Origin of the sequence: Arthrobacter sp. zg-Y877 (genome assembly GCF_030373105.1) — a bacterium.
Lineage (GTDB): Bacteria > Actinomycetota > Actinomycetes > Actinomycetales > Micrococcaceae > Arthrobacter_B.
Genome location: NZ_JAUCPU010000002.1, coordinates 461374 through 573244, shown reverse-complemented (window position 1 = coordinate 573244; position 111871 = coordinate 461374). Strand labels below are relative to the sequence as shown.

The 111871-nt window shown below is 66.2% G+C and carries 110 protein-coding genes, 3 tRNA genes and 1 pseudogene (2 of these 114 running past the window's edge); 71 read left to right on the top strand and 43 right to left on the bottom strand.

Annotated elements, in window-relative coordinates:
• Positions 1 to 926, bottom strand: the 5' portion of a protein-coding gene (locus QNO03_RS06805) for an LLM class flavin-dependent oxidoreductase (protein ID WP_289602677.1). It extends 94 nt beyond the left edge of the window; 926 of the gene's 1020 nt are visible here — the first part of the coding sequence; its start codon is at positions 924 to 926; its stop codon lies beyond the left edge, outside the window.
• Positions 927 to 997: 71 nt separating this feature from the next.
• On the opposite strand from QNO03_RS06805, the gene QNO03_RS06800 reads away from it, so the two are divergent.
• From QNO03_RS06800 to QNO03_RS06790, 3 genes are all read left to right on the top strand, one after another.
• Positions 998 to 1549 (top strand): RBBP9/YdeN family alpha/beta hydrolase, encoded by a 552-nt coding sequence (locus tag QNO03_RS06800; protein ID WP_229947015.1) that lies wholly within the window; start codon positions 998 to 1000, stop codon positions 1547 to 1549.
• A 10-nt stretch (positions 1550 to 1559) separates the two neighbouring features.
• On the top strand, positions 1560 to 2633 hold the full coding sequence (locus QNO03_RS06795) for an ATP-dependent DNA ligase (RefSeq protein WP_289602675.1): 1074 nt from the start codon (positions 1560 to 1562) through the stop codon (positions 2631 to 2633).
• A gap of 161 nt (positions 2634 to 2794) precedes the next feature.
• Positions 2795 to 4177 (top strand): FAD-binding oxidoreductase, encoded by a 1383-nt coding sequence (locus QNO03_RS06790; RefSeq protein WP_289602674.1) that lies wholly within the window; start codon positions 2795 to 2797, stop codon positions 4175 to 4177.
• A gap of 34 nt (positions 4178 to 4211) precedes the next feature.
• On the opposite strand, the gene QNO03_RS06785 is transcribed toward QNO03_RS06790, so the two are convergent.
• The gene (locus QNO03_RS06785; RefSeq protein WP_289602672.1) at positions 4212 to 5204 is read right to left on the bottom strand and encodes an SGNH/GDSL hydrolase family protein; all 993 of its coding nucleotides are present in this window, start codon (positions 5202 to 5204) and stop codon (positions 4212 to 4214) included.
• Between the two features lie 246 nt (positions 5205 to 5450).
• Between QNO03_RS06785 and paaZ the strand changes: the two genes are divergently transcribed.
• On the top strand, positions 5451 to 7526 hold the full coding sequence (gene paaZ / locus QNO03_RS06780) for a phenylacetic acid degradation bifunctional protein PaaZ (protein WP_289602670.1): 2076 nt from the start codon (positions 5451 to 5453) through the stop codon (positions 7524 to 7526).
• Positions 7527 to 7546: 20 nt separating this feature from the next.
• On the opposite strand, the gene QNO03_RS06775 is transcribed toward paaZ, so the two are convergent.
• Positions 7547 to 8233, bottom strand: coding sequence for a CGNR zinc finger domain-containing protein (locus tag QNO03_RS06775; RefSeq protein ID WP_289602669.1), 687 nt, complete (start codon positions 8231 to 8233; stop codon positions 7547 to 7549).
• A gap of 197 nt (positions 8234 to 8430) precedes the next feature.
• On the opposite strand from QNO03_RS06775, the gene QNO03_RS06770 reads away from it, so the two are divergent.
• Complete coding sequence (locus QNO03_RS06770; RefSeq protein ID WP_289602667.1) at positions 8431 to 9690, top strand: MFS transporter; 1260 nt, start codon at positions 8431 to 8433, stop codon at positions 9688 to 9690.
• A 61-nt stretch (positions 9691 to 9751) separates the two neighbouring features.
• Here QNO03_RS06770 and QNO03_RS06765 read toward each other — a convergent pair whose 3' ends face one another.
• From QNO03_RS06765 to QNO03_RS06755, 3 genes are all read right to left on the bottom strand, one after another.
• Positions 9752 to 10366, bottom strand: coding sequence for a TetR/AcrR family transcriptional regulator (locus tag QNO03_RS06765; RefSeq protein WP_289602819.1), 615 nt, complete (start codon positions 10364 to 10366; stop codon positions 9752 to 9754).
• A 173-nt stretch (positions 10367 to 10539) separates the two neighbouring features.
• Positions 10540 to 11892: a phenylacetate--CoA ligase PaaK gene (paaK, locus tag QNO03_RS06760; RefSeq protein WP_289602666.1), complete on the bottom strand. Its 1353-nt coding sequence runs from the start codon at positions 11890 to 11892 to the stop codon at positions 10540 to 10542.
• Positions 11889 to 12380: a hotdog fold thioesterase gene (locus QNO03_RS06755; protein WP_229947028.1), complete on the bottom strand. Its 492-nt coding sequence runs from the start codon at positions 12378 to 12380 to the stop codon at positions 11889 to 11891. Before QNO03_RS06755 ends, paaK begins: the two co-directional genes overlap by 4 nt.
• A 198-nt stretch (positions 12381 to 12578) precedes the next feature.
• Between QNO03_RS06755 and QNO03_RS06750 the strand changes: the two genes are divergently transcribed.
• A complete protein-coding gene (locus tag QNO03_RS06750; protein WP_502874554.1) occupies positions 12579 to 13430 on the top strand; it encodes a DedA family protein in 852 nt (283 codons plus the stop codon).
• 138 nt (positions 13431 to 13568) lie between these two features.
• Here QNO03_RS06750 and QNO03_RS06745 read toward each other — a convergent pair whose 3' ends face one another.
• A complete protein-coding gene (locus tag QNO03_RS06745; RefSeq protein ID WP_289602660.1) occupies positions 13569 to 15746 on the bottom strand; it encodes a S9 family peptidase in 2178 nt (725 codons plus the stop codon).
• A 145-nt stretch (positions 15747 to 15891) separates the two neighbouring features.
• Here QNO03_RS06745 and QNO03_RS06740 point away from each other — a divergent pair, with 145 nt between their 5' ends.
• Both QNO03_RS06740 and QNO03_RS06735 read left to right on the top strand, forming a co-directional pair.
• Positions 15892 to 16317, top strand: a complete 426-nt coding sequence (locus tag QNO03_RS06740) for a hypothetical protein (RefSeq protein ID WP_289602659.1) — start codon at positions 15892 to 15894, stop codon at positions 16315 to 16317.
• 2 nt (positions 16318 to 16319) lie between these two features.
• Positions 16320 to 16520, top strand: a complete 201-nt coding sequence (locus QNO03_RS06735) for a helix-turn-helix transcriptional regulator (protein WP_289602657.1) — start codon at positions 16320 to 16322, stop codon at positions 16518 to 16520.
• Here the strand turns inward: QNO03_RS06735 and QNO03_RS06730 are convergent.
• On the bottom strand, positions 16517 to 17176 hold the full coding sequence (locus tag QNO03_RS06730; RefSeq protein WP_289602655.1) for a hypothetical protein: 660 nt from the start codon (positions 17174 to 17176) through the stop codon (positions 16517 to 16519). The genes QNO03_RS06735 and QNO03_RS06730 overlap by 4 nt on opposite strands.
• 98 nt (positions 17177 to 17274) lie before the next feature.
• Between QNO03_RS06730 and paaA the strand changes: the two genes are divergently transcribed.
• From paaA to QNO03_RS06695, 7 genes are all read left to right on the top strand, one after another.
• Positions 17275 to 18255, top strand: a complete 981-nt coding sequence (gene paaA, locus QNO03_RS06725) for a 1,2-phenylacetyl-CoA epoxidase subunit PaaA (RefSeq protein ID WP_289602653.1) — start codon at positions 17275 to 17277, stop codon at positions 18253 to 18255.
• A 137-nt stretch (positions 18256 to 18392) separates the two neighbouring features.
• A complete protein-coding gene (paaB, locus tag QNO03_RS06720) occupies positions 18393 to 18758 on the top strand; it encodes a 1,2-phenylacetyl-CoA epoxidase subunit PaaB (protein ID WP_502874560.1) in 366 nt (121 codons plus the stop codon).
• Entirely contained in the window at positions 18755 to 19573 is an 819-nt protein-coding gene (gene paaC, locus QNO03_RS06715) for a 1,2-phenylacetyl-CoA epoxidase subunit PaaC (RefSeq protein ID WP_289602652.1), read from the top strand. The genes paaB and paaC overlap by 4 nt, the downstream gene beginning before the upstream one ends.
• A gap of 59 nt (positions 19574 to 19632) precedes the next feature.
• On the top strand, positions 19633 to 20145 hold the full coding sequence (gene paaD, locus QNO03_RS06710; RefSeq protein ID WP_289602650.1) for a 1,2-phenylacetyl-CoA epoxidase subunit PaaD: 513 nt from the start codon (positions 19633 to 19635) through the stop codon (positions 20143 to 20145).
• A 3-nt stretch (positions 20146 to 20148) separates the two neighbouring features.
• Positions 20149 to 21282, top strand: coding sequence for a 1,2-phenylacetyl-CoA epoxidase subunit PaaE (gene paaE / locus QNO03_RS06705; protein WP_289602649.1), 1134 nt, complete (start codon positions 20149 to 20151; stop codon positions 21280 to 21282).
• A gap of 10 nt (positions 21283 to 21292) precedes the next feature.
• Positions 21293 to 22060, top strand: a complete 768-nt coding sequence (locus QNO03_RS06700; RefSeq protein ID WP_289602647.1) for an enoyl-CoA hydratase/isomerase family protein — start codon at positions 21293 to 21295, stop codon at positions 22058 to 22060.
• Positions 22061 to 22225: 165 nt separating this feature from the next.
• Positions 22226 to 22474, top strand: a complete 249-nt coding sequence (locus QNO03_RS06695; protein ID WP_229947060.1) for a DUF6480 family protein — start codon at positions 22226 to 22228, stop codon at positions 22472 to 22474.
• 264 nt (positions 22475 to 22738) lie between these two features.
• Here QNO03_RS06695 and QNO03_RS06690 read toward each other — a convergent pair whose 3' ends face one another.
• A complete protein-coding gene (locus tag QNO03_RS06690; RefSeq protein WP_289602644.1) occupies positions 22739 to 23191 on the bottom strand; it encodes an Lrp/AsnC family transcriptional regulator in 453 nt (150 codons plus the stop codon).
• A 186-nt stretch (positions 23192 to 23377) separates the two neighbouring features.
• Between QNO03_RS06690 and pdhA the strand changes: the two genes are divergently transcribed.
• The 5 genes from pdhA (at position 23378) to QNO03_RS06665 (ending at position 29565) form a co-directional block, all read left to right on the top strand.
• Positions 23378 to 24652: a pyruvate dehydrogenase (acetyl-transferring) E1 component subunit alpha gene (gene pdhA / locus QNO03_RS06685; protein ID WP_289602642.1), complete on the top strand. Its 1275-nt coding sequence runs from the start codon at positions 23378 to 23380 to the stop codon at positions 24650 to 24652.
• A 19-nt stretch (positions 24653 to 24671) separates the two neighbouring features.
• Positions 24672 to 25835, top strand: a complete 1164-nt coding sequence (locus tag QNO03_RS06680) for an alpha-ketoacid dehydrogenase subunit beta (protein ID WP_289602641.1) — start codon at positions 24672 to 24674, stop codon at positions 25833 to 25835.
• Complete coding sequence (locus tag QNO03_RS06675; RefSeq protein WP_289602639.1) at positions 25832 to 27328, top strand: dihydrolipoamide acetyltransferase family protein; 1497 nt, start codon at positions 25832 to 25834, stop codon at positions 27326 to 27328. Before QNO03_RS06680 ends, QNO03_RS06675 begins: the two co-directional genes overlap by 4 nt.
• A gap of 61 nt (positions 27329 to 27389) precedes the next feature.
• Positions 27390 to 28247: an MBL fold metallo-hydrolase gene (locus QNO03_RS06670; RefSeq protein WP_289602637.1), complete on the top strand. Its 858-nt coding sequence runs from the start codon at positions 27390 to 27392 to the stop codon at positions 28245 to 28247.
• An 85-nt stretch (positions 28248 to 28332) separates the two neighbouring features.
• A complete protein-coding gene (locus tag QNO03_RS06665) occupies positions 28333 to 29565 on the top strand; it encodes an MFS transporter (protein ID WP_289602635.1) in 1233 nt (410 codons plus the stop codon).
• Here QNO03_RS06665 and QNO03_RS06660 read toward each other — a convergent pair.
• Positions 29562 to 30470 carry a phosphatase PAP2 family protein gene (locus QNO03_RS06660; protein WP_289602633.1) on the bottom strand — a complete coding sequence of 303 codons (909 nt, stop codon included), beginning with the start codon at positions 30468 to 30470 and terminating at the stop codon, positions 29562 to 29564. The genes QNO03_RS06665 and QNO03_RS06660 overlap by 4 nt on opposite strands.
• 89 nt (positions 30471 to 30559) lie before the next feature.
• Between QNO03_RS06660 and QNO03_RS06655 the strand changes: the two genes are divergently transcribed.
• The 3 genes from QNO03_RS06655 to QNO03_RS06645 all read left to right on the top strand — a co-directional run bounded on the left by QNO03_RS06655 (position 30560) and on the right by QNO03_RS06645 (position 33783).
• Positions 30560 to 31546 carry an o-succinylbenzoate synthase gene (locus QNO03_RS06655; protein WP_289602631.1) on the top strand — a complete coding sequence of 329 codons (987 nt, stop codon included), beginning with the start codon at positions 30560 to 30562 and terminating at the stop codon, positions 31544 to 31546.
• Between the two features lie 94 nt (positions 31547 to 31640).
• Entirely contained in the window at positions 31641 to 33341 is a 1701-nt protein-coding gene (gene menD, locus QNO03_RS06650) for a 2-succinyl-5-enolpyruvyl-6-hydroxy-3-cyclohexene-1-carboxylic-acid synthase (protein WP_289602629.1), read from the top strand.
• Between the two features lie 247 nt (positions 33342 to 33588).
• Positions 33589 to 33783: a helix-hairpin-helix domain-containing protein gene (locus QNO03_RS06645; RefSeq protein ID WP_229947078.1), complete on the top strand. Its 195-nt coding sequence runs from the start codon at positions 33589 to 33591 to the stop codon at positions 33781 to 33783.
• A gap of 226 nt (positions 33784 to 34009) precedes the next feature.
• Here QNO03_RS06645 and QNO03_RS06640 read toward each other — a convergent pair whose 3' ends face one another.
• From QNO03_RS06640 to QNO03_RS06620, 5 genes are all read right to left on the bottom strand, one after another.
• Positions 34010 to 34759, bottom strand: coding sequence for an amino acid ABC transporter ATP-binding protein (locus QNO03_RS06640; protein WP_289602627.1), 750 nt, complete (start codon positions 34757 to 34759; stop codon positions 34010 to 34012).
• Between the two features lie 5 nt (positions 34760 to 34764).
• Positions 34765 to 35550: an amino acid ABC transporter permease gene (locus tag QNO03_RS06635; protein ID WP_229947082.1), complete on the bottom strand. Its 786-nt coding sequence runs from the start codon at positions 35548 to 35550 to the stop codon at positions 34765 to 34767.
• A gap of 72 nt (positions 35551 to 35622) precedes the next feature.
• Positions 35623 to 36411 carry a basic amino acid ABC transporter substrate-binding protein gene (locus QNO03_RS06630; protein ID WP_289602626.1) on the bottom strand — a complete coding sequence of 263 codons (789 nt, stop codon included), beginning with the start codon at positions 36409 to 36411 and terminating at the stop codon, positions 35623 to 35625.
• 166 nt (positions 36412 to 36577) lie between these two features.
• Positions 36578 to 37357, bottom strand: a complete 780-nt coding sequence (locus QNO03_RS06625; protein ID WP_289602624.1) for a basic amino acid ABC transporter substrate-binding protein — start codon at positions 37355 to 37357, stop codon at positions 36578 to 36580.
• Positions 37358 to 37542: 185 nt separating this feature from the next.
• Positions 37543 to 38892 carry an isochorismate synthase gene (locus QNO03_RS06620; protein WP_289602623.1) on the bottom strand — a complete coding sequence of 450 codons (1350 nt, stop codon included), beginning with the start codon at positions 38890 to 38892 and terminating at the stop codon, positions 37543 to 37545.
• A 119-nt stretch (positions 38893 to 39011) separates the two neighbouring features.
• Between QNO03_RS06620 and QNO03_RS06615 the strand changes: the two genes are divergently transcribed.
• From QNO03_RS06615 to QNO03_RS06605, 3 genes are read left to right on the top strand one after another with little or no spacing between them, the layout of a single operon-like run.
• On the top strand, positions 39012 to 39722 hold the full coding sequence (locus QNO03_RS06615) for a demethylmenaquinone methyltransferase (protein ID WP_229947110.1): 711 nt from the start codon (positions 39012 to 39014) through the stop codon (positions 39720 to 39722).
• Positions 39719 to 41047 (top strand): geranylgeranyl reductase family protein, encoded by a 1329-nt coding sequence (locus QNO03_RS06610; protein ID WP_229947112.1) that lies wholly within the window; start codon positions 39719 to 39721, stop codon positions 41045 to 41047. Before QNO03_RS06615 ends, QNO03_RS06610 begins: the two co-directional genes overlap by 4 nt.
• A gap of 50 nt (positions 41048 to 41097) precedes the next feature.
• The gene (locus QNO03_RS06605; RefSeq protein WP_289602621.1) at positions 41098 to 42153 is read left to right on the top strand and encodes a polyprenyl synthetase family protein; all 1056 of its coding nucleotides are present in this window, start codon (positions 41098 to 41100) and stop codon (positions 42151 to 42153) included.
• Between the two features lie 99 nt (positions 42154 to 42252).
• On the opposite strand, the gene QNO03_RS06600 is transcribed toward QNO03_RS06605, so the two are convergent.
• The 3 genes from QNO03_RS06600 to QNO03_RS06590 form a co-directional block, all read right to left on the bottom strand.
• Positions 42253 to 42741 carry an HIT family protein gene (locus tag QNO03_RS06600; protein WP_289602619.1) on the bottom strand — a complete coding sequence of 163 codons (489 nt, stop codon included), beginning with the start codon at positions 42739 to 42741 and terminating at the stop codon, positions 42253 to 42255.
• 7 nt (positions 42742 to 42748) lie between these two features.
• Positions 42749 to 43177: a hypothetical protein gene (locus tag QNO03_RS06595; RefSeq protein WP_229947118.1), complete on the bottom strand. Its 429-nt coding sequence runs from the start codon at positions 43175 to 43177 to the stop codon at positions 42749 to 42751.
• 153 nt (positions 43178 to 43330) lie between these two features.
• Positions 43331 to 43960: a putative glycolipid-binding domain-containing protein gene (locus QNO03_RS06590; protein WP_289602617.1), complete on the bottom strand. Its 630-nt coding sequence runs from the start codon at positions 43958 to 43960 to the stop codon at positions 43331 to 43333.
• A 166-nt stretch (positions 43961 to 44126) separates the two neighbouring features.
• Between QNO03_RS06590 and QNO03_RS06585 the strand changes: the two genes are divergently transcribed.
• Both QNO03_RS06585 and gabT read left to right on the top strand, forming a co-directional pair.
• Positions 44127 to 45557, top strand: a complete 1431-nt coding sequence (locus QNO03_RS06585; RefSeq protein ID WP_289602616.1) for a gamma-aminobutyraldehyde dehydrogenase — start codon at positions 44127 to 44129, stop codon at positions 45555 to 45557.
• 57 nt (positions 45558 to 45614) lie between these two features.
• Complete coding sequence (gene gabT / locus QNO03_RS06580) at positions 45615 to 46970, top strand: 4-aminobutyrate--2-oxoglutarate transaminase (protein WP_289602615.1); 1356 nt, start codon at positions 45615 to 45617, stop codon at positions 46968 to 46970.
• 43 nt (positions 46971 to 47013) lie between these two features.
• Here gabT and QNO03_RS06575 read toward each other — a convergent pair whose 3' ends face one another.
• Both QNO03_RS06575 and rarD read right to left on the bottom strand, forming a co-directional pair.
• Positions 47014 to 49059: an HNH endonuclease signature motif containing protein gene (locus tag QNO03_RS06575; protein WP_289602613.1), complete on the bottom strand. Its 2046-nt coding sequence runs from the start codon at positions 49057 to 49059 to the stop codon at positions 47014 to 47016.
• A gap of 305 nt (positions 49060 to 49364) precedes the next feature.
• Entirely contained in the window at positions 49365 to 50393 is a 1029-nt protein-coding gene (rarD, locus tag QNO03_RS06570; protein WP_502874553.1) for an EamA family transporter RarD, read from the bottom strand.
• A gap of 154 nt (positions 50394 to 50547) precedes the next feature.
• On the opposite strand from rarD, the gene QNO03_RS06565 reads away from it, so the two are divergent.
• The 8 genes from QNO03_RS06565 (at position 50548) to QNO03_RS06530 (ending at position 59374) form a co-directional block, all read left to right on the top strand.
• A complete protein-coding gene (locus tag QNO03_RS06565) occupies positions 50548 to 51969 on the top strand; it encodes an FAD-dependent oxidoreductase (protein WP_289602611.1) in 1422 nt (473 codons plus the stop codon).
• Positions 51970 to 52136: 167 nt separating this feature from the next.
• Positions 52137 to 53510, top strand: a complete 1374-nt coding sequence (locus QNO03_RS06560; RefSeq protein WP_289602609.1) for a GAF domain-containing protein — start codon at positions 52137 to 52139, stop codon at positions 53508 to 53510.
• 98 nt (positions 53511 to 53608) lie between these two features.
• Positions 53609 to 55132 carry an acetaldehyde dehydrogenase ExaC gene (gene exaC, locus QNO03_RS06555; RefSeq protein ID WP_289602608.1) on the top strand — a complete coding sequence of 508 codons (1524 nt, stop codon included), beginning with the start codon at positions 53609 to 53611 and terminating at the stop codon, positions 55130 to 55132.
• A gap of 81 nt (positions 55133 to 55213) precedes the next feature.
• Positions 55214 to 56233 (top strand): alcohol dehydrogenase AdhP, encoded by a 1020-nt coding sequence (gene adhP / locus QNO03_RS06550; RefSeq protein WP_229947128.1) that lies wholly within the window; start codon positions 55214 to 55216, stop codon positions 56231 to 56233.
• On the top strand, positions 56233 to 56640 hold the full coding sequence (locus QNO03_RS06545) for a DUF779 domain-containing protein (RefSeq protein ID WP_289602605.1): 408 nt from the start codon (positions 56233 to 56235) through the stop codon (positions 56638 to 56640). The genes adhP and QNO03_RS06545 overlap by 1 nt, the downstream gene beginning before the upstream one ends.
• 92 nt (positions 56641 to 56732) lie before the next feature.
• Complete coding sequence (locus QNO03_RS06540; RefSeq protein ID WP_289602604.1) at positions 56733 to 57095, top strand: hypothetical protein; 363 nt, start codon at positions 56733 to 56735, stop codon at positions 57093 to 57095.
• Between the two features lie 502 nt (positions 57096 to 57597).
• Complete coding sequence (locus QNO03_RS06535) at positions 57598 to 57897, top strand: DUF4193 domain-containing protein (protein ID WP_146360892.1); 300 nt, start codon at positions 57598 to 57600, stop codon at positions 57895 to 57897.
• Between the two features lie 286 nt (positions 57898 to 58183).
• On the top strand, positions 58184 to 59374 hold the full coding sequence (locus tag QNO03_RS06530) for a TerC family protein (RefSeq protein ID WP_289602602.1): 1191 nt from the start codon (positions 58184 to 58186) through the stop codon (positions 59372 to 59374).
• A 130-nt stretch (positions 59375 to 59504) separates the two neighbouring features.
• Here the strand turns inward: QNO03_RS06530 and QNO03_RS06525 are convergent, their stop codons facing one another.
• Complete coding sequence (locus tag QNO03_RS06525; RefSeq protein ID WP_289602600.1) at positions 59505 to 60128, bottom strand: DUF2238 domain-containing protein; 624 nt, start codon at positions 60126 to 60128, stop codon at positions 59505 to 59507.
• 110 nt (positions 60129 to 60238) lie between these two features.
• Between QNO03_RS06525 and QNO03_RS06520 the strand changes: the two genes are divergently transcribed.
• Entirely contained in the window at positions 60239 to 61033 is a 795-nt protein-coding gene (locus tag QNO03_RS06520) for a glycosyltransferase family 2 protein (protein WP_289602598.1), read from the top strand.
• Between the two features lie 25 nt (positions 61034 to 61058).
• Here the strand turns inward: QNO03_RS06520 and idi are convergent, their stop codons facing one another.
• Complete coding sequence (gene idi / locus QNO03_RS06515) at positions 61059 to 61580, bottom strand: isopentenyl-diphosphate Delta-isomerase (protein ID WP_229947138.1); 522 nt, start codon at positions 61578 to 61580, stop codon at positions 61059 to 61061.
• A 35-nt stretch (positions 61581 to 61615) separates the two neighbouring features.
• Between idi and QNO03_RS06510 the strand changes: the two genes are divergently transcribed.
• The 6 genes from QNO03_RS06510 to QNO03_RS06485 are packed head-to-tail and all read left to right on the top strand — an operon-like array spanning position 61616 to position 67158.
• Positions 61616 to 62683 (top strand): polyprenyl synthetase family protein, encoded by a 1068-nt coding sequence (locus QNO03_RS06510; RefSeq protein ID WP_289602596.1) that lies wholly within the window; start codon positions 61616 to 61618, stop codon positions 62681 to 62683.
• A gap of 3 nt (positions 62684 to 62686) precedes the next feature.
• Positions 62687 to 63634, top strand: coding sequence for a phytoene/squalene synthase family protein (locus tag QNO03_RS06505; RefSeq protein WP_289602594.1), 948 nt, complete (start codon positions 62687 to 62689; stop codon positions 63632 to 63634).
• A 2-nt stretch (positions 63635 to 63636) separates the two neighbouring features.
• A complete protein-coding gene (crtI, locus tag QNO03_RS06500) occupies positions 63637 to 65382 on the top strand; it encodes a phytoene desaturase family protein (RefSeq protein WP_289602816.1) in 1746 nt (581 codons plus the stop codon).
• Positions 65382 to 65876, top strand: a complete 495-nt coding sequence (locus QNO03_RS14640; RefSeq protein ID WP_354003882.1) for a lycopene cyclase domain-containing protein — start codon at positions 65382 to 65384, stop codon at positions 65874 to 65876. Before crtI ends, QNO03_RS14640 begins: the two co-directional genes overlap by 1 nt.
• Entirely contained in the window at positions 65873 to 66274 is a 402-nt protein-coding gene (locus QNO03_RS06490; protein ID WP_289602592.1) for a lycopene cyclase domain-containing protein, read from the top strand. The genes QNO03_RS14640 and QNO03_RS06490 overlap by 4 nt, the downstream gene beginning before the upstream one ends.
• Before the next feature lie 35 nt (positions 66275 to 66309).
• Entirely contained in the window at positions 66310 to 67158 is an 849-nt protein-coding gene (locus tag QNO03_RS06485) for a prenyltransferase (RefSeq protein WP_289602815.1), read from the top strand.
• Positions 67159 to 67395: 237 nt separating this feature from the next.
• Here the strand turns inward: QNO03_RS06485 and QNO03_RS06480 are convergent, their stop codons facing one another.
• Positions 67396 to 68886, bottom strand: a complete 1491-nt coding sequence (locus tag QNO03_RS06480) for a catalase (RefSeq protein WP_229947141.1) — start codon at positions 68884 to 68886, stop codon at positions 67396 to 67398.
• A gap of 52 nt (positions 68887 to 68938) precedes the next feature.
• Complete coding sequence (locus QNO03_RS06475) at positions 68939 to 69391, bottom strand: Fur family transcriptional regulator (protein ID WP_289602589.1); 453 nt, start codon at positions 69389 to 69391, stop codon at positions 68939 to 68941.
• A gap of 169 nt (positions 69392 to 69560) precedes the next feature.
• On the opposite strand from QNO03_RS06475, the gene QNO03_RS06470 reads away from it, so the two are divergent.
• A complete protein-coding gene (locus QNO03_RS06470) occupies positions 69561 to 70292 on the top strand; it encodes an alpha/beta fold hydrolase (protein WP_289602588.1) in 732 nt (243 codons plus the stop codon).
• The gene (locus QNO03_RS06465) at positions 70289 to 71041 is read left to right on the top strand and encodes an esterase/lipase family protein (RefSeq protein WP_289602586.1); all 753 of its coding nucleotides are present in this window, start codon (positions 70289 to 70291) and stop codon (positions 71039 to 71041) included. Before QNO03_RS06470 ends, QNO03_RS06465 begins: the two co-directional genes overlap by 4 nt.
• 79 nt (positions 71042 to 71120) lie before the next feature.
• Here the strand turns inward: QNO03_RS06465 and QNO03_RS06460 are convergent, their stop codons facing one another.
• Positions 71121 to 71864: an MBL fold metallo-hydrolase gene (locus QNO03_RS06460; RefSeq protein ID WP_289602585.1), complete on the bottom strand. Its 744-nt coding sequence runs from the start codon at positions 71862 to 71864 to the stop codon at positions 71121 to 71123.
• A gap of 122 nt (positions 71865 to 71986) precedes the next feature.
• Between QNO03_RS06460 and QNO03_RS06455 the strand changes: the two genes are divergently transcribed.
• The 3 genes from QNO03_RS06455 to QNO03_RS06445 all read left to right on the top strand — a co-directional run bounded on the left by QNO03_RS06455 (position 71987) and on the right by QNO03_RS06445 (position 74970).
• Positions 71987 to 73258: an MFS transporter gene (locus QNO03_RS06455; protein ID WP_289602583.1), complete on the top strand. Its 1272-nt coding sequence runs from the start codon at positions 71987 to 71989 to the stop codon at positions 73256 to 73258.
• A 128-nt stretch (positions 73259 to 73386) separates the two neighbouring features.
• Positions 73387 to 74259: a zinc metalloprotease HtpX gene (htpX, locus tag QNO03_RS06450; RefSeq protein ID WP_289602582.1), complete on the top strand. Its 873-nt coding sequence runs from the start codon at positions 73387 to 73389 to the stop codon at positions 74257 to 74259.
• Between the two features lie 36 nt (positions 74260 to 74295).
• On the top strand, positions 74296 to 74970 hold the full coding sequence (locus QNO03_RS06445; RefSeq protein ID WP_289602580.1) for a histidine phosphatase family protein: 675 nt from the start codon (positions 74296 to 74298) through the stop codon (positions 74968 to 74970).
• A 101-nt stretch (positions 74971 to 75071) separates the two neighbouring features.
• Here QNO03_RS06445 and QNO03_RS06440 read toward each other — a convergent pair whose 3' ends face one another.
• Positions 75072 to 75563, bottom strand: coding sequence for a YajQ family cyclic di-GMP-binding protein (locus QNO03_RS06440; protein ID WP_146360925.1), 492 nt, complete (start codon positions 75561 to 75563; stop codon positions 75072 to 75074).
• A gap of 134 nt (positions 75564 to 75697) precedes the next feature.
• Here QNO03_RS06440 and QNO03_RS06435 point away from each other — a divergent pair, with 134 nt between their 5' ends.
• From QNO03_RS06435 to amt, 6 genes are all read left to right on the top strand, one after another.
• Positions 75698 to 76051 carry a hypothetical protein gene (locus tag QNO03_RS06435; protein WP_289602578.1) on the top strand — a complete coding sequence of 118 codons (354 nt, stop codon included), beginning with the start codon at positions 75698 to 75700 and terminating at the stop codon, positions 76049 to 76051.
• Positions 76052 to 76212: 161 nt separating this feature from the next.
• Positions 76213 to 76294, top strand: a tRNA-Tyr gene (locus QNO03_RS06430).
• 91 nt (positions 76295 to 76385) lie between these two features.
• Positions 76386 to 76823 carry a MarR family winged helix-turn-helix transcriptional regulator gene (locus QNO03_RS06425; protein ID WP_289602577.1) on the top strand — a complete coding sequence of 146 codons (438 nt, stop codon included), beginning with the start codon at positions 76386 to 76388 and terminating at the stop codon, positions 76821 to 76823.
• A gap of 61 nt (positions 76824 to 76884) precedes the next feature.
• Complete coding sequence (locus QNO03_RS06420; RefSeq protein WP_229947163.1) at positions 76885 to 77277, top strand: thioredoxin family protein; 393 nt, start codon at positions 76885 to 76887, stop codon at positions 77275 to 77277.
• A 225-nt stretch (positions 77278 to 77502) separates the two neighbouring features.
• A complete protein-coding gene (gene fdhA / locus QNO03_RS06415) occupies positions 77503 to 78723 on the top strand; it encodes a formaldehyde dehydrogenase, glutathione-independent (RefSeq protein ID WP_229947165.1) in 1221 nt (406 codons plus the stop codon).
• Positions 78724 to 79051: 328 nt separating this feature from the next.
• Positions 79052 to 80644 (top strand): ammonium transporter, encoded by a 1593-nt coding sequence (amt, locus tag QNO03_RS06410; protein ID WP_289602574.1) that lies wholly within the window; start codon positions 79052 to 79054, stop codon positions 80642 to 80644.
• A 22-nt stretch (positions 80645 to 80666) separates the two neighbouring features.
• On the opposite strand, the gene QNO03_RS06405 is transcribed toward amt, so the two are convergent.
• Entirely contained in the window at positions 80667 to 81647 is a 981-nt protein-coding gene (locus QNO03_RS06405) for a DNA-3-methyladenine glycosylase family protein (RefSeq protein WP_289602572.1), read from the bottom strand.
• Between the two features lie 125 nt (positions 81648 to 81772).
• Between QNO03_RS06405 and QNO03_RS06400 the strand changes: the two genes are divergently transcribed.
• Positions 81773 to 83152: a cystathionine beta-synthase gene (locus QNO03_RS06400; RefSeq protein WP_289602570.1), complete on the top strand. Its 1380-nt coding sequence runs from the start codon at positions 81773 to 81775 to the stop codon at positions 83150 to 83152.
• Between the two features lie 73 nt (positions 83153 to 83225).
• Positions 83226 to 84371 carry a cystathionine gamma-synthase gene (locus QNO03_RS06395; RefSeq protein ID WP_229947175.1) on the top strand — a complete coding sequence of 382 codons (1146 nt, stop codon included), beginning with the start codon at positions 83226 to 83228 and terminating at the stop codon, positions 84369 to 84371.
• On the opposite strand, the gene QNO03_RS06390 is transcribed toward QNO03_RS06395, so the two are convergent.
• Positions 84368 to 84808, bottom strand: coding sequence for a hypothetical protein (locus tag QNO03_RS06390; protein WP_289602568.1), 441 nt, complete (start codon positions 84806 to 84808; stop codon positions 84368 to 84370). The genes QNO03_RS06395 and QNO03_RS06390 overlap by 4 nt on opposite strands.
• Entirely contained in the window at positions 84808 to 85986 is a 1179-nt protein-coding gene (locus QNO03_RS06385) for an amidohydrolase (protein WP_289602567.1), read from the bottom strand. Before QNO03_RS06385 ends, QNO03_RS06390 begins: the two co-directional genes overlap by 1 nt.
• A 158-nt stretch (positions 85987 to 86144) precedes the next feature.
• Here QNO03_RS06385 and QNO03_RS06380 point away from each other — a divergent pair, with 158 nt between their 5' ends.
• From QNO03_RS06380 to QNO03_RS06370, 3 genes and pseudogenes are all read left to right on the top strand, one after another.
• Positions 86145 to 87434, top strand: coding sequence for a glycosyltransferase 87 family protein (locus QNO03_RS06380; protein ID WP_229947185.1), 1290 nt, complete (start codon positions 86145 to 86147; stop codon positions 87432 to 87434).
• 9 nt (positions 87435 to 87443) lie between these two features.
• Positions 87444 to 87728: pseudogene (locus QNO03_RS06375) on the top strand (MOSC domain-containing protein); the annotation flags it as partial.
• A gap of 413 nt (positions 87729 to 88141) precedes the next feature.
• Positions 88142 to 90073 (top strand): DEAD/DEAH box helicase, encoded by a 1932-nt coding sequence (locus QNO03_RS06370; protein WP_502874552.1) that lies wholly within the window; start codon positions 88142 to 88144, stop codon positions 90071 to 90073.
• A 137-nt stretch (positions 90074 to 90210) separates the two neighbouring features.
• Here QNO03_RS06370 and QNO03_RS06365 read toward each other — a convergent pair whose 3' ends face one another.
• Complete coding sequence (locus QNO03_RS06365) at positions 90211 to 91611, bottom strand: protein kinase domain-containing protein (protein WP_289602564.1); 1401 nt, start codon at positions 91609 to 91611, stop codon at positions 90211 to 90213.
• 174 nt (positions 91612 to 91785) lie between these two features.
• On the opposite strand from QNO03_RS06365, the gene QNO03_RS06360 reads away from it, so the two are divergent.
• The 8 genes from QNO03_RS06360 to QNO03_RS06325 all read left to right on the top strand — a co-directional run bounded on the left by QNO03_RS06360 (position 91786) and on the right by QNO03_RS06325 (position 96146).
• Positions 91786 to 91857: transfer RNA gene (locus QNO03_RS06360), tRNA-Thr, on the top strand.
• 75 nt (positions 91858 to 91932) lie between these two features.
• Positions 91933 to 92006, top strand: a tRNA-Met gene (locus tag QNO03_RS06355).
• 289 nt (positions 92007 to 92295) lie between these two features.
• Positions 92296 to 92862: a type 1 glutamine amidotransferase domain-containing protein gene (locus tag QNO03_RS06350; RefSeq protein WP_255764923.1), complete on the top strand. Its 567-nt coding sequence runs from the start codon at positions 92296 to 92298 to the stop codon at positions 92860 to 92862.
• A 104-nt stretch (positions 92863 to 92966) separates the two neighbouring features.
• The gene (locus QNO03_RS06345) at positions 92967 to 93893 is read left to right on the top strand and encodes a DUF2797 domain-containing protein (RefSeq protein ID WP_289602562.1); all 927 of its coding nucleotides are present in this window, start codon (positions 92967 to 92969) and stop codon (positions 93891 to 93893) included.
• A 60-nt stretch (positions 93894 to 93953) separates the two neighbouring features.
• Entirely contained in the window at positions 93954 to 94193 is a 240-nt protein-coding gene (locus QNO03_RS06340) for a hypothetical protein (protein ID WP_289602560.1), read from the top strand.
• Complete coding sequence (locus tag QNO03_RS06335; RefSeq protein ID WP_229947201.1) at positions 94190 to 94639, top strand: FAS1-like dehydratase domain-containing protein; 450 nt, start codon at positions 94190 to 94192, stop codon at positions 94637 to 94639. The genes QNO03_RS06340 and QNO03_RS06335 overlap by 4 nt, the downstream gene beginning before the upstream one ends.
• A 5-nt stretch (positions 94640 to 94644) precedes the next feature.
• Positions 94645 to 95076 carry a MaoC family dehydratase gene (locus tag QNO03_RS06330; RefSeq protein ID WP_289602559.1) on the top strand — a complete coding sequence of 144 codons (432 nt, stop codon included), beginning with the start codon at positions 94645 to 94647 and terminating at the stop codon, positions 95074 to 95076.
• Positions 95077 to 95081: 5 nt separating this feature from the next.
• Positions 95082 to 96146 (top strand): UDP-N-acetylmuramate dehydrogenase, encoded by a 1065-nt coding sequence (locus QNO03_RS06325; RefSeq protein ID WP_289602814.1) that lies wholly within the window; start codon positions 95082 to 95084, stop codon positions 96144 to 96146.
• Positions 96147 to 96174: 28 nt separating this feature from the next.
• On the opposite strand, the gene QNO03_RS06320 is transcribed toward QNO03_RS06325, so the two are convergent.
• From QNO03_RS06320 to QNO03_RS06285, 8 genes are all read right to left on the bottom strand, one after another.
• Entirely contained in the window at positions 96175 to 96663 is a 489-nt protein-coding gene (locus QNO03_RS06320) for a hypothetical protein (protein ID WP_289602556.1), read from the bottom strand.
• A 112-nt stretch (positions 96664 to 96775) separates the two neighbouring features.
• Positions 96776 to 97924: an aspartate-semialdehyde dehydrogenase gene (asd, locus tag QNO03_RS06315; RefSeq protein ID WP_502874551.1), complete on the bottom strand. Its 1149-nt coding sequence runs from the start codon at positions 97922 to 97924 to the stop codon at positions 96776 to 96778.
• Between the two features lie 10 nt (positions 97925 to 97934).
• Positions 97935 to 98645, bottom strand: coding sequence for a dihydrofolate reductase (locus QNO03_RS06310; RefSeq protein WP_289602554.1), 711 nt, complete (start codon positions 98643 to 98645; stop codon positions 97935 to 97937).
• Positions 98646 to 98655: 10 nt separating this feature from the next.
• Positions 98656 to 99459, bottom strand: coding sequence for a thymidylate synthase (locus QNO03_RS06305; protein ID WP_283995863.1), 804 nt, complete (start codon positions 99457 to 99459; stop codon positions 98656 to 98658).
• Between the two features lie 108 nt (positions 99460 to 99567).
• On the bottom strand, positions 99568 to 100533 hold the full coding sequence (locus QNO03_RS06300) for an NUDIX hydrolase (RefSeq protein ID WP_289602552.1): 966 nt from the start codon (positions 100531 to 100533) through the stop codon (positions 99568 to 99570).
• On the bottom strand, positions 100533 to 102758 hold the full coding sequence (locus QNO03_RS06295) for an RNA degradosome polyphosphate kinase (RefSeq protein WP_229947213.1): 2226 nt from the start codon (positions 102756 to 102758) through the stop codon (positions 100533 to 100535). The genes QNO03_RS06300 and QNO03_RS06295 overlap by 1 nt, the downstream gene beginning before the upstream one ends.
• A gap of 88 nt (positions 102759 to 102846) precedes the next feature.
• Positions 102847 to 103824 carry a mycothiol synthase gene (gene mshD, locus QNO03_RS06290; protein WP_289602550.1) on the bottom strand — a complete coding sequence of 326 codons (978 nt, stop codon included), beginning with the start codon at positions 103822 to 103824 and terminating at the stop codon, positions 102847 to 102849.
• A 62-nt stretch (positions 103825 to 103886) separates the two neighbouring features.
• Positions 103887 to 104591 carry a winged helix-turn-helix transcriptional regulator gene (locus QNO03_RS06285; protein ID WP_229947217.1) on the bottom strand — a complete coding sequence of 235 codons (705 nt, stop codon included), beginning with the start codon at positions 104589 to 104591 and terminating at the stop codon, positions 103887 to 103889.
• A 192-nt stretch (positions 104592 to 104783) separates the two neighbouring features.
• Between QNO03_RS06285 and QNO03_RS06280 the strand changes: the two genes are divergently transcribed.
• The 4 genes from QNO03_RS06280 (at position 104784) to QNO03_RS06265 (ending at position 108037) form a co-directional block, all read left to right on the top strand.
• Complete coding sequence (locus QNO03_RS06280) at positions 104784 to 105476, top strand: hypothetical protein (protein WP_289602548.1); 693 nt, start codon at positions 104784 to 104786, stop codon at positions 105474 to 105476.
• A gap of 370 nt (positions 105477 to 105846) precedes the next feature.
• Positions 105847 to 106446, top strand: a complete 600-nt coding sequence (locus tag QNO03_RS06275; RefSeq protein WP_229947221.1) for a nitrobindin family protein — start codon at positions 105847 to 105849, stop codon at positions 106444 to 106446.
• A gap of 39 nt (positions 106447 to 106485) precedes the next feature.
• Positions 106486 to 107577, top strand: coding sequence for a CAF17-like 4Fe-4S cluster assembly/insertion protein YgfZ (gene ygfZ / locus QNO03_RS06270; protein WP_229947222.1), 1092 nt, complete (start codon positions 106486 to 106488; stop codon positions 107575 to 107577).
• Between the two features lie 58 nt (positions 107578 to 107635).
• Positions 107636 to 108037 (top strand): ankyrin repeat domain-containing protein, encoded by a 402-nt coding sequence (locus tag QNO03_RS06265; protein WP_229947225.1) that lies wholly within the window; start codon positions 107636 to 107638, stop codon positions 108035 to 108037.
• 27 nt (positions 108038 to 108064) lie between these two features.
• Here QNO03_RS06265 and QNO03_RS06260 read toward each other — a convergent pair whose 3' ends face one another.
• The 5 genes from QNO03_RS06260 to QNO03_RS06240 form a co-directional block, all read right to left on the bottom strand.
• Positions 108065 to 108781 carry a GNAT family N-acetyltransferase gene (locus QNO03_RS06260; RefSeq protein WP_289602546.1) on the bottom strand — a complete coding sequence of 239 codons (717 nt, stop codon included), beginning with the start codon at positions 108779 to 108781 and terminating at the stop codon, positions 108065 to 108067.
• 253 nt (positions 108782 to 109034) lie between these two features.
• Complete coding sequence (locus QNO03_RS06255) at positions 109035 to 110066, bottom strand: 6-phosphofructokinase (protein ID WP_229947230.1); 1032 nt, start codon at positions 110064 to 110066, stop codon at positions 109035 to 109037.
• A 69-nt stretch (positions 110067 to 110135) separates the two neighbouring features.
• Positions 110136 to 110378 (bottom strand): PspC domain-containing protein, encoded by a 243-nt coding sequence (locus tag QNO03_RS06250; protein WP_289602545.1) that lies wholly within the window; start codon positions 110376 to 110378, stop codon positions 110136 to 110138.
• Positions 110379 to 110551: 173 nt separating this feature from the next.
• On the bottom strand, positions 110552 to 110986 hold the full coding sequence (locus QNO03_RS06245; protein WP_289602544.1) for a hypothetical protein: 435 nt from the start codon (positions 110984 to 110986) through the stop codon (positions 110552 to 110554).
• Between the two features lie 2 nt (positions 110987 to 110988).
• Positions 110989 to 111871, bottom strand: the 3' portion of a protein-coding gene (locus QNO03_RS06240) for a PspC domain-containing protein (protein WP_289602543.1). It continues 698 nt past the right edge of the window; only the last 883 of its 1581 coding nucleotides appear in the window; its start codon lies off the right edge, out of view; it ends in the stop codon at positions 110989 to 110991.

Below are 111871 nucleotides of genomic sequence, written 5' to 3'. Positions count from 1 at the left end.
AGGACCGTGTCCGCTTCCTGAACGGCGGCATCTGCAGCCAGCTCCGCGGCGATGACGTCCGGTTCACCGATGTAGCTCTTGCCGAACCGGGCCAGGCCGCCGTCGAGGTGGCCCACCTGGTCGCGGCCTTCGGCCTGGGCGCGGAGTCCGAAGTACCGCCGGTCCGCCTCGGTCACCAGGGGAATGATGCTGCGGCTGACGGACACACGCGGTGTGCCCTGATGCCCGGCGTCGGCCCACGCCTGCCGGTACACGGCGATCTGCTCGGCCTGCAGCTGATCGAACGGCACACCGGTGTCTTCGGTGAGGAGGGTGGAGCTCATGAGGTTCATGCCCTGCTCTCCGGTCCATTTGGCGGTGGCCCGGGTGCCGGACCCCCACCAGATGCGGTCGGGGAGACCGGGGGAGAGGGGGTCGACGGCCATGGCGCCGGTGCTGCCGGTCATGGCCGGATCGGCCTGCGCCACACCTGCTCCGGCTATGGCGGCCCGGAAGACTTCCGTGTGCTGCCGGGCCATCTCGGCGTCGGAGGAATCCGGGCCGGGAACGTAGCCGAAGGACTCATAGCCGCGCAGGGCCGGCTCGGGGGATCCCCGGCTGATGCCCAGCTGCAGCCGTCCGGCGCTGATCAGATCGGTGGCTGCAGCATCTTCGGCCATTCCGATCGGATTCATGTAACGCATGTCGATCACGCCGGTGCCCAGCTCGATCCGGCTGGTCCGGGCGGCCATAGCCGCGAGCAGTGGGAACGGTGCGGAGAACTGCGGTGCGAAGTGGTGGACCCGCAGATAGGCACCATCCACCCCGACCTCCTCCGCAGCGACGGTCAACTCAACCTGCTGACGCAGTGCGTCCCCCGCTGAAGGGGTCAGCGACCCAATCGCATTCCGGTAATGTCCGAAGGACAGGAACCCTATTTTCTTCATATCAGCTCCAGCGCCGGAGCGGTCGGCAGTATTCCCGCTCACATGCAGGACAGCGAAAGGAAGCAGCTCCAATGCACATCACCATAATCCCGGGCTACCAGGGCTCACCGCCGGAGCAGTGGCAAAGCCGCTGGGAGGCAGAGCTGCCCGATGCCACCCGCATCTCGCCGTCGTCGTGGGACGAACCCGATCTGGAGGACTGGATGGCCGCCCTGGACCGGTCCGCCGGAGCGCGGAACGGGCAGACGGTCCTCGTTGCGCACAGCCTCGGCTGCCTGGCCGCAGTGGAATGGCTGCATCGGAACCCCGACGGCGCCCGCGGCGCGTTCCTGGTCAGCCCGCCGGATCCCGTTGCTGCCTCCTTCCCGCAAGTTGTTGAAACATTCCGGAATCCGCGGATGGAGGAACTGCCCGTTCCCGGCCTGCTGATTGCCAGCCAGAGCGACCCCTATTGCGCCCTGCCCGCGGCACGGAGCATGGCCGCAGCCTGGAACGTGCCCGTCATCGATGCCGGCGAGGTGGCCCACATCAACGAAAAGAGCGGTGTGGGGTCCTGGCAGCAGGGCCGCGACCTGTTCACCGCCTTCACCGCAGGGCTGGGGGAACGGCCCGCAATCGGATAAGAATGGGCACATGGATCTTCCGGTGATGCCTCCGATTGCCCCGATGCTGGCCAAATCCGTCAGCGCCCTGCCCCGCGGGGACTACCTCTACGAACCAAAGTGGGACGGGTTCCGGTCCATCATTTTCCGGGACGGCGACGACGTCGAAATCGGCTCCCGGAACGAAAAGCCGATGACACGGTACTTCCCGGAACTCGTCGACGCCCTCCGCACGAATCTTCCCGAGCGGTGCGTGGTGGACGGCGAAATCGTGATGGTGGCCCCGGACGGAAAGCGGCTCGATTTCGAACTGCTCCAGCAGCGCATCCATCCCGCCGCCAGCCGGGTAAAACTGCTCGCTGAGGAAACCCCGGTCCGGTTCGTGGCCTTCGACCTGCTGGCACTGGGCGACACCGACTACCGCGACCGCCCGTTTTCCGAGCGCCGGGAAGCCCTGGTGCAGGCCCTGAAAACGGCGGAGGCACCGGTCTCCGTCACCGCCGCCACCGACGACGCGGACCGCGCGCAGGACTGGTTCGCCCGCTTCGAAGGCGCCGGGCTGGACGGGATCGTGGCCAAACCCCTGGACGCTCCGTACTCACCCAACAAGCGCACCATGGCCAAACTCAAGCATGAGCGCACCGCCGACTGCGTGCTCGCGGGCTACCGGGTGCACAAAAGCGGCCCGGACCTCATCGGTTCGCTGCTGCTGGGCCTCTACAACGACGACGGCGTGCTGGTGAACGTGGGCGCGGCAAGTTCCTTCTCCATGGATCGGCGCCGGGAGCTGTTCGAGGAACTCCAGCCTCTGGTCGCCGTCGAGGACGGGCATCCCTGGGCCGAGGGGGAGCAGGAGAAGGGCAACCGCACCCCGCGTAACTCCGAGGGCAGCCGCTGGAGCGGGAAGAAGGACTTCTCCTTCGTCCCGCTGCGCCCGGAACGGGTGATCGAGGTGCGTTATGACCATATGGAGGGGGAACGGTTCCGCCATGTGGCTCAGTTTTCCCGCTGGCGGCCGGACCGCACCCCGGAATCCTGCACCTACGGGCAGCTGGAGGAGCCGGTGAAGTTCGATCTCGAGGAAGTCCTCGCCGGCGACTCCTGACAATCCCGGCCGCGCGGCCTGCGGTATTTGCCGCAGGAAGATATGGAAATCCGCTGCAGGGGTAGACCGGAACGGGCGGGCTGTGCTTAACGTCTAAGCCCAAGCTCCACGCAGGCCGCGACGCCTCCTGTCAGGCCTGCCCTGTCGATCGGGAGAATCCCATGCTCCAGGATGCAGACCTTGAAGCCCTCCGCCGTGTGGTGCACGGCCCGTTGGACAGCCGCGGCGGCCCCGGATACGCCGACGGCACCGCCGGATTCAACCCCTCGGTGGTCCAGCGGCCCGACGCCGTGCTGGGTGCCGTCGACTCCGAGGACGTGCGCAATGCGGTCCGCTGGGCAGCGCAGCGTGGCGTTCCCGTGGGCATGCAGGCGACCGGGCACGGTGCCGCGGCAGCGATGGAGGAGGGCCTGCTGATCAATACCTCCCGGCTGCAGGACCTGGCGGTGGACGCCGATGCCGGCACGGTCACCGTAAGTGCCGGGGTGCGCTGGCGGTCGGTGCTGGAACGGACCGTGCTGCTCGGGCTCACTGGCCCGCATGGCTCTTCCGGAACGGTCGGTGTGGTCGGCTACGCGTCCGGCGGAGGGCTGCCGCTGATGGGCAGGGCATTGGGATTCGCCAGCGACCACGTGCAGTCCCTGGACGTGGTCACGCCCGACGGCACGCTGCGGCATCTCGAAGCCGGAAACAGCGAGGACGCCGAGTTGTTCGCGGCGCTGCGCGGCGGCAAGGGTAATTTCGGCGTCATCACGTCCATGACGCTTGGGCTGACCCCGTTCCGGGAGTTCTACGGCGGCGGCATCATGTATCCGGAAGACGCAGGCCCGGAGGTCCTCGATGCCTTCCGCGTCTGGACCGCCCAGCTGCCGAGCGACGCCTCGGCGTCCCTGGCCTTCCTGCACCTGCCGGACGTTCCGTTCCTGCCCGAGGAGCTGCGCGGAACCGCGCCGGTGCATTTGCGGTTCGCACTGTTCGGCAGCCCGGAAAGCGGCAATATGCTGCTGGAACCCATGCGGCATGTATCCGAGCCGATCATGGATACGGCCGGGCCGATGGACTACGGGGCAGTGGACAGCATCCACATGGACCCGGACGCCCCGGTACCAAGCCTGGACAGCGGCTCGCTGCTGGGTTCCTTGCCTGAGGACCTGGCAGACGCCCTGCTGGAGCAGGTGGGGCCGGGGTCGGATACTCCCTTGATGATGACGGAGATCCGGCTGATGGGTGGCGCCCTGGCGCTGGACCCTCCGGTCGGGGACGCGGTATCCGGCCGCGGGGCAGGATTTAGCCTCTACTCGCTGGGGCTGAACGTTCCGCCGGTTGCGGACGCCACTGCAGCGGCTTTAGACAGGCTCGACGCCGCCGTCGAACCGTACACCGCAGGGGCACTGATCAATCTGCGCGGACACGTTCGCACGGAGGCAGGAGCCCAACCCGCCTGGGACCCGGAGGTTCTTCGGCGGTTGCAGGCGGCCAAGGCCACCTACGATCCGCAGAACCTGTTCCGGTTCGGCCACGCGGTGCCGGTGCCGGTGTTCTGAGGGCTGCGGCCGGCGGCCCTCAGTGGTGTGGCCGCTACCGGCGGTTCCCGCCGCGGCAGTCCGCCCCAAATATGCGGCCCGCGTCCTCGAGGATGGCTGCGGTGTAGCCCTCCCGGTAACCGGTTTCCGTCGGATGCAGATCGAACTGGCCGCCCTCGAAGAGGATCCAGGAATCAGTGGAACCGACCCCGTGCCCGCCAAACTCGTCCACTACATCCACGAACACCCCGCCACGCGGAACCTGTTCCTCAATGACCGCGTTCAGGGCGTCGGTTCCCTCGTTGAACAGAGCCTGCGCCTGGGTACTGAGCGGTCCGGGGGTTCCGGCCTCGAACAGGTACGGGTAACCCGTCACCACCAGGGTCGCCTTCGGAGCCAGCTCCGTGATCCGGGCAAACTGTTCCGCCAGCTCGGGTGCCAGGACGTTCCGTGCGTAGGCTGCCGTCTGTTCGATGGCGGGAGCGCAGGTGGCCGGCAGCTGCGCGCCGGCACAGGCGGCCACCACGGAACCGAACCTCACGTCGTTGCCGCCAATCGTGACGGTGACGGCGTCGGTCTGTTTCGTCAGGAGGCCGCGGGCCTCGGCGTCGTCGATCTGCTCGGGCAGGTCCACCGGTCCGGCGGGTGCTGCGGGCGGCGTCGTCAGAGCGGTCGCGCCCGCGCAGCTGACATCGCCGTCGAGCTCCACCCGGTTTTGGGCATCCAGGAGAGCGGGGTAGCCCTGGGCGGTCCGGCCGCACGCGTCCAGCACTGGGCCGCCGCCGTAGCCGGAGGCATACGAATCACCGAACGCAACATAATCGATGCCGCTGTTTCCCCGCCCGCCGCCGTTCCCGTGGCCGTTCCCGTGGCCGTTCCCGCCGCCGTTCCCGTGGCCGTTCCCGCCGCGGTGTTCCGCTGAGTGTCCGCCACGGGAATCGGCTCCCTGGCCGACGGCGGAGGCCGGGGCGGCACCACCCGCCAAGAGGGCGGTGCTGGCCAGAGCCAGAACGGCCAAACGGCGGGACAGCGCGGGAATGGGGCTCATCTTTGTGCTCCTTTGCAGCGGGTACAGCGGTTAGGCACGAGTCTGTCGCAGTGCGGAGCGGGCGGCAACCACGACACACGCCCACTCAGGGCCCACGAAGGCGGCCATGATCCAGGGCGGGACAGGTGTGGCAGGGGGAGCTTTCCGCTACGCTGGCGAGATACCGACCGCATGGTCAGTAATCCGTGCAGGCGAGGGTGCCTCCGGAGGCTGGCTGCGGCTTTCCCTGCAGCGAAAGGCCCGAAAATGACGGCAACGGCCATAGACGTCGAGACGGTTCCCAGCTATGTCCGGGACGCCTGGTGGACCCCCAATCCTTCCGGACCGCGCGGTACGGAAGTGTATGACGCCAGCACCGGTGAACTGCTGGTCCTGGTGAGCAGCGAGGGCCTGGATACCGCCGCCGCCGTCGACTACGCCCGCACCGTGGGCCAGACGGAACTGGGCAAATCCACCTTTCACCAGCGTGCCCTGATGCTTAAGGAACTGGCAGTGCGCCTCAACGCGCAGCGCGACGAGCTGTACGCAGTCTCGGCCCGCAGCGGCGCCACCCGGACGGACTCGCTGGTGGACATTGACGGCGGCATCGGTGTCTTGTTTGCCTACGGGTCCAAAGGCCGGCGGGAACTGCCGAACTCGACCGTGATCATCGACGGTGCCGCGGAACAGCTCGCCAAGGACGGCTCCTTTCTCGGCGAGCACCTGTACACCCGCATCCCGGGCGTCGCCGTGCAGATCAACGCTTTTAACTTCCCGGTCTGGGGCATGCTGGAAAAACTGGCGCCGGCGTTCCTTGCCGGGGTGCCCAGCATCGTCAAGCCAGCCAGCCCCACGGGATACATCACGGCAGCAGCCGTCCGGATGATTGTGGACACAGGCATCCTCCCCGCCGGATCCCTGCAGCTGGTTTCGGGTTCCGCGCGGGACCTGCCGGACCACCTCGACTACCGGGACATGGTCTCTTTCACCGGTTCGGCTGACACGGCGGAGCGGCTGCGGTCGCACCCCCGGATCGCCACGGGCGGGGTGCGGTTCACGGCGGAAACGGATTCGCTGAATGCAGCCGTCCTCGGCCCCGATGCGGTCCCCGGAACCCCCGAGTTCGACGCGTTCATCCGGTCGCTGGTCACTGAGATCACGGCCAAGGCCGGGCAGAAGTGCACCGCGATCCGCCGGGCCATTGTTCCGTCCGGCCTCGTGGATGACGTGGTTGCCGCTGCCGGAGAACGCATCCGCGGCCGCGTGGTCCTGGGTCATCCGCGCGCGGAGAACGTCACGATGGGCGCCCTGGCCTCCCGGGAGCAGCTGGACGGCGTCCGGAACGCCGTGCAGCGGATGCTGGCTGCCGGCGCGGAACTGGCGCTGGGATCCCTGGACGCGCCCGACGTCGTCCTGGCGGACGGGCGCACGGGACCCGCGCCGGAGGGCGCCTTTATGGAACCGCTGCTGCTGACGTGGCCGGACAGTGACGCCGATGCGCTGCACAGCATCGAAGCGTTCGGCCCGGTGGCCTCGGTGGTGGGCTACACCGACGTCGCCGACGCCGTCCGTCTCGCCGCGCGCGGTGGCGGATCCCTGGTCGCCACGGTCTGCACCAATGATCCGGACGTGGCCCGGGAACTGCTCACCGGCATTGCCGGACACCACGGGCGGGTGCTGTTCCTGAACCGCGAGGACGCGCGGACCTCCACCGGGCACGGCTCGCCCGTGCCGCATCTGGTCCACGGCGGCCCGGGCCGGGCGGGCGGCGGCGAGGAACTGGGCGGCATCCGCGCCGTCCGGCACTACATGCAGCGCACCGCGGTGCAGGGCTCACCCAACATGCTCACGGCTCTCACCGGCATCTGGCATTCCGGCGCTGACCGCCGGTTCGACGCCGGACATCCGTTCCGCAAACCGCTCAGCGAGCTGCGGGTGGGCGACGCCGTGCGGTCGGACCTGCGGGAAGTGGCACTCGAGGATATTGCTGCCTTTGCGGAGACCACGGGGGATACGTTCTACGCCCATACCGACGCGGCAGCGGCCGAGGCGAATCCGTTCTTCCCCGGCATCGTGGCGCACGGGTACCTGCTGCTGTCCTGGGGCGCGGGCCTGTTCGTGGATCCTGCCCCCGGTCCGGTGCTGGCCAACTACGGCCTGGAAAACCTGCGGTTCCTGACGCCGGTGGCCGCGGGGGACTCCATCCGCGTCACACTGACCGCCAAGAAAATCACGCCCCGCGAAACCGACGACTACGGCGAGGTGGCCTGGGACGCCGTACTGACCAACCAGAATGACGAACTGGTGGCCACCTACGACGTGCTGACCCTCGTCGAGAAGTAACGCCCGGAAGTATCGGCGAGTCAGGCGTTGCGCTTCCGGTACGTCTGCATCTTCGTCCGCGCGCCGCAGATCTCCATGGCGCACCAGGTTCCACCCCGGTTGCGTGAGTTGTCGAAAAAGACCCACCGGCACACGTCGCGCCGGCAGGCCTTCAGGCGTCGAAGCTGGGCCGGGTCTGAGCTGGCCAGAACCGCACCTATCCGGGCCAGGGCGGCACGGACCGGAGGCTGGGGTGTCGGTACAACGCCGGGTGTTCCCTCCACCACTGACACCCGGAGAGGAAGCTGCTCCAGCGCGCGGTCCAGACGCCGCAGGCCCTCGGCGTCGTCATCCGGCGCCGGGGTCCTGTGTCCGTCCCCGTTATGCCCGGCTCCGCCGTGCCCGCTGTGCTCGTCGTCGTTATGCCCGGCTCCGCGGAGTCCGCCGTCGTGGTGCGTGAGGAAGAGGGACCGCATCCCTTCCCGCAGGTCGATTGCCAGGGCGAGATCCCCGTCCGTGGCAGCTTCACCATCCCGAACCAGTCCGTAGCTTGCCAGCCAGGCGACAAGGTCCTGGGGGTTCCCCAAAGCATCTTTCCCGGCTTCGCAATCCGCAGTGTTGACGAACACCTGGGCAAGCCGCAGCGGTGCAGGTGCCGGTGCGCGTCCGCCGGGCTCGGGGTATCCGCTGTCCGGTGGAATCCGGTTCGTCGAGGTGTTACCGTTCATCGAAAGTTACCGGTAACCAACGCGGGAGCTGCTACGGACAATAGGTGGGGGACCATGCGCGGACCAGTTCGGAGGCCTGCACCCCACCTTTCCGATGGGCAGGGCAGAGCCGGACTCCGCCTTGCTGCGTGTATCTCGCACATGCCTTCATTATTGCCCTTCACGTCCGCAGGAGCTGTGCAGCGGGAGGCCGCGGCATGAGGGATCCCAGCTGGGTGCTGCTGCGCACCCACCGCAGCTTCCGCCGCTACTGGCTGGGGCAGGCCGCCGCCGGTGCCGGGGCCCAGGTTACGGCCATTGCTCTTCCGCTCGTGACTGCCATCGCGCTCGACGCCGGTCCCGCAGCGGTAAGCCTCGTTGCCGCGGCCGGCACCCTGCCCTATCTGTTGTTCTCGCTGCTGGCCGGGCACTTCCTGCAGGGCCGGGACCAGCGGCGCTGGATGGTCGCGGCCGATCTTGCCCAGTGCGTGCTCCTGGCCCAGATACCGCTGGCCTGGGCCGGTGGTTGGCTCAGTGTTCCGCTGCTTGCGGCACTTACCTTCGCCAGCGGCTGCTGTGCCCTGGCCTTCGGGTTATCCGCCTTCGCCTATGTGCCCTCCCTCGTTCAGGACACGAATCTCGCGCCTGCCAACCGGGCCGTTCAGGCCACTCGGACGGTCACGGAAATCGGCGGTCCCGGGCTGGCCGGAATGCTGGTCTCGGCCGCGGGGGCTCCCGGCGCACTGGTTGCCACCATGCTGGGCCACCTGGCGTCCGCTGTTGGCGTGGCCTCGAGTCGACCGTGGCAGGGCCGGAACGAGGTGGAGGTTCCGGAGAAACGCCCCACGCTCCTCAGCGGACTGCGGATCCTGTTCGGGGACCGGTACCTCCGGGCACTCACGGTCCACGCGGCCACCTACAACGCCGCCGAACAGATCCTGGTCCTCAACCTGATCCTCTGGGCTGTGCAGCAGCAGGACGTCGGTGTTGGCGCGTATGGGACTGCACTGGCGGCAGCCGGCGTCGGCGGTCTGCTCGGTACCCTGACCGCGCTCCGCCTGGCCGACATGGCGGGTCTTGGCCGGGCCTTCGCCATTTCGCTGGTGCTTTCCTGTGCGGTTCCGCTGCTGCTTCCGGTCTGGCCGGTCACCGGATGGGCGCTCGCCGCCGTGATTGGTGCGGTGATGCTGCTGCGCGGCATCGGCGAGGGCAACGCCAATATCTACTCGCTGACCATGCGCCAACAGCTCATTCCGTCCGCGGAACTCACCCGCTCCGCCGGAGCCTATACGCAGGTCATGTACGGCTCCATTCCGCTGGGCGCACTGCTTGCCGGCGTCATCGGCGAAACGCTGGGGGTCCGCGCCGGAGTTCTCCTCGGCGCACTCGGGCTGGTGGTCTCCGCGGTTCCAATGCTCACCCCGGCCTGGCTGCGGCTGCGGGACATCCCCGTTACTGCGCCCGAACCCGCGCGGTAACCTCCGGGTTGCCGGTGCCCGGCGGCGCTGGCGCACCGGGGAGGGATCCGGGCGAGCGTTACTACCGTCGGGTATGCAGCCCGTCGAAGACCATGGTGATGATGTTGTCCGCGAGCTTCTGGGCAGGCAGCGGTCCGCCGGGTTTGTACCACTCCACGATCGAGTTGATCGTGCCGAACAGCAGCCGGGTGGTGGTGCGGGGATCAATGTCGCTGCGCACGGACCCCTCGCTCCGCGCCGCCTCCACCAGCCCGGCCACCCGGTGGTCGAATTCCCGGCGGCGGGCCAGCGCACTGCGCTCAATCTCGGTGTTGCCGCGCAGCCGCAGCAGCAGGGTGACGAACGGCAACCGCTCTGTCAGCACCTGGATGGTGCCGCGCAGGACAAACTCCAGCCGCACATCCGCGGGACCCGATGCCGCCTGCGGATCATCCAGCACGGCCTCAAGACCGTCCAGTGCGTGGTCCAGTGCCAGACGGAGCAGATCGCCCTTGGACGGCACGTGGTGATAGATCGCCGACTTCGTGATGCCCAGGTTTTCGGCGAGGATCCCCATCGACGTGGCTTCGTAGCCGTGCCGGTTGAAGACATCCACGGCCATGTTCAGCACCGTCTGCTGATCATGGCCCGGCCGGCCCCGGCGCGGACCGGACGCGGGATCGACGGTGGCGTCCACGCCGGGAACGGCGTCCACGCCGGGAACGGGGTCGACGGCGGATGTGGCCACAGCTGCCCCGGCTGCGGACTCCACGGATTCAGTGCGGGCGTCCACAGCGGCGGCGGAGTTGGCGGAAGAGGAGGGACTGGAGGCGGCAGGCATGGCGCCATTTTCCCACGTCAACGGTCGGTTCACCGCGGCGTACCGGCGTCGGGACCGCGGCGCAGGTCGTAGATCCGGCGCAGTTTGCCGCTGGATCGTGCCAGCGTCCCGGGATCGACCACCTGAACAGCGCAGGAGGATCCGATGTGCATTTTCACCTGTGCCTCCAGCTCAGCTGCGGCGGCGGCGGATTCCGGCGTCGTGGCACCTGTCCGCCGCTCGATCCGCACCGTCAGCTCGTCGAGACGTCCCGGACGGGTGATTTCGAGCTGGAAATGCGGGCTTAGGGCCGGGATACGCAGGGCGATTTCCTCGATCTGGGTGGGGAAGAGGTTGACGCCGCGCAGGATGATCATGTCGTCGCTGCGGCCGGTGATGCGTCCCATCCTGCGCATGGACGGCCGGGCGGTGCCCGGCAGCAGGCGGGTGAGGTCGTGGGTACGGTAACGGATGATCGGCAGCGCTTCCTTGGTCAGCGAGGTGAAGACCAGCTCGCCCGGTTCGCCGTCGCCCAGGACCCGGGTGTCATCAAACGGGTCGATGATCTCCGGCCGGAAGTGGTCCTCCCAGATATGGGATCCGTCCTTGCTTTCCACGCACTCGCCGGCCACGCCCGGACCCATGACCTCCGAGAGTCCGTAGATGTCGCAGGCGTCCAGGTCCATCAGCATTTCCAGTTCGTGCCGCATTTCCTCGGTCCAGGGCTCAGCTCCGAGGACGGCGTTCTTCAAAGATGTTGAGCGCGGATCGATTCCGGCGGCTGCCATCGCGTCGGCAATGGCCAGCAGGTAGGTGGGCGTGCAGAGGATGGTGTCCGGTTCGAAGTCCAGGATGAGCTGGACCTGCCGCTCCGTCTGCCCACCGGAGACGGGGATGACCGTGCAGCCGAGTTTCTCCGCGCCGAAGTGTGCTCCCAACCCGCCGGTAAAGAGCCCGTAGCCGTAGGCGTTGTGGACCTTGTACCCCCGCTGGACGCCGGAGGCACGCAGCGACCGGGCCACCAGTGACGCCCACCGGTCCAGGTCGCCTGCCGTATACCCGACGACGGTTGGCCGACCGGTGGTTCCGGAGGAGGCATGGATGCGGGCAACCTGCTGCTGGGGGACGGCGAACATGCCAAACGGATAGGTCGAGCGCAGGTCCTCCTTGGTGGTGTACGGGAACCGCGCAAGGTCGCTCAGATCCTGCAGATCCGACGGGTGCACGCCGGCGTCGTCGAACTTGCGCCGGTACAGCGGCACCTGTTCATACGCGTACGCGAGGGTCTGCTGGAGCCGCTTGAGCTGGAGGGTTTCCAGCTCATCCCGGCTCATGCGTTCCTCCGGGTCCAGGCTCGAGGGATCGGCGGCAGTGGACTTGAGAAGAGCGGGCGTCGATTTCATGCGCGGCTTCCTGCCGGGACCGCAGCGGGCCGGGCGGGGTTGCGCATGGTGCGCGACCGTCCCCGGAACAGGGCGACGACGTCGGAGGTGCCGTCCGGGCGTTCGGAACGTACCTCGATGTCATACACACCGCTGCGCCCGTTGCCTGCACGGTGTTCAGCGGCCGCAGTCAACAGCTCGCCCACCTGCACCGGTGCCAGGAAAGTGATATCGGCGCCTGCGGCAACGGTGATGTTCTCCCGCTGTACTGCCGGGCCGCCGGCTTCGGGGTTGCAGGCCAGGGCAAAGGCGGTGTCGGCAAACGCGAAGACCATCCCACCGTGGCCGATGCCGAAGCCGTTCACCATCTCGGGACGAAGCAGCATCGAGATGCGTGCCCTGCCGCCTCCGGTCTCCAGAACCTGGATACCCAGCCATGCCGACGCTGCATCGTTGACCAGGAGGGGGTGGGCAGGGTGTGAATCCCGGGTGACATCGGTGTCAGCCATTGGACCTCATTTCTTTACCGAATGTTCATTAGGTAATATCGGCGGCTGCCGCCTGTCAAGGAGGGGTCAAAGAGCGGCATCGGAGCGGTCTAGGCGGGAAAGATGACCGGAATGCCGCGGTTATGGCCCGGCCTGGGCTCCTGTCCCGTCTTTTGGGCGGTCCGTCGTTCCCACGGGGGCATGACGTACCCTAGTGAGGTGACTCTCTCCGCGGCCACAGCCGTTGCCGGCCCTGTGCGGCCTCCCACTTCGTCCCTTTTGCCTCATTGGCTGGACCCACAGGTGTTCCTTGCCGATCCAGCCCTCGGACCGTGGGTGGTCCTGCTGGTCTGCGGCATTGTCTTTGCTGAAACCGGACTGCTTGTGGGCTTCTTCCTGCCCGGCGACTCCCTGCTTTTCACTGCCGGTCTCCTCGTCGCCACCGGCACCATCGACATTAATGTCTGGCTGCTGGGAGTCCTTGTCTTCATTTGTGCCTTCGTGGGTGACCAGACGGGCTACTTCATCGGCAAGAAGGCGGGACCAGCTGTTTTCAACCGGCCCGACAGCAGGCTCTTCAAACGGGAAAACGTGAAACGCGCCCAGGTCTTCTTCGACCGGCACGGTGGCAAGGCAGTGGTCCTGGCCCGGTTCGTGCCGGTGGTCCGGACGTTCACGCCCGTGGTGGCCGGCGTCGCGCAGATGGAATACAAGGCCTTCGTCGGCTTCAATGCACTGGGCGCATTTGTCTGGGGTGTGGGCGTGACCCTGCTGGGCTATGTGCTGGGAGACCGGGTGCCTTTTGTCCGGGAGAACCTGGACCTGATCTTCGTGGCCGTGGTGGTGCTCTCCGTGATTCCGATCGTCGTTGAGGTGATCCGGCAGTCCCACAAGGCCATCACTGACGATGAGCCGGAGGATGATGCGGCGGAAGAGACCCAGCCGCGCCGCAGCGCCGGGAACACTGCCGCCGGGAACGCTGTCTCCGGGAACCCTGCCCCCGGTAACACTGTCTCGGGGCACACCGCCTCCGGTAAGACCCAAGCCGAAGGTGCGGGCGCAGCGGAGTAACATCCGCTTTCCCCCGGTGGTCGCCCGGGCATTCGAAGCCTGTGGGACCAACCTTTCGCAAAAAAGCAGGGCCGCTCCCGGTGGGGGAGCGGCCCTGCTTTTCGTCTATGGGAAACGGGAAGCCCCGAGGTCTCCTGCCTAGGCCGCGTCCTCCGTGCGGGCGGCCGGGAGCAGCTCCCGTGCGCCGAGGGCGGAGAGGATGAAGGCGTAGTCCCACGCCCGGTCCTTCCAGGCCTCGTACCGGCCGGAGGCGCCGCCGTGGCCCCCGTCCATCTCGATCTTCAGCACGATCGGTTCGCTGCCGGTGCTGGTTTCGCGCAGCTGCGCCACCCACTTGGCCGGTTCCACGTACAGCACGCGGGTGTCATTGAAACTGGTGACTGCGGCAATCTGCGGGTAGTCGACGGCCCGGATGTTCTCGTACGGGCTGTATTCCTTCATGTACCGGTAGACCTCGGGATCGGTGATGGGATTGCCCCATTCCTCCCATTCCAGGGCCGAGAGGGGCAGGTCCGGATCCAGGATGGTGGTCAGCGCATCCACGAAGGGCACCTGGGCCACGATCGCCCGGTACTTTTCGGGGGCCAGATTGGCGATGGCACCCATCAGCAGCCCGCCGGCCGAACCGCCCATGGCAGCGATCCGGTCCGGATCCGCCCACCCGGAGGCGGCGACCCAGTCGGTGGCATCCACGAAGTCGGTGAAGGTGTTTTTCTTGTTCAGCTTCTTGCCGTCGTCGTACCAGGCCCGGCCCATCTCTCCGCCGCCACGGATGTGCGCCACGACGTAGACCACACCGCGGTCCAGCAGGGACAGCCGGGCGATGTTGAACCCCGGATCCATGCTCATCTCGTAGCTGCCGTACGCGTAGACAAGGGCAGGGTTGCTGCCGTCCTTCTGCAGGTCCGCCCGGCGGATGACGGAGAGCGGGATGCGGGTGCCGTCCGCCGCCGTCGCCCATTCCCGCTCCGCTACGTAATCCTCGGAGCGGTAGCCGCCCTTGACGGGGGTTTCCTTCCGCAGTTCCAGTTCGCCGGTCGCCAGGACGTAGTCATACACCCGCGGCGGCGTGAGGAAGGAGGTGTAGCTCAGGCGGACAATCGGCGAATCGAACTCGGCGTTGGCCAGGTTCGCCGTGTACAGCTCCTCGTCGAACGCCGGTTCCACCGGGACGCCCTGTGCCGGGGTGCCGAGGCCTTCCACGGGCAGGATTTGGACCCGCTCGGTGGTGTCTTTGCGGACGGAGACCAGGACGTGGCTGCGGGTTACCGCGGCACCGTTGACGCGCACGGTGTCGTCATGGGCGATGACGGTCTGCCAGTGCTGGTCCGCCAGCGGCTTCGAAAACTCGTCCTCGGCAACGAGGGAGAGCATGGAATTCAGCGCGTTCCGGTTGTGCGTCAGCAGGTAATGCCGTGTTCCGTCCAGCGTCAACGGCTCAGCTTCGTACAGGATGCGTTCGCTCCGCGGAATCAGGGTACGCACGGTGTCGGTGGGGTCGTCGAAGTCCAGGACCCGGTATTCGCTGTATTCGGAGCTGCTGATACCGATCAGCAGCTGCCGGCGGTCCGGCGAGAGGTCGAAGCCGGTCCACATGGCAATGTCATCCTCCTGGTAGATGACGACGTCGTCCTCCACCGGGGTGCCGAGCGTGTGGGCCTTGACCTGGTACGGACGCCAGGAGTCATCGACCACCGTGTAGAACACCCGGTTTCCATCGGGGGAGAAGGCCAGCGAGTAAAAGACATTGGAAATGACGTCCGGCAGCAGTTCCCCGGTGCGAAGGTCCTTGATCCGCAGCGTGAAGCGCTCGTCTCCGGCGTTGTCTTCGGAGTAGGCCAGCAGGTTTCCGTCTTCGGTCACGGCCAGGCCGCCGAGCGAGAAGAACGGTTTGCCTTCGGCTTCGGCGTTGCCGTCCACCAGGATCTGTTCGCCCGGAACTGCCACTCCGGGCACGACGGCGGGAGGCGTCCAGTCGGCGTCGAGGTCCCCGGTGTCCTGCGCGGCGGTGCGGCAGTGGATGGCGTACTGCTTGCCTTCCTCGGTGCGGGTGTAATACCACCAGCCCTTTTTGCGCGCGGGAACGGAGAGGTCCGTTTCCTCGGTGCGGTTCTTGATTTCGTTGAAGATTTCCCCGCGCAGCTGTTCCTGATCGGCGGTCATGGCTGCGGCGTAGGCGTTCTCGGCCTTGAGGTGTTCTACCACCTCCGGATTTTCCTTTTCCCTCAGCCATTCGTAGTTGTCGATGAACGTGTCACCGTGGCGGGTGCGTTCGGTGGGGACTTTCTTGGCAACCGGTGGCTGGGGAGTAGTCATGCTTCGAATATATCGACCCCGGCGGCGGCGTCGAAGGACCCCGCGGGCTTTATGCTGGCGGCTGATCCCGCGGCGGCGGGAACCACCCGCCGATCGGATGTAAAGCTTCCTTGACTTAATTCCGTTCAGGGAGCAGGATGCCCGCATGAAGAATAATGCGGGCATCCGCACGGTGGACAAGCGCGTTCGGGTTGCCGGGGCCGTCGTCGGCGGAACCGCAGCCGGTGCGCTGCTGGGATGGGCGGCGTCGGCCACCAGCGGAGCCAGCCCGCTGGTCTCCGCCGCCGTCTTTGCCGCCGCGACAGGGCCTGTGTTGGCGGCCGCACTGTGGTTGCTGGTGTTCAATGTCGCAGAAACCGACCGCGTGGAGGTGGAGTCAGCGGCGGACGTGGAACGCTCCTGGTCCGATGCGGCGTCGTCCCGGGCCTTCGTCGATCTCATGGTCCTGCTCGCCGTGGGCGTCCTTGCCGAGACCCTCCTGAACCTGGATGTTCCCCTGCCCGTCTATTGCGCTGCCGGGCTGGCCGCCTGGTCGCTGCGTTATGCGCTCCTGAAGCGCTGCCACTCCTAGGCATGCAGAACACTGTGGCCGTAGAGCGTCAGCGGCTGGGTTTATCGCAGGTGCAATTGGCGGCAGTCCTCGGCGTATCGCGGCAGACCGTGATCTCCATCGAAAAGGGGCGGTTCGATCCTTCGCTACCCCTGGCTTTCCGTCTTGCCGCAGTTTTCGGCAGGAGCATCGAGGAGATTTTTACGCCTGAAGCAGGGAACTAATCTCCGAGCAGGAGCCAGGCGCACAGTGCTCCGGCCGCAAGGAAGAGCGCCCAGTTCACCGCCACCACCAGCAGGGTCGAAGTGAAGGGCCGGGGCGGCGATTCACGCAGGGGGAGCAGCACCGGCTCGGCTGCCGGACCCTTGCGGAACTGTCCCCAGAGGCTCGTGGCCAGCAGTACCGCACCCCCGCCCAGCGCGAGCGGCAGTGCGGGCAACGAGAACAGGACCAGCTGCGGAGCGAACAGGAACAATGCCGCCTCCACCAGCAGGCATAAAGCCAGCAGCGCGGCCGGGCGGCGCAGGGACAGCCAGGTGGGATTCCGGGCGCACAGGGGGCTGACCCCTGCCACCACCAGGGCGGTAAGGGCCAGCAGCATCCCGGGAACGGTGACACTGACGGTGGCGGCATCAGCGGTCACAGCGGCCGCAACGGCAAAGAAGCCCAGCAGTCCCAGAAGGGTGGGCACAATGACGACGGCGACCGACGGCCGCTCTGCCTGCGCTGACTCTACCTGCTTCGCCTCTGCATGACCGGCGTCTGCCTGCCCTGCAGGTGATCCGCTGCTGGAAGGCACGCCGGCTGGAACGGTCCGGCGGCCGGCACCGGGCTCGGGCATAGCCATCACAATCCTCTCCAGACCCTCACTTCTTTCCATCAGTTTTCCATAGCCCGGACCCTTGACGGGCACAACACCCCTCCATATCCTGAACGAACGGTCAGTAATTATTAAATGAGCAGGATGGCGGAGTAACCATGAGTGCAGAGCCTTCAGCCGGCCAGGCGCACTTCGAGGCGCTGATTGCGGCGGATGCCAGGGTGGAGCCGCGCGACTGGATGCCCGAGGGCTACCGCAAGACCCTCGTGCGGCAGATCTCGCAGCATGCGCATTCGGAAATCATCGGTATGCAGCCCGAAGCCAACTGGATCACCCGTGCACCCTCCCTGAAGCGCAAGGCGATCCTCATGGCCAAGGTCCAGGATGAGGCAGGCCACGGGCTCTACCTGTACTCCGCCGCCGAAACGCTGGGCACCCCGCGGGACCGGATGACCGCCGACCTCATCGCCGGCAAGGCGCGCTACTCAAGCATCTTCAACTACCCCACACTGACCTGGGCGGATATGGGAGCCATCGGCTGGCTCGTGGACGGAGCTGCGATCTGTAACCAGGTGCCCCTCTGCCGGGCCTCCTACGGCCCCTACGGACGGGCCATGGTGCGGATCTGCAAGGAGGAATCCTTCCACCAGCGGCAGGGCTTCGAGATCCTGCTGGAACTGGCCAACGGCACGCCCGCGCAGCGGGAGATGGCCCAGGACGCAATCAACCGCTGGTACGCGCCGTCGCTGATGATGTTCGGACCACCGGACGAGGATTCACCGAACTCACGCCAGTCCATGGCCTGGAACATCAAGCGCTTCACCAATGACGAACTGCGGTCCCGGTTTGTCGGAATGATCGTGGAACAGGTGAAAGTCCTCGGGCTGACCCTTCCTGATGAGGACATCCGCTACAACGGGGAGACCGGCCGCTGGGAACACGGACCCCTGGACTGGAACGAGTTTTCCGAGGTCCTCGCCGGGCGCGGGCCGTGCAACTCACAGCGGCTGGCCCGGCGGCGGGAAGCCCATGAAGACGGCGCCTGGGTGCGGGAAGCCGCGGCGGCCTATGCCGCGCGGCAAGCGGCACCTGCCGGTGCTGGTGCCACTGCAGGCATGGCCGAAGCGGGGGTGGCATAGCAATGACCGGTGGATCAACAACGGGCGACGACGGCTCCAAGCCAGTCGGGACAGCCACGGCAGCGCACGACCCGGCAACGGGCACGGCAACCGGCAGGGCCCTGACGGAAGCGGCAGCGAAGGCGGGTGAGGCCGGTATGGCACCGCAGGACCCGGTAACCGGCACGGCCCTGACCGAAGCGGCAGCGAAGCACGCAGACCCCGGCACGGCTGGGGCTTCCCGGACCGCGTGGCCGCTGTGGGAAGTCTTTGTCCGGTCCTCCCGGGGTTTGTCCCATGTCCATGCCGGTTCCCTGCATGCTCCCGACGCCGACATGGCGGTCCGCAACGCACGTGACCTCTACACCCGGCGCAACGAGGGTGTCTCGCTCTGGGTGGTGCCGGCGTCGGCCATCATCACCAGCGACCCCGATGCCAAGGGGCAGTTCTTCGAGTCCCCGCAGGGCAAGGATTACCGGCACGCCACCTACTACACCAAGTCCGAGGGGGTGAAGCACCTGTGAGTTCGGACAGCGCTACCCGCATCACTCCCGGCAACGCACTGCGGCCGGAGGACATTGCCGCTGCACAAACCCGTGCCGATCCGGACGCCGCCGCCTACGCCCTGCGCCTTGGCGACGACGCCCTGGTGCTGGCCCAGCGCCTGGGCTGGTGGATTTCCCGGGCGCCGGAACTGGAGGAAGACGTTGCGCTGGGCAACATTGCGCTGGACCTGATCGGCCATGCCCGGTCCTTCCTCAGCTATGCCGGCAGCGCCGACGGCCGCACCGAGGACGACCTCGCGTACTGGCGGGACGAGACCGAATTCCGTTCGGTGCATCTGGTGGAACAGCCCAATGGCGATTTCGCCCGGACCATCGCCCGGCAGCTGGCGGTTTCCTGCTATCAGTTCGGGCTTTACTCGGCCCTGCAGCATTCCACCGACCCCACCCTGTCCGCGATCGCCGCCAAGGCGGTCAAGGAAGTGGACTATCACCGGGACCACAGCATCCAGTGGGTGCTCCGGCTGGCGCTGGGCACGGACGAATCCCGGCGCCGGATGATCCGGGCGCTCGAACTCACCTGGCCATACGTGGGCGAGCTGTTCGACGATGACGAACTCGTGGTCTCGCTCGGCGGCCGTGCCGTCCTGCCTTCGTCGCTGAAGGCTGCCTTTGACCGCGACATCGCCGCTGTGCTGCGCGAAGCCGAAGTGGAGCTGCCCGCGGTTCCACCTGCCCCCGGCGGTGGCCGGCAGGGACGGCACAGTGAGCACCTGGGCTACCTGCTGGCCGAGATGCAGGTGCTGGCCCGCCAGCATCCCGGTGCCGCGTGGTGAGCCTGATGGAATCCCGCCTGCGCCCGGAACCACCGGCCGCGCGTCCGGAACCCCCGGATATGCGGCCGGAACCTCCCGTCCTGCGCCCGGCAGACCCGGCGGCCGCAGCCGCCTGGGATGTGGCCGCGACGGTCTGTGATCCCGAGATTCCGGTACTGACCATCGAGGACCTCGGTGTGCTGCGGCGGGTGGAGATTTCCGGCGACCGCGTCCAGGTGGCCATCACACCCACCTATTCCGGCTGCCCCGCCATGGACGCCATCCGCTCCGACGTCACCGCGGCCCTCCGCGCTGCCGGCTATCCCGCCGTCTCGGTTTCGCTGGAGCTAGCTCCGGCATGGACCACCGACTGGATGAGCAGTGCCGGAAAGGCGAAGCTGGACGCCTACGGCATCGCGCCGCCGTCGGGCCGTGCCGCTGCGGGACCCGTGCGGGTGGGCCTGAGCGTGAAATGCCCCCAATGTTCCTCGCTGAACACCCATGAATTGACGCGCTTCGGGTCCACATCCTGCAAGGCGCTCTGGGTCTGCGGCGAGTGCCGGGAGCCGTTCGACTACTTCAAGGTGCTCTGACCCATGACTGCCCTTCCCGAAGCGCCGCTCCGCCGCGGCGCCTTCCACCCCCTGACGGTTGCCGCCGTACGCAGATTGACGGACGACGCCGTGGAGGTCACCTTCGCGGTTCCGCCGGAACTCGTGGAGTCCTACTCCTACCTGCCGGGCCAGTACGTCGCCCTGCGCACGGTGCTGGCCGGCACGGAGCTGCGGCGCAGCTATTCCATCTGCGCCGAACCGATACCGGGAGAACTGCGGGTGGCGGTCAAGCGGGATCTCGGGGGACTATTTTCCTCCTGGGTCAACGAGCATCTGAAGGCCGGTGACGTGCTGGACGTGATGAGCCCGGCCGGCAGTTTCATCTCCCGCCATGCTCCCGGCACCGCCGACCTGGGATCGGCGCATGGGCAGGTGTTTGCCGCGGTCGCTGCGGGGTCGGGCATCACGCCCGTCATTGCCATCGCGCGGACCGTGCTGGCCTCGTCGCCAACCACCCGCTTTGATCTCGTCTACGCGAACAAGGCCGCGATGGACGTGATGTTCCTCGAAGAGCTGGCGGACCTCAAGGACCGGTATCCGTCCCGCTTCGCCCTGCACCACGTCCTTTCCCGTGAGCAGCGCATTTCGCCGCTGCTCAGCGGACGGCTCGACGCCGGGAAGATCACCACCCTGATCGACTCGGTACTGCCGGCTGGGGAAGTGGACGAATGGTTCCTCTGCGGCCCGTTCGACCTGGTCCAGCTGTGCCGCGATGCCCTCTCAGAGCGCGGGGTTGACCCGGCCAAGGTGCGTTTCGAATTGTTCACCACGGCACGTCCAGACCGTCCGGAAGGTTCCACCGGCCGGCCCGTTCTCCGCGACACTTCGGGGGACAACTTCGACATCACTTTCCGGCTGGACGGACTGCAGGGCAAGGTGGCCAGCCCGGTGCATGCCCGTGAATCGGTGCTCAATGCTGCCCTCCGGGTGCGCCCTGATGTACCGTTCGCCTGCGCCGGCGGTGTCTGCGGCACCTGCCGCGCCAAGCTGGTCTCCGGCAGCGTGGACATGGAGGAGAACTATGCACTGGAACCGGAGGAACTGGAGCGTGGCTACATCCTGACGTGCCAGAGCCGCCCCACCAGCAGCGAAGTCAGCGTGGACTACGACGCCTAGGAGGGCACCGATGATTGAACTGAGCATCAACGACGGCGTCGCGGAAGTAGTCCTGAATGCCCCGCAGAAACTCAACGCCCTGGACAGGTCTGCCCTGGCCGAGCTCGGGGACGCTTACGACGACGCGGCAGCCGCCGGCGTGCGCGCCTTGTTACTGCGCGGAGAGGGCAGGAGCTTCTGTGCCGGACGGGACCTGGGCTCCGTTTCGCCTGAAAACGACGATGCACGCGGCTACCTCGTGGACAGCCTGCGGCCGCTCCTGCAGAAGATGTCGGCCTTTCCCGCACCGACCTTCGCGGCGGCCCAGGGTGCATGCCTGGGGGTGGGCCTGGGGCTGTTGGTGGCCACCGACGTCGTATATGCAGCCACCGATGCGAAGATCGGCTCTCCGTTCGCCAATCTGGGTGCGGCGCTGGACTCGGGCGGACACTGGCTCTTCACCGAACGGCTGGGGCCGCACCGCACCCTGGACCTGATCTACACCGCGGACCTGATGACCGGAGCCGAGGCGGTCGCCGCCGGCCTGTTTAGCCGCGCTCTGGACCCCGCCGACCTGTTGGACCACACCCGGGCCACGGCACTCCGCGTTGCGTCCGGTCCGACCCAGGCCTATACGGCTTCCCGGCAGCTGGTGGCTGAGATCCGGGACCGGCGCCTGGGGTTCTGGGATGCGCTTGATGCGGAGAACACGGTCCAGGAGAAGCTCAGCGCAACGCCAGATTACGCGGAAGGATTCAGCGCTTTCCTGGCCAAGCGCAGGCCCGTTTTCCAAGGTTGATGGGGCAGTGTTCGCACCCGGGACCGGCTTGACCCGGGACGTGGGCCGGCCTGGCCCGGGTTGTGGTGCGGCGGACGCAGGGCTAGGTTGGGAGTAACTCGTAAGCATGCTTACAACAGGTGCTTACCGGCGCTAGAGAACTCTGAGAAACCGAGGAGGCGGAACATGGCCGACAGCTACAACCCGAACAACGACCCGGCGAACCCGGACAAGCCCAAGGACGCGCAGAAGGGCTCCGGAACGCAGGAGGGCACCGGCAACCACGCCCACAGTGAGACGAAGGCAGGAAGCACCAATCCTGATCCGCTGGATGGCAACATCACCGGCCTGGAGCCCGGCGGCGGCGTTCCCCCGGGAGAGACCCCTCCGGCAGAGGACCAGATGAGCTCCGACCAGGGGCACGACGAAAACTGATCCTTCGGTCGGCCGGCGTTCACTGGCTGAACGGGGTGGCCTCTGACCAGAGCGGCGGTGCAGATCAGGGTCGCCGGGCTGACGAGAGTGGCTGGACTGGCCAAAGTAACCGGACTGGCCAGAGTGGCGGGGCGGACTAAGTAACCCGACTGACCACGGTGACCGGGCCGGCTGATACCGGCGAACTGATACCGCCGAATGAAAGAGGCAGGGCCTGCAGCTGCAGGCCCTGCCTCTTCTGTCTTTGCTGGTAGGTTCCGGAACCTATCGGGTGTCGCGTTCTTCGAAGACCAGGAACGTCTGGGTGTCCAGGACACCCGGTATGGACTGCAGCTGGTCAAAGATGACCCTGCGCAGGTGGATGTTGTCCTCGGCGCGGACCAGCACTATAACGTCAAAGGAACCACCCACCAGGGCAATGTGGTGGATCTCCGGCACCTCGCTGAGGCGGTCCTTCAATTCCCGCCAGGCGTGCTGGCGGACCTTCAGGGTGACGTACGCGGAGGAGCCTAGCCCTGCCTTCTCCGGATCCACCAGTGCGGTAAAGCGGCTGAGTACCCCGGATTCGGTGAGCCGGGCAATCCGGGAGTAGGCATGCGCCCGGGATATGTGCACGGCCTGCGCGACGGCCGTAAACGAGGCCCTTCCGTCGGAGCGCAGGACGGCCAGGATCTTCCGGTCAACGTCGTCCAGCGGCTGCACCTGCGTTGTAGTCATAATGTCCACGCTCTCCCCAAGTAATCTGCGTCACATTTGCAAGGTGTCCATCAGAATACGCCTGGAGTGCGCTGCCGTCCAAGATTTACGGGAATGCTGGTCCCGAAAGTACCGCCGAAAGCATACTGGCAAGACAGTACATCCCGCGTGCAACGGCGCCGCGGTGCTGGCAGACGGAGGCTCGTAATGACCATCTCCACCGGCAGGACCCGGCAGGCCGATGTGCCTGCCGAAAGCGGTTCCGGACCCGTGCACGCGCTGCTTCCCTCGGATGTTCCCGTCCAGCTGATTGATCTGGACGGCAAGGAACACCACGATCCCCGTTACCCGTTGCCGGGCAGCGGCATGCTGCTGGATGCGTACGCCCGCCTGGTGGCCGGACGCCGGATCAACGACCAGGCGAACGCGCTGGTGCGGCAGGGCCGGCTGGCTGTCTATCCCTCTTCCCACGGGCAGGAGGCCTGCCAGGTGGCCGCCGCCGCGGTGCTGCAGGCACAGGACTGGCTGTTCCCGACGTACCGGGACAGTGTTGCCGTGATGTCACGTGGCGTGGATCCGCTGCAGGTGCTGACGCTGCTGCGCGGGGACTGGCACAGCGGATATGACCCGTATGAGTACCGGGTGGCACCCCAGGCGACCCCGCTGGCCACGCAGCTGCTGCACGCCGTCGGCGTCGCCCATGCGGCCAAACTCAAGGGCGAGGACACTGTGGTGCTGGCCCTGTGCGGTGACGGCGCGACCAGCGAGGGTGACTTCCATGAGGCGCTGAACTTCGCTGCGGTGTTCCATGTGCCCGTGGTTTTCTTCATCCAGAACAACGAATATGCCATCTCGGTGCCGCTGAAAAACCAATCGGTGGCTCCGTCCCTGGCGCATAAAGCCGTCGGCTACGGCATGCCGGGGGAACGGGTGGACGGCAACGACGTCGCCGCGCTCCTTTCCGTCCTGGGTGCGGCCGTGGAGCGGGCGCGCGAGGGTGGCGGCCCCTCGCTCGTGGAGGCGCACACCTACCGCATGCAGGCCCACACCAACGCCGACGACGCCACCCGGTACCGCTCGGCAGAGGAAGTGCAGGGCTGGGTTTCCCGGGACCCGGTGGTGCGGGCACGGACTTACCTGCGCGCCGCCGGACTGTTGGATGATGCCCGCGAGGAAGCACTGGCGGCAGAGGCCGAAGCCCTCGCGGCGGCCATGCGGGAAGGCCTGAACACCGACGTCGACCCGGATCCGATGGCCCTGTTTAAGCATGTCTACACCCGGGCCACACCGCAGCTGGATGAGCAGGCCGAGCTTCTGCGCGGTGAAATCGGCCGCAGCGAACCCAGCGGAGATGCACCGGAAAACGGTGAACCGGAACGCAGCGACAGCGAACCTGCCCTCGAACCGGACGCGGAACCGGGCGGCAGCCCCGCTGCCAACTCCCACCCGGAAACCCCCGGCACCTCCAGCGCCCAGCGCTGACCATCGGAAAGGCAGCACCATGGCAGCAAACGCTACGGACACCCGCCCCGAGGCGCGGGAACTGGTAGGCACCGATGCACCTTCCGGGCCTGAACCCCTGACCTTCGCCAAGGCACTCAATGCGGCGCTCGCCGACGAAATGGCTGCCGAGGCGACGGTGGTGGTCTTCGGCGAGGATGTAGGGCCGCTCGGAGGGGTCTTCCGGATCACCGACGGGCTGACGGCACGGTTCGGAACAGGCCGCTGCTTCGACACTCCGCTGGCCGAGTCCGGGATCATGGGAATGGCTGTCGGCATGGCGATGAACGGACTGCGGCCGGTGGTGGAAATGCAGTTTGACGCCTTCGCCTATCCCGCCTTCGAGCAGGTGGTCAGCCACGTCGCGAAGATGTCCAACCGGACGCGCGGGAAGGTGAAGCTGCCCATGGTGATCCGCATTCCGTACGCCGGTGGAATTGGCGGAGTGGAACACCACTGCGATTCGTCGGAGGCCTACTACGCACACACCCCGGGCCTGACCGTCGTCGCACCGGCAACCGTGGCCGATGCCTACTCCCTGCTGCGCGCCGCCATCCGGCTGAATGATCCGGTGGTGTTCCTGGAGCCGAAGAAGCTTTATTGGAGCAAGGAAACGGTGGACCTTGCCGCCCTGCGGCAGGCAGCCGATGAGGCAGTACGCACAGGCCGGGAGGTTCCGGGAGGCATCGGTACAGCTGCGGTGGCACGCACCGGAACGGATGCGACGCTGGTCGCCTACGGTCCGTCGGTGTCGACGGCACTGGCTGCCGCGGCAGCCGCCGAGGCCGAGGGACGGTCCCTGGAAGTCATCGACCTGCGGTCGATTGTCCCGTACGACGACGCCACCGTGGACGCGTCGGTCCGGCGCACCGGGCGGGCAGTGGTTATTGCCGAAGCCCCCGGTTTCGCTTCCGTGGCCGCTGAAATCGTTGCCCGTATCCAGGAACGCTGCTTCCATTCCCTTGCTGCCCCGGTGCTGAGGGTGACCGGGTTCGATGTTCCGTATCCGGCACCGAAGCTGGAGCACTGGTACCTGCCCGGGGTGGACCGGATCCTGGACGCCGTGGATGAGCTGCAGTGGGACGAGCCCGCAGCTGAAAACGAAGGAACGGGCAGCATGGAAGCCGGCAGCTTGGAAACCCGCAGTTCGGAGGCCCGCCGATGAGCGTGCGTACCTTCCTGTTGCCGGACCTGGGCGAAGGACTGACGGAAGCCGAGCTGGTGAATTGGCTCGTGGCTGAAGGAGACACGGTGGTCGTCGACCAGCCTGTGGCGGAGGTGGAAACCGCCAAATCCCTGGTCGAGGTTCCGTCGCCGTTTGCCGGCACGATCGCCCGGCTGCACGGTGAGGCCGGCGACAGCATCGACGTCGGGCGTCCACTGATCTCGGTGGAGACCTCGGCGGCAGCACCCGAAACGTCTGTGGCGGCGGCGCCTGAAGCGGGTGTTGGGGCATCGCCGGAGGGAGAGGCGTACCGGCAGGAAGAGAGGGCCGGGTCCGGGAATGTGCTCATCGGTTACGGGACCCCGGAATCCGGCTTGGCACCCCGGCGCACCCGGGCACCCCGCCGGCGGATGGCGGCGCCTGCTGCCCCGGTTGCGGCGGTCCCGGTCCGGACCGAAGCTCCGCGGTGCGTGTCCCCGCTGGTCCGCAGGATGGCCCGCGATGCCGGAGTGAAGCTGACGGATCTTTCCGGGACTGGTCCTGAGGGGTTGATCCTCCGGCGCGACGTCGAGGCCGAGGTGGCCAGCCGGGCAGCGGCTACCGCACGGGTGGCCGAGGGCGTCCGGAGCGGGGTGGCCCAGGATGAGGTGGCCCAGCGTGAGGTGGTCGAGGGCGAGGTGGTTGAGGCAGCCGGCCGGGCTGCCCGGGACGCCGCGGAGACACGAGACGTCCGGGCTGCCCGAGACGTCCGGACGGGGCTCGGCGTCATCTCGCGCACGCCCGTCCGGGGAGTCCGGCGCACGATTGCTGCGAACCTGAGCCGGAGCCGGAGTCTTATACCGGAAGCAACCGTCTGGGTGGATGTGGATGCGACGCCCCTCATGGAGCTGCGTGACGTCCTGTCGGAGCAGCGGCAGGACGTACCCTCGTTGCTGGCCTTCCTGGCGCGGTTCACGCTCGCCGGTCTCGCCCTGTTCCCGGCGCTCAACACCCGCTTCGTGGCCGCGGGGGACAGCTCCGGGAGCCCGGCGGAGGGGGAGGAACACGAAGCTGCGATTGAGGCTTTCGACGGCATTAACCTTGGCATCGCTGTCCAGACCGGGCGCGGGCTGATGGTTCCCTCCGTCCGGCGGGCAGACGCCCTGTCCACACGGGACCTGGATGCAGAGATCCGCCGCCTCACCACTGCTGCGCAGGACGGCAGGGCTACCCCGGGGGAGCTTTCCTCGGGCACCTTTACCCTGAATAACTACGGTGTCTACGGCGTGGACGGAAGCGCCGCGATCATCAATTATCCCGAGTCGGCCATCCTCGGCGTGGGACGCATCATTGACAAGCCGTGGGTCGTCTCCGGCCAGCTTGCCGTCCGGAAAGTCACCCAGCTGACCCTGGTGTTCGACCACCGCGTGTGCGACGGCGCGACCGCCGGCGGTTTCCTGCGCTACGTTGCCGACGCCGTCGAAAACCCAGGCCGTGTCCTTGCGGACCTCTAATACGGGCCGGGAGCAACCACCCGGGATAGGTTGGAGACCGGCCAGCGGAAAGGAAAGCGACATGACTGAAACACCGCAGCACGTCACGGGCCAGCTCGGCTGGCAGGAGGTGGCGCCCCGGGTATGGGTGCGCTCCAACGCTGCCTTCGCCGTGAATACCGGGCTCGTGATCGGGGACGAACGTGCCCTGCTTATTGACACCGGTGCCGGGCCCGGCATGGCGCAGGAGATTTACGACGCTGTGCGGGCACTCACCGATCTGCCGCTGACAGCAGTTAACACGCATGCGCATTTCGACCATTACTTCGGCAACGCCCTGCTGCTTGCCAAGGGTGTGGAGGACATCTGGGCAACCGCCGGCTGCGCCGCCAGCATCCGTGAAAACGGAAACAGCCACCGGCCCCAGGCCGCCGATGCGGAACCGGAAATGGCTGCAGCCATGGGGGCCCACACGGAAATTGCCGAGCCCACGAAACTGGTGGAGGACGTCCCCGTTGACCTGGATCTGGGCGGTATCTCCGTGACGCTCTTCCAGCTCGGCCGCGGCCACACCGACCATGATCTGCTGGTTGGAGCCGGCGATGTGCTCTTCACCGGTGACCTGGTGGAACAAGGCGCAGATCCGGCCTTTGAAGATTCCTTCCCTAAGGACTGGATCCGCACCCTGGGTAAAGTCGCCGCCCTGGAAGATTTGTACACGGTCTTCGTTCCGGGCCACGGGCGACCCGTCACGGTCGACTTCGTGACCACCCAGATGAACAAGATGCGCACCGCCGTCGCCGTCACCCGCAGCGCCATGGACCAGGCGTCCGTGGACATGACGAAAGCCATCCCCATCCTGCCGTACGGTCCGGACCAGTCCCGGGCGCTGCTCACCCGGCTGCGGACCCTGGCCCGGTGGAAATGGCTCCGGAAATAGGCCGGAATCAGCCCGAAAATAGCCCGGAGGTAGACCCGAAGTAGCCCGGACCGGAAGCAGGCGCCGTCAGCGATAGTCTGGGGCCGTGCCAGCGGACGATTTCAGCCTTCGGAAAATAGCCATCCCGGCCTACGGTCCCACCCTCCTCTACGGGCTGGCGACCGGAGCCATCCTGCCGGTGATCGCGCTCAGCGCCCGTGGCCTCGGTGCCACTGTGGCCCTTGCAGCCCTCGTTATCACGCTTACCGGCGTGGGTTCTCTGCTGACTAATGTCCCCGCGACCATCGTGACCACGCGTTTCGGGGAAAAATGGGCCCTTGTCGCTGCTTCTGCCTGGTCCGCGCTGGCGATGGTCCTCGCGGCCTCGGTCCCGGTGCTGTGGGTTTTTGCGGTGGCGGTGTTTATGGTCGGGATGGCCGGATCGGTGTTCGGACTGGCCCGGCAAAGCTACCTGACGGAAGCTGTGCCGGTGCACTTCCGGGCCCGGGCGTTGTCCACGCTCGGCGGGGTGAACCGGATCGGTGTGTTCATCGGGCCCTTCGCGGCTGCGGGAGCAATCCATTTCTTCGGTACCACGGGCGCCTACTGGGTGGGGGCCCTGGCTGCCGTCGGGGCAGGGATCCTCAGCTTCCAAGTGCCGGACCTGGCCGTCCGTTCCGGGCGAGGGGCGGGACAGGGAGTGAAACCCCTGGACTCCGCCCCGGCGCCCACCGTGCGGTCCATCCTGCGCAGCCATGCACGGGTGTTCCGGACCATTGGGATAGGGGTACTGCTGATAGCAGCCGTCCGGGCCACCCGGCAGGCGGTGATTCCGCTCTGGGGCCAGCACATTGGTCTCGATCCCACCTCCACGGCACTGATCTACGGGCTTTCCGGTGCCATCGACATGTTGATCTTCTACCCCGCAGGCAAGGCCATGGACCTCTGGGGGAGACGCTCGGTGGCGGTACCCTGCATGCTGATCATGGGATTGGGCCTCGCGCTGCTGCCGCTGGCCTCCGGGGCCACCGGTCTGCTCCTTGCTGCACTGCTGATTGGGTTCGGCAACGGTATCGGATCCGGAATCGTTATGACTCTCGGCGCGGACTTCTCACCCTCTCCGGGACGTCCGCAGTTCCTCGGGATCTGGCGGCTGCTGGCGGATATCGGGACCATGGGTGGGCCCGGCATCCTCTCGGCCGTCACCGCTCTCGTGTCCCTCTCGGCGGGCATTTGGGCGACAGCCGGACTGGGACTGCTGGGTGCCGTTGTGCTCTGGCTCTGGGTTCCCGGACGGAAAGCCACCGGCAATCCGTCCGGCGTACGCGAAGTGCGTTAGCGCCGGGCAGGATCTCCGGCCTGCTGGCTGAAGAGCCAGCAGGCGAGGGCGCTGACCAGGTAACCGACGCCGACAATCAGGGCCAGTCCCGCCCAGAAGTACAGCGGCGCGGAGGTGGTCACTGCCGTATGATCCCAGCGGGCATAGAAGTACAGGCCCAGGCTTGCAGCCGTGGCGAGCACTCCCGGGACGGCGCAGAGCAGGGCAACAGCCTTTGCGGAGCCCTGCGCCGCGCCCTTGGCCGGCCACCGGTTCCATTCAGGATTCGTCCGCATCATGACCAGGCCGCCCACGAGTGTCCATGCCGCGACCACGAGCAGCGAGGCGACGACGTCGGCGGGGCGGTGCCAGAGGTTCAGGAAGGTGGCTGCACCTGCGAGCACCGCATAGCTGCCGCCAAAGAGCGCGGTCAGCGGCCGCCAACGCGGTGAGGCAAGCAGGAACACAGCGGCAGCGGCAGAGGCCGCGAGCGTGGTGTGGCCGGACGGAAGCGAGTTGAAATCCAGGGTCACCACCCCGCGGTCGGGCCTGTCCAGCACGGTCCGTTTCAACAGCTGGCTGCTGACATTGGCGGCTGCGAACGTGCCCAGGGCAATCACTGCCGGCGAAATCCGGTGCCGCAGGATGGACACGAACACCACCACAATCACCGCGATGAACACCGAGATCAGCGGGAGGTTGTCCAGGAAGGCGAGCACCGGCCGGCCGGTTCCCGGGGCAATGAGCTCGGCTTCCTTGAAGGCCGACTCATCGGCGAGCTGGCCAATCGTGGTGCGGACAAAAAACCAATAGGTTGCGGCAACGCCGGCAGCACAGAGAAGCGCGGCAAAAAGGAAGAGCGCCGGATTATGCGCAGCCGGTCGTTGGGCACGGGAGCGCTGTGCCAGCAAGTTGCGAGTATCCATTGGTTCCAGATTGCCACATGATCATGATCGTTTCCTGTTTGCCCAGACGGCCCAGCCGGGATGCGGGTGGCAACGCGTAGGCTGGCAGGGTGCCCCAGACCCCCGAACTGACTGACCTCCTGGCCGGAGCCCGCGTGGTTTCCCTCCCGATGCGGGTAAAGTTCCGCGGCATTCTGCACCGGGAAGCCCTGCTGATTGAGGGTCCGGCCGGCTGGGGCGAGTTTTCGCCCTTCCCTGAATACTCCGATGCCGAAGCCGCGCCCTGGCTTGCCTCCGCACTGGAAGCGGCCTGGCAGGGCTACCCCGAACCTCTCCGCCGCTCGATTCCCGTGAACGGAACGGTGCCCGCCGTAGCGGTCGACCAGGTCGAGGGCGTGCTGGCCCGTTTCGGGGCCGTATCCGCAGTGAAGGTGAAGGTTGCCGAAGCCGGCCAGACTCCTCAGGAAGACCTGGCCCGGGTGGCCGAAGTCCGCCGGCTGCTGCCCGCTGCCGGTATCCGCGTGGACGCCAACGCGGGCTGGGACCTCCGCACCGCCGTCGAAACACTGACCCTGCTGGCCGAAGCCGGACTGGAATACGCCGAACAGCCGGTCGCCGGCATCGATGGGCTGCGTGCCGTCCGGACCGAGCTGCGCCGCCGCGGGATCCCGGTGCTGATCGCCGCCGATGAAAGCGTCCGCAAGGAATCCGATCCCCTGAAGGTCGCCCGGGAGGACGCCGCAGACCTGATCATCATCAAGGCCGCCCCCTTGGGCGGGGTGCGCCGGGCTGTGCAGATTGTGGCGCAGGCCGGGCTGCCAGCAGTGGTCAGTTCCGCCATCGACACCTCGGTGGGGATCCGCACCGGAGTCGCGCTGGCCGCGGCCCTGCCGGAGCTTCCCTACGCCTGCGGGCTGGGCACACTTTCGTTGATGGCAGGGGACGTGACCGAGGAGTCCCTGCTGCCCGACGGCGGCGCTCTGGCCGTGCGGGACGTACCGGTGTCCGGGGAACTGCTGGAACGGTTCGCGGCCCCGCCGGAGCGCCGACAGTGGTGGCTGGACCGGCTGGAACGGGTGTACGAACTGGTGGAATAGGCGCGGCTAGGTGTGACGGGGACTTCGCCAGGGTGGGAAATCCGTGGGATTGGGCCGGCTACGGGCCTGATGCCCGGAACCCTAGGATGGAAAGGTGACTGGAACCTCGAACGCCCCCACCCCGTCTTCCGCCGACCTGACTGCGCTCCAGGCAGCCCGCTCCGCCGTTGCCGCCCTGGCTTCCGCCGGAGTGCGTGATGTCGTCCTCGCTCCCGGATCCCGCAGCGCTCCGCTGGCCTATGCGTTGGCCGAAGCCGAACTGCAGGACCGGATGCGGGTCCACGTGCGGATCGATGAACGGGTTGCCGGGTTCACGGCCCTCGGCCTGGCCCGCGGAGGCCGGCGTCCCGCGGCCGTGGTGACGACGTCGGGCACCGCCGTCGGCGAACTGATGCCCGCTGTCATGGAAGCGCACCACGGCGGCGTCCCGCTGGTGGTCCTCTCGGCCGACCGTCCCGCAGAACTGCACGGCACCGGCGCGAACCAGACCACCGTGCAGCCGGGAATCTTCGCCGGTTTCCCCATGGCTTCCGCCGATGTGGAGGCAGGGACCGATCCCGCCGGGCCGATTTCCGCAGCGCTGGCCGGGCTCGGTGACGCCATGCCGGTAGGGCCGGTCCACGTGAACCTCCAGTTCCGTGATCCGTTGACCCCCGGGGAGTCGGATCCGCTGTTCCTGGAGTCCGCGGCGGACCGCACGGCGCTGCCCGCGCCGGCGTCGTTCCCGGATCGGGTCCCGGCAACCGATCCGCCAATTCCCGGGATGCACCGCACTGTGGTGGTGGCGGGCGACGGCGCCGGGGAGCTTGCGGCGCTGTTCGCGCTGCGTGCCGGGCTTCCGCTGCTGGCCGAGCCGTCCTCCAACGCCCGTTTTGGTCCCAATGCAGTGGGCGCCTACCGCCTGCTGCTGCCGGAACTGGGTTCGAGGATTGAACGCGTTGTGGTGTTTGGCCGGCCCACGCTCTCCCGGCCGGTAGCGGCGCTGCTGGCACGTACCGACGTCGAGAAGGCCCTGTATCTGCCCCGGCCGGTGAACTGGTTCGCTCCGGGCCGGCGTCCGGAAACCATCATCAGCGACATCCCCGGACTCTTCGAATTCGCCGGCACCGGTGCACCCGGCTGGCTCGAGGAGTGGCGCAACGCATCCGAGGCTGCTCTGAACACCCTGACCAACCTGCTGGAGCAGCAGGACCAGCTGACCGGGCTGCAGGTGGCGGACCTGGTCTGGGACGCTGCGGATGCGAACCTTGTGCTTGGCTCCTCCAACGTGATCCGGGACATGGACCTGGTCGCCTCCCCAGGCTGGCATCCGCTGGACGTATACGCCAACCGCGGGCTCGCCGGGATCGACGGAACGATTTCCACGGCAACGGGCATCGCGCTGGCGAACGGCATTCCGACCCGGCTGCTGCTGGGGGACCTCACCTTCCTGCACGACGCCGGTGCCCTGCTCCTGGGTGATGGGGAGACCGAGCCTGATCTGCAGATCGTGGTGTTGAACGACGGCGGAGGCGGCATCTTTTCGGTGCTGGAACACGGAGCACTGGGGGAGGATCCGCGGTATGCGGCACTGGTGGAACGCTTCTTCGGAACACCGCACCGCGCAGACCTCGCCGGGTTGTGCCGCGGTTATGGAGTGCGCCATCAACTGATCCGGTCTGCGGATGAACTCGAAGCTGCGTTGGCGGAACCGGTCAATGGGCGCTCGGTACTGGAAGTCTGCACCGCGCGGGAAACGCTGCGCGGCCTGCACCGTCAGGTCCAGAGCGCTGTGACGGCAGCGCTGGGGAAATAACGGGCGGCTGGGAGCGCTGCGGAGAGGTGACGGCCGGAGCCGCGACGAGAGGAGCTGCCGCCGGAGCCGCGGAGATGCCGCGGAGTTAAGGGCTGCGGCCGGAGCCGCGACGAGAGGAGCTGCGCCGGAGCCGCGACGAGAGGAGCTGCGCCGGAGCCGCGGATATATGAGCGAGCGGCTAGAGTCGCGGAGATGCTGCCCAGACAAGGCCTATACGTCCCGCCTGGCTGAAGCGTAGCCTCGCTGCATGGCTACACCGCTCGATGCCCTGCCGAAGGTTGGAGCCCCTGCGGCCCGCGCCTTGACCGGGGCAGGTTATGACTCACTTCGCCAGCTGGCCGGCGTCCCGCGGGAGCAGCTTGCTTCGCTCCATGGCATGGGTCCGAAGGCGCTTCGCATCGTAGAACAGTCCCTGGCCGAACACGGACTCGCACTGGGCTGAAGCGGAGACACCCGGGGCGTTTGGATACCTTAGGGCATTTGGACACCTTAGGGCGTTTAGACGCCTTGGAAACCCGGGACACAACTGTGGGGACCCTGAAACACGCGAAACCCTGCCTCCGAAACGCAGCACGGCCCGCACCAGAAGGTGCGGGCCGTGCCGGCGGAACGTCACTGGTCTCCGCGGGCCCGACACAGGACAGGGCCCACGGTCCAAGGGAGCCGGTTTAGAGAACCTTCGAGAGGAACGCCCGTGTGCGTTCGTGCTGCGGGTTGCCCAGGACATCCTCGGGACGTCCCTGCTCCACCACTACGCCGCCGTCCATAAAGACCACACGGTCGCCTACTTCGCGGGCGAAGCCCATCTCGTGGGTCACCACCATCATGGTCATGCCTTCTTCGGCCAGCTGGCGCATTACGGCAAGCACATCGCCAACCAGCTCCGGGTCCAGGGCGCTGGTGGGCTCGTCGAAGAGCATCATGTCGGGGTCCATGGACAGCGCGCGGGCAATGGCCACACGCTGCTGCTGGCCGCCGGACAGCTGGGCGGGGAACGCGGTGGCGCGGTCCTCCAGACCAACCTTTGCGAGGTTCTTCATGGCGATCTTGGAAGCCTCTTCCTGGCCGCGCTTTTTCGCCCGGCGCTGCGCCAGGGTCAGGTTGCGCAGCACATTCAGGTGCGGGAAAAGGTTGAACTGCTGGAAAACCATGCCGATCCGGGTACGGACCTTGTCCAGGTCCGTGTCGGGATGGGTGATGTCCACGCCTTCCACCAGGACGGTGCCGCTGGTGGGCTCCTCCAAGCGGTTGACGCAGCGCAGCAGGGTGGACTTGCCGGAACCGGAGGGGCCGATCACGCAGACCACCTCACCCTGGTCCACATGGAAGTCGATGCCCTTTAGTACCTCGTTGCTTCCGAAGGACTTGTGAAGGTTACGGACCTCGATGGCAGGGGCGTTGGTGTTCGGAACGCTCATTGCTGCTACCTGCCTCTCTGGTTGTGTCGTTCAAGCTTTGCCACCAGCTGGGTCAGCGGCAGCGTAATGATCAGGTACATCAGTGCGGCGAGCACCAGCGGAGTGGCGTTCGCGGTCTGGGAGACGGAGTCCCGTGCAAAGGTGGTCAGCTCGCGGTCCTGCAGGGCCATGCCGGCGATGAAGAGCAGGGAGGTGTCCTTGATCAGGATGACGAGCTCGTTGGTCAGCGGCGGCGTGATGATCCGGAAGGCCTGGGGCAGGGTCACGGAGATCATGGTCCAGGCCGGACCCATGCCGAGGGACCGGGCGGCCTCGGCCTGGCCGGAAGGTACTGCCTGGATGCCGGCGCGGATTGTCTCGGCAATGTACGCACCGGACACGATGATCAGGGCGAGGAGCCCGGCGCCGGCGCTGCCTCCCGGCGGACGCCAGTCAAAGGCAATGGGGACGGCAAAGGCGAAACCAAAGATCACCAGCAGGGCCGGCAGCCCGCGGAAAAGTTCAATGTAGGCCGTGGCGGCCCAGCGGTACGGAGCGACGGGGGAGAGCTTCATCAGGGCCAGCAGCAGGCCCAGCAGGAGCCCGCCGGCGAAAGCGATGATGGTGTAGATAATCGTGTTTTTGACCGCCACCGTAACGATGGTGGGGAAAGCCTCACGGGCCACCTCGGCGTCGAAGAAGTTCTCACCGATAGCTTCCCAGTCGGCAGCCAGGACTACGGCTACCAGCGCGATGACAAAAACGGCATACAGGACGCCCCGGAACAGGCGTCTGCGGGTGGAGGGTTTCAAAGTGGGGGCCTTCCGGGGAAGAAAAGGGGTCGTCCCGGGCGCCCGGCCCGGGACGACGCAGTGGTCTAGGCGTTATTCGGTGAAGTACTTGTCGTAGATCTCCTGGTATTTGCCGTTGTCGCGCATCTCTGTGAGCTGCTCGTTGACGGCGGAGATGAGTTCGGTGTTGTCCTTGTCCATGGCGAAGCCGTAGGACTCATCGGTCTCATACTCTTCGGCGATGGTGAAGTCACCATCCTCCGTGTGTCCAATGTTCACCGGCAGGTCCTGGAGCACAGCGTCGACGTTACCGGACTGAATGGCCGGGAACAGTTCGCCGTCTGACGGGAAGGAGACGATCTCAGCGTCCGGAGCGTTCTCCCGCGCGTACGCTTCGCCTGTCGTGCCCTGCTGGACGCCGAGCTTCTTTCCGCTCAGGTCAGCGATGGTTTTGATATCGGAATCCGCCGGGACCAGCAGGGACTGCAGCGAGTCATAGTACGGATCGGCAAAGCCCATGGCCTCTTCGCGTTCCGGCGTGATGGTGATGGCACTTGCTTCGAGGTCGCACTGGCCCGCAGCCAGCACGGTGCCGCTGGCAATGCCCTCGAATCCAACGTCCTGGACTGCCAGTTCAAGGTCCAGGCCCGTTGCGATCTCCTTGACCAGGTCCATGTCGAAACCGGTGTATTCACCGTTTTCTTCATACTCGAACGGCACGAACGGGATGTCCGAGCAGACCGTCAGGGTGCCTTCTGAAACCAGATCAAAACCGTTGGCGGAGTCGTCGGAGGCTCCGGCGTCGTCGCCACCACAGGCGGTCAGGGAGAGGGCGCCGATGGTTAGAAAGGTGAGGGCAGCGGTGCGGACTTTGTGCGGCATTGGTATACAACCTAACGTAGGACGGTGTGAGCGGACTCACCCGTAGCTTGGTATTGGGAAGCAGTCTAGAGCGTACTCAGTACATATTTCGGCAATATGTCCGCGGGCTCCGGCCGCCGGCCCGTGCCCGGCGGATGCCGTGCTGCGGGCCTGCTGCTGCCTGCGCCTACTTCGTGAAGAACCGGTCATGGAGCTCCTGGTACTTCCCATTCTCCCGCAGTGCCGCGAGCTGTTCATTCACCTTTGCGACCAGGTCCTCGCTGCCGTCCTTCTTCATGGCAAAGCCGTAGGACTCCCCGGTCTCGAAGGTGGCTGAAATCCGGAACTTGCCATCCTCGGTATGGTCCAGGTTCACGGCGTGGTCCTGCAGGACCGCGTCGATGTTTCCGGCCTGAATGGCCTGGAAAAGCTCGGCATCGGTTTGGAAGGACATGATTTCCGCGTCGCCGGCATTTTCCCGTGCATAGGTTTCGCCGGTGGTGCCCTGCTGGACGCCTATCTTCTTGCCCTTCAGATCCGCAAGGGAGGCAACCGGTGAATCGGCAGGAACGAGCAGGGTCTGCGGCGAGTCATAGTACGGGTCGGAGAAAGCCAGTTTGTCGGCACGTTCCTCAGTGATGGACATGGCGGCAGCTATGAGGTCACACTGACGGGCCGCGAGGACGGTACCGCTCTGGAGGCCGTCGAAGCCAACATTCTGGATCTCATGCTCCAGGCCCATGCCCTTGGCGATCTCGCGGGTGAGCTCAATGTCGAATCCGGTGTATTCCCCGTCCACGACGTATTCGAAGGGCTTGAAGGGAACATTCGAGCAAACCGTGAGGGACCCCTCGTTGACCGTGGCAAGGCCGGATTCGTCAGCTGAGGTGGAGTCGCCACAGGCGGTGAGGGCGAGTGCCCCGACAGCCAGGAGGGCAGCAACGGTGGTACGGACTTTGTGCGGCATGGGAATTCAGACCTTTGGTCGGCAGGAATAGATCAAGCCGCAGGCGGAAACCAACCGTCTCCAGAGCGGCATCAGGCGGAAAGACCCGTGAGGGCCACTTCCGAGTTTCTATTCTACCCACTGTAAATTTATGCAAAGGACCATACGGTTATGCAACCGGTCCCGGGAGGGACATCAGTGGTGGCTCAGAACCCTGCCGGCGATGCGGCGAAGTCGGGAATACGCTGCGCCCTGGCGCCGGGCCGGCCGAGGCCAAGGGCCTCAAGCATCGGCCGGAACTTGCTCCAAGTTTCCTCTAGTTCCGCCGCAGGATTGGAGCCGGCGACAATTCCACAGCCTGCATAGAGCCGCACATCGGTGGGACTTTCGATCACCGCACCGCGCAGGGCGATGCCCCACTCGCCGTTTCCGGCGGCATCCATCCAGCCCACCGGTCCTGCATACGGGCCGCGGTCCATGTGTTCAAGTTCACTAATCAGTTCGCCCGCAACGCTGGTCGGGAACCCGCAGACGGCCGCGGTGGGGTGCAGTGCTTCCACCAGCGTCAGCGGTGTAGGAATCAGGCCGCCTTCGTCGGGAGCAAGCGCGGCCCGGACATCCGAGGCGAGATGCCACACATTGGGCAGCTCGAGGACAAACGGCTCCGTGTGGGAAGTCATCGAAGAAGTGAAAGGCTCCAGGGAGCGGGTGAGCGAATCGATGGCGATCTGGTGTTCGTGCTGCTGCTTATCGGACCCCGCCAGCACCCGCTGGGCGTAGTCCGGATCATCTTCGGGTGCCGTTGCACGGTCCAGGGTGCCAGCCAGCACCCGGGCCTCGGCGGTTCCGTTCCGGACCCGGATCAGCATCTCCGGGGTGGAGCCGATCAGTCCATCCACGGAGTACGTCCAGCAGTCGCGGTAACGTACGGCCAGTTCACGCAGTACCTGCGAGGAGACGACCGGGCTGCCCAGCTTCACGGCAATATCGCGGGCCAGGACAATCTTGCTGAGATCTCCGGCGGCGACGTGGGCCACGGAGCGTGCCACGGCGTTCTTCCACTCGGACTCGCTCAACATGCCCGGCAGGACCCGGTCCGACGTATCACTCTCGCGGTAGACCGGCAGATCCTCCAGATAGCGGGCCAGTGCCGCCTTCGCCGTCTCGGCGTTGAGGTCGGCGTCGGGATCGGCGGTGGTGTACGTTACCCAGCCCTCGCCGTCGCGCAGCCCCACGATAATTTCGGGAATCACCAGCCGGGATTCAAAGGGGGAACGTTTGGAGAAGGCAAAGGAGCCAAAGGCGACGACGCCGGTGCCGGGGGCTGCCAGGGGGTCCTCGACCTCGGCTTCCGCCAGGATGGACCGCCACCACTGCTGTGCACGGGCAAAGCGCTCGGGGCCGCTGGAGGTGAAACGGGCGGCTTCTCCGAAGCCGACAAGTCCTTCCTGGCGCCGGATCCAGCACAGCTGCTCGTCGAGAACCAGATACTCCAGGAGACCCATGGCGGCGGAAAGCTCACCGACGGGCACTGTCACAGAACGCAGGGTGGTCATAGTGCTTCCACAGTACTCCGCCGCCGGTGCAGGCCGGATATCGGGGCCCCGGGGCTGAGAGCAACACGACAAGGGACGCCCGGTTCGGTGGCCCCTGCATTGTTTGAGACAATGACAGAGTGAACCGCGCATCGTTGGAAAAACGCCCGGATGAAGTTGCTGCCATGTTTGACGACGTGGCACCTAAATACGACGTCGTGAACGACGTGCTGTCCCTGGGACAGACACGCCGCTGGCGCCGTGTTGTGGTGGACGCCGTGGGGGCCGTGCCCGGACAGCGGGTCCTGGACCTGGCCGCCGGCACCGGCACCTCAAGCGAGCCCTATGCCGACGCAGGGATCGACGTCGTGGCCTGCGACTTCTCGCTTGGCATGCTCAAGGTAGGCAAGCGCCGTCGTCCCGACATTGACTTCGTGGCCGGCGATGCCACCAACCTGCCGTTCGAGGACAACTCCTTTGACGCCTCCACCATTTCCTTCGGCCTGCGTAACGTCAACGAGCCGAAGAAGGCCCTGGCGGAAATGCTCCGGGTAACCAAGCCCGGCGGACGCCTCGTCATTGCTGAATTCTCCTCCCCGGTGGTTCCGGTGTGGCGCACCATGTACACCGAGTACCTGATGCGTGCCCTGCCGTCGATCGCACGCAAGGTTGCCTCCAACCCGGATGCGTACGTCTATCTGGCTGAATCCATCCGGGCCTGGCCGAACCAGGACGGCCTTGCATCGTGGATCGCCGAAACCGGCTGGCAGGATGTGGCCTACCGGAACCTCACCGGCGGAATCGTCGCCGTGCACCGCGCCGTCAAGCCCGGAGGACAGCCGGCAAAGTGAAGGTCCTTATTGTCGGTGCCGGTCCCGCCGGCTCCACAGCCGCGTACTACCTCGCCTCTGCCGGAGTGGACGTCACCGTTCTCGAGAAGACTGCTTTCCCGCGGGAAAAGGTCTGCGGCGACGGCCTGACTCCCCGTGCGGTGCGCGAAATCCAGTTCCTTGGGCTGCCGCACGAAGAGGCTGAAGGGTGGCGCCGGAACAAGGGGCTGCGCCTGATCGCCGGCGGCCGGACCCTTGAGCTGCCGTGGCCGGTACTTTCGGACTTCCCGGACTACGGCCTGATCCGCACCCGACTCGGTTTCGACGAGGCCCTGGCCCGCCACGCGCAGGCGGCTGGAGCGAAAATCCTTGAGCGGCATACGGTGGTCTCCGCGATCCGTGCCGACGACGGGCGGGTGGAAGGCGCCGTCGCCAACGTGTTGGACGAAAACGGAAGGCGTACCGGCGAACGGCGGGAGTTCTTTGCCGACGTCGTGCTGGCTGCTGACGGAAATTCCAGCCGCACAGCCTTGAGCCTGGGCATCGAAAAGCGCGACGACCGTCCGATGGGCGTGGCCGTGCGCACCTACTTTGAGAGCCCCCGCACCAATGACGAGTGGATGGAAGGCTGGCTGGAACTTCCCGACGCCGCCGGCAATCCGCTGCCCGGCTACGGCTGGGTCTTCGGCGTCGGCGACGGAACCTCCAATGTGGGCCTGGGCATCCTGAACTCCTCCAAGGAATTCGGGAAGCTGGACTACCGCAAGGTCCTGCGCGACTGGACTGCGGGCATGCCCGCAGAGTGGGGTTTCACTCCCGAAAACCAAGTGGGCGAAATCCGCGGTGCAGCTCTGCCCATGGGCTTCAACCGCACTCCGCACTATTCACCCGGGCTGCTTCTGCTCGGTGATGCGGGCGGCATGGTCAGCCCCTTCAATGGCGAAGGCATCTCCTACGCCATGGAATCGGCTCGATTTGCCGCCGAACACATCATCGAGGGCGAAGGTGCTGCCCTCACGCCCGGCCTGCTTACGTCCCGTGCCGCGTTCGACGGCGAGCTGCGCGGCTATGCAGGGCATGTGCGGGAAGAGTGGGGCAGCCACTTCACCCTGGGCCGTATCTTCGCCTCCATGATCGGCCGTCCTGCAATCATGAAACTGGCTCTCCGCACCGGGATGCCTATTCCGGTGCTGATGCGGTTTGTGGTGCGTATGCTCGCGAACCTCACGGACCGCAGCTCCAAAGGCATAGAGGATAGAGTTATTGCCTTACTGGAAATGCTGGTTCCTGCGGCAAGCAACCAGGGAACGCCGGGGACCTCCCGGCAATCCGCGCAGCTGCCGTGACGCTAGATGCCTGTTGTCCACCCGTTCCGACAAATAGTTAGTCTTGAACAGTGACTGAATCCACCAACACCAGCCCGGAGACCGCGCCGAGCACTTCCGCCCTGCCGCCGGGGTTCGCTCTGCTGGCGGAGGACCCCAGGCTGGGCCCGTCGATGGCCGCGTCCCTGGAGCAGGTGGAAACGCGGCTGCGTGAAGCTGTCGCCAATTCCGATCCCTTTGCCGATGTCACGTCCCGGCACCTCGTGGAGGCCGGCGGGAAGCGGATCCGTCCGCTCCTGACCCTGCTCGCGTCCCATCTCGGTGCGGAGGATGCGCCCGAGAAGGTCATCCAGTCGGCAGTCGTTGTTGAGCTGACGCACCTTGCCACGCTCTACCACGACGACGTGATGGATGAGGCTCCGTACCGCCGCGGAGCACCGACTGCGCACGAGATCTGGGGCAACTCGGTGGCTGTACTGACCGGCGACTTGATCTTTGCCCGTGCGTCGAGCCTCGTTTCCGCCCTCGGGGGTCCAGCCCTGGCTATTCAGGCCCACACCTTTGAGCGGCTGTGCCTGGGCCAGCTGCATGAAACCGTCGGCCCTGCGGAGGGCCAGGATCCGCTGGAACACTACCTGTCCGTAATTGCGGACAAAACCGGGTCGCTGATTTCCGCCTCCGGCCAGTTCGGTGCCCTCTTCTCCGGTGCCGGTCAGGACGTCATCGACATCATGGTCGAATACGGCGAGAAGGTGGGTATTGCCTTCCAGCTCGCCGACGACGTCATCGACGTCACCGGCATGCAGGTCAAGTCCGGGAAAACGCCCGGCACGGACCTGCGCGAAGGTGTCCCCACGCTGCCCGTACTGCTGCTGCGCCGCGCTGCGGCCGGAGGAGACACGGACGCTGCTGCGGTGCTGGAACTGGTGGACCGTGACCTCAGCTCGGATGAGGCTCTGGCGGAAGCCGTAGCCGCCCTGCGCAGCAGTCCGGTGACCCAGGATGCCTGGGAAGTGGCACGCGGCTGGTCCGAAGACGCCGTGGCTGCCCTCGCACCGCTGCCGGACTCCGTAGTGAAGGAAGCCCTCGCCGCGTTTGCCCGGGCTGTAGTCAACCGCGAGGTCTGACGGTCTGTTGCCGGGCTGCCGCCAGCGCGGCCCTCATTGTCCTGCGCACCAAGGGCCGCCAGATGCCGCGCCTGCCAGCTGCGCAGGAGAGTGTCCTGCCTAAAGGACGGCGCGCAGCTCCGCTGCTTTGCGTGCCCGGACAGCGGGCGGCACGATGGGCCGCTTAGGCGTGAAGTACAGGCCGTCGTCGGTCCAGCGCGGAAGCACATGCTGGTGGTAGTGCCAGACGTGCTGGCTGCCGGCAGGTTCGTTGTGCTGCCGGGTGGTGACGCCGTCGGGATTCCAGGCCTTCTTAATGGCTACGGCCATGTCCCGGGTCACCAGCATGATCCGCGCTGCGACGTCGTCGGGCAGCTCATAGAGCAGCTCGTAGTGCGCGCGGGGGGTGACCAGCACGTGTCCGGGTTCCGGGTCGAAGCCGTGGGAGGCGATGAACGCAAGCACCAGGTCATCGGAGTAGATCAGGTCCCCGGGCTCGCACAGATTGCCGGGGTAGCGGAACTCCCCGGATGCCATGTCGCAGAACGGACACTCATAGCCGTCCGGTGCGTGGCTTTTCCAGGTTTCTTCGCGGAAAACGTCCTTCATCGAAGGCTTAGTCCTCGTCTTCGTCCTCTTCGAAAACCCACTCGAACATGTCCAGGACATACTCGCTGAGGGTGCCTTCCTCGCTCTGCCAGTCACCGCGTGCGTTGTTGCGGCGCCAGACTATGGGGTCCGGAACGTCCAACTGATCCGCACGGATGCCCCAAACGAACTTCTCGTCCTCATCCTCGAGGAAAAGCAGGTAACCGTCTTCGATCTCGAGCTCGTCCGGATCCCAGAAGAAGTGGAAGGCCTCCATCAGGTCCTCGCAGCCTCCGAGAGCGAGATAGAACTCACGCAGTACCAGCGGGATGTTGAAATCGTGGGCAGCGAGCATCGAATCGAGCTCCTGCTCGGGGATGCCGTCTTCTTCCCGCCAGTTGTCCTCAAGGTACTTGGGGACCAGGGCGCGGAATCGATCCAGGAAAATTTCACTCATGTGGTCTCCAAGCGTGCGTTGAGTGGATGTATTCCAATCCTAGCCGGGACACGGACGGGGTCCGGACGCGGTCGGGTTCCCGGAGTCCGCGCGGAGCGTGCGGGAGTTCCCAACCATGTCTGCCGTGGCGCCGGGTTTGGTGCACTCTGCGGGCTAGGGCAGACGCGTGGCCAGTCCGGGATAGTCGATCACGGTGCCGTCCTCGTCTACGGTGAGTTCGGCGGTAAACCCGCCGTGGGCTGAACTGTAGAGGACGACGGCGTGTCCGGCGTCGGGCGAGAAAGGCCGGACCTGGGAATAGACCTGCCTGCTGGGCAGCACCCGCAGGCTGGGCATCTCCACCCAGGCCATCGTGAGCTGTGTTTCGTCCGGGGGAGCGGACTCGTTGAGCAGGTCCAGCCGCAGGATCGGCATGGTGTTGGTCAGCGGGCACAGTCCGAGGTCGCAGTCCTGGGCTTCGTCGAGTGTGCGCGTGTCCGCAATCCCCGGCGCGGGCAGGTCCGTGAGGCCGGAGACTGTTGTCTCGGCGCTCCACCGTCCCTCGGCGCTGCGCTCGAGCTGCAGGGACCTGGACCAGCCTTTGCCCGTCACCTGTACCGTCAGCCGCCGGGTGACCCAGCCGGGGATCGTGGACAGGGTCCACGACGCGCGGTATTCCGGTGCGACCGAGGTGCCGGCGGCAGCAAGCTCCCGGTCCCGGAAGGACACCACTGCCGTATCCATGCGGTCCGGATCATCCTCTCCCTGCCAGCGGATGGTCCTGGCCTTCGCGGTGGTAGTCATCCCTACAGGTTAACTGCCCAGATGACGTACATTCGGCGCAAGGTACAGGTGTACCGGCTCGGCGGAGGCCGTGTCTCGTGTAAGAGACGATGGATGTGATCCACGCAGCGCAGTAGGTTTAGCCGTAATCGGGTTCGTACCCGCCCGCCGCGAAAGGACATCCGGAATGGCCGAGACACTGCAGAACTTCATCAACGGCGGGTTTGTGCCGTCCAAGGGTCCCGAAGTGCTGGACATCGTGAATCCGACCAATGGCGACGTTGTTGCCGTGTCACCGGTCTCCGTGCAGGCGGACGTCGATGCCGCCATGGATGCTGCCGCTGCGGCGTTCCGGACCTGGAAGCGGACCACTCCAAGCGAACGGCAGCGGATGCTGCTCCGCCTGGCGGACGCTCTCGAGGCTAATTCCGGCGAACTGGTCGAAGCGCAGCACCGCAACACCGGCCAGGTGCGCTCCCTGATTGCCGCAGAGGAAGTAGCTGTAGGGGCAGACCAGCTCCGCTTCTTTGCGGGCGCAGCCAGGGTCCTTGAGGGAAAGTCCGCGGGAGAGTACATGGAAGGGTTCACGTCCTTCATCCGCCGCGAGCCGATCGGCGTCGTCGCGCAGGTGGCCCCGTGGAACTATCCGCTGCTCATGGCTGTGTGGAAAATCGGCCCCGCGCTCGCGGCGGGCAACACCGTGGTGCTCAAGCCTTCGGACACCACCCCGGAATCCACCCTGGTCCTGGCCCGGCTTGCGGGGGAGATTTTCCCGGCCGGGGTGCTCAACGTGGTCCTGGGCACGGGGGATACCGGTGCCCTGATGGTCGAACACCCTGTGCCCGGGCTGGTCTCCATCACCGGGTCCGTCCGTGCCGGTATTGCCGTGGCCTCCGGCGCCGCCAAAACGCTCAAGCGGTCCCACCTGGAACTGGGCGGCAAGGCGCCGGCAGTCGTTTTCGCGGATGCTGACCTGGACCGGACCGCCACCGCCGTCGCCGAATTTGCGTTCTTCAATGCCGGCCAGGACTGTACGGCCATCACCCGTGTGCTGGTGGAGGACTCCGTGCACGATGCTTTGGTGGAGAAACTCGTGGCCGCTGCCAAGGAACTAAAAACCGGCAGCGACAACGACGAGGAGAACTACTTCGGTCCACTGAACAACATCAACCACTTCAACGCGGTCAATGCCGTGATCGAAGCGCTGCCTGCGCACTGCCGCGTGGAAACCGGGGGCCGGAGAGCCGGGTCCAGGGGCTTTTTCTTTGAGCCCACCGTCATCACCGGCGCCCGGCAGGACGATGACGTGGTGCAGAAGGAGACCTTCGGTCCGGTGATCACGGTGCAGAAATTCGATACGGAGGAGCAGGCCGTGGACATGGCCAACGATGTTGAATACGCCCTCGCCTCGAGTGTCTGGACCACCAACCACGGCCGCGCTATGCGGCTGTCCCGGGACCTCGATTTTGGAGCAGTCTGGATTAATACGCACATCATGCTCACCGCCGAGATGCCGCACGGCGGGTTCAAGAGTTCCGGCTATGGCAAGGACCTCTCCATGTACGGGGTGGAGGACTACACCCGCATCAAGCACGTGATGAGCGCACTCGATGCGTAGCGGTGCACCTGTCCCGGTTTCTTCCTTTCTTCCGCAGCAGCACCGAGAGGCAATCGCATGAGTATCCCCGTCATCACACCGAGTGCCCGCCTTGAACAGAAACGCCGGATCACCGGAGCTTTTCCCGGCCCGAAGTCCGTCGCATTGGAGGCACGCCGGGCAGCAGTGGTGGCAAAGGGTGTTGCGTCGAGCGTTCCCGTGTATGCCGCCGACGCTGACGGTGGAATCATCCTGGACGTGGACGGCAACGCGTTCATCGATCTTGGGTCGGGCATTGCCGTGACCAGCGTGGGTGCCACCGACCCGGCCGTTGTCGCAGCGGTGCAGGCACAGGTGGAACATTTCACGCATACCTGCTTCATGGTGACGCCCTACGAAGGCTATGTGGCTGTTGCCGAGCGTCTGGCCGCGGTAACGCCCGGGGACTTCGACAAAAGGACCGTGCTGTTCAACTCGGGCGCGGAAGCGGTGGAGAACGCCGTGAAGATTGCCCGATCGGCTACCGGACGCGACGCCGTCGTCGCGTTCGACCATGCCTACCACGGCCGTACCAACCTCACCATGGGGCTGACAGCCAAGGCCATGCCGTACAAGACCGGGTTCGGTCCGTTTGCTCCGGAAATCTACCGAATGCCCATGAGCTATCCGTTCCGTGAGGAGAATCCGGACCTCACCGGCGCCGAGGCTGCTGACCGGGCAATTCTGGCCATTGAAAAGCAGATCGGTGCGGATCAGGTGGCTGCTCTATTGATCGAACCGATCCAGGGCGAAGGCGGATTCATTGTTCCAGCGGAGGGCTTCCTGCCGCGGTTGGCGGACTGGGCCCGGGCCAACGGCGTGGTCTTCATCGCCGACGAGGTGCAGTCAGGGTTTTGCCGCACGGGCGAGTGGTTCGCCGTACAGCACGAAGGAGTGGTTCCCGATCTCGTCACCATGGCCAAGGGCATTGCCGGCGGGCTTCCGCTCTCTGCCGTCACTGGACGCGCGGAGTTGCTCGATGCCGTCCATCCCGGCGGCCTGGGCGGCACCTACGGCGGCAACCCGGTGGCCTGCGCTGCTGCCCTCGCAGCCATGGACACCATGGTCGCGCAGGACCTGGCTGGCCGTGCACGGCACATCGAGGAGCTCACGCTGCCCCGGTTGCGCGCGCTGCAGGTGGAGGGCGGTGCCGTCGGCGATGTCCGTGGCCGCGGGGCCATGCTGGCGATGGAATTCGTCAGGCCCGGTACCAAGACGCCCGACGCCGAGACCGCGAAGGCAATCGCGGCAGAGTGTCTGCAGGAAGGTGTCATTGTGCTGACCTGCGGCACCTACGGCAATGTGATCCGGCTGCTGCCGCCGCTGACTATCGGCGATGAACTGCTGCTCGATGGGCTGACCGTGCTGGAGGCTGCTGTCCGGGCAAGGGGCTGAGACGCCCAGGGGGCTGAGACGCCGGAAAAACGGGGTGCCCGCTTTAAACGGGGCCGGAGGCTCCACCGGCAAGGAATTCCGGATGGAAATAGACGTTCCGCAGTGGCCGGCGATCGGGGTCAACATAGTGGGGCGGGAGGAACCAGGGGATGCCAGCGCGCATGGATACCTGCCAGTTGCCCTGATGGATCAAGTGGTGGTGGAACGAGCACAGCAGCACACCGTTGTCGATACCGGTGCCTCCGCCTTGCTCCCAGAATGTCACGTGGTGTGCCTCGGTCCAGGGCCCGGGAACCGTGCAGCCTGGAAACGCGCAGCCTCCGTCTCGGGCGTGCAGAGCCTTACGCAGATGCGGAGGGAACAGTCGTGCAGCCCGGCCGAGATCCAAGACCTGTCCGTCGGATCCCAGGACCATCGGGATCAGGTCCGCGTCGCAGGCTATCCGGCGAACTGAGCGTGCGTCGATAGGCCCGGAGAACGCAGCGGTACCCGGCATCTGGGAGTTCGTTGACCTGGTTTCGTGGCCTGCGTGGCCTGCGTTGCTGCCCCCGGCGTTGCTGCCCCCGGCGTTGCTGCCCCCGGCATTGCTGCCCCCTGCGTTGCCTGAGCCCCCGGCGTTGCCGCCTCGGTCGCCTTCGTTTCCTCCGTTGCCGGGACTGTCTGGGTGATCCAACCCGTCTATTGTTGCTGGGTTTCCTGGGGGAGCTTCGCTGGGGGTTTTGCCTGTGCCCTCCGTCCGGTCGCGGTGGCCGCTTATGCCCATGCCACCTGGTGCATTCGCCAGCTCCCTCAGCAATGAGTCGTGGCTGATCGTCACCATGACTTGGGGACGAAGCCCGCCGGCTGCGGGCAGGCCGCCTGAAGCGAGAGCGGCCCGGACCGCGCCGAGCAGGCCCTCGAGCATCAGCTGGGGACGAGTTGGCCTCGGCAGAAGATCCATGACCTTGGGCTCGGCAAGGGAGTCCTGCGTGTTCGGGTCTGGAGCAGACAGCGCTACACCCCCGAATTCACCTTCCGGAGGGGAGGTTCCCTGGACGGGCGGACCGCCTTGTTCCGGTGCCGTGCATCCTTCCGGCACCGTGCTGCTGTCCTCCTGCATCCCGCTGTGGTCCGGTGCGCCGCCCCCGGCTGCTGAAGCGGGTGCCGGCTGGACATGGTTCCGGGGGTTGGTTGCGCTGTTGATCAGCGTCGTGAGGGCCTCGTGCTGTTCATCAGTGCAGTAAATGTGCAGGTGGTTCAAACCATTGCGCCGCCTGCCAGGAAAAATGCCCTGGAACTGGTTCAGCTCTTCCTCGGTGGGTGGCCGGTCCTGGTCCAGCAACGCGGTCCAATGCTTCGCTGCGCGTACCAGGAAGTCATGGTCCTGGTAGGTGCCGATATCTGTGAGCTGCTTTTCCATGGCTTCAAGCGCCTCTGGTTCCAAGCGCGGAACTGCTTCCTCCAGCGCCCGTGCGATGACATCCGCGTCGGTTGCCGCCAACACTCCATCGGCGCAGGCCTGTGCGACCCGGGGGTAAGCGGGCGGGAGTACGTCACCCGTGAGTGTGGGCCTGGGAAGGAGCGCCGCTGCCATGGCCAGACGACGGCGGGCCTCGGCCCGGGAGATTCGTAAGCGGGCCCGCAGAAAATCCGCAGTACTTCGGAATTCCCGCAGGCGTCGGCCGCCGCTCTTCGGCAGCACCGTGGGCTCCGTGTGGGAGCAAGCGCCGTACCCGCCAGACGAAGGGATGAGGCCGGGCAAAGTGGATGCGGGTCCGAAGACATCCTCCAGCCCATCCGCGACGCGGAGGGGTTCCGCCGTGGGTCCGGCCGCAGCGGAGGATGCGAGGGTGGACGCGGGACGCTGCTGGTCAATGGCGGCAGCCGCCGTCAGCTTCAAGTAGTCCGTAATCCGCGAAATATCCTCGACAGCGGAAGCGAAATCCACCGCTTCCTGCAGTCCCAACAGACCCCACGAGTCGGTTGCGGCTTCGCGAAGCTCATTGGCTGTACCCAGCACCGATTCCACACACTGAATAAGCGTGCCGGTGGGAGCCCCGGCGGAGGAATCCGCCGGGAACATCACCACGTCCAAAGGTTCCACAGCCATGGACCAATTCTGCCGCCGCAAACCATCACTGAAGTGGAGCAGCCTAAGGGGTGGGGATAACAAGCCGGACGCCCGGAGCCGGCGCTGGCGGTGGAGGACAAGTACGGGAAACCCAGCCAGAGGAGGCCATCAGCCGCGGACGTACCGCAGGGCATGCGGGCGCCGAACGCAGGGCATGCGGGCGCCGAACGCAGTTGATGGCCGTGGGGCATGGGGACGCCCGCGGCAGCAACGAGCCACGGGCGTGCATCGTCCCCGATGTCACCGCCTAGGAATCCCCAGAAACAGAACCGCTCTAGGCGCCCCTACGAAACAGCAGCGGCAGCTCGAAGCCTGCGGTTGCGGCGGGGGCCGCCGATCATATCGATGGTCAGCATCACCAGCGCCACCCAGACCAGGCCGAAGCCCGCCCAGCGCTCCGGCGGCATGGCTTCCTTGAAGACCGTAAGGGCCAGAATGAACTGCAGGGTGGGCGCCAGGTACTGCAGCAGGCCCACCGTGGACAGCGGAAGCCGGCGGGCAGCCGCACCGAAGAAGATCAGCGGCACGGCGGTGATGACGCCCGAGGCCACCAGCAGCCAAAGATGCCCGGCACCGTTGGTGGTCAGGGTGGCAGCATCGGTCATGGAAAGCCAGATCATCACGCCCACGGCGATCGGGGTGAGGACCGCCGTTTCAATTGTCAGGCTGGAAACAGCATCCACGCGGGAGCCGACGCCCTTCTTCACCAGGCCGTAAAACCCGAAGCTGAAGGCCAGGGCCAGGGCAACCCACGGCACGGTTCCGTAGGCCACGGCCAGGACCAGGACCGCGATGAACCCAACGGCCATGGCGGCCCACTGCAGCGGACGAAGCTTTTCCTTGAGTACCAGTACGCCCAGCAAAACAGAGACAAGGGGGTTGATGAAGTAGCCCAGGGCGGCCTCCACCGCATGTTCGTTCAGCACGGCCCAGGAGTACGTCAACCAGTTGACCGCAATGAGGAGGGCCGCCCCTGCAAGGGTTGCGACGGTCCGTGGGTTCCTTCCCGCAGCGAGCATCGGCTTCCAGGCGCGCATGACGGTCAGCAGGATTGCACAGAACACCAGCGACCAGACCACGCGGTTGGCAACGATCTCCACCGCGCCGGCCGGTTTGAGGACCATGAAGTACAGGGGGAGAAGGCCCCACAGGCCATAGGCGCCGATCCCAAAGAGAATGCCGGGCAGGTTCTCGCGGCCGGTCCCCTGTGTGGGGGCGGCAGATCCGGATGGACTCGGGGAATCCACGACGCCGGCGTCCGGCGATGCGGTAGGTACGGCGCGCAGGGCGGGGACGGGCTTTGAGAATGGCACGAAGGGCTTAACGCACGTTTCCCGGAGCGTATTCCCGCACCTCACCCGGAAGGCTTTCCGGTGCCGTTTAGACGACGGGCGAACCCGGCATTTAGAATAAACAACTGTGTGTTAATTACGCACCCTAGAGCTCAGAAGAGAAGAAGGACTATCAGTGACTAACCCTGCCGCGGACAGCGCCCAGCGTCCTTTGAGGGTCGCCATTATCGGCGCAGGCCCCGCCGGTGTTTACGCCGCCGACATCCTTACCAAAGCCGAGCGGGACTTCGAGGTCAGCATTGACCTGTTTGACCAGTACCCGGCCCCCTACGGCCTGATCCGCTACGGAGTGGCCCCCGACCACCCGCGGATCAAGGGCATCGTCAACGCCCTGCACAAGGTCCTGGACCGCGGAGACATCCGTTTCCTGGGCAACGTCAACTACGGCCGCGATCTGACGCTGGCGGACTTCCGCCACTTCTACGACGCCATCATCTTCGCCACGGGAGCCATCAAGGATGCCCCGTTGAACGTCCCCGGAGTAGAGCTCGAGGGCTCCTTCGGCGGTGCGGAATTTGTGTCCTGGTATGACGGCCACCCGGACGTTCCGCGGGAATGGCCGCTGGATGCCAAGGAAGTTGCAGTGATCGGCAACGGCAACGTGGCCCTCGACGTCGCACGCATCCTCTCCAAGCACGCCGACGACCTGCTCACCACGGAGATCCCGACCAACGTCTATGAGGGCCTGAAGAAGTCCCCCGTCACCGACGTGCACATCTTCGGCCGGCGCGGCCCGGCCCAGGTGAAGTTCACTCCGTTGGAACTGCGCGAACTCTCGCATTCCCGCGACGTCGACATTGTCCTCTACCCCGAGGACTTCGAATTCGACGAGGGCTCCGACGAGCAGATCCGCACCAACAACCAGACCAAGACCATGGTCAACACCCTCACCAACTGGCTGGTGGAGGAACAGGACACCGGAGCGTCGCGCCGCCTGCACCTGCACTTCCTGCACAGCCCGGTCGAGATCTACGAGGATCCCGCTGATCCGGGCAAGGTTGCCGGCATGAAGTTCGAGCGCACGGAGCTGGACGGAACCGGTAACGTCCGGGGTACGGGTGAAATCGTGGACTACCCCGTCCAGGCTGTTTACCGGGCCATCGGCTACTTCGGCTCCGAGCTGCCCGAAGTGGGCTACGACGAGCAGCGCGGCGTGATCCCCAATGAGGGCGGCCGCGTCATCAACGAAGACGGCGCTCCGGTGCCGGGCATCTACACCACCGGCTGGATCAAGCGCGGTCCGGTGGGCCTGATCGGCCACACCAAGGGCGACGCACTGGAAACCATTGGCTTCCTGCTCGAGGACCGGCTGAACCTGCCGGCCGCCACGCACCCGGACCCGTCGTCGATCATCGACCTGCTCGAAGAGCGCGGCGTCAAGTACACCACCTGGGAAGGCTGGCTGAAGCTGGATGCCTACGAGCGCAGCCTCGGCGCTTCCTATATCCACCCTGATCCGCTGACCGGCGAACTCGTCCGCGAGCGCGTGAAGGTGGTTGACCGCGAAGAGATGACCCGCATCTCCCGCGGCGAGTAGCAGTCCCGAAGTAAACCGCAGTTTCTCTGGCCTCCGCCGGTCCGCGCGTGGGAGCATATCCAGCAATGATGTGTTCCCTCACCGGGCAGCGTCCGACGTGCTGGACGGTGTTCGTTTATCAGCGTGGATAGGCGGGGGCCGTGCGCATTGCGGCACGAAATGAATCTGTGTCCCGAACCGGGCAGTCCGGCGTCCTGCCGCGGGTACCTGCGGACATCCTGCAGCGTAATGCCGTAAGGGCGCACGAATCGCTGGGCGCGGGCACCGGATGGCTGGAACGGCTGCGCCCCTCCGTGCGGGAATCCTGGCAGCGTTCGCTCCAGCACCACCCGGACCCTGACATTCCACGTCCTGAGTTGGTGTTCGACGGCGACGCCCTGGTCCGCCACCGTGCCGCCCATCCGCTCTCGTCCGTAATGCCGGTGATCCGCCGTCTGCTTGTGGAACCGGGAGAGGATTCCGGTCTCCTGGTGGCCGTGGGGGATGAGCTGGGCCGGCTGCTGTGGGTGGACGGAGATCCGGTCCTGCGACGGCGTGCCGAAGGAATGTTGTTTATGGCCGGCGCGGACTGGTCCGAACGCACGGTCGGAACCAGTGCCCCCGGGATGGCCCTCGCCACCGCATCCGAGGTGCAGATTGCCGGACCCGAGCATTTCAGCCGGCTCGTGCACTCCTGGAGCTGTACCGCGGTACCCGTCCATGACCCGGACACCGGTGCCGTGCTCGGCGTCGTGGACGTGACCGGAGGTTCCGAGGCGGTGGCACCGCATACCCTGGCCCTCGTCCGGGCGGCTGTCGCGGCGGCAGAGGCCCGGCTCCAGGTCGAGCGCCTGCAGGCACACCGGGACACAGCCCGCAGGCCGCAGGCATCCGGCAGCAGAGACCGCGCACCCCAGCCGTCCCGCCGTCGTACCCGGAGGATACCCACCCCAGGTTTTGCGGAGAACCTGGAGGTGCTGGGCAGGGACCGTGCCCTGCTGCACACGGGTGGCAGGGCGGTGGAACTGAGTGCCCGCCACGGCGAACTGCTGGCCGTACTGGCTCTGCACCCCGCTGGCCTCACTGCCGAGGAACTTGCCGCACTGGCCTACCCGGACGCACACGCAGGTACGGTGCGGGCCGAGATGGTGCGGCTGCGCAACCTGATGGAAGCCGCGGCCGCAGGGACAACGGCTGAACCGCTTGTCCCACGCTCCCGTCCCTACAGGTTGGCGCGTCCGCTCGCGGTGGACGCCGTCCAGGTCCTGCGGTTCCTCGAACAGGGTGCGTACCGCCTTGCGCTGCGGACGTACGGCGGACCGGTGCTTTCCCGCTCGGAGGCCCCCGCCGTCGTCCGGCTGCGTACCGAGGTTTCGGCCGTCCTGCGCGAAGCCATACTGTCCGACGCCGGCACGGACACGCTGCTGCAGTATCTCCAGCTGCCGGAGGCAGCCCATGACGCCGAGGCCTGGCAGCTGGCTTTGCGGGTGCTTCCGCCGCGTTCGCCTCGCCGGGCCGCCGTCGTCGCCGCCCTGGAACGGATCGAACGGGACCTGGCGTAGCAGCCTGCCGCCCAGTGCAACCCGGTTGCAACCTTGCGCTCCGTAGCCTCTGTGGTGTCCGCAACCGACACCGACGTCGAACGCACAAGGAGCGCAAAATGACCGTTTACGCACAGCCCGGCAGCCAAGGATCGCTGATCACGTTCAAGCCGCGGTATGACAACTGGATCGGCGGGGAATGGGTGGCCCCGGTCAAGGGGGAGTACTTCGAAAACATCTCGCCCGTGAATGGGCGGGCCTTCTGTGAAGTGGCCCGTGGGACGTCGGCCGATATCGACCTGGCCCTGGACGCCGCACATAAGGCCGCAGGGGCATGGGGTAAGACGTCGGTGGCTGAGCGGGCCCTGGTCCTCAGCCGCATCGCGGACCGCATTGAAGCGAACCTGGAAACCCTGGCCGTCGCCGAAACCTGGGACAACGGCAAGCCCATCCGGGAAGTCCTCGCCGCGGACCTTCCGCTGGCGATTGACCATTTCCGCTACTTCGCCGGCGCCATCCGGGCCCAGGAAGGCGGCATTTCCCAGATCGACGACAACACCACCTCGTACCACTTCCACGAGCCCCTGGGAGTGGTGGGGCAGATCATTCCGTGGAACTTCCCCATCCTCATGGCCACCTGGAAGCTGGCTCCGGCGCTCGCCGCCGGCAACGCCGTCGTGCTGAAGCCTGCGGAGCAGACGCCGACGTCGATCCTGGTGTTGATGGAGCTGATCGCGGACCTGCTGCCGGCAGGCGTGCTCAACGTCGTGAACGGGTTTGGTGTGGAAGCGGGCAAGCCGCTGGCATCCTCGAACCGGATCCGGAAGATCGCCTTCACGGGGGAGACCACCACGGGCCGGCTCATCATGCAGTACGCCAGCCAGAACCTGATTCCGGTCACCCTCGAGCTGGGCGGGAAGAGCCCGAACATCTTCTTCGCCGACGTCGCTGCCGCCGATGACTCGTTCTACGACAAGGCCCTCGAAGGCTTCAACATGTTCGCCCTGAACCAGGGCGAGGTCTGCACCTGCCCGTCCCGGGCGCTCATCCAGGACTCCATGTACGACTCGTTTATGGCGGACGCGCTGGCCCGCACAGCACTGATGGTCCAGGGCAATCCCCTCGATACGAACACCATGGTGGGGGCGCAGGCATCCAACGACCAGTTGGAGAAGGTCCTCTCCTACCTGGACATCGGCAGGCAGGAGGGGGCGAAAGTCCTTGCCGGCGGCGAGCGCGCGCATTTCGACGGCGACCTTGCCGGCGGGTTCTACGTCCAGCCCACGGTCTTTGAAGGCACCAACAACATGCGTATTTTCCAGGAGGAGATCTTCGGGCCGGTGGTCTCCGTGACCCGCTTCTCCGACTATGGGGAGGCCATGGCGATCGCCAATGACACCCTGTACGGACTGGGCGCAGGTGTCTGGTCCCGGGACGGCAACACCGCCTACCGGGCGGGGCGGGACATCCAGGCCGGACGGGTATGGGTGAACAACTACCATGCCTATCCTGCGCATTCCGCGTTCGGCGGCTACAAGTCCTCCGGAATCGGGCGCGAAAACCACGCGATGATGCTGGACCACTACCAGCAGACCAAAAACCTGCTGGTGAGCTACGCCGAAATCAAGCAGGGGTTCTTCTAAGCGGCCTTCGCACATGCCTAGGCTGGGGTGTCACTCGCCTTCCACTTGAACCGTAGTTCCTTTTGATGGAAAGAGGACCCCATGACCAGCATGCAGGCAGCAGTAGTGAACCGTCTCGGTGAGGGCCTCTCCATCGAGGAAATGGCGGTGCTTGAACCAGGTCCGGGCCAGGCGCTCGTCAAGCTGGTGGCCACGGGTGTCTGCCATACGGATCTCCACGCGGCGGACGGGGACTGGCCCGTAAAGCCAACTCCTCCGTTCATTCCGGGGCATGAGGGCGTCGGCGAGGTGGTGCAGGTCGGCGAGGGGGTCACCGACCTGCACCCGGGCGACATGGTGGGCAACGCCTGGCTTGCCTACGCCTGCGGTGTCTGCGAGTACTGCCGGACAGGCTGGGAAACCCTGTGCGAGCAGCAGAAGAACAGCGGCTATTCCGTGGACGGCTCCTTCGGCCAGTACATGCTGGTGGACGCGCGCTTCGCTGCGCGCATCCCGGAAGGGGCCGATCCGCAGGAGATCGCCCCTGTCCTCTGCGCCGGAGTCACGGTTTACAAGGGGTTGAAGGTCAGCGATGCACGACCCGGGCAATGGGTGGTCATCTCAGGGATAGGCGGTCTGGGCCACGTAGCGGTGCAGTATGCCATTGCCATGGGACTGCGCGTCGCCGCCGTGGACATCGCCGATGAGAAGCTGGAACTGGCCAAGAGGTACGGGGCCGAGGTTGTGGTCAATGCGCGCAACGAGGACCCCGCCGAGGTCATTCAGGAGAAGATCGGCGGTGCCCACGCAATACTGGTCACCGCGGTGCATCCGACAGCTTTTGGGCAGGCCATCGGCATGGCCCGGCGCGGAGGAACGATTGTTTTTGTCGGATTGCCGCCGGGGGACTTCCCGGCCCCGATCTTCGACACTGTCCTCAAGGGCCTCACTATCCGGGGATCGATCGTGGGTACCCGCCAGGACCTGGCGGAGGCGATCGACTTCTACGACCGCGGACTGATCCACCCCAACATCACCGTCCGCAACCTGGAAGAGATCAATGATGTGATGACTGAACTCCGAGAAGGCCGTGTAGACGGCCGTGTGGTGATTGGATACTGATGGATTCTTCGCTTGCACCTGGGCTGGAAGCGGCTGCCGCGCTGCCCGGGGAGGATTTTTCCCGGGTGGCGCTGACGCCTGTTGCCTTGGCGCTGCTGCTGCGGCTGCGCGAAACCCACGGAAGGCTTATGTTCCACCAGTCCGGCGGCTGCTGCGACGGGTCATCTCCCATGTGTTATCCGCACGGGGAGTTCCTTACGGGCGACGCCGATGTGCTCCTTGGCGTCTTCGACCTGGACGGAGAGGACCTGGAGTTTTGGATGTCGCGGGAACAGTTCGGGTACTGGAAGCACACACACCTGACCGTAGATGTGGTGTCCGGCCGGGGGAGCGGGTTCTCTGTGGAAGCACCCGAAGGCAAACGCTTCCTCATCAGGTCCCGTCTCCTCGACCCCGGGTCCAAATAGTAAGCTGACTGTTGAACCTGCCGTTTTGGACGGTAGGGTGCAAGGGGACAGAACTTATCAAGGCCCGGTAAGGGCAGGAGAAGAGGACGACCATGGTAAAGAAGCTTGTATTTTTGGCCGGTGCGGGTATCGGCTACCTGGCTGGTTCCAAGGGCGGCCGCGAAAAGCTGATGCAGCTTTGGAACGACCCTAAGGTTCAGGAAACCGTTTCCCACGGCACCGAATGGGCCAAGGACAAGGCTCCGGGCCTGCAGGACAAGGTTACCGGTGTCGCCAAGGACGCCGCGTCCAAGGTCACGGGTTCCAGCAGCTCCAGCTCGACGGACTCCAGCTCGACCGGTTCCACCGGCTCCTCCACCGGTTCTTCCGCTGCAGGTGGCACGGAAACCAACGGTTCCTACACCACCGGTGGCGAGCAGAAGATGTCCCCGGCTGAACCGCAGCCCGAGGCCTAAGCACAACACGCAGTCCGGCACCGGACGGGTGGGCGAAAGCTCACCCGTCCGGTGTTTTCATATACCCGGCGCAGGCCGGTGCGGCGTGCCGTTACCTGCCGTTACCCGTCGCGGGCGGCCCGGACCCTTCACCGAAGCGCCAGCGGAAAATCCCGACCGAACATCGGAACCTGTGTGGCGGGATGCACGTTGGGTAGGCAAGGGCGCAGCGAGACGCGGACGGAACCCGCAACGGAACGTCCGACCGAACATCGGAACCTGTGTGGCGGGATGCACGTTGGGTAGGCAAGGGCGCAGCGAGACGCGGACGGAACCCGCAACGGAACGTCCGACCGCCCGGGGGGACCGCCCGTTCCGGGGACTGTCTGGAACGGCCGGAAAAGAAAAAGGCCGAGGGAAACCGACGATGGGAATATTACACACCCGTCCGTCCGTTATCTTCGGCTACTATCGAGTGCCCCGGAAACTACACCACTACGGATTTGGAGTGTGAGCCGAGAACATGGCTACAGATTATGACGCGCCGCGCAAGACTGAGGAAGAGGCCGGACCAGCCTCTATTGAAGAGCTTCAGGCCCGTCGCAGTGACAAGCAGTCTGCCGTAGTTGACGTGGATGAAACCGAGGCAGCCGAAGGATTCGAGCTGCCCGGTGCCGACTTGTCCGGTGAAGAACTGCTGGTCCGTGTGGTGCCGCCGCAGGAAGACGAGTTCACCTGCAACTCCTGCTTCCTCGTCCGCCACCGCTCGCAGCTGGCCGTGGAAAAGAACGGCCTGGCGTACTGCAAGGACTGTGAAGGCTGACCAACGAAACATGAGCCGCCGCGCCACTGAGGTGCGGCGGCTTCCTGTTTAAGCCCCAAACTTTTGAGGACCCGGACGGTGACTGCTCCGACCTGGCCGATGGGCGTGACGTGGACAGCGAATCGGATCCGTCCTGTTAGACTGATGGCTTCGTAGGGGAGTATCCCAAAACGCAGATATCCGTCAACACGTGGAGCACCGACGCTCCGCCGGATTCGCGGCCAGCCTGTTTGGGTGGCGGGAGAGACCTATGCTCCTTCGGCGTACCCTACGAAAGCAGACGGTTATGACTGTTTCCCCCTTGATCTGGGGAGTGACCATTCTGGTCATTCTGGCCTTATTGGCCTTTGATTACTTCTTCCACATCCGCAAGGCGCACATTCCCACGCTGAAGGAAGCGGCCATCTGGTCCGCCATCTACGTGGGCCTGGCCATCGTGTTCGGCATTGTTGTCTGGGTCTTCGGCGGTAACCAGATGGGCACGGAGTATTTCGCCGGCTACATCACAGAGAAAGCCCTGTCGGTCGACAACCTGTTTGTCTTCCTGATCATCATGGCGAGCTTCCGGGTGCCGCGTGAAGACCAGCAGAAGGTCCTTCTTTTCGGCATTGTCTTCTCGCTGATTGCCCGCACTGCCTTTATTTTCCTCGGCGCCGCTCTGATCAACTCCTTCTCCTGGGTCTTCTACCTCTTCGGCCTGATCCTGCTGATCACCGCCGGCAACCTGCTGAAGCCTGAAAGCACCGAGGGCGATGATGAAGCCAACAACTTCATCATCCGCCTGGCCCGCAAGATCTTCCACACCTCGGACGAGTACGACGGCGACAAGCTCTTCACCATGGAGAACGGCAAGCGCGTCCTGACTCCGATGCTGCTGGTTATGGTGGCCATCGGCGGTACGGATATCCTCTTCGCGCTGGACTCCATCCCGGCAATCTTCGGTCTCACGCAGAACGTCTTTATCGTCTTCACGGCTACTGCGTTCTCGCTGATGGGCCTGCGCCAGCTGTTCTTCCTGATTGACGGACTGCTGGACCGCCTGATCTACCTCAGCTACGGTCTTGCCGCCATCCTGGCGTTCATCGGCGTCAAGCTCGTCCTGCACGCCCTGCACGAAAACACCCTGCCGTTCATCAACGGCGGCGAGCATGTCCCGGTCTTCGAAGTCACCACCGGCCTTTCGCTCTCGGTCATCGTGGGTGTACTGGCCATCACCGTTGTGGGCTCCCTGATCAGCCCGGCAGGCAAGGCGATGACCGCGGTCAACAATGCCCGCCGCCACGCCGATGCCTACCTGGACCTGCACTACACTGCCGATCCCGGAGAACGCGAGCGCGTCTACAAGGCACTGTGCGACGAGGAGCAGGACATCCTGAAGATGGATCTTAAGTACCGCAACAAGGTCAAGGACATCGAGCAGATCCGTGAAACCGTAGCCCGTGCGCACACCGAGCACGAGCGTTTCCTCTCCCGTTAGAAGACGCCGGCGCTAAAGCCAGCGAAACCGGGCATCCCCGGGCAGCCACTGCGCTGCCCGGGGATGCCCTTCGCAGTTAAGCCCCGCTCCGGGCTAGCTGAGCCCGGCTGCCCGGCTCCGGCTTAGCGGCTTACCGGCCGGCACGGTGCGGCAACGGGGCAAGCAGCAACGCACCGGAACGGCGCACCGCCATCCCAAGGCACAAGCCTGCGGCCAACGCACCCAACCCTCCGGCGGCGAGGTCTGTCATGGTGTCCGCGTAACCGACGTTGATACTCGCGTCCACATAGGTATGGCCCCACCACTCACCGATTTCCCACAGCACACCCATGCCCAGCCCCAGGGCGAGAACCAGCAGTGGAACCACCACGGGGAGCGACCGTGAAGCCCGGTGCGGACGGCGGACGGCCGGAACAGCACCAAACTGCACCAGCAGGAAATAGGCGATCACGGCAAGGGTGCCGGTGGCGGCACAATGGACGGCCAAATCCCACCACGGGATACGGGCGTATAGATCCGCGACGCTGCTCCACGCCGCGGTCAGCAGCACCACGCCGTACGCGGCATCGAAACCGGGGAAGACAGCCAGCGCACGGGACACCAGAAGGCCCAGTAACACCAGCAGGAACAGCGCAGTTTCCACCGGCCCCAGCAGGAACAGCGCCACCACGACACTGACCACTCCGGCCATACGGACAGCATCGGCGAGGTATTCCCGCAGGGACGCCGGGGGATGGAGCAGGGCATCGATCATCCTCCTACGGTAGCCGCGCACCGCGGCCCGCAGCAGGGGTTCCCGCGGCCCGCAGGAGGGGTGCGCCCAAAGCGCCAGGGCGGAGCCCGGTCCCGCGCTAAACTCGGCCCATGCCCTCCGAGCTTCCGGCAGTGTCCGTGGTCATTCCGTGCCTGAACGACTCTGCCCTCCTGGAAGCCTGCCTGCTTTCGCTGGCCCGGCAGACCGTAGCGCCCCGGGAAATCGTGGTGGTGGACAACAACAGCAGCGACTCCAGCGCCGAAACCGCACGGAGGTTCGGTGCGCGGGTGGTGTGGGAACCCGTCGCCGGGATCCCCGCCGCTGCCAGTACTGGGTACGACGCCGCGGCAGCGGATTCTTCGGAAGCAGGTTCCGGGCAAAGAGCCACCGTCATTGCCCGGTGCGACGCAGACTGCGTCCTGCCGCCGGACTGGATCGAGCGCATTGCCGTTGCCTTTGCCGAGGACCCTGAGCTGGAAGTGCTCAGTGGGCCGGGAGTTTTCTACGGGATGCCCCCGTTGCCTGGGCTGCTGCTCTCCCGGCTGTATCTGGGGTCCTATTACCTGGCGATGGGCTCGGCTCTGGCGCACTGGCCGTTATTCGGCTCCAACCTGGCCCTGCGCGCGCAGACATGGAGGGAAGTCCGCGGCGATGTGCACCGCAGTGATGCGCAGATGCACGACGACGTCTGCCTCAGCTTCCACCTCGGCCAGGGCCGGCGGTGCCGCAGAGACCGGACATTGATCGTGGGGATGGCCCCACGCGCCGTGCAGAGTCTGCCTAACCTGGTGCTGCGCTTCCGCCGGGCTTTCCATACCCTGGCCGGCCACTGGCCGCAGGACTACCCCTGGGTCCGGTGGAGCCGGAGGTTCCGGGGAAATATGTCTCCGGCACCGGCGAACTGAGCGTCAGCCGCGGCCCAATCCTGGCTCAGGGGTAGAGGAGCGGAAGCTGGAGGACCAGCCACGGGCTGAACGCCCACGGAGTCAGCCGCACCGCGGGAACCAGCTGCTGCGGATCCGCCCACTCCCAGTCCATGACCTCGTCCCCCGCGGGGACCGGATCGGCGTCGGCCACGGCTGTGTACACGGGGCAGATCTCATGTTCGACGATGCCCGAAGCGTCAACGGCGCGGTAACGGAAATCGGCAACCCGCAGCGTCAGATCCCGGACTTCGAGCCCGAGTTCGCGCTGTGCGCGCCGGTTGACCGCGTCCTCAGTGGCCTCTCCTGGACCCGGGTGGCCGCAGAAGGAATTGGTCCAGACACCGGGCCAGGTCCGCTTGGACAATGCCCGGCGGGTGACCAGCAGCTGCCCGCGGGTATTGAAGACGTGGGTGGAGAACGCCAGATGAAGCGGTGTCTCGGTGGTGTGCACACTCGCTTTGTCACGGGTACCGAGGGGACGGCCCTCATTGTCGACGAGAACAACCTGTTCTGCGCTGTCCGTCATTTCTTCCCCTACTCCCATACGTGTTTACTTTACCTATGGATACGCACCCCCCGCTCGACCTGGCCGCTGGGCAGGACCAGGTCGAGACCGTCCTGCAGCGGTTCTTCGAGCAGGCGAAGGAGCGGGCGGCGAAACTGGGTCCCGCCTATGGATCCCTCTGGCAGGCCCTCGAAAACTCCGCGGCGGGCGGTAAAAGGGTCCGACCCCGCATCCTGCTGACGGCATACCTGAACCTCGGGGGCACGGACACAGCTGCGGCCGCCAGGGTGGGCGCCGCCTTCGAACTGCTGCACACGGCCCTGATCGTGCACGACGACGTGATCGACCTGGATTTCACCCGCCGCGGCCACGAAAATGTCTCCGGCGTTTATCGGGGGATGGCCGCCGCAGCAGGCGTGGAAGCAGGCGCAGCCCGGCACCGCGGCCTCTCCGCCGGCGTCATTGCCGGAGACCTGGCACTGGCCGGGGCCTTCCGGCTGCTGGACAGTGCCAAGGTCCACACAGGCGTCCGGGAGCGGCTGGCCGAGATCCTGGACGACGCCGTCTTCGCGTCCGCCGGTGGTGAGCTGATCGACGTGGACCTTTCCTTCCACCCCGACGCCCCGCCCATCGCGGAAATCCTGCACATGGAACGGCTCAAGACCGCCGTCTACTCCTTCGAGGCGCCGCTGCAGGCCGGGGCCGTGCTCGCCGGGGCACCGAACGACGTCGTGACCACCCTGGGCCTGTACGGCCGGGACATCGGGATCGCCTACCAAGTGGTGGATGACCTGCTGGGGGTTTTCGGTGCGGAGAGCGCCACGGGCAAGTCCAGTTTTTCCGATCTGCGCGAGGGAAAGCGCACGGTGCTGGTCTCCTATGCTGCACGGCAGCCGGAATGGCCGGAGCTTTCGGACCTGATCGGCAACCCCGAGCTGACCGCCCGTGATGCCGTCCGTGCCCGGGAACTGCTGGTTTCCTCCGGTGCGCGGGACCACGCGCAGCAGCTGGTGCGCGAATATGCCGACCGGGCCCGCCAGCACCTGGACTGCCCCGCGGTGACCCCCGGGCTGCGGGCCGCATTGTCGACGGTGGTTGACGACGCCGTGAACCGGGGACGGTAGTCCGTGGCAGCTGACCAGGGCCTGCCCCTTTACAACACTGTCGCGCGGCAGACGTCAGCCGTGCTGATCCGGTCGTACTCGACGTCGTTCGGGCTGGCGTCCCGCCTGCTCGACGCCAGGACCCGAAAGCAGATAGAGACGATTTATGCGCTGGTGCGGCTGGCGGATGAGATTGTCGACGGCGTGCCGGCGGCCGCCCGTGTGCCCCGCGCGGAGATCGGCACACTGCTGGATGAGCTCGAGACGGACACGGAACGGGCACTGCGTACCGGCTACAGCGTCAACCTGGTGGTCCATGCGTTTGCGCTGACTGCGGGGGAGACCGGCATCGGGACGGAGCTGACCCGGCCGTTCTTTGCCTCGATGCGCGCGGACCTGGACCAGATGGAGCATACCGAGGACAGCTTCAACGAGTACGTCTACGGCTCAGCGGAGGTGGTCGGGCTGATGTGTCTACAGTGCTTCCTCCAGGGAGTGCCCCTGCCCGACGACCACGCCAAGCAGCTCCGTGAAGGTGCCCAGCGGCTCGGAGCGGCCTTCCAGAAGGTCAACTTCCTGCGGGACCTCGCGCAGGATTTCGAGGCCCTGGGACGCAGCTATTTCCCCGGCATCACCGTAGCTGCCTTCAGCGAGGCGGATAAGCACCGGATCCTGGACGGCATCGATGCCGACCTGCTCGTCTCGGGAGCCGCAGTGGCACGCCTGCCCGCAAACTGCAGGGCCGCCGTCGTGCTGGCCCAGGACCTGTTCGCTGAGCTGGCCCGCCGGCTCCGCAGCACGCCGGCCGAGGAGCTGCGCACCACGCGGGTCCGTGTGCCCAACCCGGTGAAGGCGCGGATTGCGGCACGGGCCTTCCTGACCCGCAAGGCCGCCGTGCCCCGGACACAGCAGCCCGGGGGAGGGAAACCGGGGTCCCGGTTCCCCGGGTCGCAGAACGAAAGGCAACCATGAGCATGCGTCCGCGTACCGCCGTCGTGATCGGGGGTGGCATCACCGGCCTGGCCACCGCCGCGCTGCTGGCCCGGGACGGCCTGGAGGTCACCGTGCTGGAAAAGCAGCCCGAGACCGGGGGGCGGGCAGGAAGCTGGGAAACCGGAGGGTTCCGCTTTGACACCGGCCCGTCCTGGTACCTGATGCCGGAGGTCTTCGACCACTTCTTCCGGCTGCTGGGCACCTCGGCCGCAGACCAGCTGGAGCTGGTCCAGCTGGATCCGGGGTACCGGGTGTACTTCGAGGACCGCACCGAACCGGTGGATGTAGCCGCCACCCGGGCCGGGAACATTGCCCTCTTCGAATCCCTGGAACCCGGGGCCGGAGACAGGCTGGAGGAATACCTCGAATCCGCCGAAGATGTTTACGGGATGGCCAAGAAGCGGTTCCTGTATTCAACCTTCGCCTCCATCCTGCCGCTCCTGCGCCCCGACGTCCTGCGGCGCGGTCCGCGGCTGGCCCGGCTGCTGCTGGAGCCGCTGAGCACCTTCGTGGCCCGGCGCTTCACGGACCCGCGGATCCGCCAGATCCTGGGGTACCCGGCGGTTTTCCTGGGCTCCTCCCCGTTCACTACGCCCAGCATGTACCACCTGATGAGCCGGCTGGACCTGGCTGACGGAGTGCTTTACCCGCGGGGCGGTTTCCACCGGATCGTTTCGGTGATTGCCGACCTGGCCCGGGCGGAAGGCGCGCAGGTGATCACGGGTGCCGAGGTTACCCGGATCCGCACCTCACCCGGGCCGGGCGCAGACCGGAACCGGGTACGGCCCCGGTACCCCAAGCCGCGGGCCGCCGGCGTGGATTACCGGGACGCCGACGGAACGCTCGTCTCCCTGGACGCAGACCTGGTCGTTTCGGCAGCGGACCTCCACCACACTGAAACCGCCCTCCTCCCCGAAGCCCTCCAGACCTATCCGGAGAAATACTGGGAGAAGCGCGTCCCCGGTCCCGGAGGGCTGCTGCTGCACCTGGGCGTGCAGGGAAAACTGCCGCAGCTGGAACACCACACACTGCTCTTCACCAGTGACTGGGAAGCAAATTTCGAGAAGATTTTCGGCGCGGAAACGTCCGTTCCGGATCCTGCGTCCCTGTACGTGTGCCGCCCAAGCGCCACGGATCCGGAGGCCGCCCCGGAAGGGCACGAGAACCTGTTTGTCCTGGTCCCGGTGTCGTCCGATCCGTCACTGGGAGCCGGAGGGATTGACGGTGCCGGGGATCCACAGATCGAAAAGATGGCCGACGCCGTCATCGCCCAGCTCTCCGATTGGGCGGGCATCCCCGACCTGGCAGAGCGCATCATCATCCGCCGCACCGTGGGGCCGCAGGACTTTGTCGCCGACCTCAACTCCTGGCGGGGAACCCTGCTGGGGCCGGCCCACATCCTGAAGCAGAGCGCGTTCTTCCGCGGCACGAACGCCAGCAGGAAGGTCGACGGACTGCTGTATGCCGGCGGGTCCACCCTGCCGGGCATCGGCCTGCCGATGTGCCTGATCAGCGCCGAGCTGGTCCTCAAGCGGCTGCGCGGAGACACCGGCACCGAGGCGCTGCCCGAGCCCGCACCCGGGTCGGCACCCGGGTCGGCGGAACCGGCCGCGGAAACGGCCGTGGAAACGGCCGTGGAAACGCTGCCGGGATCGCCTCAGGCCGCGATGCCGCGCGCTGCCGGCAGGCCGCCCGCCGGACCCTCTTCTCCCGGGGCGGGAGCGTAATGGGCGTCCTGTACCTGCTCTTCCTGCTGCTGTCCCTGGGCTGCATGGTGCTCCTGGACCACCGGTTCCGGCTGTTCTTCTTTGCTGATGCGCGCCGGGCCGCCATAGTGCTGGCGGCAGGCGTGGTGTTCTTCACCGGCTGGGACCTGGCCGGCATCGGCTCCGATATCTTCTACCGGGGCGAGACTCCATTCATGCTTGGCCTCACCCTGGCACCACACCTGCCCGTGGAGGAGATCTTTTTCCTGGCCTTCCTCTGCTACCTGACCATGGTGGTCTTCGGCCTGGTGCGTCTGGTTGCCGGGCGGGCCGCTGAACGGGGCGCCGGACACACCCCGGACCGGGCTGACGCCGCCCCGGACCGGACCAGGAGTCACCCGGAACGGGCTGCCGGAGCCCCGGACCTCCCCGGCGGAGCCCCGGACCAGACGGCCGGACCCGATCCGGACCTCCCTGGCGGGCACCCGGGCCATGCGGTGGGGAGGCAGCCGTGACGTACTGGACCCTCAATGCCTTCTTCCTGGTGCCGGCAGCCCTGGCCGCCGCAACAGCCCTCCTGCGCCCGCGCCGCCGTCCCCGCTACTTCGCGGCGGCAGCAGCCGTCACCGCCGTCGTCCTGTTGGCCCTGACCGCTCTCTTCGACAACGTTATGATCCGCGCCGGCCTCTTTTGGTACAACGAGGACCGTATTTCCGGAGCCTTCGCCGGGGCAGCCCCGCTGGAAGATTTCGCCTATCCACTTGCAGCCGTGCTGCTGCTTCCCGCGCTCTGGGTACTGCTGCCCGGACATGCCCCCGCCCCCGGAGCCGGCCCTGTCTCCGGAGCCGGGCCCGGCCGCGGAGCCGGCTCCAGAGCATCCAGCGGGAAACCGCACCCGAAGGAGCAACCGTGAGCCCTGCCGCCACCGGAACGACGGGAACCCTGCGCATGCTGCTGGTGTCCTCGCGGCCGCTCTCCTGGGTGAATACGGCCTACCCGTTTGCTGCCGCCTACCAGCTCACCACCGGACGGATCGACCTGGCCTGGGTCATCGGCACCCTCTACTTCCTGGTCCCCTACAACCTGGCGATGTACGGCATCAATGACGTTTTCGATTACGAGTCCGACCTGCACAATCCGCGTAAGGGGGGAGTGGAAGGCGCCGTACTGGACCGCGGGTTCCACCGCACCACGCTGTGGGCGGCAGTCCTCACGAATGTGCCGTTCCTGATTGCCCTGGTCCTGCTCGGAAGTCCGCTGTCCTGGCTGGTGCTCGCCATAAGCGTCTTTGCAGTGGTTGCGTACAGCGCCCCGGGACTGCGGTTCAAGGAACGGCCCTTCCTGGATTCGATGACCTCCAGCACGCACTTCGTCAGCCCGGCGGTCTACGGATTGGTCCTGGCCGGGGCGGTATTCACTCCGGAACTCTGGGCAGTCCTTGGGGCTTTCTTCCTCTGGGGAATGGCCAGCCAGGCATTCGGCGCTGTTCAGGACGTGGTGCCGGACCGGGAAGGCGGCATCGGGTCCATCGCCACTGTGCTCGGGGCCCGGCCGGTGGTGTGGCTCGCCGCAGCCGCTTACCTTGCTGCGGGCCTGCTGATGCTCTTCACCCCGTGGCCGGCGGTCCTGGGCTGCCTGCTGGCGCTGCCCTACATCCTCAACCTGGTTCCGTTCCTACGGATCACCGACGCCGGTTCCGCAGCCGCCAACTCCGGCTGGAAGCGGTTCCTGAAGCTGAACTTCCTCACCGGATTCCTCGTGACCCTGCTGATCATCTGGTACTGGCCGGCACGGTAACGTGCAATTCCTCGTGGTGGCCGGGCGCGGGGTCCACCCACAACGGTTTGCTCCGGTTTGGGAAAATTCGACCGGTATGTGAGATCGCTGCAGTGCGGCGTGGCAGCACTTTCCCAAACCGGCAGTAGAAACCCAAACCGGCAACAGTTTCCCAAACCAGCAGCAGAACTTCCCGAAACGCAACAGCGGCCGGCCCCCGAAGGGACCGGCCGCTGCTGTGTCTAAAGGGTGCTGAAGTTACTCGGCAACGCCCACGAACTCGGCCTTTTCGTTGGCCGTGGTCTCGCCCTGTGCCAGGGAGAGGCGCAGCTTCTCGCCCAGGACCGCGTCAACGTTGGTCCAGTACTGGATCGCAGCTTCGCGGATGTGCGGACGCTTCACGCCGGAGATGGCACCGGTGATGGTTTCCAGGAAACGCTGCTTAGCGGCGTCATCGTAAACCTCGCGGTACAGCGTGCCGGCCTGGCCGAAGTCGCTGTCCTCGGAGTGCAGGGTCGCGGCGGAACGCACCAGGGCGCCGTCGTTCTCCCAGCTGCCCGCACCGGCAAGCGCTGCGTCGGCCGCGGGGCCGCCCAGCGTGTTCGGTGCGTAGACCGGGGTCTCCGGGGAGTTGTAGGAGAAGCGCATGGCGCCGTCCTGCGAGTAGTTGTTGACCGGTGCCTTCGGTGCGTTGACCGGCAGCTGGTTGTAGTTGGCGCCGATGCGGTAACGCTGGGCATCCGGGTAGGAGAAGATGCGGGCCATCAGCATCTTGTCCGGGCTGGCATCGATGCCGGGAACCAGGTTCGCGGGGGACAGGGCAACCTGCTCGATCTGCGCGAAGAAGTTCTCCGGGTTGCGGTTCAGGGTGTGGGTACCCACCTTGATCAGCGGGTAGTCCGCGTGCGGCCAGACCTTCGTCAGGTCGAACGGGTTGAACCGGTAGGTCTTGGCATCTTCGTACGGCATAACCTGCACGTGCAGGTCCCAGGACGGGAAGTTGCCGGCCTCGATGGCCTCGTACAGGTCGCGGCGGTAGTAGTCGGCGTCGGCGCCGGCAATCTTTTCAGCCTCGGCACCGGTGATTTCATGGTTGCCCTGGTTGGACGTGAAGTGGTACTTCACCCAGAAGCGCTCGCCGGCAGCGTTGATCCACTGGTACGTGTGCGAGCCGAAGCCGGGCATTTCACGCCACGACGTCGGCAGGCCGCGGTCACCCATCAGGTAGGTGACCTGGTGCGCGGACTCGGGGGAGTTGGTCCAGAAGTCCCACTGCATATCGGCGTCACGCAGGCCGGAACCCGGGAGGCGCTTCTGCGAGTGGATGAAGTCCGGGAACTTGATGCCGTCGCGGATGAAGAACACCGGAGTGTTGTTGCCGACGATGTCGTAGTTGCCCTCGGTGCTGTAGAAACGCATCGCGAAGCCGCGTACGTCGCGCCAGGTGTCGGGGGAACCCATTTCGCCGGCGACGGAGGAGAACCGCTGGACGGTCTCGGTCACGGTGCCCGGCTGGAAAACAGCGGCACGGGTGTACTTGGAGACATCCTCAGTGACTACGAACTCACCGAATGCGCCGCCGCCCTTGGCGTGCACGATGCGTTCCGGCATGCGCTCCCGGTTGAACTGGGCCAGCTTCTCGACCAGGTAACGGTCGTGAAGGGCAACGGCGCCGTCGGCGCCGGTGCTCAGCGAGTGTGCGTCGCTGGAAACCGGGGTGCCGGTCTGCGTGGTGGTGAAGTTAGACATACTTGTTCTTTCTCTGGTGCTGGCAAAAAAGGTGAAGGGGGATCAGGGTGGGCTAGGACGCGGCTGCGGCGGCGCAGTCGGTGCAGAGCCCGCGGTAGAGAACATCCGCAATCTGGATGGTCATGCCGTGGGTATTTCCGGGGGTCAGGCAGGGGGCGTGGCCGACGGCGCAGTCCACGTCCTCGATCCGGCCGCAGCCGGTGCAGATCGCGTGGTGGTGGTTGTCATTCACGCGGGTCTCGTACCGGGCCGGGGAATCCGGGGTTTCGATTTTCCGCAGCAGGCCGGTCTCAGTGAGATCCGCGAGGACCACATAGATGGACTGCAGTGAAATGTCCGGAAGCTCCCTACGGACACCGACGACGACGTCGTCCGCCACCGAGTGCGGTGCAGCGTCGACGGCACGGAGTACGGCGAGGCGCTGCTTGGTGACGCGGCGGCCGTGGGCGCGCAGCTCGTCCGACCACCTGGCGGTGGCCTCCTCTGCTGCTGCGGTTTCGGTCATGCTCATCATCCTAGCCTTATTTTGAGTTACTCATAATAAGGATCGCCTTACCTGCCACGGTCCCGGTACGCTGGGCGGAGATTGATTCAACGGAACATCAAGCGGAGGCATAGTGCCGGCAGCAGAAGTTCGAACCGGATACCAGCGCGTGGCGGTAGGGGAGACACACGTGGATATCCGTACCTACCGGCGCTTTGACGACGCCGGAACGCCGGAGTGGCCGCAGACCCGCAGCGAGGTGGTCCTGGTGCACGGGATCGGAGCTTCGGAGCGGTACTACGGACCGTTGATCTGGGAACTGGCGCGCACGTCCACCGTGCACACGCTGGAACTGCCGGGCTTCGGCTCGACTCCCAAACCGCGCAGGCAGCTGCAGATGGAAGACTTTGGGCGCATTGCCGTGCAGGCACTCGATGCCGCGGGCATCAACGGTGCGCAGTGGGTGGGTCATTCCATGGGCTGCCAGGTAGTGGTGGAAATGGCGCTCGCCGCCCCGGAGGCCGCTTCCTCGGTGGTCCTGCTGGGACCAACCATCAACGACGCCGAGCGCTCGGCTCCGCTGCAGGCGCTGCGGCTGATGCAGGACTGCCTGGTCGAACCCCCGGCGGTCAACTACCTGCTGATCACGGATTATCTGCGTGCGGGTCCACGCTGGTACCTGTCCACGCTGCCCGTGATGATCCGGCACCGGATGGAGGAACGGATCGGCGGGGTGAAGCCGCCGGTCCTGCTGGTGCGCGGCGGCAAGGATCCCGTGGTGCGCGCCGACTGGGTGGCCCGGCTTGCCGCTGCCCGCCCCGGTGCCGTAACCGCGGAAATCCCCGGCCAGCCGCACGTGATGATGTACACCCGGCCAAAGGAGACGGCCGAACTGATGCGTTCCGCAGCAGCGGTACGGTGAGCACGCTCCGCCCGGGTGTCCGCCCGCGCCGGCAGGGACGGATCTTCCGCTGGGCGCGCCAGGCGCGGGGCTGGGCCTCGGACTACTTCTACGTGGCCTACTGGCAGGTCCACGGCCTCCTCTTCCGCCGCGACCCTGCGGCGTACCTGCATCCGGAGGGCGAGGTGCGGGCTCCGGTGGTGCTGATCCCCGGCGTCTACGAGAACTGGCAGTTCCTGCGCCCGCTGGCCGACTACCTCTACGATCGAGGCCATCCGGTGCACACCGTGGCGCCGCTGGGCTACAACCGCGGCGCCATTGAGCGGATGGCCGAGCTGGTGGAACGCTACCTGGTGGACCAGGACCTGCAGGACGTCCTGGTCCTGGCGCACAGCAAGGGCGGGCTGATCGGCAAGCACCTGATGACCCTGCCCGACGGCGGAGCGCGGGTGGCGCGCATGATTGCCGTGAACACGCCCTTCTCCGGCTCCGTGTACGCCAACCTGTTTCCGCTGGCATCGATCCGCGCCTTCTCGCCCCGGGATGCGTTCCTGCAGCGACTGCTGCGCAACGAGGACGTGAACGCCCGGATTACCTCTGTCTACAGCAGCTTCGATCCGCATATCCCCGCGGGCAGCCACCTGGCCGGTGCGCGGAACGTCCAGCTGGAGTCCATGGGCCATTTCCGGCCCATCGGGGATTCCCGTTTGCTCGACGTGCTGGAGCAGGAACTCGACGACGCCGGCACGGACGGCGGCGGGTCCGCGTAACCCCTGCGCCGGGCGGGTCTGTCTAACCCCTGCGCCGGGCCGGGCGGAGCCTAGCCCGGCGCAGCCTCGGTGCGCCGGGCTAGGACGCGCCGCGGGCCAGCGCCTGCTCCACTGCCGCCGCCGAACCGTCCCGCCACGGCTCGCCGTGGCCGGTGAGCAGCAGCGGTGCATCGGCCTCGGCCAGCAATGCCAGTGACTCGAGCGCCTGGGCACTGTCCGCAGTTGCCGCACCGGACACGATCTGGGGTCCTTTGGATCCGGTGTAGGGGTCAAGGGTGACCAGGGAATCGCCGCTGATCAGGACGCCGCGGTCCGGATAGTGCAGGGCTATGTGTCCGGCTGTATGCCCGGGCGTATACAGAACCCGTGGCCTGCCGGGCAGGGTGTCGCCGGAGTCCGGGGTCAGGCTGTGCACGTCGGTCACCCCGCGCACGTTCAATGCTCCGGCAAGGGTCATCGCGCCCAGGATGGGGACGGCCTTGGGGTAGCGCAGGGGATACAGGAACCGGTTGGTCTCATGCCGGTAGCGGTAGGGATGGGCGGCAATGTACCGGTCGGCGTCATGCACCAGGATGGGCGTGCGGTATTCCTGCCGGAGCCGGGCCGCGGTGCCCACGTGGTCGAAATGCGCGTGTGTCAGCACCAGGGCGCGGACAGCGCCGGCACCGTAGCCCAGTTCGTCCAGGGCCCCGGTCAGGTGCGGCCACATTCCCGGCAGGCCGGCGTCGATCACCGCCACGCCGTCGTCGTCCTCAACCAGGTAGACATTGACGTGGGCATGCTCGATGCGGTGGATTCCATCGGCAACATTGCGGGTAAACACGGTGGTTACTCCTTCGGCGGGAACGGCGGCTGCATCGGTTCCCCCCCATCCTAAGCATGCTTCCTATTGCGGTGCGCGTGTACTGCGCCGGATCGGGGCCGCCGGGACCCTAGACTGCTCTGGTGCCAAGACTGCTCGCTGACCTCACACCCCTGCGTGAAAGCCCGGAATTCCGCCGCCTCTGGACCGGAACCGCGCTGTCCGCCGTCGGCACCCAACTCACCCTCGTGGCGGTAAGCCTTGAGGTGTACGAACTGACCGAATCGAGTTTCAACGTAGGGCTGCTGGGACTGGTGGGCCTGGTGCCGCTGATCCTGGCGGGACTCTACGGCGGCTCGGTGGTGGACGCCTATGACCGGCGTAAAGTCGCACTGCTTTCCTCGGGGCTGCTGTGGCTCAGCACCATCGGCATAGCTGCCCAGGCCTGGGCAGGAGTGGGAAACGTCTGGCTGCTGTACTTCCTCGTGGCCGTCAATGCGGGTGCGGGCGGACTGAACCAGCCGGCCCGCAGCGCCATCATTCCCCGCCTGGTCCGTCCGGAACTGCTGCCCGCAGCCAATGCGCTGAGCATGATGACCTTCGGCCTGGCGATGACCGCCGGTCCGCTGCTGGCGGGAGTGCTCGTGGCCCGCGTCGGCTACGGCTGGACCTATACGATCGACGTCGTCACCTTCACCGCAGCCATGTGGGCGCTGTACCGGCTGGCTCCGATGCCGCCGGTCGGCAAGGTGCAGAAGGCCGGGCTGGGCTCGGTGCTGGAAGGGTTCCGCTTTCTGGGCACCAGGCCCAATATCCGTATGACCTTCGTGGTGGACCTGTGCGCCATGGTCTTCGCCCAGCCCCGTGCCCTGCTGCCGGCCATCGGAGCCCTGATGCTCGGCGGCGGTGCCACCACGGTGGGGGTGCTGCTGGCCGCCACGGCCGTGGGCGCCTTCCTCGCCGGCCTGTTCTCCGGTCCGCTCGGGCTGGTCCGACGGCAGGGCCTGGCGGTGCTGTGGTCGGTAGCGGCCTGGGGCCTGTCGGTGACGGCCTTCGGCGTCGTAGTGGTGCTGGCCGGCTCCAACGACGGCGCGGTCCCGTCCCGGTGGCTCATCCCCGCGGCTGCGGCGATGGCCTGCGCCGGGATTGCCGATTCCATCAGCGGCGTCTTCCGGTCCACCATCCTGCAGTCCGCCACCCCCGACGCGATGCGCGGCAGGCTGCAGGGGGTGTTTGTGGTGGTTGTGGCCGGCGGTCCGCGGCTCGGGGACCTGGTGGCGGGCGTGGATGCATCCTTCGTGGGCGAGGGCTGGGCAGCGGTACTCGGAGGGCTGATCTGCCTTGCCCTGGTGGCCGTGCTGGCGCGCATGCAGCCGCGGTTCGCCCGGTACGACGCCCAGAATCCCGAGCCCTGAGCGTCCGCCACAGGCAGGAACAGTCCCGCCTGGTTAAACGTTGAACTATTTGGATCAGCTTTACTTCATGGATGCGGCGCAGGCCGGTGCGGCCTGCGCAAAGGACCAAGTAGAAGGACAAAGTACCCGTGCACCGACATTTCAACGGACTCAAGACCGCAGCCCTGTTCGGCGTGCTTTTCGCAGTGCTGCTGGGAATCGGGGCGCTGCTCTCCAGCGGAACCGGAAGCCCCACGTTCATCTGGGTCTTCCTCGTCATCGGCCTGGCAACCACCGCCTACAGCTACTGGAACAGTGACAAGCTGGCCATCCGGGCGATGCGTGCAGTGCCGGTCACCGAGGCCCAGGCACCGGAAATGTACCGGATTGTCCGCGAGCTTTCCTCCAAGGCAGGCGAGCCGATGCCACGCCTCTATGTTTCCCCGACCATGGCACCTAACGCCTTCGCCACCGGACGCAACCCGCAGAATGCTGCCGTGTGCTGCACGCAGGGCATCCTGGCCCTCCTGAACGAACGTGAACTCCGCGGTGTGCTCGGCCATGAGCTGATGCACGTGTACAACCGCGACATCCTGACCTCCTCGGTGGCGGCGGCCATCGCCGGAGTGATCACCTCGCTGGGACAGTTCCTGCTCTTCTTCGGCGGCGGCGACCGCCGCAACGCCAACCCGCTGGCCATGATCGCCATGGCGGTCCTGGCGCCGCTGGCCGCCTCGCTGATCCAGATGGCCATCGGCCGGACCCGCGAATACGACGCGGACGAAGACGGCGCCAGGCTCACGGACGATCCGCTGGCGCTCGCCTCGGCCCTGCGCAAGCTCGAAGCCGGAACTCAGCGGGCTCCGCTTCCGAGCAATGACCAGAAGCTGGCCAATACGTCGCACCTGATGATTGCCAATCCGTTCCGCGCCGGCGTGCGGGGCCTGCTGGCCACCCATCCGCCGATGGACGACCGCATCCAGCGGCTGGAACGCATGGCCGGCCGGACCCTGGGTGCGTAGCCGAACCATCTCCCGGTGAAGAAGTAGGCTTCGAGCATGCGCCTGATACTCATCCGCCACGGGCAGACCCCCTCGAATGTGGAGCATTACCTGGACACCGCTGTCCCCGGCCCCGGATTGACGGAGCTGGGCCTGGAGCAGGCGGCGGCCCTGCCCGAAGCCCTCGGGCATGAGCCGATCGACGGTATTTTCGCCTCCAACCTGGTCCGCACCCAGCTCACCGCCGCACCCCTGGCGGCAGCCCTGGGGCTCCCTGTCGAAATCCGGGACGGGCTGCGGGAGGTTTCCGCCGGCGAGCTGGAAATGCGCAACGACCGGGAGGCAATCATTGCCTACCTGAAGACCGTCTACCGCTGGGTCTCCGGCGACACCGCCGCCCGGATGCCCGGTGGGCCGGACGGTGGAGAGACACTGGGCCGCTTTGACGCGGTGGTCGGGGAACTCGCCGCCGCGGGATTGAAGTCCCCGGCGGTCTTCAGCCACGGGGCGATGATCCGGGCCTGGGCCACCGCGCGTGCCGCGAACGTGGGAGCAGACTTTATCGTGGCAAACGCGCTCAGCAACACCGGTGTTGCCGTAATGGAGGCGGAAGATCTGCCCGGCGGTGGACTCGGCCCGTGGCAGCTGCTGACGTGGATGGGTGAGGCAATAGGTGGGGACGAGTTGAAGGATGAGGGCGACGACGGCCCGGCTGCCGACGTCGCGCTTTAGCTGCGGCAGCAAGCCCCGGCCCGCAGAGAAAACACAGTGAACGCACAAACGGCGCCTTTCCCACTGGGGGAAAGGCGCCGCCGCAAGTGCTCCGGAAAGTCCTAGCGGAAGTTGATGAACTGCAGATCCACTTCGAGGTCGGCGCCCTTGAGCAGGGCCATGGTGGCCTGCAGGTCATCGCGGGACTTGGAGCTGACCCGCAGCTCGTCGCCCTGGATCTGGGACTTCACACCCTTGGGGCCTTCGTCGCGGATCAGCTTGTTGATCTTCTTCGCCTGGTCCTGGGCGATGCCCTCCTTCATGGAGGCTTCAATCCGGTATTCCTTGCCGGAGGCGAACGGCTCCCCGGCGTCCAGGGACTTCAGGGAGATGCCGCGCTTGACCAGCTTGGACTGCAGGACGTCCAGCACGGCCTTTACCCGGTCCTCGGAGTTGGCCTTCATAAGGATCTTCTCGCCGCTGAAGTCCACCTCGGCGCCTACGCCCTTGAAGTCGTAGCGCTGGACGATTTCCTTCTGCGCCTGGTTCAGCGCGTTGGCCACTTCCTGCTTATCGATCTTGCTGACGACGTCGAACGTGGACTCGCTGGCCATTTCGGAACTCCTCTAAGTTGATGACTTTTCCTGCTACTTAGCGTAGTAGGTCTGCGCCCCGATGGCTCCCCACTCCCAGCGGCCGCACAGCCAACACACGGCGTCGTCCCATCGGGGCGGGGAAAGGTGAGGGGGTGGAAAACACTCACCCTCATGCTTCCAGCCCTGCTTCCCGCCCCTCCCTCCGCCGTCCCGCTGCCGTCCGGATCCGCACCGCAGCAGCCGGTTCCTTCCTGGCAGCTGCCTCGGCGGCAGGCATGGGTGTCCTTGGTGCTGCTCCGGCCAGGGCCGCGATCACACCGGTCTCTTCCACTGTGGACTGCTCTCCGGCGTCGCCCGTCGAGGCGGACCGGACGGAAGGCATGCGGAAGCGCCTGGCAGGGATCCACGCGGACCTCGTCAATGCGGTGAAGTGGGGGTCGGTGACCCAGGCCCAGGCGGACCGGTTCTATGCACAGCTCCAGGACCGGATGGCGCGGGGCCTGTAGCGCCGGCGGCAGGTAAGGAAAGCCGCGGTGGCGGCTCCGGGAGGGCCGTGAAAAAAGCCTGCCGGCAGGCATCTGGGTCCCGATTCGTAACTTGGGAGAATCTTCGGTAAAGTTGTCTTGTCCGCAGCTGCTGCGGACAAGGTCTTCACTTGAAGACACTCGGCAGATTACCCGAGCGGCCAAAGGGGGCTGACTGTAAATCAGCTGGCAACGCCTTCACTGGTTCGAATCCAGTATCTGCCACCGACAAACCCGTCCTCACTTAGGTGAGGGCGGGTTTTTCAGGTTCCCGGACCCTTGTGCCCAGCCCCACTAGATATTAGGCTTCCTAACCATGAGTACCGATCCCGCACTGGACGACCTCGCCGAGGAATTCCGCGAGTCCCTCCGGCTGGCCCTGTACATTGCCCGCAACATGGATGCGGATACCGATCTCAGCGCCACGCAGGTGAGCATCATGAAGATGGCCGCCGGTGAAGGCATGCGCGTCAGTGGGATTGCGCGGAACCTGGGCGTGAAGGTGCCCAGCGCCACCGAGCAGATCATCCGTCTTGAAGGCGCGGGCCTGCTGCTGCGCAGTCCAGATCCGCACGATTCCCGGGGTGTACGGGTCACGCTCACCCCGCAGGGGACACGGGCGCTGCAGGAAGCCAATGAGAGCAGGACCGCGCTGATGGCCGCCCTGCTGGAGCAGCTGAGCAGCGAGGAACGCGCGTCCCTTTCGGCGGCGCTGCCGGTGATCCGCCGCCTGACGAAACTGCCCGGGGCCTGAGCCGCTTCACGGTCAGCGAACAGTTGCAGACAATGCACGCCGGCACCGCTAGCGTTGGACCATGGCTACTATCGACATCACCGAAGCAACGTTCCCCGAGACCATCGAGGAAAACGACATAGTCTTCGTCGACTTCTGGGCGGACTGGTGCGGACCCTGCAAGCAGTTTGCTCCCGTATATGAATCCGTTTCCCAGCAGCACGACGACATCATCTTTGGCAAGGTGGACACCGAGGCCGAGCAGAGTCTGGCAGCTGCCGCCGCCATCACCTCCATTCCCACCCTCATGGCCTTCCGGGAAAAGGTTCTGGTGTTCTCCCAGCCCGGCGCCCTGAACGCCAGCCAGTTCAGCGAACTGGTGGAAGCGGTCAAGGGCCTGGACATGAAGGCGGTCCACGAGCAGATCGCAGCGCAGGAACGCGAGGGAGCAGCCGGCTCCAACGGCCAGGGCTAGCCGCACCCGGCTCCATAGTTTTGCTCTCAGGGAGGTGTGTTCCACACCTCCCTGAGTGCGTTAAGCGGGAACCACACACCCTCTCCGGATCTGCTGTGGATCCGGGAGTATTACCGTCTACCGCAGCCACAGCCCCCGTTGTAACCTCGCTCCCATAGGGCGCACCGCATGGGGGAACGCACAGAGCGCGGACGTCAACGACGACGAGACGACAGCGAGGAAGACATGAGTTCCAACCGAGGAATTGCCTATCTTGAACCGGGTGTAGTGGAAGTCCAGGACATTGATTACCCGTCCTTCGAGCTGCAGGACGGGCCGGGGGTGAATCCTGCCAACATCGGCCGCAAACTTCCGCACGCGGCCATCCTGAAGGTGGTCACCACAAACATCTGCGGATCCGACCAGCACATGGTCCGGGGCCGCACGACGGCGCCGCCAAACCTGATCCTGGGTCATGAGATCACCGGGGAAGTCGTGGAAACCGGACCCGACGTGGAGTACATCAACGTGGGCGACCTGGTGTCGGTGCCGTTTAATATCTCCTGCGGCCGGTGCCGGAACTGCAAGGAACGTAAGACCGGAATCTGCCTGAATGTCAACCCGGACCGGCCCGGAAGCGCCTACGGATACGTGGACATGGGCGGCTGGGTCGGAGGGCAGGCCGAGTACGCGCTGGTGCCTTACGCGGACTGGAACCTCCTGAAGTTCCCGGACAAGGACCAGGCCATGGAGAAGATCCTGGACCTGACCATGCTCTCGGATATCTTCCCCACCGGCTATCACGGCGCAGTTACGGCAGGCGTGGGGGTGGGGTCCACCGTCTACATTGCCGGTGCAGGTCCCGTGGGCCTGGCCGCAGCGGTGTCGGCACAGCTGCTCGGTGCGGCTGCCGTGATTGTGGGCGACCTGAACGAGGAGCGCCTGGCCCAGGCCCGCAGTTTCGGCTGCGAAACAGTGGACGTGTCGCTGGGGGATCCACGGGACCAGATCGAGATGATCCTGGGGGTGCCGGAAGTGGACTGCGGCGTCGACGCCGTGGGGTTCGAGGCCCGCGGCCACGGTGCAGGCTCCAGCAGTGAGGCTCCGGCGACGGTTTTGAACTCGCTGATGGACATCACAGCGGCAGGTGGAGCGCTGGGCATTCCCGGGCTGTACGTCACCGGGGACCCGGGCGGCGTCGATGAGGCGGCCCAGAAGGGGTCGCTGAGTCTCAATCTGGGTGCGGGCTGGGCCAAGTCGCTGTCCTTCACCACCGGACAGTGTCCCGTGATGAAGTACAACCGGGAACTGATGATGGCGATCCTGCATGACAAGGTGCAGATTGCCAAGGCCGTGAGCGCCACCCCGATCAGCCTGGACCAGGCACCGGAGGCCTACCGCGAGTTTGATTCGGGCGTGGCGAAGAAATACGTCATTGACCCGAACGGCATGGTCGGTTCGCACTAAGGCTCCAGCGTCCCGGTAAGACCAGCCCCGGTAACGGGAGCACGGACAGAAGCAGGCAGGACCGGAACCGAACCGGCCCTGTCTGCTTCTGTGTGTGCCCGTTCCCTTCTGGTGCCGCGTGGCCTGGCGGTAAACTCGACTGGTCCTGGGCCCCCCGGCCACCGGTTCCGGGGCCCAGCAGTCCGAACGCCCATGAACGGCAAGCGGGTTGGAAGCGGGACTCCATGTGCGGTAGCAACGGGACGAGCAGCACCGGAAGATCCGGGCCGGGTACGCCCGGTACGGGGAGGCCCACCACCAGTAGGCCCTGGCCCCTGCGGTGCCCGGCATGAACGCGGCGGACACCGCATGGGTGCTGACCTGTGCCGGGTTGGTGCTCTTCATGACTCCGGGCCTGGCCCTCTTCTACGGCGGGATGGTGCCGGTCCGCAATGTCCTGACCATGATGCTGCAGAACATCATTCCGCTCGGTGTCATTTCCCTGACCTGGATCCTGGTCGGATACACCTTGGCCTTCAGCAATAAGGGCAACTCCGTGCTCGGCGAGTTTGATGCCGTGGCGCTCCTGGATCTCGACGCCCCGCAGTTCCACACCGTCGCGGCAGGCGTCACCATACCCGCGCTCGCTTTTGTGGCCTACCAGATGATGTTCGCGGTAATCACTCCAGCCCTGCTTACCGGGGCCACCGCAGGCAGGCTCCGGTTTGCCGGCTGGGTGGTTTTCCTCGCTGCGTTCTCGGTCCTGGTGTACCCGCAGATTGCCCGCTGGCTCTGGCATCCCCAGGGATGGCTGTTCCAGCTTGGGGCCCAGGACTGGGCCGGAGGCATGGTGGTGCATACTTCCGCCGGTGCCGCCGCCGCCGCAGTTCTCCTGGTGATTGGCAGGCGGCGCGGCTGGCCGAACCTGCGGACCTCGCCGAACAACCTCCCCCTGATGCTGGTGGGTGCAGGCATCCTCTGGTTCGGCTGGTTCGGATTCAACGCCGGGGACGGACTGGAAGCCAACGACATTGCAGCGCAGGCCCTGATCAACACCCACGCGGCCGGGGCAGCCGCCATGCTTACCTGGCTGCTCGTGGAACGGGTTGGCAGCGGGCACTGCACCTTGGTGGGTGCCGTCTCCGGCGCAGTCGCCGGTCTGGCCACCATTACCCCCTGTGCCGGTTTTGTCGGAACCGGCTCGGCCCTGCTGATCGGACTGATTGCCGGATGCCTGTGCGCCCTGGCCGTCCGGCTCAAGCACCTCCTGAAGTACGACGACGCCCTGGACGTGATTGCCATCCATTTTGTAGGCGGCGTGCTGGGTACCCTGCTGCTGGGCTTTTTCGCCGACAGTGCAGTGAACCCGGTCAGCGATGACGGCGTTTTCTCCGGCGGAGGAGGTCTCCTGCTGTGGCACCAGACGGTCGCAGTCGTCAGCGTAGTGCTCTTCTCCTTTGTGCTGAGCTGGATTATTGCCTCGCTTATTTCCCGCACCATCGGACTGCGTGAGCCCGGGCCGGAACAGGAGGACCTGGACCGCGTCCAGCAGGACTCTTCGGGCTACTCGCTCAGCGGCGTCACGGCCCGGCCCACTGCAGCAGGCAGGGGAGCAGTGAACGGCAGCATCACCGCCGACCCGAGGCGCTCCGCCCCCAGCCACCTCGTCAGCGCCGTGGTCTCTACCGAACGGGTCGATGGACTCCGGGATGCCCTACTGATGGCGGGTGCCCGTTCCCTGGAGCTGTCCGATGCCGCTGTCTACACCGGCAAAATCCGGACCGAGGCTTTCCGCAGCCAAGAGAGGCGGATCGATTTCCATGACCGGCTGCGGGTGAAGGCCGCGGTCGACGAAGAGCATGAGGAAGCAGTGGTGGCGGTCCTCAAGCGCTTCGGCGCGGAGCCGGAATCGATCTACCGGCTCGCGATCCTGCCGCATTGAGTGACCCGACCGCTCCGCTGCCTCAACGCCGGCGGTGGTCCATCGGGGCGAGCTTGGGTCCGAAGGTGGGTTTGCGGTAGCCGCTGAGCATGATCATCCGCACGACCCGCTGACGGTGGCCCCGCCAGGGCTCCAGAAGCTTCAGCATGCCGGCGTCGTCGGTGCGCCGGCCCGTGAGTGCGGCGCCCACATAGGCGGCCAGATGGAAATCGCCCACGGACACGGAATCCGGGGCGCCGTGCGTCCGCTGGGTGATTTCCGCTGCGCTCCAGACGCCGATCCCGGGAACCGAACACAGCTTGGCGGTTAGGTCCTTCCCCAGGGGAGCGTCGGCGAGCCGCTGGAGCGAAGACGCCTGCGAGCAGGCCCGCAGGATGGTGCTGGAGCGGGAGAAGTCCACCCGTGCCTGGTGCCAGTCCCAGCTGGGGATCCGCCACCAGGTTTCCGGTGCAGGGGAGGCCTTCATCCCTGCGGGGGCCGGACCCGGAGCATCGATCCCGTACCGGGTCACCAGGTAGCGCCAGGCGTAATAGGCCTCCAATACGGTCACCTTCTGCTCCAGCACCACGGGGATCAGGGTGTCCATGATCCGGCCCGTACTGGGCAGGCGCAGGGAGAGGTTCCGGCGCCGGGTTTCGGTAACCATCCGGGGCAGCGTGGCGAGGAAGGCGTCGTCGTCGAAACCGGACCAGTCATCCCCTTCGCCGAGCAGGGCAGGCACTGACGCCAACGCGCACTCCGCGCCCGGCCCCCAGGCCTGGGCCCGGACCCGTGCCCCGGGTGCGGGCACGCGTTCCTCGCGCAGGTTCAGGGTGGCGGGGCCCTCCGGGGTGAGGAAGGCCAGCCAGGCCACCCCGGGACCCAACCGGATGGTGGGATCCTGCTTACCCCGGACCAGGATCCGCAGGGACGTCTGCAGGCAGTACGGAGCGGGCGAATCCCAATAACGCACCGGACCCGAGGGAGTCTGCTGCAGCGTTGGAACAGCGGCAGTGAAGGACATGCAACCATGGTCGCACGCAGCACCCCCACTCCTGTCCGCAGCAGAACCCGGCAGGAGTGTGGCTTTTGCTACGGCGTGTTCCGGTCCCGCTGTTCCCTGCGGGACAACAAAGTAACGTGGGTCACATGAAGTATGCCAATACTGTCCTGGACCTGATCGGCAACACTCCCTTGGTGAAGCTCCACCATGTGACCGAGGGAATCCGTGCGACCGTCCTGGTGAAGCTGGAGTACCTGAACCCGGGCGGGTCCGTGAAGGACCGCATTGCCGTGAAGATGATTGAAGCGGCCGAGCGGGACGGAAAGCTGAAGCCCGGCGGCACGGTGGTTGAGCCCACCAGCGGAAACACCGGCGTCGGGCTGGCGCTGGTGGCCCAGCAGAAGGGCTATAAATGCATCTTCGTTACGCCGGACAAGGTGGGCGTGGAAAAGCGGGATGTCCTGCGGGCCTACGGTGCCGAGGTGGTGGTGACGCCGACGGCGGTGGCCCCGGAAAGTCCCGACTCCTATTACGGTGTCTCCGACCGGCTGGTGCGCGAGATCGACGGAGCGTACAAGCCGGACCAGTTCTCCAATCCGTCGGCACCGGCCAGCCACTTCGAATCCACCGGACCGGAAATCTGGGCCGATACCGACGGGCGGGTCACACACTTCGTGGCCGGTGCAGGGACGGGCGGCACCATCACCGGCACCGGACGCTACCTCAAGCAGGTCTCCGCCGACCGTGCTTCGGGACCGGTCCGCGTCATCGCCGCCGATCCTGACGGGTCGGTGTACTCGGGCGGCACGGGACGCCCCTACTTCGTTGAAGGCGTCGGTGAGGACATGTGGCCGGACAACTATGACCGGTCCGTGCCGGATGAGGTGATTGCGGTGAAGGACGCCGAGTCCTTCGCCATGACCCGCCGGCTGGCGCGGGAGGAAGGCCTGCTGGTGGGCGGCTCCTCGGGGATGGCCGTCACCGCCGCACTCGAGGTTGCACGCCCGCTGGGGCCCAACGACGTCGTCGTGGTCCTGCTGCCGGACAGCGGCCGCGGGTACATGGGCAAGATTTTCAATGACGACTGGATGCGTTCCTACGGATTCCTGCAGGACGGCGGGGAAGAGGCATCCGTCCGTGAGGTCCTGGCCACCAAGGACGGGTCGCTGCCGGACCTGGTCCACACCCACCCGAACGAAACCGTGCGGGACGTCATTGCCATCCTCAACGAATACGGCGTCTCGTACCTGCCCGTCCTCTCACAGGAACCGCCGGTGGTCCTGGGCGAAGTCCTCGGGTCCGTGGACGAGCGCTCGCTGACGGAGAAACTGTTCCGCGGCGAAGCCAAGCCCACGGACCGGATCAGCGAACACATGGGCCCGCGCCCGGCGTTCGTGGGCACGGGAGACACGGTGGCAGCCGCCCGCGCGAAGCTGAAGGAGGACGACGCCGTCATGGTTACGTCCGATGGCAGCGCCGTTGGCATGCTGACCCGGCACGACCTACTTTCGTACCTGAGCCTCTGACCCGGCCAACCCCGGGTCGGAACCGCCGCGAAGTACCAACCTGCCGGCTGCCGCCGGCGCAAGGAAGGACACCATGACGAGCTTCAGCACCCGCGCCATCCATGCGGGCCAGGCCCCCGATCCCACCACCGGAGCGGTTATTCCGCCCCTGTACCAGAGCACCACCTACGCCCAGGACGGCATCGGCGGCCTCCGCAACGGCTATGAGTACGGGCGCGGCACCAACCCCACCCGGGACTCCCTGCAGGAACAGCTCGCTGCCCTGGAGGGTGGAAGGCACGCCTTCTCCTTCAGCTCGGGCCTGGCCGCGGAAGACGCCCTGATCCGGGCGCTGCTGGCCCCGGGGGACCACATTGTGCTGGGCAATGATGCCTACGGCGGAACTTACCGGCTGATCAACAAGGTCCTGGGCAAATGGGGGATCACCAACACAGCGGTGGACATGTCCGACGCCGACGCAGTGGCAGCCGCAGTCGCGGCCGGGAACACAAAAATGGTCTGGCTGGAAACGCCGTCGAACCCGATGATGAAGATCAGCGACATCGCCGCCACGGCCCAGGCCGCGCACGACGCCGGCGCTCTCCTGGTGGTCGACAACACCTTTGCGTCCCCCTACCTGCAGCAGCCGCTGACGCTGGGCGCCGACATCGTGGTTCATTCGACCACCAAGTACATCGGCGGGCACTCCGACGCCGTGGGCGGCGCCGTGATCCTGAATGATGACGGAAACGCGGAGGAGATCGGCTTCATCCAGTTCGCCGTTGGGGCGGTATCCGCACCGATGGAAGCCTGGCTGACCACCCGCGGGCTCAAGACCCTCGCGGTGCGGATGGACCGGCACTCAGCCAACGCCATGGCCGTGGCGAAGTGGCTGAAGGAGCAGCCGGCGGTGGAGCACGTGCTGTATCCGGGACTGGAAGAGCATCCCGGCCATGACCTCGCCAAGGCCCAGATGAAGGACTTCGGGGGCATGGTTTCGGTGTCCTTCAAGGGCGGCGAGGCTGCGGCGCGGAAGGTGGCCGAATCCACCCGGCTGTTCCTGCTGGCCGAGTCCCTGGGCGGGGTGGAGTCGCTGATGAACTACCCGTCCGAGATGACGCACGCCTCCGTCAAGGGCACCGCCCTGGCCGTGCCGGAAAACCTTCTGCGGCTTTCGGTGGGGCTGGAGGATATCGAGGACCTCATCGCTGACCTCGACTCCGCGCTCGGACAGCTCTAGGGCGCGTTCCCCCTGCGGGCCCTGCGCTTCTTTGGGTCGCGGAGCTGGAAATACCTGTTGCTCTGCGGCAGCCAGAGCAGCGCCGTGCAGGCCAGGAGTACCACGCCCACGGACACCAGCGCCGGGCCGCGGAAGAGGAACGGGAATCCGGCAATCACGCCGATGCTGCTCAGTGTTTCCCGGGCACTGCGCTTTCCCGACCGCAGCCGAACCACGCTGTAGGCGCTCACAGCTGCCAGCACCAGGGCCAATACCCCCAGCAGGGTCAGCGCGCTGCTGTCCTGGTGCTGGGTCCGGGCGGAGATGATAAACGAGACCCCGGCGGTCGCCACCAACACGGCAGCCACCAGCCAGGCAGCGCCCGCAGTCCTGATGATGCCGGGCGGCGGAGTGCGCGGGGGAGTGTCCGGTGCGGAGCCGCTGGAACGGGGACCCATCAGCGCGGTGCCACCATCTGCTCGCGGGCCTCGAGGTCGTAGCGGTAGACCTCCCGGCCGCCGATCCACACCTTCAGCGCCCGCTGCATCACGTCCAGCGGGTCACCGCTCCACAGGACCAGGTCCGCGTCCTTGCCGGGTTCCAGCGAGCCGAGCCGGTCCGCAAGGCCCAGCACACGGGCGGGGTTGATGGTCACGGCACGCAGCGCCTCTTCGCGGCCAAGCCCCTCCTTGACGGCGAGCGCCGCCTGGTAGATCAGGAAGTTGATGGGCACTACCGGATGGTCGGTAATGATGGAGATTTCCACTCCGGCGGCGGCCAGTTTCCCGGGGTTGGCCATGCTCCGTCCACGCAGCTCCACCTTTGAACGGGTGGTAAACAGCGGACCGATCAGGACGGGTACGCCCCGTTCGGCCAGGACATCGGCCAGGAGGTGCGCCTCGGTGCCGTGGTCCAGCACCAGGTCGTAGCCGAACTCGTCCGCGAGCCGCAGGGCCGTGCCGATGTCGTCGGCCCGGTGGGCGTGCTGGCGCCACGGGATTTCCCGGCGCAGCACCATGGCCAGTGCTTCCAGGTGCGGGTCGCGGGTGTTGGGGTCCGCCTTGCCCAGGTAGTTCTGTGCATCCATAAAGGCCTGCCGGATGACCATGGCGGTTCCCAAACGGGTGGAGGGGGTCTGTTTCTTGTCGCTGTAGATGCGCTTCGGGTTCTCGCCCAGGGCTGACTTCAGGCCGCTGGGTGCGCGCAGCACCATTTCCTCCAGGTAGCGCCCGTGGGTGTGCAGGGCGACCGCCTGCCCGCCGATGGGATTGCCGGAACCGGGGTTGATGTTCACCGTGGTCACGCCGCCGGCCAGGGCGTCGTCGAACCCCGTGTCGAAGGGGTTGACCGCATCCACCGCCCGGACGCCTGCCATCACCGGGTCCGTCATTTCGTTGGAGTCGTTGCCCGCCCAGCCTTCGCCCTCTTCATGCACGCCCAGGTGGGTATGCGCATCCACCAGCCCGGGCAGCAGCCACTGGCCACCGGCATCGAACACCTCCGCGCCGCCGGGTACCGCGACACCGGGGCCCAGGTCCAGGATCCGTCCGTCTTCAATGAGGACCGTGCCGTGGAAGGGCCGGCCCGTGACCGGAACCACATGGGCATTGGTGAAGGCTCGAAGCGCGGGGGACATGGAGGACCTTTCGCTTGCTGATCTGGTTCGGCCAGCCTATCGCCTGCCCTCCAGCGGGGGAGCAGGGCAGGCTGGCCGGTAGACTTGCCAAAGTCAATATCGGCGAACAAACGCTATGTGGCGCCACGGGCGCGGCCGGCAGTCTTGCAGGGAGAACAATGGGCCAGATCCACCGATCCGCTGTCGTGCGGACCGCTGCGACCCTGGGGGCGCTGGCAGTTGCCGGGCTGCTCGTATGGACAGCTTTCGATTTATCGCCGCGCCACGGCCTGGACTTCAGTGTCTACCTTTCCGGCGGGCAGAGCGTGCTCGACGCCGCCGGAGAGCTCTACACGAAGGCGGTCCAGTACGACGCCGACAGCAGCCTGCTCTTTACCTACCCACCCTTCGCAGCGTTGGTCTTTGCCGTGCTTGCCCCGTTCGGGCAGGGTACGGGGCTGAATATCTTCACCGGCATCTCCCTTGCGATTGCCGCGGCCACCGCCGTCTGGGCGGTCCGCTATGTCTTCCGCCGCAGCGGTGCCATGGATGTGCTGCGCCACCCCTGGCTGCGGCCCCTGGCGATCGCCGGCACCGGCCTTGTCGTGCTGCTTGGACCCTGGCGTGAAACCTCCGCCTTCGGGCAGATCAATATCCTGCTCTTCGGGGTGATCATGGCCGATTTCGTGATCAAGAAGGACGGCTGGCCCACCGGACTGCTCACCGGGGTGGCAGCAGGACTGAAACTGACTCCGCTGGTCTTCGGCCTGTACTTCCTGGCCCGGGGGGACTGGCGGGGCCTGCGCAACATGGCCTACGGCTTCCTCGCGACCTTCGCCCTGGGCTTCCTGATCCTTCCGCGGGAATCGCGCACGTATTGGGTGGACCTGCTGCCGGACACTTCCCGGATCGGCGGGGCCGGCTACGTGGACAATCTCTCGATCAAGGGCGCGATCCTGCACTTCGGCGGCCCGGATTTCCCCGTCGACATCCCGTGGCTCCTCCTGTCCCTGCTGGCCGTTGCGGCCACGGCCGTCGTCGTCCGCATCGCCGGCAACCGCGGGCAGACCTTCACCGCACTGGCCGCCACCGCGCTGCTGATGCTGCTGATTTCCCCTGTGTCCTGGTCCCACCACTGGGTCTGGGTGGCTCTCTTCATCCCCGTCCTGGCGCGGAACATCATGGACCTGGGTCCGGGGCAGCGGAAGCTGCGCATCACCGGCCTCATCCTGCTGGTATCTTCGCTGGTCATCTTCATTTACTCGCCCAAGACCATCGGCGAACTGTTCAACGCCCCCAACCTGGATTCCCAGCTCCCCGAGCCGTGGCTGATGGCGTCGAGCCTCGGTGTGTTCTGGGGCATCGGGCTGCTGGCCTGGTGGTTCGCCGGATTCTGGGGAAGCCGCCCGCGCAACTGGTGGCGTAACAACCCGCCCGAGCTGCTGCGTGCCACGGAGCCGCAGCCCTAGACTGCCGGCATGGGAACCGGTTCCCTGCTCGCTGTCTGCCTGGTGCACGGGCTCCTGCCCACCAAGGATGCCACCGGTGTCACGGCCATCGACAAGCGGCCCGTGGACGGCCCGGTCCAGGTGCATCCCCTGGGGCTGACCGGGGACCTGCAGGCCAGCCGCAAGCACCACGGCGGCGAATCCAAGGCGATCTACGCCTACTCCCAGGATGACGCCGACTACTGGGCACAGGAGCTGGGACGCGACATTCCGCCGGGCCTGTTCGGTGAAAACCTGCGCCTGGCCGGGCTGGACGAAGTGGTGTTGTCCCCGGAGATCCTCAAGGCACTGCGCACCCAGGCCCCGAAGACAGCCCGGTCCACGCTGCCCGAACCGGCCTCTCCTTGACCGTCCGGGAGCCGGTGTGCCGAAGCTCACCGCCCCCGGCCATGCACCGGAGACCGCGATGCCGTACACTGGAACACATCCCCCACTCCGGTATTCCCTTATTTTCCTGCGGTTCATTCGAGATATTCACCGAAACCCGTACGGTACGTTGTGTTGGGGCCCGCATTTCTTATGCGGGCAGATTCATCTTTTGGGGAGCGCCGGCAAAGAAATCGTCACACCGGTCGTAGACACAATCCAGTGAAATCGGCCCACAGCTGTGACGGAAAGTCCTGCCTGGGATTGCAACAGCGCCGGACTTACGTCCTGCAGCCTCATGGTTGCCTGCTCCCCGATTGAATGAGGATTACCTCTTGTCTGAAGCTCCGCTGGAAAACAGCACCGTCGAAAACGCCGCTCCCGAAACCGAAGAGAACACAGTGTTGTTCAGTGACTTCGGACTGGACGAGCGCGTCCTGGCCGCCCTCAAGGATGTCGGCTATGTGACGCCGTCCCCCATCCAGGCAGCCACCATCCCCCTGCTGCTCGAAGGCCGCGACGTCGTCGGCCTGGCCCAGACGGGTACCGGCAAGACTGCCGCATTCGCCGTCCCGGCCCTGTCCCTGCTCGCCGGACGCCCGGCAACCAAGGACACCCAGGTGCTGGTGCTGGCACCCACCCGTGAACTGGCCCTGCAGTCCGCAGAAGCCTTCACGTCCTACGCCGTCCACATGGATGGCATCACCGTGCTTCCCGTGTACGGCGGCTCCGCCTACGGCCCCCAGCTCAACGGCCTCCGCCGCGGCGCCCAGGTTGTTGTGGGCACCCCCGGCCGTGTGATTGACCACATCGCCAAGGGTTCCCTGGACCTGTCCAACCTCGAGTACCTCGTGCTCGATGAGGCCGACGAAATGCTCCGCATGGGCTTCGCCGAAGACGTGGAGCAGATCCTTTCCTCCACTCCGGCGAGCAAGCAGGTTGCGCTGTTCTCCGCGACCATGCCGCCGGCCATCCGCAAGATTGCCAAGAAGTACCTGAACAACGCTGCGGAAATCACGGTCAAGTCCAAGACCACCACCGGTGCGAACACCCGCCAGCGCTACGTGCAGGTCATGGGCCCGCACAAGCTGGATGCTATGACCCGCATCCTGGAAACCGAAGACTTCGACGGCGTCATCGCGTTCGTCCGGACCAAGGCTGCCACCGAAGACCTGGCCGACAAGCTCAAGGACCGCGGCTACAGCGCTGCCGCCATCAATGGCGACATCCCGCAGCAGCAGCGTGAGCGTACGGTCGAGGCACTGCGCGACGGCAAGATCGACATCCTGGTTGCCACGGATGTTGCCGCCCGCGGCCTCGACGTCGAGCGCATCAGCCACGTCGTCAACTACGACATCCCGCATGACACCGAGTCCTACGTCCACCGCATCGGCCGCACCGGCCGTGCAGGACGCACCGGCGACGCCATCCTGTTCATGACTCCGCGTGAGAAGTACCTGCTGCGGGCCATTGAAAAGGCAACCCGCCAGCCGGTGGAGCACATGCAGCTGCCGAGCGTCGACGTCGTCAACGAGAAGCGCCTGGCCAAGTTCTCCGAGAAGATCACGGAAACCCTCGGTTCCGAGGACATCGCGGTGTTCCGGGACCTGGTGACCAAGTACCTGGCCGAGCACGAGGTTCCCGCTGAAGACGTTGCAGCAGCCCTGGCCGTCATGGCCCAGGGTGGCCGCGATCTGCTGCTGCGGGAAATCCCGGTGGCTCCGGCCCGTCAGCGCGAGCGTTCCGAAGGCCGCAACGACGGCGTCGGCTCCCGCGGCCCGACGCGTCCGCTGACCGAAGGCAATGCAACGTACCGCATCGCCGTCGGCCGCCGCCAGCGCGTGCTGCCCGGTTCGATTGTCGGCGCCATTGCCAACGAGGGCGGCCTGTCCTCCGCGCAGATCGGCGGCATCGACATCCGTGCCGACCACACCTTGGTTGAACTGCCTGCTGACCTTTCCAAGGACCAGCTGCGTGCCCTGTCCCGCACCCGGATCGGCGGCGAGCTGATCCACCTCGAGCTGGATAAGGGACGCAAGCCGGCCCGCGAGCGTGAAGGCGGCGGCAGCTTCAACGACCGCGCCGACCGCGGCGGCTTCAAGAAGGATTTCAAGAAGCGCGACGGTGAGCGTTCCTTCGGAGACCGCGGCAGCGACCGCCCGTTCAAGAAGCGTGAAGGCGGCTTCCGCGACAGTGCCGCTGCCGGCGCCCGCAAGCCCCGCTTCCGCGACTAGGAAGCAGCGGCGCCGGTAAATCCGGCGCCGCATGCAAGGCCGCACAAACAAGGCCGCACAGCAGAAAGGGCGCCTCCCGGTTGGGAGGCGCCCTTTCTGCTGTGCTGTTGTCCTGCTGCGTGGCTACTGCTGTGTGGCTACTGCTGCAGCGGCGCCGGCTGTCCTGCGCCGCCCGCGCGCCGGCTCTCGAGGCGCATTTCCAGGTCATTCATGACAATCGCGGCCAGGTCCTGCAGGGTGGCAGTGTCCTCGGAGGAGAAGGCGCGTGGTTCCGTATCCAGGATGCAGAACGTGCCGAGGTTATATCCGTCGCTGGTCTGCAGTGGAACACCGGCATAGAACTGAAGGCCGAAGTCTCCGGCCACCAGTGGGTTGGCCAGCGTCCGCGGATCCCGGCGGGCATCGTCCACAACGTACACATCGTCCTGCAGGATGGCGGAGGCACACAGGCCCGGGTCGCGGCCGATCTCAACGGCTTCGGTGCCGTGATGTGACTTGAACCAGATCCGGTCGGCGTCCACCACGCTGACGATAGCGACGGGGACATCGAAGATGCGGGATGCCAGTGCAGTGACCCGGTCGAAGGCGCCGTCCGGGGGAGTGTCCAGCAAGTCGTAGCGGCGGACCGCGTCCATCCGTCGTGCCTCGTTGGCGGGGATGATTTCCGGATCCACCCGGTGCCTGCCGCGTGCAGCGACAATCATGTCGTACAGGACCTGGGAGACGTCGTGGGCGCTGGGGCGCTCTGCGGGGTCCTGGGCGGTCATGGCCCGCAGCAGGGGCTCCCAGTCTCCGCCCAGCTCTGCGGGGATCTCAGGGTCCCGGAGAAGGCGTGCGAGGGCGCTTTCCAGTGCGGGTCCCGGGAAGGCGTGCTTGCCGGTGAGGCACTGCAGCAGCACAAGGCCCAGGGAGTAGACATCGCTCCAGGGTCCGGCTTGTTCGCCGCGGGCCTGTTCCGGGCTCATGAACGCTGCGGTGCCGGAGAAGGTGCCGTGCTGCGACTGTGGATCATTGGCGACCAGGGCGACGCCGAAGTCGGTGAGCTTGGCCCGGATCCGGGCATCGGCGCTCCTGTAGTCGAACAGCATGATGTTGGCGGGCTTGACGTCCCGGTGCACGACGCCGTTGTCGTGGATGTATTCCAGACCGATGGCGAGGTCGTAACCAAGAAGCGCGGCCTGCCGGCGGGGCAGCGTGCCCTCTTTCAGCCGTTCTCGGAGGTCCAGGCCGTCAACAAGTTCCATGACCAGATAGATCAGCGGCGATTCGGGATCGGAAGTGTCCGACCCGGCGTCGAGCAGGGTGACGAGGCTGTGGTGGTTCAGGCGCGCGAGGATTTTGGCCTCGGCGTCGCTGCGCCGCAGGTCCATCTCGCTGGTGGCTGACGGGCGGATGATCTTCACCGCGACGTCGCGGCCGAGGAACTCATCCATGGCCCGGTGGACGGTGCCCATGGCACCTGCCCCAATCTGGTTCAGGAGCCGGTATCTTCCACCCAGGAAGAGGCCATCTGAAACGTGGTTTGGCACTATGCTCACGTGCCCTCGCTTTCTCGTAGCATAAGCATACTGATAAAGCCGGCGAAATGGCGACATTTACGCAGCAGCCAACGGCGCGCCCGGGTCGGCAGGAGTGTCCCTCATCACCTTTGCGGGGGATGGGCCATTTCGATTTCATCTTCCCGAAAACTGCTGGTAGAGTTTTATGTCGTTGCCCCGATAGCTCAGTGGTAGAGCGCCATCTTGGTAAGATGGAGGTCCCGGGATCGATTCCCGGTCGGGGCTCTCAATGGGAGGGCCCGCGTTGCTTAGGCTGTATGTTCTGCAGAGGCCGATGTAGGGCGGGCTTCACTCATTTATGGCGGTGTAGCTCAGTTGGTTAGAGCGCACGACTCATAATCGTGAGGTCGGGAGATCGAGCCTCCCCACCGCTACAAACAACCCCCGGTTTTCCGGGGGTTTTTTGTTGCCCGGATTCTCCTGGGGTGGAGGGTTTCCAGCGGCCGGACCGCCCACCATCGGGCGTCCGCCGGCGCTGCCGGTCCGCTTCCGGGACTGCAGGTGTTTCCCGCAAGCGCCACCATAAGGTTGCTTATCAACACCGTTTCTTCATAGTGTGGGGAGTCCGGGTCCGCAGGGTTTGCGGATCCAGGCACCAACACCGTAGAAGCATCGCTGCGGCCCGCAGGTATTCGGGCCCCAGCTGAAACGAACGGAGTCACCATGGCAGAGCACGATATTTCCGGCAAGAAGGTCGCTTTTCTCCTCACCGACGGCGTGGAGCAGATTGAGCTGACCAGCCCCTGGGAAGCAGTTAAGAATGCCGGCGGCGAGCCGGTCCTCGTGTCCCCGAAAAAGGGCACCGTCCAGGGATTCGACGGCATGGACAAGGGGGAGACGTTCACCGTTGACCTCGACGTAGCCGACGCCGACGCAAGCGACTTCGACGCGCTGGTCCTGCCCGGCGGCGTCGTGAACGCAGACTTCCTCCGGGTGGACAAGAACGCCCAGCAGTTTGCCCGTGCCTTCTTCGAGGCACACAAGCCCGTGGCTTCCATCTGCCACGGCCCGTGGCTGCTGATCGAGGCCGGCGTCGTCAAGGGACGCGACCTGACGTCCTACCACACGCTGGCCACGGACCTGAAGAACGCCGGAGCCAACTGGACGGACGAGGAAGTGGTGGTGGACCAGGGGTTCGTGACCAGCCGCAACCCGGACGATCTGCCGGCCTTCAACGACAAGCTCGTCGAAGAAATCGCCGAAGGAGAACACGCGGGCCAGCACGCCTGACGCCTCCCAAAGCACCACCAAAGGGTGGGGTAACGTGAAAACGTTGCCCCGCCCTTTGGCGTTAACCGGAGGTTCAAACCTTGCCCGCAGCCGGGAGTTTCCCCATGAATGCCGACCCCGGCAGGTTCCTGTGTTCAGGGACCTCCTGGGACGCCTCGGGGCCGAACCTGAGCCTGCATCTGCCGGACGGACGGCCTTCCCGGCTGCGGCTCGAACCGGGTACCGAACTGCGGTTCCGGGTCCTTCCGGACACCGCCGGGAACTCTAAGTTCTGCCTCGGCTCGTGGCAGGTGAACGACGACGGCGTGCAGTCCCATACGCCCTGTCCCGGACAGGCTCCTGCCGAACGCGGATACCAGTGCAGCAGCTGTTTCATCCGCGACGAGGTCCGGGGAATCCATAACAGCCACCGTGTGGACAGCATCTCCGACGCGCTGCGGCGCTACCTGGGCCAGCCGCACTGGCTGTACGTGGCTTCGTTCGCCGACGGATCCACCAAGGTCGGCACCGCCGCGGACGGGCGCAAACAGCTCCGGTTGATCGAGCAGGGTGCCGTCAGTGCACGCTACGTTGCCCGTGCCGGTGACGGGCTGACGGTACGGGTGCTCGAAGACGCTGTCACGGCCGTCGTAGGGCTCCAGCAGGCGGTCCGGGCAGGAACCAAGACATCCGCGCTGACCCGGCCGTTGCCCGCCGGGGAACTGGACGCCCGCAATGCCGAGGCTGCCGGTGCGGTGCGGGCCATGCTGCCGGATGTGGGGATCACCGGCTTCCGGATAGCCGATGAGGCCTGGCACCCGCCGGCCCAGTTCGCCACCGTCCTGGAGACGGCGTGTGAACTGTATCCGTGCGACCCCGGCACAGGCGAGCACGGCATCGTCATTGAGGCGGTGCTGGGCGCCACCGCACTGGTGCGGGTGGACGGCGAGGAAACGCTGTTCGCAGCGGACCTTTCCCGGCTGAAGGGCAGGCGGCTGGAGTTCGGTCCCTTCCGGACCGCGGTCCCGGCACTGCAGGCCGCGTTGTTCTAGCCCGGCCCTTGAGTGCAGGGCCGTTCGGGGCGGCCCCGGCGGCCCCTGTATTCTGAAGACATGCTAAATACCCCCTGGGAAACCGGCTCGCCCCTGTATCGGAAACTTGTTGTGAGCGCCCTGGCAATCAGCGGCGCCGGGGTGCTGCTGGTGCTCCTGGGCGCAGTCCTGGACAACCAGCTCCTGATGTACATCGCCCTGCCCCTGATCGTGGTGGGCCTGAGCACGCACCTGAGCGGTATGGTGGTCCGCGCCAGGGACACCCGGCGCCGCATCAAGGGCATGGAGGGCAACAAATGAGCATTAACCCCGAACTCCTGGGACGCACCTATCCGGCAGGGGAGGCATACTCCGTGGGCCGCGAAAAGATCCGCGAATTCGCCACTGCAGTGAAGGCCACCAACCCGGCCCACTTCGACGTCGCCCACGCCCGGGAACTGGGCTACGCGGACCTCGTGGCGCCGCCCACCTTTGCGATTATCGTGGCCCAGCGCGCTGACGCGCTCCTTGTCGCCGATCCCGATGCCGGCATCGACTTCTCCCGGGTGGTCCACGCCGACCAGCGCTTCACCCACCACCGTCCCATCGTGGCCGGAGACGAACTCGTCGCCGAACTGCACGTGGACGCGGTCCGGGCCATGGGCGACGGCGCCCTGATCACCACCCGCGCGGAAATCTCCACCACGGAAGGCGAGCAGGTCGCCACCACCCTTTCATCCATCCTCGTCCGCGGAGAGGGGCAGTAACCGCCATGTCCATTGCATTGAGTGAGCTGTCCAAGGGTGCTGAGATCGGTTCGGCCGCGCTGGAAATCTCCCGCGCCGACCTGGTCCGCTACGCCGGCGCCTCCGGCGACTTCAACCCCATCCACTGGAACGAGCGCTTCGCCCGCGAGGTGGAACTGCCCGGCGTCATTGCGCACGGCATGTTCACCATGGGCACCGCCGTCCAGCTCGTGACGGACTGGATCGGCGACCCGGGAGCAGTGATCGACTACCAGACCCGCTTCACCCGGCCCGTCCTGGTGGAGGATATTGACGGCGCCCCCGGTGCGGTCGTGGAGGTCACCGGCGTGATCGGTGCCCTCGACGCGGACAATTCAACCGCACGCGTTGACCTCACGGTGACGTTCAACGGCCAGAAAGTGCTGGTCAAGGCCCAGGCAGTGGTGCGGGTCTGGTGACGGCATTGACCCGGATGCCGCTGGCGTCCCTGACCACCGCACGTGTGGGCGGCCCCGCCCGCCGCTACCTCGAAGCGGAAACCGAAGACGAACTGATCATTGCCGTCCGTGCCGCGGATGAGGCAGGAGAGCCCCTGCTGATCATCGGCGGCGGCTCAAACCTGTTGATCTCCGATGAAGGGTTCGACGGCGCCGTCATCCATGTAGCCAGCCGGGGTCTGGACCTCCGGGAGACCGGGGACGGAACCGCCGTCCTGCGCGCCGAGGCCGGGCATCCATGGGACGAACTGGTGGCTCACACCTTGGCAGAGGGGTATTCCGGGCTGGAGGCACTCTCCGGAATCCCCGGGCTGGCAGGTGCGACGCCGGTGCAGAACGTGGGTGCCTACGGCGCCGACGTGTCCCAGTCCATCACCTCTGTGCGGGCCTGGGACCGCCGGGAACGCACGGTGGTGGAATTCTCCAACGCCGAGCTCGGATTCGGATACCGGGACTCGGTGCTCAAGCGCACCACGGTCAACGGCTCGCCCCGGTATGTAGTGCTTACCGTCGAATTCGCCCTCACCAAGGGCTCCACCAGCGCTCCGGTCCGTTACGCCGAGCTTGCCGGCGCCCTGGGCGTGGACATCGGAGAACGTGCCGGCGCCGTGGACGTGCGCCGCGAGGTGCTGCGCCTGCGGGCAGGCAAGGGGATGGTCCTGGACGCATCGGACCCCGACACGTACAGCACCGGCTCGTTCTTCACGAACCCCATTGTTGATGAGGCAACGGCAGCCGCACTGCCCGCCGATGCACCCCGCTACCCGGTCGCGGAGCCGGGCAAGGTGAAACTCAGCGCCGCCTGGCTCATCAGCCACGCCGGTTTCCGGAAGGGATTCGGCCTGGCACCCGAGGATGGCACCGGGGGGCGGGCGGCGCTGTCCACCAAGCACACCCTCGCCGTCACCAACCGCGGGGACGCCACCGCCGAAGACCTGCTGGTGGTTGCCCGGGCGGTGGCTTCGGGCGTGGAGAAGGCCTTCGGCATCCGGCTCCACCCCGAGCCCCTGCTGGTGAACTGCACGCTGTAATGATGTAGCCGGCGCCGGCGGACCCGCGCTACGAAGCCGGTGCGCCCCCTGCCTCCCATGGTGGATGTGGGGGAGTGTGCGCCGGTCCTTTCCGTGCAGGTCCCTTCCGTGCCTGTGCTGCGGCTGCCCGCGCACTCCGGATAGCGGGGCTGTCCCGGCGCGCGTCCAGCAGGGCGCTGTTGCAGAGCCACTGGATGAGCCGCGGCGTCAGGGCTACCTGGGTGCGCCGGTCCTGCAGGTCCGGCAGCAGCCACTCCGGCTCGAGGAAACCGCTGAGCGCGTAGGCGAGCTCGTGTGCCCCGAACAGCCGGGCAAAAGCTGCCTCCGGTTCCAGCGATCGTTCAAGTGCCAGCAGCGCTGTGTCTTCCTCGCCTAGGATGCGCGGTCCCTCGGCCTCGAGGTACTGCCGCAGCTGCAGGGCTACGCGGAGGTAGCGTGCCCGGGTGGGCACCTGCTTGCCGGCACAGCTGAAGGCGAAGAAGGTGTTAAGGATCGAATCCACGCTTTGCTGCTCCATGCGCACACCTTGCCATCCGGCACTGACAGTTTTGTCGGACGGAGGTTGAGAGCTCACTTTTAACGCAGTCCGGGTCCGCTCCAGCGGAGCGGACCCGGGACGGGAACCGAAATCAGAGGTTGCCGGTGGCGATCCGCAGCATCCGGCGCAGCGGTTCGGCGGCGCCCCAGAGCAGTTGGTCGCCGATGGTGAAGGCGCTGATGTACTCCGGGCCCATTTCCAGTTTGCGGATGCGTCCCACCGGGATGTCCAGCGTGCCGGTGACCGCCACCGGGGTCAGCCCGGCCATGGTTGCTTCCTTGGTGTTGGGCACCACCTTGGACCACTCGTTGTCCGCGTCGATGATCTTCTCGATTTCGGCCACGGAGAGGTCTTCGGTCAACTTCAGGGTCAGGGCCTGCGAGTGGGAACGCATGGCACCGATCCGGACACAGAGGCCGTCGAACGGTATCCGGCCGGAGTCGCCGCGGCCCAGGATCTTATTGGTCTCCGCACCGCCCTTCCACTCTTCCTTCGACATGCCGTTGCCTAGATCCGCATCGATCCACGGGATGACGGATCCTGCCAGGGGTACCCCGAACTGGGAGGAGTCCATGGACGGGTTCCGCTGCTGCGCCAGGACGGCGCGGTCAATCTCGAGGATGGCCGACGCCGGATCGGCCAGGTTGGGTGCCACGGCGGCGTTCAACGCACCGAACTGGTTGAGCAGCTCGCGCATGTGCCGGGCTCCGCCGCCGGAGGCTGCCTGGTAGGTCATGGAGGTGCCCCACTCGACCAGGCCGTTGCGGAACAGCCCGCCGAGCCCCATCAGCATGCAGGACACGGTGCAGTTGCCGCCGACAAAGTTCTTCACGCCGCGGGCCATGCCGGCGTCGATCACGTCGCGGTTCACCGGGTCCAGCACGATGATCGCGTCGTCCTCCATGCGCAGCGTGGAAGCGGCGTCGATCCAGATGCCGTCCCACCCGGCCCCGCGCAGCTTGGGGAAGACTTCCGCCGTGTAATCCCCGCCCTGGGCGGTGACGATGATCGGCAGCTTGGCCAGCGCATCGACGTCGTACGCATCCTGCAGCGGTCCCGCCCCCGCAGCGAAGGAGGGCGCGGCGCCGCCGGCGTTGGACGTCGAGAAGAACACGGGGTTGATCAGGTCAAAGTCGCCTTCGTCCTGCATGCGCTGCATCAGGACGGAACCAACCATGCCGCGCCAGCCGATGAAGCCTGCAGTGGGAACACCCGCAGAAGAAATGGAGGAAGAAGTCATGGGTTCCACTTTAGGCCAGCGGTGCGCCTGCGTCTTGGTTGTCTGCGTCACCGTCGTCCAGATCACGGTCGCGGGTCCACAGGGCGATCCGGTACTGGGTTCCGTTGGCCGCTGTGTACCAGCCTGCGGCGGGGCTCACACCGGCAAACGTCCACTCCGGGCCCAGCAGCGGAGCGAAGGTGTCGCCCGAGGTTTCAGTGTTGATGACGGTCACTACCGCTGCATGGGCTACGGAGACTGCCGCTTCATACAGCTGGGCGCCGCCGATGATCCAGGTTTCCCCGCTGCCGGGGCTGGTGCCCGCCACGGCCAGGGCCTCCGTCAGCGAGCCAACGACGACGGCGCCGGCCTCCGCAGCATCGCCGCGCAGCTGGGCGCTGGAGGACACAATGATGTTCGTCCGGCCGGGGAGCGGACGGTATGCAGCCGGGAAGGACTCCCAGGTGCGGCGGCCCATGATGACCGGGTGCCCCGACGTCGTCGCCTTGAAATGCGCCATGTCTTCGGGCAGGTGCCACGGCATGCCGCCGTCGCGTCCGATCACGCCGTCAACGGTCTGCGCCCACACCATGCCGATGAACGGTTCACCGGCGGGCACCGTGCCGCGTTCCCGGAGCACCTGGTGCAGGTCCGCACCCTCACCGGTTCCTGCGCCTGCCGGAAAGTAGCGGGTTACTCCGGGCGGAGCCGTAACGGGTGTTTCGGGACGGGAGTCGGTCATTGTGGTCCTCTCACACAGCGATAGGAGCTTTGATACCGGGGTGGTGCCGGTAATCGAGGACCTCGAAGTCCTCCAGGGTGTAATCGAAAATGCTGTCCGGAGTGCGGCGGATGCGCAGCTTCGGGTACGGGTAGGGCTCCCGGCTGAGCTGCTCCCGGACCTGGTCCACGTGGTTGTCGTAGATGTGGACGTCGCCGCCGCTCCAGACGAATTCGCCCGGTTCCAGCCCCGTCTGCTGGGCCACCATGAGGGTGAGGAGCGCGTAGGACGCAATGTTGAACGGGACCCCGAGGAAGGTGTCCGCCGACCGCTGGTACAGCTGGCAGGACAGCTTCCCGTCCGCCACGTAGAACTGGAACAGGGCGTGGCACGGCGGCAGGGCCATGTTTTCCACCTCGGCGGGGTTCCAGGCCGTCACGATGTGGCGGCGGGAATCCGGGTTCTTCCGGATACCTTCCACCAGCTTTTCAATCTGGTCGATGTGTCCGCCGTCGGGGGTGGGCCAGGAGCGCCACTGGACGCCGTAGACGGGACCTAGCTCGCCGTCTTCGTCCGCCCATTCGTCCCAGATGCTCACGCCCTGCTCCTGCAGCCAGCGGACGTTGGAGTCACCGCGCAGGAACCAGAGCAGTTCGAGGGCGACGGACTTGAAATGCACCCGCTTGGTGGTGATCAGCGGAAAGGATTCGCTCAGGTCAAAGCGCATCTGGCGGCCGAACACGCTGCGCGTGCCGGTTCCGGTGCGGTCCGACTTCTGCGTGCCGTTGGCCATGACGTCGCGCAGCAGGTCTTCATACGGGGTAGGAATGCTCACGGGGCCAGTCTAGTTCAGGTCGGCCCGGCGGCAGCGGCACTGCGACGCGGGCCACACCGGCTAAGCAGGGCGCCGGGGCGGCGCCGCTGGACTGGGGTCAGTCTGGAGTCAGTCGTCGAAGGCCCGGTATTTTTCCAGTGACACGATCCGGCCAATATCTGCGCTGCTGACCTGGCAGATGATCGATTGGCCGGGAGCCAGGTACGGATCCTTGGCGGGCAGCCCGGCGGCCATCTCCGCGGGCATATGGCCGGCCAGCACGTCGAAGACCAAGGGCAGCACCGGACGGTGCGTGCACACCGCAACCGGCTTTGCCTTGTCGAACAGGCCCTCCACAGTGTTGCGGGCCTTGGCGGGCTTGCGCTTGGCACTGTGCTCGGTAAGCGCGTCCACGGTCTTGAACTTCGCGCCTTCGCCCTTCACATAGGGCCGTACGGTCTGCACGCAGCGCACCCAGGGACTGGAGACCACCCGTTTGGGCCGCCACGCCACCAGCAGCCGGGACACGGCCATCGCCTGCCGCAGCCCCGTGGCCACCAACGGCCGTTCGCCCTCGGCCCGCGTCCACGCGGAACGGGGCTTCGCTTTGGCATGCCGCACAATGATCAGCGGCCAGGTCCGCAGCCGCTGTTCGCTGTGGGCCAGGACCAGTTCCTCGAGCGGAAGTTTGTCCGTGGGATTGGTGAGTGCCTCAGCGGCTTCCTCCGGGCTGCACCAGCGTGTCCCGTCCACTTCCTTGCCGTCCGGCCGGGGCTTGTCAGAGTCCACCCGGGACGCCCAGTAATGGACCATCTTCAGGCCCGATGCCACCGGATAGACCGTTGACGGCAGCGGAATGCCCAGGCTGATCCGGATGCCCACTTCCTCCCGGACTTCACGCACCGCACACTCCGGCGTGGTTTCGCCTTCGTCGAGCTTGCCCTTGGGCCAGGACCAGTCGTCATAGCGGGGGCGGTGGATTATCAGGACCTGCAGCTTGCCGTCGCGTTCCCGCCAGCACAACGCCCCTGCAGCGACTACCTTGACGGGGGCGTCCTCCTGCGGCGCTGCGGCGGCAGCCTGGATTGCCTCCATCAGCGGCGGGACACCGAGCGCTGGCGGGAACGGGAGGCCAGCAGCCAGGACTGGACGTCCTGCAGCGGGTTGCCTTCCTCATCCTTGTGGTGGCGGATCCAGGTGCCTTCCGGGTCCAGGTGCCAGCTGGCCGTGCCCGGATCCATGTACCGGTCCATCAAAGCCACCAGATCGGCAATGTCGTCCCGGGAGACCAGCTGCACCAGGGCTTCTACCCTCCGGTCCAGGTTCCGGTGCATCATGTCGGCCGACCCGATGAAGACCACCGGGTCCCCGCCATTGGCAAAGGCGAAGACGCGGGAGTGTTCCAGGAAACGGCCCAGTACCGAGCGTACGGTGATGTTCTCGCTGAGGCCGGGCACGCCGGGACGCACGGAGCAGATGCCGCGCACGATCACGTCCACCTGCACCCCGGCCTGGGAGGCACGGTACAGCGAGTCAATGATTGCCTCATCCACCATCGAGTTGACCTTGATGATCACCCGGGCGTTCAGGCCGGCCTTCTTGTTGGCGATCTCCCGTTCAATCCGGTCAATCAGCCCGGACCGGACGGAACGGGGCGCCACGAGCAGGCGCTTGAACGTGGACTTCGGTGCGTACCCGGACAGCTGGTTGAAGAGCTTCGTGAGGTCTTCACCCACCTGTTCATTGGCCGTCAGCAGGCCCAGGTCCTCGTAGTAGCGGGCAGTACGCGGATGGTAGTTGCCGGTGCCGATGTGGCAGTAGCGGCGCAGGCCGTCCACTTCCTGCCGGACCACCAGGGACAGCTTGCAGTGCGTCTTCAGGCCCACAATGCCGTAGACCACGTGCACGCCGGCCTGCTCGAGCTTGCGCGCCCAGGAGATATTCGCCTGCTCATCGAACCGGGCCTTGATTTCCACAAGGGCCAGGACCTGCTTGCCTGCCTCGGCCGCATCGATCAGTGCGTCCACGATGGGGGAGTCGCCGGAGGTGCGGTACAGGGTCTGCTTGATGGCCTGTACGCGCGGGTCGGCGGCAGCCTGCTCCAGGAACGCCTGCGTGGACGTGGAGAAGGAATCGTACGGGTGGTGCAGCAGGATGTCCCGGCGCCGCATGGCGGCGAACACGTTCGCCGGCTTGGACGTCTCGGATTCCTTCAGGTGCCGGTTCGTGTGCGGCACCTGCTTGGGGTAGTGCAGGTCCGGCCGGTCGATCCTGCTGATGCCGGAGAGGCCGCGCAGGTCCAGCGGTGCGGGCAGGACGTAGACCTCGTCCGATTCCACCCCGAGTTCGCGTTCGAGGAGCTCCCGGATGTTCGGGTTCATTTCCGGGGTGACCTCGAGCCGGACGGGCGGTCCGAACCGGCGGCGCAGCAGTTCCTTTTCCAGGGCCTGCAGGAGGTTCTCGGCGTCGTCCTCCTCCACCTCGAGGTCTTCGTTACGGGTGACGCGGAAGGTGTAATGCTCAATGACGTCCATGCCGGGGAAGAGCTGGTCCAGGTGCTGGGCAATCACGTCTTCGAGCGTAATGAACCGTGCGGTGCGGCCGGCGACGTTGCCGGCGCGGGGACCGTCCACGGAAATCAGCCGGGGGAGCTGGTCCGGAACCTTGACCCGGGCAAAGAATTCCTTACCGCTGACCGGGTTCCGCACCACGACGGCGAGGTTGAGGGAAAGCCCGGAAATGTACGGGAAGGGGTGGGCCGGGTCCACGGCCAGGGGCGTCAGGATGGGGAAGACCTTCGCCGCGAACTGCTTGTGCAGGCTTGCCTTGGCGGCATCGTCAAGCTCGTCCCAGCTGACCAGGTAAATCTGCTCTTCCGCCAGGGCGGGCCGGATCTGGCGGGCGAAGACGTCCGCATGGCGCTGCTGCAGCTGGTAGCCGGCGGCAACGATTTCTTCGAGTTGCTCAATCGGGCTCATGCCCGCGGCGGAGGGCACCGCCAGCCCGGTGGCGATGCGGCGCTTGAGTCCGGCAACCCGCACCATAAAGAACTCATCGAGGTTGGAAGCGAAGATGGACAGGAAGCTCACCCGCTCCAGCAGGTACAGCTCCGGGTCTTCAGCAAGCTCCAGGACCCTGGCATTGAAGTGCAGCCAGCTGATCTCCCGGTCCAGGAACCGTTCCGGGGAAATGTCTCCGCTGGGAACCAACGCCGGACCGAAGTCCGGGATGTCGATGCGGTCCTGCGTGGCCCGAGGCGCCGACATGGCCTCCGCAGACCCAAAGGTCGACCGGGGCTCGGCGTCGGTATCGAAACTCATAGTGTCTCCTGAGGTGCTGGCGGCGGATCAGGGCAGGCGGTACGGGCGGGCCGCCTGGCCCTGCAAACAACATTACAAGCTGCGTACCCTATGCGGGTGCGTACATCACGTCCTGGTCCCAGCGGACGAACCCGAGCCTGCGGTACAGGGCGACGGCGGCGGTATTATCCGCGTCGACGTACAGCATCACCGCGTCAAGACCGGCGGCATGAAGGTGCTCGATGCCGGCGACGGTCAGGGCCTTGCCCAGCCCCTTGCCCTGCGCTTCAGGGCTGACACCCACCACGTAGACCTCGCCGATGGCGGGATGGCCACCGGTGCCGGGGTGGACCTTGGTCCAGTGGAACCCGAGGATCTTCCCCTCCTCATCCACGGCCAGGAGGAAGCCGGCCGGATCAAACCAGTCCTCGGCCATGCGGGCCTGCAGGTCGGAAAGGCTCATGGAACCCTGTTCCGGGTGGTGGGCGAAAGCGGCGGCATTGACGTCCAGCCAGGCACGCTCATCGCGGCCGGGTTCAAAGGCGCGCAGCGACACCCCCGCGGGAAACTGCGCTTCGGGGAGGGAGGCATTGGACCGGCTGAGGCGCATTTTCCACAGGTCACGGACCGGGCGGTAGCCAAAGCGGGAAGCCAGCTCCACGGCGGCTTCATGGTTGCCGTGCGACCAGGCGGAGGGCCTGCGGGCGCCGTCGGACGGGGACTCCCGAACCGCATCCTGGACAGCTGCGGCGAGGGCGGTGCCCACTCCCTGGCTGCGGTAGTTCGGATGCACTACCAGTTCCAGCACCCCCGGATCCTGCGGAGATGCGGAAACCACGACGGCAACGCCGGCCAGCCACTGCCCGCTGTCGGTGTCAGTGTCATTGGCATATGTGGTGAAGACGGAGAGCATATCCGGATCAGCATCGGGGGAGCGCAGGTCCACGACCGTCTGCTCGGACAGGGGCGGATTGCCGTCCGCGTCCTGCGCAGCGGAGACCAGTTGCAGGATGTCGGCGAGGGCTGCGGGCTCCGGCGTCCCACGGGTCTCGACTACGGGCCAGGCTGTCTGCGGTTCTTCACTCATTCCGAAAGCCTAGCGCGGCTGGTGCCGCTACGCAGGGCACGGCGCCGGAAGCAGGTCCGGCGTCAGGCGTCCTGGCCGGCGGGAGCGGTACTTTCGGCACGGGACCTGGTGAACCGGTAGCCGACGTTGCGCACTGTGCCGATGAGCGTCTCGTGGTCCGGCCCCAGCTTGGCCCGCAGCCGCCGCACGTGCACGTCCACGGTCCGGGTGCCGCCGTAGTAGTCGTAGCCCCATACTTCGTGGAGCAGCTGGTCCCGTGTGAATACCCGGCCCGGATGCTGGGCCAGGTATTTAAGCAGTTCGAATTCCTTATAGGTCAGGTTCAGTGCCGTGCCGTTCACGCGGGCGGTGTAGCTGGCCTCGTCAATGACGACGCCGGAGGCCCTGATCTCGGTGGACGGAGCCTCCGCCGCGCCGGCGCCCCGGGCCGATGCCAGGCGCAGGCGTGCTTCCAGCTCGGCGGGGCCGGCGGAATCCAGGATGACGTCATCAGCCAGCCAGTTGGGCGCGACGGCGGCCATGCCGCCCTCGGTCAGGATGAGCAGGAGCGGGGTGTCCAGTCCGGTGGCCTTCAGCAGCTGGGTCAGGGAGCGGGCACCAACGAGGTCCTTGCGGGCATCCACCAGGATGACGTCACTGGGGTCGGTATCCAGCAGGGCAGTGGGCTCCGCCGGAACCACATGGACCTTGTGGTTCAGGAGCTCCAAGGCCGGCAGGACGTTAATAGAAGAACCGGAACTGTTGGTAAGCAGCAATATGTGCGACATAGGTCCTCCGAATGTTGGGCGCACACCATTGGGCACAATCTTCGCCGATCTGCTTGGCTTGAAGTGATCGAAAGTATACCCATCCACGTTTCAGGCCTGTCGCTTTTCTTCTGGACGCCGTAATAAGGCAGGATAACTAGGGTGAAACTTTGGAGCTTAGCGGTGCCGGCGGCGCTTGCCATTATCGGTATCGTGACCGCTTCGTACGTGTCCGTACCTGTCGTGGCCGTAATAAGCGGTGTGGCCGCCGTCCTGGGCGGCGTGTGCTGGCCGCACCTGATAGGGGTGCCCGCCCGTAAGACGCAGGGCGGGGTCCTGGCACTGGTGGGCGCAGCCGCCGTGGCGGCAGCCTACTTCGCGCCCGCCGCCGCAATGCTGACCTGGCTGCCTGCAGCCGTGGCCGTCGGCGTGGGGGCCGTGTTCCTGATCCAGCTGCTCCGCGGCACCGGGCAGGCACACCGGCTCGAATCCATCGTCGGCATTATCTCCGGCGTGCTTGTCACCGCCCTGGGCTCCGGCTGGGTGGCGGCAGACCGTTTGGCCGGCACCGACGGCGATCCCGCACTGCTGACGATGACCGGCAGTGCCGCGCTCGCAGCCGTTGCCGTGTCACTGATCCCGCTCCCGGACCGGATGGCAGCCCCCCTGGGCCTGTTCGCCGGCGGGCTGACCGCAGCGCTGGTTGCCCTGGCCTCGGCCGGCGTGCCCTGGCTGGCAGCGGCCTTCAGCGGCGTGGTGGTTGCCGCCGTCGTAATGGCCTTCCGCAGGCTGGCGCTCTCCCGGGCCGACAATTCCAATGCTGCCGGACGGCTGGCCCTGGGCCTGGCCCCGGTCCTGGTGCTGGGCTCCGTGATCTACTTCCTCGGACGGCTCCTCGTTTCCTGAGTTCACCGCCTCACCGGAGTTCACCGGACTTCACCGCCTTCCGGCGGTCCGCTGCGTTGTTCCGGGTGGTTTACCCGAAAGCATTTTTTGTCTGCGGGTGCCTGTCGTGATCGAATGGCGGGAAGGAAACTGTTCCTCCCGCGCGTTAGGATGTAGCCATGGTTGCTCTCGAAATTTTCTTTATTGCCCTGCTGGGTATCACCGGCCTGGCGATGGCCGGATTCGCCGCCCTGGTCATCTCCCGCCTGTACAAGGGCCAGAAGTAACCCAGGCCTAGTCATCCAGGCCGGAAACGCACCGACCGGGAGTCAGCGGCACCGCCTCACCGCCTCCAGTACCAGCCCCGTCATACCGAAGGACAGGTTCCACCATGCCAATGGAGATCCCCACCGATCTGACCCCGGAACTGGTACCCCTGTCCTGGCTGCTCGGCACCTGGGAAGGTTCCGGACGGCTGGGTGAAGGCGAGGCGGACTCGGAGTACTTCACCCAGAAGGTCACGTTCACCCAGAACGGCCTGCCCTACCTGCAGTACACCGCGGAAAGCTGGCTCACCGATGAGCAGGGCACCAGGCTTCGGCCGTTGGCGGTTGAAACGGGCTTCTGGGCCCTTGACCGCCCCCTCAACGACGCCGACGGCGGTCCTGGTCTGGTCCCGGCCGACATTGTGCCGGCACTGCGCAGCGCCGACGAGGTCGAAGATCTGCGCAACGATGCCGGCGGCTTCGACATCACCGCCACGATTGTGCACCCCGGCGGCATCGCGGAGCTCTACTACGGCCAGATCAAGGGACCACAGATCCAACTCACCACCGATCTGGTGATGCGCGGCGTGAACTCCAAGGAATACTCCGCAGCCACCCGCATCTACGGGCTGGTCAACGGTGATCTTTACTGGCGCTGGGATGTTGCCTCCGAGGGCGAAGCGCTCAAGGCCCACGCCTCCGCCATTCTGAAAAAGACCGTTTAGAGCGGAATAGGCCCGCGCCGCTAGGACGTTGCACCTGTTATGACCTATTCCAGCCCCCTGCTTTCCCGCCACGGCGCAGTTGAAGCCGGTGGACTCGACGCCGGCACGGCCTCCCACTACGGTGACCCCCTGCGTGAACAGCGTGCCCTGGCCCGCGGAACCGCCGTCGTCGACCTTTCCTTCCGGGGTGTCGTCACGGTCAGCGGGCCGGACCGGCTCAGCTGGCTGAACACCCTGTCCTCCCAGCAGGTTGCGGATCTGCAGCCCGGCGTGAGTTCCGAACTGCTGCTCCTCAGCGTGCAGGGCAGGATCGACTACGACGCCCGGATCATCGACGACGGCAGCACCGCATGGCTGCTCGTGGAGTCCGCCGAAGCGCCCGGCCTGACCGAATGGCTGAACCGGATGAAGTTTATGCTCCGGGTCGACATTGCCGACGTCACCGATCAGTGGGCTGTTGCCGGTGCCACCACCGAGGTCCCGCAGTGGGAGCAGTACCTGCGCTGGACCGATCCGTGGCCGCACATCGGGCCCGGCGGATTTGCCTACACCGCTGTGCCCGAGGACGCGCACCCCGGCCTGGAGCGGCCCTGGTTCGAGTATCTGATTCCCCGTGCCGGGTTTGCGGACGCCATCGAAGCCTCAGGACGGACCCTGGCCGGTTCCATGGCTTCCGAAGCCCTGCGCATTGCCGCGTGGCGGCCGCGGCTGGGAGCGGAAACGGATGAAAAAACCATTCCGCATGAGCTGGACCTGATCCGTACCGCCGTGCACCTGGCCAAGGGCTGCTACAAGGGCCAGGAAACCGTTGCCCGGGTGCATAACCTGGGGCACCCGCCCCGCCGTCTGGTGTTCCTGCAGCTGGACGGTTCGCAGCACACCCTGCCGGCGGCCGGGAGCCCGGTGATGCTGGGGGAGCGTCAGGTGGGAACGCTGACCTCCGTCGGTGCACACTATGAAATGGGCCCGGTGGGCCTGGCAGTGGTGAAGCGGTCCGTCGACCCGTCCGTGCAGCTGGTCGTGGTCGACGACGGCGAACCGTACGCCGCTGCCCAGGAACCGATCGTGGCGCCCGACGCCGGGGCCGTCGTGGGACGTGCCTCCGGTTTCCTGAAGACGCCGCGGCGGTAGCCTTCCAGGCCCGTTTCCTTCCAGATCAACAGCCAGAAAAACAGTACCTAGGAGCGCCATGAGCACCCCCGAATCCCGTCCCGAGATCGACGACGACGTCATTGAGCTTGCCGGCAGAGTGTTTGATGCCGCGCGGGCAGGCGACACAGAAGGGATCCGCAGCTACCTCGACGCGGGTGTGCCGGTAAACCTGACGAACGGTTCGGGGGATAACCTCCTGATGCTCGCTTCGTACCACGGACACGCGGAGCTGACCGCACTCCTGGTGGAGCGCGGCGCAGACGTCAACACCCAGAATGACCGCGGCCAGACACCGCTGGCCGGTGCCGCGTTCAAGGGATATGTCGAGATCTTCCGCATCCTGGCAGAAGCAGGTGCGGACCCGGACGCCGGATCGCCCACCGGGCGGGACACCGCCGGATTCTTCAAGCGGCAGGAAATGCTGGATCTGCTCGGCTAGGGCCTGGGCCGCTCTAAGGGGCAGGGGCTAGGCCGACAGGGCCACCGAAGTACGGACCCCGGCGGGGATAAAACCGGATCCCACTGCGGTTCGTGCGGCTCCGACATTGTCCAGGCGTGCCCGCCACTGGGGAATCAGGCCCGCGGCCATGGCGTCCTCCAAGGCCACGGAGCTGATGTAACTGCCGAGTCCGCGCAGCCGGTAGCCCGGGGCAGTCAGCACGCCCATGTCCGCCAGGATTCCGTCGGTAATGCTGTATCCGGCGCCCGCTACGGGCTTCGGCTCCTCAAGGGAGTCGTCCACCAGGATGAAAACTTCCTCCTTGCCTGCAAGGCCCGCCTCGGCGGCGTCGTCCGGCGGGCAGAGCCGCTCCAGGGCTACCGCGAGGTCGGGTGCGTTGGAGACTGCAAGCTCCTCCAGCGGAATCACACTGGGAAGCGCATCGGCGAAAAACAGCTGCTCGGCGCCCAGTGCCCTTCCTCCGTGTTCCATGGACATCTGGATGAGTCCGGAGTGGCGGGTCAGCTGGGTGGCGCTTTGGGAGCGGGCACGGTCCGCAGCCCACTCGGGGCCGCTGAACACCTCGGCACCGAAAAGCCGCAGGAAGTATGCTGTCTCGGCCTGGTCGCGGACACTGTAGATGCGTTCGCCGGCATCATTCTCCGCCAGGGCATTATCCGCCAGGCCGAGGTGGCGGGACCAGGCCAGCTGGATAATCGCGATGGTTCCCGAGTCCAGATTCATGCATTTCAACCTACACCGCGGTATGGGTGTCCATGCAAACGCATTGCCGAAGCCCGCACAATCTCAGTGAATGCACAGGAACGCCCGCGGTATCGGCAACGGACCGGGTTCGTAAGCGCTCCAGGCCGCCGCCCGCACAGGGTCCCACCCGGTGGTGCTGTCGTGGCCGATGGGACCCCAGCAGGTGGACATAACCCCACCGGCTGGGACGCTGTGCTGCCTCCCGGGGCCGGCTGCGGCCCGCAAAACCGGTCTAGCCGAAGAGGATTGCTGCCTCGTCGTAACGGTGCTCAGGGACGGTCTTGAGGTTGCCCAGGGCCTTTTCGAAGCCGACGCGGACTATGTCCGTACCGTGCAGCGCCACCATGGTTCCCCACAGGCTGTCCACCACCGAATCGACTGCCGCCATGCCCAGCCGGGTGGCCAGGACCCGGTCGAAGGCCGTGGGCACGCCGCCGCGCTGGATATGGCCCAGCACCGTGGCCCGGGTTTCGATGCCGGTCCGTGCCTCGATTTCCGGGGCCAGCAGTTCGCCGATCCCGCCCAGCCGCGGACGGCCGAAACTGTCGAGGCCGCGCTCCGAATGCGGCATCTCCATGTCGGTGGTGACAAATCCTTCGGCCACCACGACCAGCGGTGCACGTCCACGGTCCCGGGCCTCGCTGACCCACTGGGATATCTGGTCAATGCTGACGGGGTGCTCGGGAATCAGGACGGCGTGGGCGCCGGCCGCCATACCGGTATGCAGGGCAATCCAGCCGACATGCCGGCCCATCACTTCGGCCACCATGCAGCGGTGGTGGGATTCACCGGTGGTGCGCAGCCGGTCGCAGGCCTCGGTGGCAATCTCCACCGCTGTGTCAAAGCCGAAGGTGTAGTCGGTGGCGTCGAGATCGTTGTCCACGGTCTTGGGCACACCTACGATTTTCAGCCCGGCGTCCGTGAGCCGCTGCGCGGCAGCCAGGGTTCCCTCGCCGCCGATAGCGATCACCGCGTCGATGCCCAGACGTTCAAGTGTGGCCTTGATTTTCTCCGGCCCACCGTTCGGACCGTCAAACGGGTTGGTCCGGGATGTCCCAAGGATCGTTCCGCCCTGCTTGGAGATGCCGCGGACGCTCGAGCGGGGAAGGTCCATGATGTCGCCGTCGACCACGCCGCGCCAACCGTCGCGGAACCCCACAAATTCGATGTCCTCGTATTCTTTGATGCCTTTGAGGACGGCACCGCGGATGACGGCGTTCAGCCCGGGGCAGTCGCCTCCACTGGTGAGGATACCGATTTTCATGACATTACCCCTGGATCTGCTGGCGGTGGATGGTCCTGCGTTTGATTCTAGCCAGCCAACCGCCCCCGGCTAAGCTCGGATGCCCACCAGGCTCTGCAGGAGGATGGTTCCGTCGGACTTCGGCAGCAGCAGCCAGGCGACGAGGTAAGTGCCCAGGCCCACGAACGGCAGAAGGAAGCTGAGGAGCACCCCGATCCGGACCAGCGACACATCCCAGCCGTAAGTTGCTGCCAGGCCGGCGCAGACGCCGCCTACCCAGCCGCGCTGCCTTTTGACGGGTGATGAGCGCAGGACGCTGAAGAATTTTTCCATGGTCTAAGCCTTATCTACTGGTGTCGAAATAACTAATGGTGGAGAAACAGGGCAATCCCCCCCCCCGAAGGGGGATGCGGCCCGGTGCCGCCCGGTGCGGATGTAGGGCCGATGCCAGTGGGAACGGAACCCATTGGGCACTGAACTCATTGGGAACTCAGTGGGAACGGACCTCAGCGGGAACGGCCCCGCTGCGCTCCGGACACCAGCCCGCCCACAAGCAGTGCCAGTCCGGCACCCAGGGTAACGCCGAGGACCAGCAGGACCGGATCCACGGACAGGTTCACGGTATTCACCAGCAGCAGGAGGACGGCAAGGGTGGTCAGAACCAACCCCCACACGACGGTACCCACCTGCAACTGCCGGACCGGAGCGTCCGGCGTCTCCGCGGTGCCCGCCGCAGGCATCGCACCGCTGTCCACCGGGTCCCGGCCATGCGGGCCGGTGACGTTCGGGTCGGCGATGTTCGGGTCCTGCGGTCCCGATGCCCCGTTCCCGCTGCCGCTGCCTGCAACCGTTGTTTCCGGGGGCACATACTGGCCGGATGATTCGGAGCTTGCGGGGCCGTATTGCCGGCCCAGGAAGTCCCTCTCGCTGTCCTGCTCCATGACTAGAGATCGCTTTCTTCAGTAGTAACGAGTACGTTTCCCGCGAGGCCGCGGATGTCGATCGTGATGCGGTCGCCGTCGGCGTCGTCGTTCAGGGTGCGTTCCGACGCCGGCTGCCACAGTCCGCTGTACTCCTGGCGGTCCAGGCCGTCGTTCACTTCCACGTTTCCTGCGGCCATGCTGTAGAGCACCGTCACGGGTACATCGTCGGGAACCAGGATGGCGAGGTTGCCTGCCGCTACGCTCGCGGGCACTTCCAAGTCGCCGGAGGTCTCGGTCCCGCGCAGGTCGACCGTCCCATTCGCGGCGACTGCTGTGTATCCACCGCTGGCTTGAGCGGCATTCTGTGGTGTCCAGCCGGCGTCGCTGGCCACCACCAGATTGGCGTTCGCCATACTGCCCTGCGTCAGGAGGGACGCGACAAGCGCCGCTGCCGCCGCCGTGCCGATCCCGCCGGAATGCCGGCCGGCCAGGCCCAGGATGACGATGCCGACGCCGAACACTGCGGCGGCGCCTGCCAGGGCCACGGAAACCGGGTTGCCCAGGGGAAGGAGATTGGTGTAGTCCAGCGCCAGGATGGCGCCGCCCACCAGAAGGGCTGCCCCGAACAATGCCGCCGTGTAGGATCCCGGCGCGCCGGGAACCTCCTTGGCCGCACTTGGGTGCTGCTTGTTCCCGGCGGGCACGGTCAGCTGCTGTGCTGTGGGAAGCGGGGGAACCATCCCGGCGGGTACGGCTCCCGGTGCGGCCACGGGGGGAACGGTTCCGGGAGCCGGCTCGGCCCCTGCAGTATCCGGGCCTGCAGGAGAGGGGCCGGTTCCGGCAGCGGGTGTGCCGGGCTTGGCAAGAGACACTCCGCGGCTGGTTTCCGGAACCGTGCCGGGT

What these genes read in the sequence shown, in the direction of transcription:
- QNO03_RS06800 (WP_229947015.1), top strand. Translation starts at nt 998, where the DNA reads ATGCACATCACCATAATCCCGGGCTACCAGGGCTCACCGCCGGAGCAG.
- QNO03_RS06795 (WP_289602675.1), top strand. Translation starts at nt 1,560, where the DNA reads ATGGATCTTCCGGTGATGCCTCCGATTGCCCCGATGCTGGCCAAATCC.
- QNO03_RS06790 (WP_289602674.1), top strand. Translation starts at nt 2,795, where the DNA reads ATGCTCCAGGATGCAGACCTTGAAGCCCTCCGCCGTGTGGTGCACGGC.
- QNO03_RS06785 (WP_289602672.1), bottom strand. Translation starts at nt 5,204, where the DNA reads ATGAGCCCCATTCCCGCGCTGTCCCGCCGTTTGGCCGTTCTGGCTCTG.
- paaZ (WP_289602670.1), top strand. Translation starts at nt 5,451, where the DNA reads ATGACGGCAACGGCCATAGACGTCGAGACGGTTCCCAGCTATGTCCGG.
- QNO03_RS06775 (WP_289602669.1), bottom strand. Translation starts at nt 8,233, where the DNA reads ATGAACGGTAACACCTCGACGAACCGGATTCCACCGGACAGCGGATAC.
- QNO03_RS06770 (WP_289602667.1), top strand. Translation starts at nt 8,431, where the DNA reads ATGAGGGATCCCAGCTGGGTGCTGCTGCGCACCCACCGCAGCTTCCGC.
- paaK (WP_289602666.1), bottom strand. Translation starts at nt 11,892, where the DNA reads ATGAAATCGACGCCCGCTCTTCTCAAGTCCACTGCCGCCGATCCCTCG.
- QNO03_RS06755 (WP_229947028.1), bottom strand. Translation starts at nt 12,380, where the DNA reads ATGGCTGACACCGATGTCACCCGGGATTCACACCCTGCCCACCCCCTC.
- QNO03_RS06745 (WP_289602660.1), bottom strand. Translation starts at nt 15,746, where the DNA reads ATGACTACTCCCCAGCCACCGGTTGCCAAGAAAGTCCCCACCGAACGC.
- QNO03_RS06740 (WP_289602659.1), top strand. Translation starts at nt 15,892, where the DNA reads ATGAAGAATAATGCGGGCATCCGCACGGTGGACAAGCGCGTTCGGGTT.
- QNO03_RS06735 (WP_289602657.1), top strand. Translation starts at nt 16,320, where the DNA reads ATGCAGAACACTGTGGCCGTAGAGCGTCAGCGGCTGGGTTTATCGCAG.
- QNO03_RS06730 (WP_289602655.1), bottom strand. Translation starts at nt 17,176, where the DNA reads ATGGAAAGAAGTGAGGGTCTGGAGAGGATTGTGATGGCTATGCCCGAG.
- paaA (WP_289602653.1), top strand. Translation starts at nt 17,275, where the DNA reads ATGAGTGCAGAGCCTTCAGCCGGCCAGGCGCACTTCGAGGCGCTGATT.
- paaB (WP_502874560.1), top strand. Translation starts at nt 18,393, where the DNA reads ATGGCACCGCAGGACCCGGTAACCGGCACGGCCCTGACCGAAGCGGCA.
- paaD (WP_289602650.1), top strand. Translation starts at nt 19,633, where the DNA reads ATGCGGCCGGAACCTCCCGTCCTGCGCCCGGCAGACCCGGCGGCCGCA.
- paaE (WP_289602649.1), top strand. Translation starts at nt 20,149, where the DNA reads ATGACTGCCCTTCCCGAAGCGCCGCTCCGCCGCGGCGCCTTCCACCCC.
- QNO03_RS06700 (WP_289602647.1), top strand. Translation starts at nt 21,293, where the DNA reads ATGATTGAACTGAGCATCAACGACGGCGTCGCGGAAGTAGTCCTGAAT.
- QNO03_RS06695 (WP_229947060.1), top strand. Translation starts at nt 22,226, where the DNA reads ATGGCCGACAGCTACAACCCGAACAACGACCCGGCGAACCCGGACAAG.
- QNO03_RS06690 (WP_289602644.1), bottom strand. Translation starts at nt 23,191, where the DNA reads ATGACTACAACGCAGGTGCAGCCGCTGGACGACGTTGACCGGAAGATC.
- pdhA (WP_289602642.1), top strand. Translation starts at nt 23,378, where the DNA reads ATGACCATCTCCACCGGCAGGACCCGGCAGGCCGATGTGCCTGCCGAA.
- QNO03_RS06680 (WP_289602641.1), top strand. Translation starts at nt 24,672, where the DNA reads ATGGCAGCAAACGCTACGGACACCCGCCCCGAGGCGCGGGAACTGGTA.
- QNO03_RS06675 (WP_289602639.1), top strand. Translation starts at nt 25,832, where the DNA reads ATGAGCGTGCGTACCTTCCTGTTGCCGGACCTGGGCGAAGGACTGACG.
- QNO03_RS06670 (WP_289602637.1), top strand. Translation starts at nt 27,390, where the DNA reads ATGACTGAAACACCGCAGCACGTCACGGGCCAGCTCGGCTGGCAGGAG.
- QNO03_RS06660 (WP_289602633.1), bottom strand. Translation starts at nt 30,470, where the DNA reads ATGGATACTCGCAACTTGCTGGCACAGCGCTCCCGTGCCCAACGACCG.
- QNO03_RS06645 (WP_229947078.1), top strand. Translation starts at nt 33,589, where the DNA reads ATGGCTACACCGCTCGATGCCCTGCCGAAGGTTGGAGCCCCTGCGGCC.
- QNO03_RS06640 (WP_289602627.1), bottom strand. Translation starts at nt 34,759, where the DNA reads ATGAGCGTTCCGAACACCAACGCCCCTGCCATCGAGGTCCGTAACCTT.
- QNO03_RS06630 (WP_289602626.1), bottom strand. Translation starts at nt 36,411, where the DNA reads ATGCCGCACAAAGTCCGCACCGCTGCCCTCACCTTTCTAACCATCGGC.
- QNO03_RS06625 (WP_289602624.1), bottom strand. Translation starts at nt 37,357, where the DNA reads ATGCCGCACAAAGTCCGTACCACCGTTGCTGCCCTCCTGGCTGTCGGG.
- QNO03_RS06620 (WP_289602623.1), bottom strand. Translation starts at nt 38,892, where the DNA reads ATGACCACCCTGCGTTCTGTGACAGTGCCCGTCGGTGAGCTTTCCGCC.
- QNO03_RS06600 (WP_289602619.1), bottom strand. Translation starts at nt 42,741, where the DNA reads ATGAAGGACGTTTTCCGCGAAGAAACCTGGAAAAGCCACGCACCGGAC.
- QNO03_RS06595 (WP_229947118.1), bottom strand. Translation starts at nt 43,177, where the DNA reads ATGAGTGAAATTTTCCTGGATCGATTCCGCGCCCTGGTCCCCAAGTAC.
- QNO03_RS06590 (WP_289602617.1), bottom strand. Translation starts at nt 43,960, where the DNA reads ATGACTACCACCGCGAAGGCCAGGACCATCCGCTGGCAGGGAGAGGAT.
- QNO03_RS06585 (WP_289602616.1), top strand. Translation starts at nt 44,127, where the DNA reads ATGGCCGAGACACTGCAGAACTTCATCAACGGCGGGTTTGTGCCGTCC.
- gabT (WP_289602615.1), top strand. Translation starts at nt 45,615, where the DNA reads ATGAGTATCCCCGTCATCACACCGAGTGCCCGCCTTGAACAGAAACGC.
- QNO03_RS06575 (WP_289602613.1), bottom strand. Translation starts at nt 49,059, where the DNA reads ATGGCTGTGGAACCTTTGGACGTGGTGATGTTCCCGGCGGATTCCTCC.
- exaC (WP_289602608.1), top strand. Translation starts at nt 53,609, where the DNA reads ATGACCGTTTACGCACAGCCCGGCAGCCAAGGATCGCTGATCACGTTC.
- adhP (WP_229947128.1), top strand. Translation starts at nt 55,214, where the DNA reads ATGACCAGCATGCAGGCAGCAGTAGTGAACCGTCTCGGTGAGGGCCTC.
- QNO03_RS06545 (WP_289602605.1), top strand. Translation starts at nt 56,233, where the DNA reads ATGGATTCTTCGCTTGCACCTGGGCTGGAAGCGGCTGCCGCGCTGCCC.
- QNO03_RS06540 (WP_289602604.1), top strand. Translation starts at nt 56,733, where the DNA reads ATGGTAAAGAAGCTTGTATTTTTGGCCGGTGCGGGTATCGGCTACCTG.
- QNO03_RS06535 (WP_146360892.1), top strand. Translation starts at nt 57,598, where the DNA reads ATGGCTACAGATTATGACGCGCCGCGCAAGACTGAGGAAGAGGCCGGA.
- QNO03_RS06530 (WP_289602602.1), top strand. Translation starts at nt 58,184, where the DNA reads ATGACTGTTTCCCCCTTGATCTGGGGAGTGACCATTCTGGTCATTCTG.
- QNO03_RS06525 (WP_289602600.1), bottom strand. Translation starts at nt 60,128, where the DNA reads ATGATCGATGCCCTGCTCCATCCCCCGGCGTCCCTGCGGGAATACCTC.
- QNO03_RS06520 (WP_289602598.1), top strand. Translation starts at nt 60,239, where the DNA reads ATGCCCTCCGAGCTTCCGGCAGTGTCCGTGGTCATTCCGTGCCTGAAC.
- idi (WP_229947138.1), bottom strand. Translation starts at nt 61,580, where the DNA reads ATGACGGACAGCGCAGAACAGGTTGTTCTCGTCGACAATGAGGGCCGT.
- QNO03_RS06510 (WP_289602596.1), top strand. Translation starts at nt 61,616, where the DNA reads ATGGATACGCACCCCCCGCTCGACCTGGCCGCTGGGCAGGACCAGGTC.
- crtI (WP_289602816.1), top strand. Translation starts at nt 63,637, where the DNA reads ATGCGTCCGCGTACCGCCGTCGTGATCGGGGGTGGCATCACCGGCCTG.
- QNO03_RS14640 (WP_354003882.1), top strand. Translation starts at nt 65,382, where the DNA reads ATGGGCGTCCTGTACCTGCTCTTCCTGCTGCTGTCCCTGGGCTGCATG.
- QNO03_RS06485 (WP_289602815.1), top strand. Translation starts at nt 66,310, where the DNA reads ATGCTGCTGGTGTCCTCGCGGCCGCTCTCCTGGGTGAATACGGCCTAC.
- QNO03_RS06480 (WP_229947141.1), bottom strand. Translation starts at nt 68,886, where the DNA reads ATGTCTAACTTCACCACCACGCAGACCGGCACCCCGGTTTCCAGCGAC.
- QNO03_RS06475 (WP_289602589.1), bottom strand. Translation starts at nt 69,391, where the DNA reads ATGACCGAAACCGCAGCAGCAGAGGAGGCCACCGCCAGGTGGTCGGAC.
- QNO03_RS06445 (WP_289602580.1), top strand. Translation starts at nt 74,296, where the DNA reads ATGCGCCTGATACTCATCCGCCACGGGCAGACCCCCTCGAATGTGGAG.
- QNO03_RS06440 (WP_146360925.1), bottom strand. Translation starts at nt 75,563, where the DNA reads ATGGCCAGCGAGTCCACGTTCGACGTCGTCAGCAAGATCGATAAGCAG.
- QNO03_RS06425 (WP_289602577.1), top strand. Translation starts at nt 76,386, where the DNA reads ATGAGTACCGATCCCGCACTGGACGACCTCGCCGAGGAATTCCGCGAG.
- QNO03_RS06420 (WP_229947163.1), top strand. Translation starts at nt 76,885, where the DNA reads ATGGCTACTATCGACATCACCGAAGCAACGTTCCCCGAGACCATCGAG.
- fdhA (WP_229947165.1), top strand. Translation starts at nt 77,503, where the DNA reads ATGAGTTCCAACCGAGGAATTGCCTATCTTGAACCGGGTGTAGTGGAA.
- amt (WP_289602574.1), top strand. Translation starts at nt 79,052, where the DNA reads ATGAACGCGGCGGACACCGCATGGGTGCTGACCTGTGCCGGGTTGGTG.
- QNO03_RS06405 (WP_289602572.1), bottom strand. Translation starts at nt 81,647, where the DNA reads ATGTCCTTCACTGCCGCTGTTCCAACGCTGCAGCAGACTCCCTCGGGT.
- QNO03_RS06400 (WP_289602570.1), top strand. Translation starts at nt 81,773, where the DNA reads ATGAAGTATGCCAATACTGTCCTGGACCTGATCGGCAACACTCCCTTG.
- QNO03_RS06395 (WP_229947175.1), top strand. Translation starts at nt 83,226, where the DNA reads ATGACGAGCTTCAGCACCCGCGCCATCCATGCGGGCCAGGCCCCCGAT.
- QNO03_RS06390 (WP_289602568.1), bottom strand. Translation starts at nt 84,808, where the DNA reads ATGGGTCCCCGTTCCAGCGGCTCCGCACCGGACACTCCCCCGCGCACT.
- QNO03_RS06385 (WP_289602567.1), bottom strand. Translation starts at nt 85,986, where the DNA reads ATGTCCCCCGCGCTTCGAGCCTTCACCAATGCCCATGTGGTTCCGGTC.
- QNO03_RS06380 (WP_229947185.1), top strand. Translation starts at nt 86,145, where the DNA reads ATGGGCCAGATCCACCGATCCGCTGTCGTGCGGACCGCTGCGACCCTG.
- QNO03_RS06350 (WP_255764923.1), top strand. Translation starts at nt 92,296, where the DNA reads ATGGCAGAGCACGATATTTCCGGCAAGAAGGTCGCTTTTCTCCTCACC.
- QNO03_RS06345 (WP_289602562.1), top strand. Translation starts at nt 92,967, where the DNA reads ATGAATGCCGACCCCGGCAGGTTCCTGTGTTCAGGGACCTCCTGGGAC.
- QNO03_RS06340 (WP_289602560.1), top strand. Translation starts at nt 93,954, where the DNA reads ATGCTAAATACCCCCTGGGAAACCGGCTCGCCCCTGTATCGGAAACTT.
- QNO03_RS06335 (WP_229947201.1), top strand. Translation starts at nt 94,190, where the DNA reads ATGAGCATTAACCCCGAACTCCTGGGACGCACCTATCCGGCAGGGGAG.
- QNO03_RS06330 (WP_289602559.1), top strand. Translation starts at nt 94,645, where the DNA reads ATGTCCATTGCATTGAGTGAGCTGTCCAAGGGTGCTGAGATCGGTTCG.
- QNO03_RS06320 (WP_289602556.1), bottom strand. Translation starts at nt 96,663, where the DNA reads ATGGAGCAGCAAAGCGTGGATTCGATCCTTAACACCTTCTTCGCCTTC.
- asd (WP_502874551.1), bottom strand. Translation starts at nt 97,924, where the DNA reads ATGACTTCTTCCTCCATTTCTTCTGCGGGTGTTCCCACTGCAGGCTTC.
- QNO03_RS06310 (WP_289602554.1), bottom strand. Translation starts at nt 98,645, where the DNA reads ATGACCGACTCCCGTCCCGAAACACCCGTTACGGCTCCGCCCGGAGTA.
- QNO03_RS06300 (WP_289602552.1), bottom strand. Translation starts at nt 100,533, where the DNA reads ATGGAGGCAATCCAGGCTGCCGCCGCAGCGCCGCAGGAGGACGCCCCC.
- QNO03_RS06295 (WP_229947213.1), bottom strand. Translation starts at nt 102,758, where the DNA reads ATGAGTTTCGATACCGACGCCGAGCCCCGGTCGACCTTTGGGTCTGCG.
- mshD (WP_289602550.1), bottom strand. Translation starts at nt 103,824, where the DNA reads ATGAGTGAAGAACCGCAGACAGCCTGGCCCGTAGTCGAGACCCGTGGG.
- QNO03_RS06285 (WP_229947217.1), bottom strand. Translation starts at nt 104,591, where the DNA reads ATGTCGCACATATTGCTGCTTACCAACAGTTCCGGTTCTTCTATTAAC.
- QNO03_RS06275 (WP_229947221.1), top strand. Translation starts at nt 105,847, where the DNA reads ATGCCAATGGAGATCCCCACCGATCTGACCCCGGAACTGGTACCCCTG.
- ygfZ (WP_229947222.1), top strand. Translation starts at nt 106,486, where the DNA reads ATGACCTATTCCAGCCCCCTGCTTTCCCGCCACGGCGCAGTTGAAGCC.
- QNO03_RS06265 (WP_229947225.1), top strand. Translation starts at nt 107,636, where the DNA reads ATGAGCACCCCCGAATCCCGTCCCGAGATCGACGACGACGTCATTGAG.
- QNO03_RS06260 (WP_289602546.1), bottom strand. Translation starts at nt 108,781, where the DNA reads ATGAATCTGGACTCGGGAACCATCGCGATTATCCAGCTGGCCTGGTCC.
- QNO03_RS06255 (WP_229947230.1), bottom strand. Translation starts at nt 110,066, where the DNA reads ATGAAAATCGGTATCCTCACCAGTGGAGGCGACTGCCCCGGGCTGAAC.
- QNO03_RS06250 (WP_289602545.1), bottom strand. Translation starts at nt 110,378, where the DNA reads ATGGAAAAATTCTTCAGCGTCCTGCGCTCATCACCCGTCAAAAGGCAG.
- QNO03_RS06245 (WP_289602544.1), bottom strand. Translation starts at nt 110,986, where the DNA reads ATGGAGCAGGACAGCGAGAGGGACTTCCTGGGCCGGCAATACGGCCCC.